At 55.4% G+C, this 112,818-nt stretch carries 124 protein-coding genes and 1 tRNA gene (1 of these 125 only partly in view); 40 read left to right on the top strand and 85 right to left on the bottom strand.

Annotation, left to right across the window (positions count from 1 at the left end; genetic code table 11):
* Positions 1 to 427 (top strand): hypothetical protein (locus tag JNK54_00710; GenBank protein ID MBL8022790.1); only part of this gene is annotated, 427 nt, incomplete at its 5' end.
* Here the strand turns inward: JNK54_00710 and JNK54_00715 are convergent.
* The 40 genes from JNK54_00715 to JNK54_00910 all read right to left on the bottom strand — a co-directional run bounded on the left by JNK54_00715 (position 397) and on the right by JNK54_00910 (position 32,115).
* The gene (locus JNK54_00715) at positions 397 to 747 is read right to left on the bottom strand and encodes a hypothetical protein (GenBank protein MBL8022791.1); all 351 of its coding nucleotides are present in this window, start codon (positions 745 to 747) and stop codon (positions 397 to 399) included. The two genes, JNK54_00710 and JNK54_00715, sit on opposite strands and share 31 nt — an antisense overlap.
* Positions 744 to 1,037 carry a hypothetical protein gene (locus JNK54_00720; GenBank protein MBL8022792.1) on the bottom strand — a complete coding sequence of 98 codons (294 nt, stop codon included), beginning with the start codon at positions 1,035 to 1,037 and terminating at the stop codon, positions 744 to 746. The genes JNK54_00715 and JNK54_00720 overlap by 4 nt, the downstream gene beginning before the upstream one ends.
* A 334-nt stretch (positions 1,038 to 1,371) precedes the next feature.
* Positions 1,372 to 2,907, bottom strand: coding sequence for an SDR family oxidoreductase (locus JNK54_00725; GenBank protein MBL8022793.1), 1,536 nt, complete (start codon positions 2,905 to 2,907; stop codon positions 1,372 to 1,374).
* 216 nt (positions 2,908 to 3,123) lie between these two features.
* A tRNA-His gene (locus JNK54_00730) sits at positions 3,124 to 3,199 on the bottom strand.
* 289 nt (positions 3,200 to 3,488) lie between these two features.
* A complete protein-coding gene (locus JNK54_00735; GenBank protein ID MBL8022794.1) occupies positions 3,489 to 4,607 on the bottom strand; it encodes an AI-2E family transporter in 1,119 nt (372 codons plus the stop codon).
* On the bottom strand, positions 4,604 to 5,209 hold the full coding sequence (locus JNK54_00740) for a cyclic nucleotide-binding domain-containing protein (protein MBL8022795.1): 606 nt from the start codon (positions 5,207 to 5,209) through the stop codon (positions 4,604 to 4,606). Before JNK54_00740 ends, JNK54_00735 begins: the two co-directional genes overlap by 4 nt.
* On the bottom strand, positions 5,196 to 5,528 hold the full coding sequence (locus JNK54_00745) for a hypothetical protein (protein ID MBL8022796.1): 333 nt from the start codon (positions 5,526 to 5,528) through the stop codon (positions 5,196 to 5,198). The genes JNK54_00740 and JNK54_00745 overlap by 14 nt, the downstream gene beginning before the upstream one ends.
* A 68-nt stretch (positions 5,529 to 5,596) precedes the next feature.
* Positions 5,597 to 6,511 carry a hypothetical protein gene (locus JNK54_00750; protein MBL8022797.1) on the bottom strand — a complete coding sequence of 305 codons (915 nt, stop codon included), beginning with the start codon at positions 6,509 to 6,511 and terminating at the stop codon, positions 5,597 to 5,599.
* Positions 6,508 to 7,797 carry an adenylosuccinate lyase gene (locus tag JNK54_00755; protein MBL8022798.1) on the bottom strand — a complete coding sequence of 430 codons (1,290 nt, stop codon included), beginning with the start codon at positions 7,795 to 7,797 and terminating at the stop codon, positions 6,508 to 6,510. The genes JNK54_00750 and JNK54_00755 overlap by 4 nt, the downstream gene beginning before the upstream one ends.
* The gene (locus JNK54_00760; protein ID MBL8022799.1) at positions 7,794 to 8,396 is read right to left on the bottom strand and encodes a phosphoribosylglycinamide formyltransferase; all 603 of its coding nucleotides are present in this window, start codon (positions 8,394 to 8,396) and stop codon (positions 7,794 to 7,796) included. Before JNK54_00760 ends, JNK54_00755 begins: the two co-directional genes overlap by 4 nt.
* 57 nt (positions 8,397 to 8,453) lie before the next feature.
* A complete protein-coding gene (locus tag JNK54_00765; protein ID MBL8022800.1) occupies positions 8,454 to 9,428 on the bottom strand; it encodes a phosphoribosylformylglycinamidine cyclo-ligase in 975 nt (324 codons plus the stop codon).
* Entirely contained in the window at positions 9,425 to 9,952 is a 528-nt protein-coding gene (gene pyrE, locus JNK54_00770) for an orotate phosphoribosyltransferase (protein ID MBL8022801.1), read from the bottom strand. Before pyrE ends, JNK54_00765 begins: the two co-directional genes overlap by 4 nt.
* A gap of 7 nt (positions 9,953 to 9,959) precedes the next feature.
* On the bottom strand, positions 9,960 to 10,646 hold the full coding sequence (pyrF, locus tag JNK54_00775) for an orotidine-5'-phosphate decarboxylase (protein ID MBL8022802.1): 687 nt from the start codon (positions 10,644 to 10,646) through the stop codon (positions 9,960 to 9,962).
* Positions 10,643 to 11,737, bottom strand: a complete 1,095-nt coding sequence (locus tag JNK54_00780) for a quinone-dependent dihydroorotate dehydrogenase (GenBank protein MBL8022803.1) — start codon at positions 11,735 to 11,737, stop codon at positions 10,643 to 10,645. Before JNK54_00780 ends, pyrF begins: the two co-directional genes overlap by 4 nt.
* Before the next feature lie 6 nt (positions 11,738 to 11,743).
* Entirely contained in the window at positions 11,744 to 13,063 is a 1,320-nt protein-coding gene (locus tag JNK54_00785) for a dihydroorotase (protein MBL8022804.1), read from the bottom strand.
* The gene (locus JNK54_00790) at positions 13,060 to 14,049 is read right to left on the bottom strand and encodes an aspartate carbamoyltransferase catalytic subunit (GenBank protein MBL8022805.1); all 990 of its coding nucleotides are present in this window, start codon (positions 14,047 to 14,049) and stop codon (positions 13,060 to 13,062) included. The genes JNK54_00785 and JNK54_00790 overlap by 4 nt, the downstream gene beginning before the upstream one ends.
* Positions 14,046 to 14,606, bottom strand: a complete 561-nt coding sequence (gene pyrR, locus JNK54_00795; protein MBL8022806.1) for a bifunctional pyr operon transcriptional regulator/uracil phosphoribosyltransferase PyrR — start codon at positions 14,604 to 14,606, stop codon at positions 14,046 to 14,048. The genes JNK54_00790 and pyrR overlap by 4 nt, the downstream gene beginning before the upstream one ends.
* An 84-nt stretch (positions 14,607 to 14,690) precedes the next feature.
* Positions 14,691 to 16,535 carry a cytochrome c biogenesis protein CcsA gene (gene ccsA, locus JNK54_00800; GenBank protein MBL8022807.1) on the bottom strand — a complete coding sequence of 615 codons (1,845 nt, stop codon included), beginning with the start codon at positions 16,533 to 16,535 and terminating at the stop codon, positions 14,691 to 14,693.
* The gene (locus JNK54_00805) at positions 16,532 to 17,629 is read right to left on the bottom strand and encodes a cytochrome c biogenesis protein ResB (protein MBL8022808.1); all 1,098 of its coding nucleotides are present in this window, start codon (positions 17,627 to 17,629) and stop codon (positions 16,532 to 16,534) included. The genes ccsA and JNK54_00805 overlap by 4 nt, the downstream gene beginning before the upstream one ends.
* Before the next feature lie 116 nt (positions 17,630 to 17,745).
* Positions 17,746 to 18,480, bottom strand: a complete 735-nt coding sequence (locus JNK54_00810; protein ID MBL8022809.1) for a hypothetical protein — start codon at positions 18,478 to 18,480, stop codon at positions 17,746 to 17,748.
* A gap of 46 nt (positions 18,481 to 18,526) precedes the next feature.
* Positions 18,527 to 18,898 (bottom strand): response regulator, encoded by a 372-nt coding sequence (locus JNK54_00815; GenBank protein ID MBL8022810.1) that lies wholly within the window; start codon positions 18,896 to 18,898, stop codon positions 18,527 to 18,529.
* 97 nt (positions 18,899 to 18,995) lie between these two features.
* Complete coding sequence (gene atpC / locus JNK54_00820) at positions 18,996 to 19,451, bottom strand: ATP synthase F1 subunit epsilon (protein MBL8022811.1); 456 nt, start codon at positions 19,449 to 19,451, stop codon at positions 18,996 to 18,998.
* 4 nt (positions 19,452 to 19,455) lie between these two features.
* On the bottom strand, positions 19,456 to 20,223 hold the full coding sequence (locus JNK54_00825; GenBank protein MBL8022812.1) for a hypothetical protein: 768 nt from the start codon (positions 20,221 to 20,223) through the stop codon (positions 19,456 to 19,458).
* An 11-nt stretch (positions 20,224 to 20,234) separates the two neighbouring features.
* Entirely contained in the window at positions 20,235 to 21,662 is a 1,428-nt protein-coding gene (atpD, locus tag JNK54_00830; GenBank protein MBL8022813.1) for a F0F1 ATP synthase subunit beta, read from the bottom strand.
* Between the two features lie 13 nt (positions 21,663 to 21,675).
* Positions 21,676 to 22,344, bottom strand: a complete 669-nt coding sequence (locus JNK54_00835; GenBank protein MBL8022814.1) for a hypothetical protein — start codon at positions 22,342 to 22,344, stop codon at positions 21,676 to 21,678.
* Between the two features lie 18 nt (positions 22,345 to 22,362).
* On the bottom strand, positions 22,363 to 22,746 hold the full coding sequence (locus tag JNK54_00840; GenBank protein ID MBL8022815.1) for a hypothetical protein: 384 nt from the start codon (positions 22,744 to 22,746) through the stop codon (positions 22,363 to 22,365).
* Positions 22,715 to 22,951, bottom strand: coding sequence for a hypothetical protein (locus JNK54_00845; protein ID MBL8022816.1), 237 nt, complete (start codon positions 22,949 to 22,951; stop codon positions 22,715 to 22,717). Before JNK54_00845 ends, JNK54_00840 begins: the two co-directional genes overlap by 32 nt.
* Positions 22,948 to 23,844, bottom strand: coding sequence for an ATP synthase F1 subunit gamma (atpG, locus tag JNK54_00850; protein MBL8022817.1), 897 nt, complete (start codon positions 23,842 to 23,844; stop codon positions 22,948 to 22,950). Before atpG ends, JNK54_00845 begins: the two co-directional genes overlap by 4 nt.
* Positions 23,845 to 23,850: 6 nt before the next feature.
* Positions 23,851 to 25,365, bottom strand: coding sequence for a F0F1 ATP synthase subunit alpha (locus JNK54_00855; GenBank protein MBL8022818.1), 1,515 nt, complete (start codon positions 25,363 to 25,365; stop codon positions 23,851 to 23,853).
* A gap of 53 nt (positions 25,366 to 25,418) precedes the next feature.
* Positions 25,419 to 25,973, bottom strand: a complete 555-nt coding sequence (gene atpH, locus JNK54_00860; GenBank protein MBL8022819.1) for an ATP synthase F1 subunit delta — start codon at positions 25,971 to 25,973, stop codon at positions 25,419 to 25,421.
* 19 nt (positions 25,974 to 25,992) lie between these two features.
* Positions 25,993 to 26,502, bottom strand: coding sequence for a F0F1 ATP synthase subunit B (gene atpF, locus JNK54_00865; protein ID MBL8022820.1), 510 nt, complete (start codon positions 26,500 to 26,502; stop codon positions 25,993 to 25,995).
* An 18-nt stretch (positions 26,503 to 26,520) separates the two neighbouring features.
* Entirely contained in the window at positions 26,521 to 26,793 is a 273-nt protein-coding gene (gene atpE, locus JNK54_00870) for an ATP synthase F0 subunit C (GenBank protein MBL8022821.1), read from the bottom strand.
* 84 nt (positions 26,794 to 26,877) lie between these two features.
* A complete protein-coding gene (atpB, locus tag JNK54_00875) occupies positions 26,878 to 27,555 on the bottom strand; it encodes a F0F1 ATP synthase subunit A (protein ID MBL8022822.1) in 678 nt (225 codons plus the stop codon).
* A gap of 68 nt (positions 27,556 to 27,623) precedes the next feature.
* Positions 27,624 to 28,001, bottom strand: coding sequence for a hypothetical protein (locus JNK54_00880; protein MBL8022823.1), 378 nt, complete (start codon positions 27,999 to 28,001; stop codon positions 27,624 to 27,626).
* 9 nt (positions 28,002 to 28,010) lie between these two features.
* Positions 28,011 to 28,208, bottom strand: a complete 198-nt coding sequence (locus JNK54_00885; GenBank protein MBL8022824.1) for an AtpZ/AtpI family protein — start codon at positions 28,206 to 28,208, stop codon at positions 28,011 to 28,013.
* A gap of 657 nt (positions 28,209 to 28,865) precedes the next feature.
* Positions 28,866 to 29,525 carry a hypothetical protein gene (locus JNK54_00890; protein MBL8022825.1) on the bottom strand — a complete coding sequence of 220 codons (660 nt, stop codon included), beginning with the start codon at positions 29,523 to 29,525 and terminating at the stop codon, positions 28,866 to 28,868.
* A gap of 85 nt (positions 29,526 to 29,610) precedes the next feature.
* A complete protein-coding gene (locus tag JNK54_00895) occupies positions 29,611 to 29,835 on the bottom strand; it encodes a cold-shock protein (protein ID MBL8022826.1) in 225 nt (74 codons plus the stop codon).
* Between the two features lie 29 nt (positions 29,836 to 29,864).
* Entirely contained in the window at positions 29,865 to 30,737 is an 873-nt protein-coding gene (locus JNK54_00900; protein MBL8022827.1) for a bifunctional 5,10-methylenetetrahydrofolate dehydrogenase/5,10-methenyltetrahydrofolate cyclohydrolase, read from the bottom strand.
* On the bottom strand, positions 30,728 to 31,246 hold the full coding sequence (locus JNK54_00905; GenBank protein MBL8022828.1) for a ribonuclease H-like domain-containing protein: 519 nt from the start codon (positions 31,244 to 31,246) through the stop codon (positions 30,728 to 30,730). Before JNK54_00905 ends, JNK54_00900 begins: the two co-directional genes overlap by 10 nt.
* A complete protein-coding gene (locus tag JNK54_00910) occupies positions 31,231 to 32,115 on the bottom strand; it encodes a hypothetical protein (protein MBL8022829.1) in 885 nt (294 codons plus the stop codon). The genes JNK54_00905 and JNK54_00910 overlap by 16 nt, the downstream gene beginning before the upstream one ends.
* A 152-nt stretch (positions 32,116 to 32,267) precedes the next feature.
* Here JNK54_00910 and typA point away from each other — a divergent pair, with 152 nt between their 5' ends.
* Together typA and JNK54_00920 are read left to right on the top strand one after the other, a co-directional pair.
* Positions 32,268 to 34,142, top strand: coding sequence for a translational GTPase TypA (gene typA, locus JNK54_00915; protein MBL8022830.1), 1,875 nt, complete (start codon positions 32,268 to 32,270; stop codon positions 34,140 to 34,142).
* A gap of 21 nt (positions 34,143 to 34,163) precedes the next feature.
* Positions 34,164 to 35,357 (top strand): trans-2-enoyl-CoA reductase family protein, encoded by a 1,194-nt coding sequence (locus JNK54_00920; GenBank protein ID MBL8022831.1) that lies wholly within the window; start codon positions 34,164 to 34,166, stop codon positions 35,355 to 35,357.
* 122 nt (positions 35,358 to 35,479) lie between these two features.
* Here the strand turns inward: JNK54_00920 and JNK54_00925 are convergent, their stop codons facing one another.
* The 19 genes from JNK54_00925 to JNK54_01015 form a co-directional block, all read right to left on the bottom strand.
* Entirely contained in the window at positions 35,480 to 37,624 is a 2,145-nt protein-coding gene (locus JNK54_00925; GenBank protein ID MBL8022832.1) for a hypothetical protein, read from the bottom strand.
* 134 nt (positions 37,625 to 37,758) lie between these two features.
* Positions 37,759 to 38,496: a 23S rRNA (guanosine(2251)-2'-O)-methyltransferase RlmB gene (rlmB, locus tag JNK54_00930; protein MBL8022833.1), complete on the bottom strand. Its 738-nt coding sequence runs from the start codon at positions 38,494 to 38,496 to the stop codon at positions 37,759 to 37,761.
* Positions 38,493 to 39,935: a cysteine--tRNA ligase gene (locus JNK54_00935; GenBank protein ID MBL8022834.1), complete on the bottom strand. Its 1,443-nt coding sequence runs from the start codon at positions 39,933 to 39,935 to the stop codon at positions 38,493 to 38,495. Before JNK54_00935 ends, rlmB begins: the two co-directional genes overlap by 4 nt.
* Positions 39,932 to 40,420 (bottom strand): 2-C-methyl-D-erythritol 2,4-cyclodiphosphate synthase, encoded by a 489-nt coding sequence (locus JNK54_00940; protein MBL8022835.1) that lies wholly within the window; start codon positions 40,418 to 40,420, stop codon positions 39,932 to 39,934. Before JNK54_00940 ends, JNK54_00935 begins: the two co-directional genes overlap by 4 nt.
* On the bottom strand, positions 40,417 to 41,163 hold the full coding sequence (gene ispD, locus JNK54_00945; protein MBL8022836.1) for a 2-C-methyl-D-erythritol 4-phosphate cytidylyltransferase: 747 nt from the start codon (positions 41,161 to 41,163) through the stop codon (positions 40,417 to 40,419). Before ispD ends, JNK54_00940 begins: the two co-directional genes overlap by 4 nt.
* A gap of 2 nt (positions 41,164 to 41,165) precedes the next feature.
* On the bottom strand, positions 41,166 to 42,206 hold the full coding sequence (locus JNK54_00950; GenBank protein ID MBL8022837.1) for a PIN domain nuclease: 1,041 nt from the start codon (positions 42,204 to 42,206) through the stop codon (positions 41,166 to 41,168).
* Positions 42,207 to 42,240: 34 nt separating this feature from the next.
* Positions 42,241 to 43,644 (bottom strand): DNA repair protein RadA, encoded by a 1,404-nt coding sequence (gene radA / locus JNK54_00955; GenBank protein ID MBL8022838.1) that lies wholly within the window; start codon positions 43,642 to 43,644, stop codon positions 42,241 to 42,243.
* Between the two features lie 52 nt (positions 43,645 to 43,696).
* The gene (locus JNK54_00960; GenBank protein MBL8022839.1) at positions 43,697 to 44,215 is read right to left on the bottom strand and encodes a bifunctional nuclease family protein; all 519 of its coding nucleotides are present in this window, start codon (positions 44,213 to 44,215) and stop codon (positions 43,697 to 43,699) included.
* Between the two features lie 11 nt (positions 44,216 to 44,226).
* A complete protein-coding gene (locus tag JNK54_00965; protein ID MBL8022840.1) occupies positions 44,227 to 45,591 on the bottom strand; it encodes an MCE family protein in 1,365 nt (454 codons plus the stop codon).
* Positions 45,591 to 46,355 (bottom strand): ATP-binding cassette domain-containing protein, encoded by a 765-nt coding sequence (locus JNK54_00970; GenBank protein MBL8022841.1) that lies wholly within the window; start codon positions 46,353 to 46,355, stop codon positions 45,591 to 45,593. Before JNK54_00970 ends, JNK54_00965 begins: the two co-directional genes overlap by 1 nt.
* A complete protein-coding gene (locus JNK54_00975) occupies positions 46,352 to 47,146 on the bottom strand; it encodes an ABC transporter permease (protein ID MBL8022842.1) in 795 nt (264 codons plus the stop codon). The genes JNK54_00970 and JNK54_00975 overlap by 4 nt, the downstream gene beginning before the upstream one ends.
* Before the next feature lies 1 nt (position 47,147).
* Positions 47,148 to 48,299: an alanine racemase gene (alr, locus tag JNK54_00980; protein ID MBL8022843.1), complete on the bottom strand. Its 1,152-nt coding sequence runs from the start codon at positions 48,297 to 48,299 to the stop codon at positions 47,148 to 47,150.
* Entirely contained in the window at positions 48,296 to 49,684 is a 1,389-nt protein-coding gene (gene dnaB / locus JNK54_00985) for a replicative DNA helicase (GenBank protein ID MBL8022844.1), read from the bottom strand. Before dnaB ends, alr begins: the two co-directional genes overlap by 4 nt.
* A 6-nt stretch (positions 49,685 to 49,690) precedes the next feature.
* Positions 49,691 to 50,143, bottom strand: a complete 453-nt coding sequence (locus JNK54_00990; GenBank protein MBL8022845.1) for a 50S ribosomal protein L9 — start codon at positions 50,141 to 50,143, stop codon at positions 49,691 to 49,693.
* 2 nt (positions 50,144 to 50,145) lie between these two features.
* On the bottom strand, positions 50,146 to 50,538 hold the full coding sequence (locus JNK54_00995) for a 30S ribosomal protein S18 (protein ID MBL8022846.1): 393 nt from the start codon (positions 50,536 to 50,538) through the stop codon (positions 50,146 to 50,148).
* A gap of 12 nt (positions 50,539 to 50,550) precedes the next feature.
* Positions 50,551 to 50,997, bottom strand: a complete 447-nt coding sequence (locus tag JNK54_01000) for a single-stranded DNA-binding protein (protein MBL8022847.1) — start codon at positions 50,995 to 50,997, stop codon at positions 50,551 to 50,553.
* Positions 50,966 to 51,421 (bottom strand): 30S ribosomal protein S6, encoded by a 456-nt coding sequence (rpsF, locus tag JNK54_01005; protein MBL8022848.1) that lies wholly within the window; start codon positions 51,419 to 51,421, stop codon positions 50,966 to 50,968. The genes JNK54_01000 and rpsF overlap by 32 nt, the downstream gene beginning before the upstream one ends.
* Positions 51,422 to 51,543: 122 nt before the next feature.
* Positions 51,544 to 52,056, bottom strand: coding sequence for a prepilin-type N-terminal cleavage/methylation domain-containing protein (locus tag JNK54_01010; protein MBL8022849.1), 513 nt, complete (start codon positions 52,054 to 52,056; stop codon positions 51,544 to 51,546).
* Positions 52,057 to 52,061: 5 nt separating this feature from the next.
* Positions 52,062 to 53,213, bottom strand: a complete 1,152-nt coding sequence (locus JNK54_01015; GenBank protein MBL8022850.1) for a hypothetical protein — start codon at positions 53,211 to 53,213, stop codon at positions 52,062 to 52,064.
* A gap of 151 nt (positions 53,214 to 53,364) precedes the next feature.
* Between JNK54_01015 and JNK54_01020 the strand changes: the two genes are divergently transcribed.
* Genes JNK54_01020 through JNK54_01030 form a run of 3 tightly spaced genes read left to right on the top strand, consistent with a single transcriptional unit; the run spans position 53,365 to position 55,496 of the window.
* Entirely contained in the window at positions 53,365 to 54,327 is a 963-nt protein-coding gene (locus JNK54_01020; protein MBL8022851.1) for a peptidoglycan DD-metalloendopeptidase family protein, read from the top strand.
* Between the two features lie 17 nt (positions 54,328 to 54,344).
* Entirely contained in the window at positions 54,345 to 54,731 is a 387-nt protein-coding gene (locus tag JNK54_01025) for a polymer-forming cytoskeletal protein (protein ID MBL8022852.1), read from the top strand.
* Positions 54,732 to 54,740: 9 nt separating this feature from the next.
* Positions 54,741 to 55,496 carry a SurA N-terminal domain-containing protein gene (locus tag JNK54_01030; protein ID MBL8022853.1) on the top strand — a complete coding sequence of 252 codons (756 nt, stop codon included), beginning with the start codon at positions 54,741 to 54,743 and terminating at the stop codon, positions 55,494 to 55,496.
* On the opposite strand, the gene maf is transcribed toward JNK54_01030, so the two are convergent.
* Genes maf through JNK54_01075 form a run of 9 tightly spaced genes read right to left on the bottom strand, consistent with a single transcriptional unit; the run spans position 55,434 to position 63,306 of the window.
* On the bottom strand, positions 55,434 to 56,162 hold the full coding sequence (gene maf, locus JNK54_01035) for a septum formation protein Maf (GenBank protein MBL8022854.1): 729 nt from the start codon (positions 56,160 to 56,162) through the stop codon (positions 55,434 to 55,436). The two genes, JNK54_01030 and maf, sit on opposite strands and share 63 nt — an antisense overlap.
* A complete protein-coding gene (locus tag JNK54_01040; GenBank protein ID MBL8022855.1) occupies positions 56,159 to 56,476 on the bottom strand; it encodes a divalent-cation tolerance protein CutA in 318 nt (105 codons plus the stop codon). Before JNK54_01040 ends, maf begins: the two co-directional genes overlap by 4 nt.
* Positions 56,473 to 58,350 (bottom strand): GAF domain-containing protein, encoded by a 1,878-nt coding sequence (locus JNK54_01045; GenBank protein MBL8022856.1) that lies wholly within the window; start codon positions 58,348 to 58,350, stop codon positions 56,473 to 56,475. Before JNK54_01045 ends, JNK54_01040 begins: the two co-directional genes overlap by 4 nt.
* Positions 58,351 to 59,145: an endonuclease III domain-containing protein gene (locus JNK54_01050; GenBank protein MBL8022857.1), complete on the bottom strand. Its 795-nt coding sequence runs from the start codon at positions 59,143 to 59,145 to the stop codon at positions 58,351 to 58,353. It lies immediately after the preceding gene.
* A complete protein-coding gene (locus JNK54_01055; GenBank protein ID MBL8022858.1) occupies positions 59,081 to 59,608 on the bottom strand; it encodes a gamma carbonic anhydrase family protein in 528 nt (175 codons plus the stop codon). Before JNK54_01055 ends, JNK54_01050 begins: the two co-directional genes overlap by 65 nt.
* The gene (argF, locus tag JNK54_01060; protein MBL8022859.1) at positions 59,602 to 60,549 is read right to left on the bottom strand and encodes an ornithine carbamoyltransferase; all 948 of its coding nucleotides are present in this window, start codon (positions 60,547 to 60,549) and stop codon (positions 59,602 to 59,604) included. Before argF ends, JNK54_01055 begins: the two co-directional genes overlap by 7 nt.
* Positions 60,550 to 60,563: 14 nt before the next feature.
* Positions 60,564 to 61,820 (bottom strand): PD40 domain-containing protein, encoded by a 1,257-nt coding sequence (locus JNK54_01065; protein MBL8022860.1) that lies wholly within the window; start codon positions 61,818 to 61,820, stop codon positions 60,564 to 60,566.
* A gap of 11 nt (positions 61,821 to 61,831) precedes the next feature.
* The gene (ybgF, locus tag JNK54_01070) at positions 61,832 to 62,680 is read right to left on the bottom strand and encodes a tol-pal system protein YbgF (GenBank protein ID MBL8022861.1); all 849 of its coding nucleotides are present in this window, start codon (positions 62,678 to 62,680) and stop codon (positions 61,832 to 61,834) included.
* A 56-nt stretch (positions 62,681 to 62,736) separates the two neighbouring features.
* Positions 62,737 to 63,306, bottom strand: a complete 570-nt coding sequence (locus tag JNK54_01075; protein MBL8022862.1) for an OmpA family protein — start codon at positions 63,304 to 63,306, stop codon at positions 62,737 to 62,739.
* A gap of 121 nt (positions 63,307 to 63,427) precedes the next feature.
* On the opposite strand from JNK54_01075, the gene JNK54_01080 reads away from it, so the two are divergent.
* From JNK54_01080 to JNK54_01135, 12 genes are all read left to right on the top strand, one after another.
* Complete coding sequence (locus tag JNK54_01080) at positions 63,428 to 64,147, top strand: YggS family pyridoxal phosphate-dependent enzyme (protein MBL8022863.1); 720 nt, start codon at positions 63,428 to 63,430, stop codon at positions 64,145 to 64,147.
* Between the two features lie 32 nt (positions 64,148 to 64,179).
* A complete protein-coding gene (locus JNK54_01085) occupies positions 64,180 to 64,953 on the top strand; it encodes a pyrroline-5-carboxylate reductase (protein MBL8022864.1) in 774 nt (257 codons plus the stop codon).
* Between the two features lie 89 nt (positions 64,954 to 65,042).
* Complete coding sequence (locus JNK54_01090) at positions 65,043 to 65,306, top strand: YggU family protein (GenBank protein ID MBL8022865.1); 264 nt, start codon at positions 65,043 to 65,045, stop codon at positions 65,304 to 65,306.
* Between the two features lie 35 nt (positions 65,307 to 65,341).
* Positions 65,342 to 66,418: an S-methyl-5-thioribose-1-phosphate isomerase gene (gene mtnA / locus JNK54_01095; GenBank protein ID MBL8022866.1), complete on the top strand. Its 1,077-nt coding sequence runs from the start codon at positions 65,342 to 65,344 to the stop codon at positions 66,416 to 66,418.
* 74 nt (positions 66,419 to 66,492) lie between these two features.
* Positions 66,493 to 69,294 carry an isoleucine--tRNA ligase gene (gene ileS / locus JNK54_01100; GenBank protein MBL8022867.1) on the top strand — a complete coding sequence of 934 codons (2,802 nt, stop codon included), beginning with the start codon at positions 66,493 to 66,495 and terminating at the stop codon, positions 69,292 to 69,294.
* Entirely contained in the window at positions 69,291 to 69,743 is a 453-nt protein-coding gene (gene lspA / locus JNK54_01105) for a signal peptidase II (protein MBL8022868.1), read from the top strand. The genes ileS and lspA overlap by 4 nt, the downstream gene beginning before the upstream one ends.
* A gap of 112 nt (positions 69,744 to 69,855) precedes the next feature.
* On the top strand, positions 69,856 to 70,623 hold the full coding sequence (lgt, locus tag JNK54_01110) for a prolipoprotein diacylglyceryl transferase (protein MBL8022869.1): 768 nt from the start codon (positions 69,856 to 69,858) through the stop codon (positions 70,621 to 70,623).
* The gene (locus JNK54_01115) at positions 70,620 to 71,531 is read left to right on the top strand and encodes an RluA family pseudouridine synthase (GenBank protein ID MBL8022870.1); all 912 of its coding nucleotides are present in this window, start codon (positions 70,620 to 70,622) and stop codon (positions 71,529 to 71,531) included. The genes lgt and JNK54_01115 overlap by 4 nt, the downstream gene beginning before the upstream one ends.
* 190 nt (positions 71,532 to 71,721) lie before the next feature.
* Positions 71,722 to 73,785, top strand: a complete 2,064-nt coding sequence (locus JNK54_01120) for a VCBS repeat-containing protein (protein MBL8022871.1) — start codon at positions 71,722 to 71,724, stop codon at positions 73,783 to 73,785.
* Positions 73,782 to 74,993 carry a prepilin-type N-terminal cleavage/methylation domain-containing protein gene (locus tag JNK54_01125; protein ID MBL8022872.1) on the top strand — a complete coding sequence of 404 codons (1,212 nt, stop codon included), beginning with the start codon at positions 73,782 to 73,784 and terminating at the stop codon, positions 74,991 to 74,993. Before JNK54_01120 ends, JNK54_01125 begins: the two co-directional genes overlap by 4 nt.
* A 4-nt stretch (positions 74,994 to 74,997) precedes the next feature.
* Complete coding sequence (locus tag JNK54_01130) at positions 74,998 to 75,492, top strand: prepilin-type N-terminal cleavage/methylation domain-containing protein (GenBank protein ID MBL8022873.1); 495 nt, start codon at positions 74,998 to 75,000, stop codon at positions 75,490 to 75,492.
* A complete protein-coding gene (locus JNK54_01135; GenBank protein ID MBL8022874.1) occupies positions 75,489 to 75,827 on the top strand; it encodes a hypothetical protein in 339 nt (112 codons plus the stop codon). Before JNK54_01130 ends, JNK54_01135 begins: the two co-directional genes overlap by 4 nt.
* Before the next feature lie 124 nt (positions 75,828 to 75,951).
* Here JNK54_01135 and JNK54_01140 read toward each other — a convergent pair whose 3' ends face one another.
* From JNK54_01140 to JNK54_01165, 6 genes are all read right to left on the bottom strand, one after another.
* Positions 75,952 to 77,025 carry a HAMP domain-containing protein gene (locus JNK54_01140; protein ID MBL8022875.1) on the bottom strand — a complete coding sequence of 358 codons (1,074 nt, stop codon included), beginning with the start codon at positions 77,023 to 77,025 and terminating at the stop codon, positions 75,952 to 75,954.
* Entirely contained in the window at positions 77,022 to 78,638 is a 1,617-nt protein-coding gene (locus JNK54_01145; protein ID MBL8022876.1) for a hypothetical protein, read from the bottom strand. The genes JNK54_01140 and JNK54_01145 overlap by 4 nt, the downstream gene beginning before the upstream one ends.
* Positions 78,635 to 79,003 carry a hypothetical protein gene (locus JNK54_01150; GenBank protein MBL8022877.1) on the bottom strand — a complete coding sequence of 123 codons (369 nt, stop codon included), beginning with the start codon at positions 79,001 to 79,003 and terminating at the stop codon, positions 78,635 to 78,637. Before JNK54_01150 ends, JNK54_01145 begins: the two co-directional genes overlap by 4 nt.
* Positions 79,004 to 79,037: 34 nt before the next feature.
* Complete coding sequence (locus JNK54_01155) at positions 79,038 to 80,648, bottom strand: hypothetical protein (protein MBL8022878.1); 1,611 nt, start codon at positions 80,646 to 80,648, stop codon at positions 79,038 to 79,040.
* A gap of 27 nt (positions 80,649 to 80,675) precedes the next feature.
* The gene (locus tag JNK54_01160; GenBank protein MBL8022879.1) at positions 80,676 to 81,587 is read right to left on the bottom strand and encodes a hypothetical protein; all 912 of its coding nucleotides are present in this window, start codon (positions 81,585 to 81,587) and stop codon (positions 80,676 to 80,678) included.
* Between the two features lie 148 nt (positions 81,588 to 81,735).
* Positions 81,736 to 82,275 (bottom strand): hypothetical protein, encoded by a 540-nt coding sequence (locus tag JNK54_01165; protein ID MBL8022880.1) that lies wholly within the window; start codon positions 82,273 to 82,275, stop codon positions 81,736 to 81,738.
* A gap of 212 nt (positions 82,276 to 82,487) precedes the next feature.
* Here JNK54_01165 and JNK54_01170 point away from each other — a divergent pair, with 212 nt between their 5' ends.
* A complete protein-coding gene (locus tag JNK54_01170; protein ID MBL8022881.1) occupies positions 82,488 to 83,837 on the top strand; it encodes a nodulation protein NfeD in 1,350 nt (449 codons plus the stop codon).
* Between the two features lie 2 nt (positions 83,838 to 83,839).
* Entirely contained in the window at positions 83,840 to 84,580 is a 741-nt protein-coding gene (locus JNK54_01175) for a slipin family protein (protein ID MBL8022882.1), read from the top strand.
* A gap of 83 nt (positions 84,581 to 84,663) precedes the next feature.
* On the opposite strand, the gene thiI is transcribed toward JNK54_01175, so the two are convergent.
* The 6 genes from thiI to JNK54_01205 all read right to left on the bottom strand — a co-directional run bounded on the left by thiI (position 84,664) and on the right by JNK54_01205 (position 91,788).
* On the bottom strand, positions 84,664 to 85,965 hold the full coding sequence (gene thiI / locus JNK54_01180) for a tRNA 4-thiouridine(8) synthase ThiI (GenBank protein ID MBL8022883.1): 1,302 nt from the start codon (positions 85,963 to 85,965) through the stop codon (positions 84,664 to 84,666).
* Between the two features lie 80 nt (positions 85,966 to 86,045).
* Positions 86,046 to 86,444, bottom strand: coding sequence for a flagellar export chaperone FliS (gene fliS, locus JNK54_01185; protein MBL8022884.1), 399 nt, complete (start codon positions 86,442 to 86,444; stop codon positions 86,046 to 86,048).
* A 14-nt stretch (positions 86,445 to 86,458) separates the two neighbouring features.
* Complete coding sequence (gene fliD, locus JNK54_01190) at positions 86,459 to 88,618, bottom strand: flagellar filament capping protein FliD (GenBank protein MBL8022885.1); 2,160 nt, start codon at positions 88,616 to 88,618, stop codon at positions 86,459 to 86,461.
* Between the two features lie 10 nt (positions 88,619 to 88,628).
* On the bottom strand, positions 88,629 to 88,928 hold the full coding sequence (locus JNK54_01195; protein ID MBL8022886.1) for a hypothetical protein: 300 nt from the start codon (positions 88,926 to 88,928) through the stop codon (positions 88,629 to 88,631).
* A gap of 73 nt (positions 88,929 to 89,001) precedes the next feature.
* Entirely contained in the window at positions 89,002 to 90,408 is a 1,407-nt protein-coding gene (locus JNK54_01200; protein MBL8022887.1) for a hypothetical protein, read from the bottom strand.
* A gap of 144 nt (positions 90,409 to 90,552) precedes the next feature.
* Positions 90,553 to 91,788, bottom strand: coding sequence for a response regulator (locus tag JNK54_01205; GenBank protein MBL8022888.1), 1,236 nt, complete (start codon positions 91,786 to 91,788; stop codon positions 90,553 to 90,555).
* Positions 91,789 to 92,029: 241 nt separating this feature from the next.
* On the opposite strand from JNK54_01205, the gene JNK54_01210 reads away from it, so the two are divergent.
* From JNK54_01210 to JNK54_01235, 6 genes are all read left to right on the top strand, one after another.
* On the top strand, positions 92,030 to 92,191 hold the full coding sequence (locus JNK54_01210) for a hypothetical protein (GenBank protein ID MBL8022889.1): 162 nt from the start codon (positions 92,030 to 92,032) through the stop codon (positions 92,189 to 92,191).
* Positions 92,188 to 92,562, top strand: a complete 375-nt coding sequence (locus JNK54_01215; GenBank protein ID MBL8022890.1) for a response regulator — start codon at positions 92,188 to 92,190, stop codon at positions 92,560 to 92,562. Before JNK54_01210 ends, JNK54_01215 begins: the two co-directional genes overlap by 4 nt.
* 14 nt (positions 92,563 to 92,576) lie before the next feature.
* Positions 92,577 to 93,410, top strand: coding sequence for a protein-glutamate O-methyltransferase CheR (locus JNK54_01220; protein ID MBL8022891.1), 834 nt, complete (start codon positions 92,577 to 92,579; stop codon positions 93,408 to 93,410).
* A 96-nt stretch (positions 93,411 to 93,506) separates the two neighbouring features.
* Positions 93,507 to 94,166: a hypothetical protein gene (locus tag JNK54_01225; GenBank protein MBL8022892.1), complete on the top strand. Its 660-nt coding sequence runs from the start codon at positions 93,507 to 93,509 to the stop codon at positions 94,164 to 94,166.
* Complete coding sequence (locus tag JNK54_01230) at positions 94,150 to 95,052, top strand: hypothetical protein (protein MBL8022893.1); 903 nt, start codon at positions 94,150 to 94,152, stop codon at positions 95,050 to 95,052. The genes JNK54_01225 and JNK54_01230 overlap by 17 nt, the downstream gene beginning before the upstream one ends.
* Before the next feature lie 29 nt (positions 95,053 to 95,081).
* On the top strand, positions 95,082 to 96,410 hold the full coding sequence (locus tag JNK54_01235; protein ID MBL8022894.1) for a hypothetical protein: 1,329 nt from the start codon (positions 95,082 to 95,084) through the stop codon (positions 96,408 to 96,410).
* 2 nt (positions 96,411 to 96,412) lie between these two features.
* Here the strand turns inward: JNK54_01235 and JNK54_01240 are convergent, their stop codons facing one another.
* Positions 96,413 to 96,838: a hypothetical protein gene (locus JNK54_01240; protein MBL8022895.1), complete on the bottom strand. Its 426-nt coding sequence runs from the start codon at positions 96,836 to 96,838 to the stop codon at positions 96,413 to 96,415.
* A gap of 100 nt (positions 96,839 to 96,938) precedes the next feature.
* Between JNK54_01240 and JNK54_01245 the strand changes: the two genes are divergently transcribed.
* The 14 genes from JNK54_01245 (at position 96,939) to JNK54_01310 (ending at position 107,222) form a co-directional block, all read left to right on the top strand.
* A complete protein-coding gene (locus JNK54_01245) occupies positions 96,939 to 97,643 on the top strand; it encodes a flagellar hook-basal body protein (protein MBL8022896.1) in 705 nt (234 codons plus the stop codon).
* A gap of 15 nt (positions 97,644 to 97,658) precedes the next feature.
* On the top strand, positions 97,659 to 98,435 hold the full coding sequence (flgG, locus tag JNK54_01250) for a flagellar basal-body rod protein FlgG (protein ID MBL8022897.1): 777 nt from the start codon (positions 97,659 to 97,661) through the stop codon (positions 98,433 to 98,435).
* On the top strand, positions 98,432 to 98,758 hold the full coding sequence (locus JNK54_01255) for a flagella basal body P-ring formation protein FlgA (GenBank protein MBL8022898.1): 327 nt from the start codon (positions 98,432 to 98,434) through the stop codon (positions 98,756 to 98,758). Before flgG ends, JNK54_01255 begins: the two co-directional genes overlap by 4 nt.
* Positions 98,755 to 99,339 carry a flagellar basal body L-ring protein FlgH gene (locus JNK54_01260; GenBank protein MBL8022899.1) on the top strand — a complete coding sequence of 195 codons (585 nt, stop codon included), beginning with the start codon at positions 98,755 to 98,757 and terminating at the stop codon, positions 99,337 to 99,339. Before JNK54_01255 ends, JNK54_01260 begins: the two co-directional genes overlap by 4 nt.
* Positions 99,336 to 100,367: a flagellar basal body P-ring protein FlgI gene (locus JNK54_01265; protein MBL8022900.1), complete on the top strand. Its 1,032-nt coding sequence runs from the start codon at positions 99,336 to 99,338 to the stop codon at positions 100,365 to 100,367. Before JNK54_01260 ends, JNK54_01265 begins: the two co-directional genes overlap by 4 nt.
* Positions 100,364 to 100,699, top strand: a complete 336-nt coding sequence (locus JNK54_01270) for a rod-binding protein (protein MBL8022901.1) — start codon at positions 100,364 to 100,366, stop codon at positions 100,697 to 100,699. Before JNK54_01265 ends, JNK54_01270 begins: the two co-directional genes overlap by 4 nt.
* Positions 100,696 to 101,019 (top strand): flagellar biosynthesis anti-sigma factor FlgM, encoded by a 324-nt coding sequence (gene flgM, locus JNK54_01275; GenBank protein MBL8022902.1) that lies wholly within the window; start codon positions 100,696 to 100,698, stop codon positions 101,017 to 101,019. The genes JNK54_01270 and flgM overlap by 4 nt, the downstream gene beginning before the upstream one ends.
* Positions 101,016 to 101,519 carry a flagellar protein FlgN gene (locus JNK54_01280; GenBank protein MBL8022903.1) on the top strand — a complete coding sequence of 168 codons (504 nt, stop codon included), beginning with the start codon at positions 101,016 to 101,018 and terminating at the stop codon, positions 101,517 to 101,519. Before flgM ends, JNK54_01280 begins: the two co-directional genes overlap by 4 nt.
* A 3-nt stretch (positions 101,520 to 101,522) precedes the next feature.
* Positions 101,523 to 103,151, top strand: a complete 1,629-nt coding sequence (flgK, locus tag JNK54_01285) for a flagellar hook-associated protein FlgK (GenBank protein ID MBL8022904.1) — start codon at positions 101,523 to 101,525, stop codon at positions 103,149 to 103,151.
* 18 nt (positions 103,152 to 103,169) lie between these two features.
* On the top strand, positions 103,170 to 104,045 hold the full coding sequence (gene flgL, locus JNK54_01290) for a flagellar hook-associated protein FlgL (protein ID MBL8022905.1): 876 nt from the start codon (positions 103,170 to 103,172) through the stop codon (positions 104,043 to 104,045).
* Entirely contained in the window at positions 104,042 to 104,497 is a 456-nt protein-coding gene (fliW, locus tag JNK54_01295) for a flagellar assembly protein FliW (GenBank protein ID MBL8022906.1), read from the top strand. Before flgL ends, fliW begins: the two co-directional genes overlap by 4 nt.
* 5 nt (positions 104,498 to 104,502) lie before the next feature.
* Entirely contained in the window at positions 104,503 to 104,748 is a 246-nt protein-coding gene (locus tag JNK54_01300; GenBank protein MBL8022907.1) for a carbon storage regulator, read from the top strand.
* Between the two features lie 105 nt (positions 104,749 to 104,853).
* Entirely contained in the window at positions 104,854 to 106,032 is a 1,179-nt protein-coding gene (locus JNK54_01305; protein ID MBL8022908.1) for a response regulator, read from the top strand.
* Positions 106,029 to 107,222, top strand: a complete 1,194-nt coding sequence (locus tag JNK54_01310; protein MBL8022909.1) for a hypothetical protein — start codon at positions 106,029 to 106,031, stop codon at positions 107,220 to 107,222. The genes JNK54_01305 and JNK54_01310 overlap by 4 nt, the downstream gene beginning before the upstream one ends.
* On the opposite strand, the gene JNK54_01315 is transcribed toward JNK54_01310, so the two are convergent.
* The 4 genes in view from JNK54_01315 to flhA are tightly spaced (at most 9 nt apart) and all read right to left on the bottom strand, a layout consistent with a single transcriptional unit that may run on beyond the window.
* Entirely contained in the window at positions 107,219 to 110,308 is a 3,090-nt protein-coding gene (locus JNK54_01315; GenBank protein ID MBL8022910.1) for a response regulator, read from the bottom strand. The genes JNK54_01310 and JNK54_01315 overlap by 4 nt on opposite strands.
* Before the next feature lie 9 nt (positions 110,309 to 110,317).
* Entirely contained in the window at positions 110,318 to 110,689 is a 372-nt protein-coding gene (locus tag JNK54_01320; protein ID MBL8022911.1) for a PilZ domain-containing protein, read from the bottom strand.
* Positions 110,690 to 110,695: 6 nt separating this feature from the next.
* Positions 110,696 to 111,574, bottom strand: a complete 879-nt coding sequence (locus JNK54_01325) for a FliA/WhiG family RNA polymerase sigma factor (protein ID MBL8022912.1) — start codon at positions 111,572 to 111,574, stop codon at positions 110,696 to 110,698.
* On the bottom strand, positions 111,571 to 112,818 hold the 3' portion of the coding sequence (flhA, locus tag JNK54_01330) for a flagellar biosynthesis protein FlhA (GenBank protein MBL8022913.1). Its footprint extends 858 nt past the window's final position; the window shows 1,248 of its 2,106 coding nt (coding positions 859-2,106); its start codon lies off the right edge, out of view; the stop codon is at positions 111,571 to 111,573. Before flhA ends, JNK54_01325 begins: the two co-directional genes overlap by 4 nt.

The raw sequence follows: 112,818 nt of genomic DNA on the forward strand, positions 1-112,818 counted from the left end.
CCAGGAAGAGTTTCGAAATAAGCTTCAGGCGGGATATGAAAAACCGACTTACGATGAAGCGAAGAAACGACTGCTGACGATCCGGGCAGAGCTGAAAATTGTCAATTTGTCAGCGGTAACGAGTTTGGACGAGGGGTTTGAAGAAACGTTGACGCTCCATCGGTTGGGGATGTTCGAGGAACTTGGAGTCAGTTTAAAAATCACGAATATCGTGGAGAATATTAACGGGCTTCTTGAGCGACGAACGGCACGGGTGACCCGGTGGAGAACGAGCAACCAGCGGCAGCGATGGGTGGCGACCGCTTTACTGGAAATCGAACCTCGCCTAAGGACCACCAGAGGCCATAGGCATTTACCCGCCATCAGGAGGGCAATGCGGATGGCTAGATTAAATATTCAGGATGCACGGGTAAAACAAGCAGCGTGAAAACCGTGGCCAATTTCAACTAAAAAAAAGATTGCGCCTCCCCCTGGGAGGGGTGTGGGTTCAATATCCACCCCGTGATGAACAACCCTGTAGATATGGGCTAATTTCGAATAGTCGCGTTTTTGATATTCACTGATGGCGGTGTAATAAACAGGGGGATGCCCCTGGCGAGGGTCTCGACTTTTCAAAACACAATCCAGTCCGCTGTTTTGGGCTTCGACGTGCAACGTCATAACGATGGGAAGGGGTGGATAAAACGTCCCGTCATAGACATGTTCCATCCATTCATGCATATGAACAATGTCCACATCTCCCTTCATGCAACGTTCCAGAGTTTTCCTGAGATGGTGGTCCTTCCGTCTGGCCCCCCCCGAATGTCCGCCTGGCAATAATCACCAAAACCCCGATCCACCGTTGTGTATTTTTCTCCAGTAACGTGCGAATCTGACGAACAAGCCACAATGGATCGGACCCCCCGCGAGACCAGTCCTTTATCGATGTTGTAGATAACCGTTTCAATGGGGGAATAGCCTTGATTGGTCCCAATAGGCTTATTCAATGTTCCCACATGCAATACGGTCAATTGATGACGCACTGCTTTTGTTTTCATCTTCATTTTGTCTGTTTCGGGGAACGCTTTTGAAAAAGCGCGAGGGCCCTATAAACTATTGCCTGAAAAGAAACTGGGAAATCACTTGGGTGAAGTTTTGAGGTAGATATACATGCACCCTACCATATGCAGGACCAAATAAATCAAGAAGATGTTTTTGAAAGGGGCCGCGCGCGGAATTTACGCTGTGGCCAGGGGTCGGCAACACCCTTCCCCTAGAACCTTTCTCCCTAAAGGAAAAAACGTATTCCAGGAACTCCTTTACCGGATTATTCTTGTCGGATCAGAACCGTGCCGCCAAACGGAATCGGTCTCCGGGGGGGGATACCCCCCGCTACCAGGTGACGGGAAAATAGTCTTTTAAGAATTGGCCGGAAAAATGGGTTCCGGTAAGGATGCCGTTAAAAAAGGGGTCACAGACGCGGGCCGCGCCATCAACAATGTCCAAGGGAGGCTGAAAGTCGTGGACCTCTTGCTTTCGGCTGGATAACGCGGCCGGGTCTTCATCGGTCACCCAGCCCGTATCAACAGAATTCATAAAAATGCCGCACTTGACCAAATCCTTGGCGGACGTATGCGTCAGCATGTTGAGGGCGGCTTTCGCCATGTTGGTGTGGGGGTGTCGATCTGTTTTCACGTAACGGTCGAATTTCCCTTCCATGGCCGAGACGTTCACGATGTGCTTTTGCCCAGTGTTGTCCCGTTTCATGAGGTGGGTCAGTTTGTTACAGAGGACAAAGGGTGCGATGGCGTTGACCAGTTGAATTTCGATGAGTTCCGCCGTCGGGATTTCCCCGAGTTTTTGGCGCCAGGTATTGGTTTTTCTCAAATCCACCTGCTGTAAATCCGAATCCAACTGCCCATCGGGAAATATTTCTTCCGGTTTAAGGGAAGCATCGTGGGTATAGGGAATTTGGGACAGTTGAGCGGAAGACGATAATCCCAGCCCATGGGCGGGCTGTTGCCAAGGGAGGGACCTGAGCGCCTTTTCCGTTTGAGAATGGAGGGGAAGTCCCAATCCCAATTTACATTCTTCAAAAGAAGAAAGAACCGATTGAAGGGCCGGGGACAATTCGTTGTGTCTGTAATTCTCCCGCGCGATGAGGTGCGCGTAATACCCGGGAGGACGACGGACGGTTTGGGCGGCGTTGTTGATCAGGATGTCCAAACGGCTAAACTGTTTCTCGATGTGAGTACAAAACAGTTCCACGCTGGGTGTATGGCGAAGGTCGAGCCCGTAAATATGGAGCCTATTTTTCCACTGTCCAAAATCAGCTTCCTGGGAAAACCGCAAGGCCGAATCCATGGGAAACCGGGTGGTGGCGATAACTTCGGCGCCGGAACGAAGGAGTTTCAATGTGGACTGGTAGCCAATTTTAACACGTGACCCGGTGATCAGGGCCGTCCGCCCTTTCAAAGAAGTGGTCTGAAACCTTTTTGAATAGTTCAGTTCGGCGCAGGAGGGACACAGGGAATCGTAGAAAAAATGGAGCCGTTTGAAATCGATTTTACAGACATAACAGGAGCGCCCATTGATAAGGTTGGTGTATTCCCCAGGGGACTGCCCCATCCGGGTCGGGATTTCCTGGGGCGCGGCAAATACTTTGTTCGTCCGTGCCGCGCGAATACCCGTGGCGGCCCGGGCCGCGCGCTCGTAAGTGTCGATGTTTTGCTTTTCAAGAACATGACGGAGATTTTTTCTCAAGCGATAAACGGTCTTATCCGGATGGGATAGCTTTCCAGTTACGGTAAGAAGAGCCTGCCGTTGCTCCTTAGGCACCTGAATAAATTCCTCATGGCTGGCCAGGAGTCCCTCAAGCAGGGCAATACATCCCTGGATTTCATCGTGGGTGTAGTGAGGCGCCGCTATTTTCTTCTGAGTCGTCAATTGAATACCATCCACCGAAAGAATGAACTGAGCAAACTCTGCTGGACCAAAAACTTTAGCCAAAATAACTGTGGGACAACATTTTTTACAGCGGACGATCCCCACACCCGAAGACAAGCCCTCCCTAAACGGTTAGAACCTCCCAAAGCCCCCAAGAATTAAGGGGAATGGGAGGTTCTATACGTGAAGAACTCAAATTGGGGTGAGTAACGGGATTTGAACCCGCGGCCTTCCGGGCCACAGCCGGACGCTCTAACCGCTGAGCTATACCCACCGTAAATTCGTTTCGTTTGTCGGGTCCACTCTTGTTCCTGCGGACGCTCCCTTCCGGCGCACTCAAATCAGACGATGCGCCTCCAGGCCGGGGCCCTCACCATCTCGGGCCCGTGGCCAAACTCGCCGAAGTTCGCAAATGGCCATTCAAGGCCATTTGACTTCGGCTGGCCACCCGCTGAGCTATACCCACCGTAAATTTATCTCGTTTGTCGGGTCCCCATTGCATGGGAAAAACCAGATCTTGATAGAAAGAGATTATACAACACCGTCGAGAAGAATGGGAGGGGTTAAACGATCCAGGGTTTGGCCGCGGCGAGGGCAAAATCTTTTGACGGAATAATCAAACCTCGCTCGGCCCGATACCACACATAAAAAACGGCCCCCGCCTCTTTAAGAAGCCCCGCCACGGGAACCGCGAACACCAACCCCCACACTCCGCCCAGTTGAGCACCACACATCAAGGCAAAAACAACGGTAACAGGGTTTAAATTGACCGCCCGTTTCATGATGAGAGGTTGAAGAACCCAACTATCAATGTAATGGATGAGCACGAATAACCCAACCACGCGTAGGGGTTCCCCGAAAGTTCCAAATTGGAAAATGGCGGCGAGGATCGCCACCGCCCCTCCCAATATCGGTCCAAAATACGGGATCATGTTGGCCGCACCCGTGGTAATCCCAATCAACGCGGCGTAATGGATTTCCATCATTTGAAGACCTAAAACGGTGAGTGCCCCAACAAGAAAGGCTTCCACGATCACGCCCCGCGCGTATCGACCAAATACCTCGCCAAATTTATTGATCAGGCTCAAAAACCGTTCCACCCAGGCCCCCGGACAGGCGTCCAACGCCATCTGGGCCCCCCGCGATCCTCCTCGGAGAAAAAAGAAAGCGATAAACGGGGCCAAAAGGAGATTGACCACTAATCCTAAAACAGACGTCACCACCGCTGATGAATGCCAGAAATTGGTTTGAACCCAGGACATCGCGTCCGTGATGGCCTGTTCAAGTATTTTTGTTTTTTGAAAATAGGGCCACTCGAATTCCAGAGAGGTTTGAACTTTTCGCATGGCTTGCTCTGCCTGATCCATATACTTGGGCCATTGGGCGTGCAAATCCGGCAAATCTTGCCAGAGAACCACAAGGCCCCAGTAGGTAAACACTGTGGTGGTTCCCAGAAGAGCAGCAAAAAGAACCACAACCGCTTTTTCCCGACGCACACCCCGGGTTTCAAGAAACGAGACCAGCGGGTTAAGAAGGTAGGCCAAAACCGCGGCCAAAACAAATGGAGTGATCACGGCTCGGACCGCATAAAAGAACCAGCACAGAGCCCCTAAGAGAAGCAACACAACAGTCCCCGATACGGGAAAAGAAGGTCTAGCCACCTTTGACGGAAACGGGGTCATTGGACCGGATGGTCCGGGGAGAGGGGCTGACGCGGCAACCGGCGTTCTCGCCGAAGTCGAGCGCTAAGGAGACGAGCGAGCGCGTGCAAAATCAATGCCGCCGCTCGAGGGGATTGAGCTCGCAGAATATCAAAGTGGTCTTTGTACATGACATGAAGGCGGGTCGTTTCGAGGGCCCGGCACGTGGCCGACCGGGGGAGTTCATCCAAAAGGACCATCTCACCAAAAAAATCGCCCGGCCCAAACTTGGCCACTGGCTCGGGAACCTCCGAGGTGGGATCGCGACGAAGAACTTCCACACTTCCCTCGGCCACGATAAAAAAGGCCCGGCCCAAATGCCCTTCCTGAAAAACCACATCCCCAGGCGCGTATGTTTTTTCCATCATCCGGTTGACCAGGCGCGCCAAATCCCACCGACCCAGATCTTTGAAAAGGATAATGTTGCGAAAAAAATGGATTTTTTGCCTGTGGACCGGATCTCCTAAAAATAACTCCACCGAAGCGCGAAGCCGGGCCCCCAGACGGCCCACCAATGTTCCGCGACGGGGGGCCGGAGAGACCCCGCGTCCCATCTCTGTTCGTTCAGCGTCAGTTCCCGTCATCCTTTTTATCCTCTTCTTCAAAAGAGGGGGAATCTTTTTTTCGGCGATGACGGAAGAATTGGAACAGGTTATACAAGAGGCCCGCGCCAACCACCGTTTTTTTGCCCATGGCGCCCGCGATTCCGAGCGCCACTTGCCCCAGGGATCCCGCCATTTCGCCCAGCTGGCCGATCTGGTCTCCGGTACGTTCCACCACACGTTCGACGGAACGAGCCGCTCGCTTTAATTGAAGAAGGACCACCACCAACGCCACCGTCCCCACCACAATGGAGAGAACGACCACGGTCAACAGGATTGCGATATAGAGTTCAAGAGACATGGGATCCTCGCTTTAGTATTGTTGAGATGCGATAAAATTTCAAGGAGAAGTCGAAAAGAACTCTTCTCTTATTTGTCGAAAGATCGGGTTCCCTTTACAGAAAACTGATCCGAGAGGTCGTCGTCTTGAATACGAACCCGGACTCGCGTTTCCCGGGGAGCTCTTCGGATGGTGGGGTCTTCATCCAGAGCGAACGCCTGGCGGTAAGCATGATTCAAGATGGGCCCCACCAACCCCGCCAGAGCGGCAATGACGATAGATTCTCCCACATGATGAAAAAGAGTGGAACCCTTGGACAGTTTACTGAAGAGGAGATAGCCCCCACAAACAATGAGGAAATTGAACCCATGCAAAAAAAAGAGACCAATCCGAATTTCTCGGGACAAATATTTACTACGTTCAAAAGGTTTAATAAACCCCTCCCCCTCATGAAGCGCCACAAAGGGCCCGAAGGAGTAAGGGATCGCTACCGCCGCCCCGCCGAGAGCCATCAGGGCCAAGAGGATCCAACCGGATGAAACAGAGAACGGCTCCGTCATTGTTTGGCTGAGCGGTTTCACCCCTTCCGGAAAAAAATGAACAAACCCCTCAACCAACAGATAAGCCCCACCCCACGAAATGGCCACGAGACTAATAATAGAAAACGTTACGGAAAAAAAATGACGAAGACTCAACAGATCGCCCAAGCTGGGTTTACCCCCATCTTGTGCTTGAGACGCCGCATGAGCCGAAACCACAAAGGGCCAAAGGAAGAGAAAAACCCCTTCCACCAAACGTTCCGAGAGGGTCGGTGAACCGTTTGGGGCCAGGAAACCCATCAGATAGTGGTGAACGACCCCCATCAATAATCCAATGGTTCCCCAAAGGAAATAATGGGAAAAAAAGGCACCGAACCCAAATCCCATGGCGTCCTGCATCGACAGCAGTCGAAAATGTGTCTTGTCTTTGGGTGGAATTCCTGGGGAGCCGGAAGAAACCGTCACGCCAGGGCCCGCCGAAGAACGGCAGGTGTGTTGCGGTGGAATGGCTCCAAATTAAAACAGTCGCCCAGTTCCCGGGAAGTTAACCGCTCTGAAACCCGCTCGTCGGCCTCCACAGCGGAACGAAACGGAGTTCCCTGGGTCCAGGCCCGTAACGCGTGGCCCTGCACAATTTCGTAGGCTTCTTGCTTAGGAAGTCCCTTCCGCGTGAGAGCAACCACCACCCGCTGGGAACACACGATTTCAGCGGTCTTGGACATGTTGGCTTTCATCCGATCCGGATAGACCTGTAACCCTTGAAGGACGCCCGTGAAACGATGAAGCATGTAATCCAATGTTACGGCCGCGTCCGGCAAAATGACACGTTCCACTGATGAATGGGAAATGTCCCGCTCATGCCAGAGCGCAATATTTTCAAGCGCGGGGGTAACATAGGAACGTAAAAGTCGGGCCAATCCGCACATGTTTTCAGAAGCCACCGGGTTCCGTTTGTGCGGCATTGCGCTCGAACCCTTTTGGCCTTTGGAGAATGGTTCTTCGACTTCCAACACCTCCGTCCGTTGGAGATGACGGATCTCTGTTGAGATTCGTTCCAGGGCCGATCCCACGAGCGCGATCGTTTGGATAAAAACAGCGTGGCGGTCCCGGGGAATCACTTGCGTGGAAGCGGGTTCTGGGGAAAGGCCCAAGCGGCGACACACCGTCGCCTCCACCGAAGGATTCAGATGCGCGAAATTTCCCATGGCCCCCGACAACTGGCCAAAGGCCACCTCCCCTCGGGCGGCGGACAAGCGACGAAGATTCCGTTTCAATTCCGTGTACCAACCGGCCACCTTAAAACCGAACGTGATCGGTTCCCCATGGACCCCATGGCTTCGTCCCATGAGCGGGGTGGTCGCGTGCGCGCGCGCCAACCGTTTCACCGGGACCATGAGCTTTCGCAGCCCTTCACTGAGGAGATCAATGGATTTCGTCATCTGGACAGCCAACGCGGTGTCCAACACATCCGATGACGTGAGACCGCGGTGCAGAACTTTGGCCGCCGGCCCTGCCCTTTCTTCAATTTGGGTGAGGAAAGCGATCACATCGTGCTTCGTGGTCGCCTCGATTTCAAGAATTCGTTGGACATCCACGCGAGCTTTTCGGCGCAAGATCCGAACCGCCCGCTTGTCTTCCGCCGTCTGACAATAGGCCTCCGCGGCCAACAGCTCAATTTCCAAAATGGCTTTCCACCGGTATTCGTCTGTCCAAAGTGCCGCCATTTCGGGTCGCGTGTAACGGGGAATCATGCGTTCTCCTTTTTCAAACCACGAATAAAATCTCGGACCGCTTCCGGATAAAGACGATGTTCCTCCACCAAGACCCGCGCGGCCAATGTGGCCGGCGTGTCCCCGGAAAGAACAGGCACCCGGGACTGTGCCAAGAGGGGGCCATGGTCAAATTCCTCGTCCACCAGGTGAACCGTGCATCCGGACTCTTCTTCCCGGGAAGACAAAACAGCCTCATGCACACGCGTTCCATACATCCCCTTGCCCCCAAATTTGGGTAAGAGCGAGGGATGAATGTTCAGGATTCGGCCAGGGAAATGATGAATAAAATTGGGCTCTACTTTCAGGAGAAATCCCGCCAAGCAGACCACGTCAACCCCACGTTTCTTCAACTCTTCCGCCAGCCGCTCAAAATACGTTGTTCTGTCGGAGAAATGTTTGGGTTCTAAAACGAATGATTCGATCCCCGCCCGCGCCGCCCGATCCAACGCACCCACCCCGGGTTTATTCGAAATTAAAAGATGAATTCGCGTGTCCGGAATATCGCCTTCGCCACACGCCCGCGCCAAAGCTTCGAAATTCGAACCACCACCTGAAACAAGAACCCCGAGACCCGTCACTTCATCTCCATCGCAATAGCATCGAGAATTTCGGACAACCGAATGATCCGCCTCTCTTCAACGTAATTGCACCACACGTTGCCCTTTCTCCACGCGCCCCACTTCATAGCACGGGGAAAGAAACTTTTTGACCGCGGCGGCTTTTTCTCGAGAAACGGCCAACACCAGACCGAGCCCCATATTGAAGGTGCGGTACATCTCCGCGTCTGCCACATCGCCCCGCCGACGAATTTCGTTAAACACAGGCAGCAGCGGCCAGGTGGCCAAATGGAGAACGGCGTTGCAGTTTCTGGGGAGGAACCTAGGAATATTTTCCACCAAGCCACCGCCCGTAATGTGGGCGATACCCTTGATCGCTCCGGGAAACTTCTTTAAGGCGGCCAGGGTCGGCTTGACATAAATTTTTGTGGGGGCCAGCAAAGCGGACTTCCATTTCTTCAAGTCGCCCCCACGAAAGAGAGCCCGCACCAACGAATACCCATTGGAGTGGACCCCCGAACTGGGAAGCCCAAGAAGAACGTCACCCGGTTTTATTTTATCGTTTCGGACGCGGTGAGCCCCATCAACAACCCCAACGGAAAAACCAGCCAAATCGTATTCACCCGGTTTATAAAACCCCGGCATTTCTGCCGTTTCCCCACCGATCAGGGAACAACCGGCTTGCTCGCACCCAACGATCATCCCTTGGATCACCCGTTCCGCCACGTTCACGTCCAAATGCCCTGTGGCAAAATAATCCAAAAAGAAGAGCGGCCGCGCCCCCGTGCAAATGAGGTCGTTCACGTTCATAGCGACCAGGTCAATCCCGATCGTGTCATGCCCCCCCAGTTCCTGGGCAATCTTAAGTTTCGTGCCCACCCCGTCCGTACAACCCACCAAGTAGGGTTTCTTCATCCCCGAAGGAAACGGAAAGAGGCCCGCGAAATCCCCAATGCCGGGCAACCGTTTCTTGATCCGGTCAACGAGGGCGTCCCCCGCTGAAATATCAACTCCTGCTTTTTTGTAGGTCCAACTTTTTTTCTTGGCCATCATTTGTCTCCTGCCCGCAGTTGAGTGGCTGTGAAAAGAGGTTTCAAGGTTAACCCGTCTTTGTTTAAATTTTCAGATCCCCCGGATTCCCGATCAATCACACAAAGCACCGTATGGATTCGGGCCCCTTGGTCGCGCAACGCCCGAACCCCATCCGTAACAGCGCCGCCGGATGTCACCACATCTTCAATCACGAGAACATTTCGCCCCTTAAAAGTTGGCCCTTCGGCCACTTTACACGTGCCATAGTCTTTGGCCTTCTTCCGAACAAAAATCACCGGCAAACCGGTTTCAAGGGAAAGGGCCGTGGCCACCGGGATGCCCCCCATTTCCAGCCCCGCAAGAATTTCTGTTCCCGTTGGGATGAGCGGCCGAAGCTCCCGCGCAATTTCTTTTAAGAGGTCCGGCCGAGACTCAAAAAGGTATTTATCAAAATATTCGGAAGACACCTTCCCGCTCCGGAGACGAAAAGTTCCTTTCAAATTGCACACAGAATAAACACGTGCCGCTAGGGCAGTCCGGTCCATGGTTTTCTCAGGAAGCATGACCCTTTCCCCTCCATTTTAGGATTTCCCGAGCCGTTCGGGCCGGATCGGATGCCTCCAAAATACTTCGCCCCACAACCAAATGGGTCGCCCCCGCCCCCCAAGCGTCCTGGGGTGTGGCCGTACGCTTTTGATCTCCCCCCACGTGACCCCCAAACTGAATTCCCGGCGTAATCAGAGGCAGCCGTATTCCCGCTCGCCGAAGAGTGGCCACCTCACGGGGAGAACACACCAACCCGTCCAAACCCACGGATTGGGCCAACCGGGCCAAACGAAGGACTTGAGCCAAGGGCGTCGCCCGAACACCCACCTCCCGCAAATCTTCTGCGCCCAAACTGGTTAACACCGTCACCCCCCAAACCAACGGTTTGGGGCGGGCGCGAACCGCCGCGATCATCACCGCACGCCCCGCCCCCGTATGGATCGTTACCGCCGTCACTCCCCGTCGACCAGCCGCTTCCACCGAGCGCTGAACCTGGGAGGGGATATCCAACCATTTGCAATCCAGAAAGATCTTCTTTTTTCGGGCCCGCAGCCAGGGGATTAAACCCGCATCTTCCAATGTGGCGGAAGGGGGCACCTTGTAGAAATCCACAACAGATCCCAGCTGGCGCACCAAAAGACGGGCCGCTTTCCCCGCCACATCCAACGCCACGATAAGCTCTTTCTTTTTCATAGGGCCTTTCCCACCGCTCCTTGTACCGATTCAAAACCACTCCGTGCCGTGAGGCGGGGGAGACGGCGCGCCACCTCTTTGGGGGCCACGGGCCCACCATAGACAAACCCCGTGTAAAGTTCCACTAACGACGCTCCCGCCAAGATTTTTTCTAAAGCATCTTCCGCCCGAAAAACCCCCCCCACCCCAATCAAAATGAGCCGGCCCCGGGACGCCTGGGCTATTTTCCGCAACACCTCCGTTGAGGAATTCCGCAGAGGCGCCCCGCTCAGCCCGCCCTCCTTGGGTGCCCCAGGAGGCAGACCCGTTCGATCCCGTGTGGTGTTTGTGGCCACCAATCCGTCAAAACCCGACGCCACAACGGTCTCCACGATGGCCGCGTAATCCGACTCGTCCGGGGAAACTTTGACAAAAAGGAGCGGTCGTTTCTTTTTTCTTACCCCACACAACCCGTCGGTCCGTTGCCGCAGTGATCGCAAGAGAGGTCCCAACACTTCCACCGATTGAAGAGAACGCAAGCCCGGCGTGTTGGGAGAACTCACGTTTACTATAAAAAAATCTCCGAAATCGAAAAGGCGATCCAAACAAAACTGGTAATCCTCGCTGGCTCGTTCCAACGGCGTGTCTTTGTTCTTTCCGATATTGATACCGAGGGGGATACTCCCCCTTGGAAAATGTTCCAAGCGACGGGCCATCGCCTCAACCCCCGCGTTGTTGAACCCCAATCGATTCACCAAGGCCCGCTGATGGGGAAACCGAAACAAACGGGGCCTGGGGTTTCCGGATTGAGGGCGCGGGGTCACGGTTCCCACCTCGATAAAACCGAACCCCAGAGCCACTAAGGACGGGAGAACCTCCGCGTCTTTATCGAAACCCGCGGCCAATCCCACGGGGTTTGAAAACCGAACCGCTTCCGCCCCCGTCCCAATCACCACCGCCCCACGGGGATCCGAAATTTTAAAGAAGGGTCCCCACCAGCGGGCCCAGGGGGCGGCCACTTTGAGCAAGGCCAAAACCAGCGAGTGGGCGATCTCCGGGGGAAATAGAAAAAAAAAGGGGCGAACGAACCCGCGGTAAAATAAAGCGATCAAGAACACTTAGGACGCGGTGGCGGCGCGAAGCGCTTCACGACGGAGGACCACACGGCCCTCCACCATCACCAAGTGAGGAAACCCGCGCAACGTCCATCCCAAAAAAGGCGAGTTTTGACTTCGCGAGCTGAACCCTGTGATCGTACGTTCTTCCATGGGGTTAATAATGACAATATCCGCCAGCGCCCCCTCCGCCAGGTCCCCCACCGGAAGGCTGAGGACTTTGGCTGGGTTCGTGGCCAACCGCCGAATGGCTTCCATCCAAGAGAGGTGTCCCGGTTCAATGAGCTGGGTCACGGTCAATGGAAGAAGTGTTTCCAGCCCAATGATACCGAACGGAGCGGCCGAAAATTCTTGTTCTTTTGAAGCCCGGGTGTGGGGCGCGTGATCCGAAGCGATGGCGTCAATGGTCCCATCAACCAATCCTTCAATCAAAGCGTGGCGGTCGTCCTCGGTGCGAAGAGGGGGGTTCATTTTCCCATGGGTGCCACAGCGGACGACCGCTTCTTCCGTCAACGTAAAGTGGTGCGGCGTGCAGTCAGCGGTGACGCGAAGTCCCTTTTTTTTCGCCTGACGAACGAGGCCCACCGTTTCGCGGGTGGAGATGTGCGTCAAATGAAGATGGGCCCCCGTGAGGCCCGCCAAAGCGATATTGCGCGCGGCGGCGATGGACTCCGACTGACGGGGAATTCCCCGATAGCCCAACCGCGTGGCGAGTGCGCCCTCGTTCATGACCCCATCGGCCATCAGTGATTTGTCTTCCGCGTGTTCGATCACGGTGATATCAAACATTCGGGCGTATTCGAGAGCCCGACGAAGGACCTGCGCGTCAGGGACAGAATTCCCATCATCGGTGACCGCCACCGCCCCGGCAGCCGCCATCCCCCCGATCTCCGCCAATTTTTCACCAGCCCGACCCAGCGTGATGGAACCCGACGGCCACACACGCACGTGTGCCGTTTCCGCGGCCCGTCGAAGCACAAAACGAATGCCCGTCCCGCTATCGATGGGGGGCTGGGTGTTGGGCATCGCCACGACACTGGTGACCCCTCCCGACGCCGCCGCCAGAGTTCCCGATTCAATGGTTTCGGCGCCTTCATTTCCTGGTTCACGCAAGTGGACATGAATATCCACCAAACCCGGGGCCACAATCATCCCTGCGGCGTCTAAAACCTGGGCACCAACGGGTGCTGAGAGCGATTTGTCGATCCGGGCCACTTTCCCGTTTTCCACCAGGAGGTCAAACACACCGTCCCGGTTGTGGGCCGGATCCACCACACGCCCTCCCTTGATGAGGAATGGAGCCGGAGAAGACGTTGGATTCATGAGAGCACCTTGAATGTGGTTTGCACGGATTTGGTTGTCTGTTTTTCCTCGGGAGGAACAGCCGGCAGTCCTTCTGGACCGGAAAAAAGGTGGAGGACCGCCATGCGGACCGCAATGCCGTTGGTCACCTGATCCAATATTTGAGACCGCGGCCCGTCCGCCACTTCGGATGAAATTTCAAGACCTCGGTTCATGGGGCCCGGATGCAAAACCAAACAGTCCGGTTTCGCTCCACGCAGACGTTCGTTCGTCAACCCAAAAAGTTCGGTGTATTCTCTGACTGTAGGGAAATAGTCTCCCTGTTGACGTTCCCGTTGCAGCCGGAGAACATTGATGACATCGGCCCCTTCGATCGCTTCAGCTAAATCAGTTGATACCGACACCCCAGAACCAAAGATCTCCGGAAGACCCGGAGGAATCAATGTCGCCGGTCCACAAACAGTCACGTGAGCCCCCAGTTTCGTTAACCCCCACAAATTGGACCGGGCCACCCGTGAATGAAGGATATCCCCAACGATGACGACTTTTAATCCCTGGATTTTTCTTTTCTTCTCGAGAACAGTAAAGATGTCCAAAAGCCCCTGAGTGGGATGTTCATGGGACCCATCTCCGGCGTTGATCACGTGGGCTTTCACCGCCTTCGCAATTAATTCCGGCGCGCCCGACGCCCCATGACGAACCACAATAAAATCCACTTTCATTGCCTCGAACGTTTTAGCCGTGTCCAAAAGAGACTCGCCTTTGGTCACCGAGCTGGTGGAGGTGGTGAAAGACAAGGTATCAGCGGAAAGTCGTTTTGCCGCCAATTCAAAGGAACTCCGGGTTCGGGTCGACGCTTCAAAAAACAAAAGCGCGACGGTTCGGCCGCGAAGAGCGGGAACTTTTTTAATCGACCGAGTGAATAAGCTTTTCATGGGCCGCGCCACATCCAAGATGTACCCAATTTGTTCAGCGGAAAGTTGCTCTAACCCTAGAAGATCTTTCATCGCTTTAGGCCTTTCCGCTCGCCCGGCGGAGACAACCAAATGGCGTCCTCTCCATCGATTTCGGTCAGGTGGACATCCACCCGCTCCTCCCGGTTTGTGGGAATCGTCTTCCCGACAAAATCGGCTTGAATCGGTAGCTCCCGATGACCGCGATCCGCAAGGACCACCAAATACACCCGCGCCGGTCGTCCGAAATCCATGAGCTCATCCAACGCGCACCGAATGGTGCGACCCGAAAAAAGAACGTCGTCCACCAGAAAAACGATTTTACCGGTAACATCAAAGGGCAGGTTGGTTTCTTGAACGACGGGATGCAGGGACGCTTCACCCGAATCGTCTCGATAAAAGGTGATGTCCAAACTTCCTACGGGAAGGGAAGGAACACCTTTTTGCTCTAATACCGCCGCGAGCCGATGAGCCAGAGGAACGCCACGACGTTGAATACCCACCACAACCCATTGGTTCTGCGGTGGGGGCACTTGGGACAAAAGGGACTGGGCGAGATGTTCCAGTGAATCCCGAACGTCCATTTCGTTATGGAGGCGTTTAGCGGTCATTGGCGTGCCTCCATTATCCAATTTTTTTCCGAAGGCCGATAGCGGAGGGTGTCCTGAGCGCGACCGCGCGAGGGGGGAGGGGGACTAAGAACGAGAAACGACGTTCGGAGAGGACCAAAACCGAACAGGGAGGGCACCCAACGCCATCAGGATAAATTGGGAAACAGAAAACACGACAATCCACGGAAAGGCTTTGTCCATGAACCCGTAGGAGTGGAGGCCGATCCCCAACATATTCACACCGAACCAGGAGAGGGCCGTAATCACATTACCGAAGATGGATAAGACCATCAAACCGCGTCGTCCCACGATTTTCCCCCACCACGCGTGAAGAATTAAGGCGTTCCACAAAACAATCATGAGGGCTCCGTTTTCTTTGGGGTCCCAACCCCAAAACCGGCCCCAGCTTTGGTCCGCCCAAATGCCCCCCAAGACGGTTCCAATGAAACTAAAGAATGTGCTGAAACAAACAATCCCGTAAACCATCCGGGTTATATTTTCGGCCGATTCTTCTGTAAAATGTTTGGTAAAAAGACCGCGGACAATGAACCCAATCGCCAACGCGCCCGAAAGAAAAGTGGAACTGTAACCGACCGTCACCGTCACCACATGGGTGGCCAGCCAAAAGTTGGAATCCAACACCGCGCGCATCATCTCCATGGTGTCCCCTTGCGCGGAGAGGTGAAGGGCAATGATCTGTGTCAAAAATCCAATCGCGGCGGCCCCCAGGGCCCCAATTCCATTTTTAAACATTCGTTCCAAAAGGATGCCAAGAAACACCGCTCCCCACCCAACGAAAATCGCGGAGGAGTAGAGGTTCGTCACGGGGGGTCGCCCTTGTAAAATCATTCGTGCCAAAAGACCCCCGGTGTGAAGGATGAACGCGAGAACAAGAATCCCCGACCCCGCCTGCCGGAACGCGGTGGGCCAACGAAGGAACGAACCGAAAACCAACAGGCAAACGACCACATACAGCACGAGGCTTTTGTAAAAGGGGTCATACTCGTTGAACATTCGTTCGCGATGGGCGTGGATCAAAGCGCGGGGAGCGGTCTTTTCCAACCAAGCTCGATATTCTAAAACGGTTGCGAGAAAAACCTCCGTGTCTTCCGCGCGATAGGCGTCTCCCAGACGGGACAACGCTTTGACCCCAGGGTGAAGAACAGGGCGATCGGTCCAATCCAACAACGCCTGACCATAACTCACCCAGGTGATCTCTGACTCCGGAGGGACGGGCAAGGGCATGAATTCGGCCCGTTCGGCAAGAGCGTGATAGCGTTCATGGAACGCCCGAATCACTTGGGTCGCTTCGGGTGCTTCTTTTAATTTTTTGGGATCGTCTCGATCGGCAAGAGCCGTTTCATAAGCGAGGACTTCTTGGGTTTGCTTGGAAACGCCGGGCAAGGCGGCGTCAGGATCGGCCAACTGAAGAGAGTTTTGCAGGCGCCAGTAAAGGATCACTTTCCCCCACAACCGGAGGACGGCCCCTTGATACCGGGACCGACGTTCCGGACGGACCTCTTCGGCCCGACCCGCCTGTTTTTGGAGTTCACCCAAGTGCGGTTGAAGGTCCAGGAAACTGTAGCGGCGTTGAGCGCTCTGCTGAATACCAAAGAGGCCGAGAACGTCGGGGTCGTCAATTTCAAAAACGGGGATGACGTCCGCCAAGGAGGGACGGAACACCATGTCCATAAGCCAACCTGTGGCCGTGATCCGTCGCTCATTCAGATGAACCGTTTGTTTTCCGGAAAGGACCAGCAACCCATTACGGGCAATGGAATCCAACGGTTTAACCCGACCTCCCGCCAATGCCGGAAGGTCTCCGAATAGCCGTTCCGAGGATCCCGAAGATCCACCGACCGCCACCAGCGCGTAGGCTAAAAAGACTCCCACCAAAGCCACGAAAAGGGAAACGAAACGAGTTTTCATGTTTTCTTCCTTCGAAATCGAAGGAGACCACCCAAAAATTGCCACCCCAATCCCAGAGAAACCAACACACACGCCACATAGGGTGTCAACCAGATGGGATTGTCAACGACTTGCAAGACCGAGAGTTGGTCTCCCTTCCCGAAACTGGCCTGATAAAAGGTAAGTCCTCTATAACGGAGGGGATGATTCATGTAGATGAGAACGTCCCGATCTTCTCCCCGTTCAACGTCTTTCAGATGAAGGAGGCTGGCAAAATTCTTCGGGATTTCCGTCCCCGGATAGCGGTCATGAGTGAAGTGCTTAAGATGCAACGTGAAGGGATAATAGGTGCGCTCCAAACGCATTTCCAACCGGTAGGTTTTTCCGTCAAACACAAAAGTTTGTGGCGCACCGATCCCCATGGAAACGAGCCAGACCCCCAAACTTTTCTCTCCCCCGTGGATCTCAACAAAAGCGGATACGTTGTCCATGAATTCGTCGGAGGTGACACGGGGGGCCTCCACCACGTTGATCCCCACCCCCACGCCCAGGGTGGCCAATGTTTTTCCCCCACGGCCCAAAACAGCGTTCGGGAAAAATTGTTTTACTTCAATGACGAAGGGGAGGTCTGGGTGTTGAATTCTCTTTTGGGATTTTAACAGGGCGGCGGGAATGGCGCGAACCACATCGCCGGTCGACGCGGACGTGTCGATCACCGCCAGTTCCGCGTCTCGGTAACTTTCGGAATAAGAGGCGGTTTGGCCCACCTCAATGGCCATCTGGCTTTCCCGCGCCATCATTTGGGTAAGCCCCTGCCCCAAAACCAAAACAAATAGACCCACGTGGGTCAACAACAACCCCACCCGTCGCCATTCCCAGAGAACCCGTGCCGTGTGGGAAGCAACCAAATTAAGAAGCCAGAGGAGCCCCAGGGTGTATCCCCCAGGAAAAACCGGGAGGAGCCCCCCTCCATTGAATTCATAAAAAATAAACCAACTGGAAAAATATTTCTTTTGAGCCAACCATGTGCCCAATTGCACTTGATGAATCGTGCCAAAAAAAATTAACACCATCATCAGACCTAAAATTGCTACCGTCAGCTCGATAGAACCCAACAGTCCCCATCCTTGACGAAACCAGAGTGAGAAGGGGGAAAAAGAGTTCGAGCGCGGAGCGGAGGGGCTTGGCACCTAATCCCTCCTAAAAGGAAAAATGGAAACAACCACCTGAGTCAAAAGCCTTTTACGCTTTGTAAAAAATTAAAGAAATCAACTTCGGCAGATTGAACAACAGTATCCTCTCCTGTTAATTTAAAGAACCAAGATTTTCCACGGGAAATCCTCACGGCCGTCAGCAAACGTTTCTTAAATTTTCCATCGATCAAAGGATCGTCGCTCACAAAATTAAACACGGAAAATGATGTTCCCACCAATTGATTTTTTTTTGAATGGGCGGCCATTTCACTCTCCGTCAAACCCGACAACCCAATCTGCCCTCGCCATCGGTTCACGTTAGAGAGAAGCCCTCCCGCGTCGCCTTCAAGAACCGTAACAGAAAGTTCCCCCATCAGACCCCCCGGCCCCGGAACAAAAAAGGTCGCGTATCGGAACCCGGAACCGGGTTTCTCGATCCACCCCGCCGGGACCACCCACGTCACCTCCCCGGTCGGAGCAGAAGGTGGGGTCAGACCCTGGGCGACCGCGTTTTCCATCGTCATCTCCCCAATAGCACCAAGGGGGGGATGTCCCGGAGGAAGGCCTCCTGAAAGAGGCGGATGCCCCTCAGGTAACGAATGGGAATCCAGCGGAGGAGGATTGTCCAGCAGAAGGGGAGCACCGGATCCAGACTCTCCTGACGAGCCAACCGCAACGTCCGCCTCTTTAGGAACAGAATAGGATTGCATCTCCTGCTGTCGGCAAGCCGTGATTAAAGACAGAAACATGACAAAACCAATCAACTTTCTCACAACCGAATTGTAGGAAATTTTGGGAGGTGCTGGGCGAGGAAAAATTTCAGGGGGTTGTAACCGGAGAAAAGCCCGGCGTTTTTTCAAGAAGTTCATCAAAACGAATGGACTTCTCCACCACAGTGCGGACCCCGAGACGAAGGGCTTCCGGGATGGCGGTTTTCTGTTTATTGGAAAACAGGACCACCGGGATTCGGCTGGTTTGGGGTCGTGATTGCAGTTGGAGAAGGACCTCCCTCCCCTCCATCTCAAGTCCATCCATATTGAGCGTGATCAAATCCGGTTTCCACTGACAGGCTTCAAATGCCGCTCGACTCAAATCAGTGGCCACACGCCCCTCATACCCGGCGACTTCCCAGAGCGCGTTCATCCTGCGAGCAGTCACCGTATCCTTTTCAATAACCAAAACTTTTTTCATGGCTTCCCCCTCTCCACTAGGAACACAGAACCCTGAGGAAAGTTTACATAGAGGAAGCGAAAGACTCCCTTAAGAAATTGTAAACATTTTGTAAATTTTATTTATTGTTCGGGTTGGAGGCGCTACTACGGGGAGGGCGACGTCGGGCCACCGCTTCGGCGGCGCGGAGTCGCGCGAGGGCTCTTTCCAAGGCCGCAATGGCCCCGGAATCCAGTTTTTCTTCATGACTGTGTTTCAAAACGGCTTTTGCTTTTTCCGCCGATTGGCGGGCGCGTTCCGCATCGATTTCCTCGGCCATTTCGGCTGTTTCAGCAAAAAGGGAAACCCCCGCCGCTGTCACTTCCACGAACCCTCCGGACACCGCCAGAAGGCGGGGCTCTTCGCCCTTTTGACGAATCACCACCGTTCCGGGGTGGAGCTGCGCCAATAAAGGAGCATGCCCGGGAAGAATCCCCAGCTGCCCCTCATGGGCGGGAACAACCAAGGCGTCCACGTCGCCCTCCCATGTGGGGCGTTCCGGGGTAACGATGGAAAGAGAAATTCGTTTACTCATAAGACTAGCGTTTTTGGGTTCCCTTTTTGAGGTCAGGAGCGGGAGGCTTTGATTCTCTCTTCATCCGCTCAAATTCCGCTTTTGCTCTATTTTGAAGTTCCTCAGGATTCATCATGGGACCCGTCGGAGGCGGCAGGGGCATTCCCGCTGGCCTTCCCATGGACGAAGGGGAACCGTTCTGGAGGGACGGCATCCGTCCCCGAACCGCTCCCACCACCCCGGCCACAATCAGCAGGAGCGTGAATACCAAGAAGAGCACACCCCAGACGGTCCACGCTTTGGTGGGCCGAATGGCGTGGATTTCGATGGACGCCGTGACCAGTAAGTAAACGTAGAACACCGTCACCACAAGGCCCAAATAGGGAACCTGCCGGAGAAGAACCCCCACAACAGAAAGAGGCGCCAAGAGAGCCCAAAACCGGAACGACGTCTGAAATCCATGGACGGACCCCATCAAGTGCCAAACAACAAAAATGACGGCCGCGAAGAGAAACCCCACCAAGATCAACAAGGGCGGCGTCAATAAAAAGGTTAGAACGTTTCCCATCACACCCCAAGGAGTCGGAAGAGGTCGAATGAATGTGATAAGAAGGGCCAACCCAGCGGCCACGTATTGCCAGAGAAGAGCGTAAACGATCGGTTTTCCGTACCCTCCCTCTTTCGTCATGGACCGAAGGAGTTCTTTAGGAGACCGAAAAAGGTCAACAGCGCCCTGCCAAAAACGCGCGGGGGTCAGCGAAAAAGAATCAAGTAACGGTTGTTCGTTATCCATGAAAATCTCCTTTATTGCAACGTTTTAGCTTTTTCAACAACTTCGTCGATGCCCCCCACCATGTAGAACGCCTGTTCAGGCAAATGATCCCATTGACCATCCACCATTTCACGGAAACTCCGGATGGTCTCTTTCAGCGTCACATACCGCCCGGGAATGCCTGTAAACTGTTCGGCCACGTGGAAGGGTTGGGAAAGAAACCGCTGAATTTTCCGCGCTCGCGCGACAAGAATCTTATCGTCTTCCGAGAGTTCGTCAATTCCCAAAATAGCAATGATGTCCTGAAGATCGCGGTAGCGTTGGAGAATCCGCTGAACCGCACGGGCGGTGGCGTAATGTTCTTCCCCAACAATTTTGGGATCTAAGATGCGGCTCGTGGAATCCAAAGGATCCACCGCGGGATAAATTCCCAGTTCCGAGATCTGCCGAGAAAGAACGGTGGTCGCGTCCAAATGGGCAAAAGCGTTGGCCGGGGCGGGATCGGTCAAGTCGTCGGCCGGGACATAGATCGCCTGCACGCTGGTGACCGACCCTTTCTTGGTGGACGTAATTCTTTCTTGAAGTTCACCCATTTCGGTTGACAACGTGGGCTGATACCCCACGGCCGATGGCATCCGGCCCAGAAGAGCAGAGACTTCAGACCCCGCCTGGGTAAACCGGAAAATGTTATCGATAAAAAGTAAAACATCTTGTCCTTCTCGATCACGAAAATATTCCGCCTGCGTGAGTGCCGTCAAGGCCACACGAAGACGGGACCCCGGGGGCTCGTTCATTTGGCCATAAACCAGGACGGTCTTGGAAAGGACTGTGTTTCCGTCGGAAAGTTTGGATTGTTGCATTTCCAACCACAAATCGTTTCCTTCTCGTGTTCGTTCCCCCACGCCTCCGAACACGGAAACGCCTCCGTGTTGCTTGGCCACGTTATTGATCAGTTCCATGATGACCACGGTTTTTCCCACACCCGCACCACCAAACAAACCAACTTTGCCCCCTTTCATGTAGGGTTCCAGAAGGTCAATCACCTTAATCCCCGTTTCGAAAATGTGCGGGGTGGTCTCTTGATCTGTGAACGCCGGAGTCGGGCGATGGATGGGAAAAGTTTCTTTCGCCGAGATCTCCCCTCGATAATCTTTCGGTTCACCCAACACGTTCATGAGACGCCCCAGACAAGCCTTACCCACCGGGACAGAGATCGGCGCCCCAGTGTCTTCCGCCACGGCACCCCGGCGTAACCCATCCGTAGGTCCCAACGTAATGAGTCGCACCGTGTTGTCACCCAAATGCAAAGCGACTTCCGCGGTCAGTTCTCGGGTTTCCCCTTTGGCTCCGTCGACTTCGACCTTAATTTTGACCGCGTTGTAGATCGCCGGCAGGCCCCCGGCCGGGAATTCAGCGTCCACCACGGGCCCAATGACTTGCACCACTTTTCCGACGTTCATCGCGCGCTCCTCTTCACTCAAAGTTGTAGCGGGCCGAAAGTCCCCACACCCGCTCGTTACCGAAATGATATTCCGTGGACACGTTCCAGGCGTCGTTTGGCGCCCATCCCGCCCCCACGAATCCTCCCACTTCTTTTGAAAGGGAATAATCTTTTTTGGTTCCATTCGTTTCACGGTTGACGTCTGCTTTCAACATGGAAACGCCTCCCGTTGCGTTGAAATCCAAGGGCAAAGCGTAGGTGGCCCCCGCCGCTAACCCCAGTTCCAACCAATTGAATTTATCTTGGTTTGACTTCCGGCCATCGTAATAATCCACCGTCGCCAGAAGACCCAAACGCACCGGGCCCAACGGTTCTAGGGGAGCCCAATGCAACCCGCCCCCCACACCCCAGACGTCGGGGTTTAAGGAAGAACCTGCAAAATTGATCCGTGACGTCATGGGGACCCCGCGCAACAGAAATTCAAACCCCTGGCCCAACCCGCGGGCGTATTGTGCGGTAAAACGATGAGCGCTCAACTTTTGTTCGCTGTTGACGTTGTCTTCTTTCAAATCGCGAGAACCCGTGTCGTAGATAAACTCCAACGCGTGCCCATCCCGCGGGGACGCTTTTCCCACCGCCCCATACCACACCGCGTGAGCGGGCACCACGGCCAAAAGAATGAGTAAACCTAAATATTTCATTGCACGCTCCTTGAAGTCTCAGTGAAAAGAAACTGTTTCTTTTCGATCGTCAAAACAGACACGAAATTTATCAAAGACACCCTTGCGGCCCAACAAGTTGAAGGCGCCGCCCAGGGCACCGCAAAACCCCACTTCCACCGTGACGACCCGCCGGCCCAACCGCATTTTCAGGTTCTTCACGTACACCGGGATCCGTCGATCCCCCGCCACCACAATGTAAAATTTTCGGCACCCCCGAAGACTAATCCCTAACCGTCGCGCTTCATACGAATGCAAAATACTGAGACTGGCCCCAGAATCCACGTATACCCACAAATTGTGCCAACGGTCCCGTCCCCGAAACTCCACCGGGATGACCGGGGCTTTGGTTTCACGAAAAACGGAATAGTCGAACCGGATCAAATTCCTGGCCGATTTTCGCCGCGTCGGGAATTCGCACAACCGCAACAGCTCCTTTTCGCTCCCAAGCGCGCGCTTGCCGTTCCACCACCTCCAGTCGCGTCCCCACCGCCACAACACGCTCACCAGAAACCGCCACGCACCGCCCCCCGTAGCGATCCACTAAATTCCCGAAATTTTTGGCGATCCACCGGTTGTTATCGGTCATTGCATCGCGGCTTCCGCGCCACCCACCAGCTCGGAGATTTCCTTCGTGATCGCGGCCTGACGAATCTTGTTGGCCGTTAAAGTCAGTCCAGCGATTAATTCCTGGGCGTTCTTGGACGCGTTTTCCATGGCGGTCATCCGGGCGCCCATTTCAGAAGAGTAAGATTCCAGGAGAGATCGAAACACCTGGGCTTTTAAGTAGCGAGGAAAAAGAGCCTCGAGGAGCTGGGCTCGCGCCGGTTCGTAAATAAACGGCGCGGTCCGCTGGGATTCCACCGGTCGGACCGGGGGCGTCAAGGGGAGGAGAGTGGTCGCCACGACGTTTTGTTGAATCGCCGACTTAAACTCTGTATACACCAAGGTCACGTCTTTCGCCCGTTCCTTAATAAAAAAATTCATGGCATCCTGACCGATCAATTCCGCTTGACTGTAGGTGAGCTGGTTAAAAATCCCCACGTATTCATGACGAATTTTTGCGCCCACCCGTCGAAAATAATCCCGGGCTTTCCGACCCACGGTCATCAACTCCACTGATTCTTCCTTATTTTCCCTCAAGAATTCCAGACTTTTCTTGATTAAGCTGGTGTTGAACCCTCCGCACAAACCACGGTCCGCCGTGATCAGGAGAAGGCCCCTCGGACCCTGGGGATTTCCGTAGAGCAACGGATGCTGCAATTCGTTAGCATTCAGGATCCCATCCCCATTGGAATCGGCCACTTGCCACAAAACGTCCGCCAATAAATCTGTCATTTTATTAGCAAAAGGCCGCGCTCCCAAGATGCGTCCTTGGGCCCGCCGAAGTCGGGCCGCCGCCACCATCTTCATGGCCTTGGTGATCTGTTGCGTCGACTTGACGCTTTTCACTTTACGACGGAGTTCGCGCAGAGAGGGCACAGTCGACTAAACGCGGAAACGCCCTTTGAATTCGGTGACCGCCTGCATCAGTTCGGATTTCAGGACGTCATCTAACACTTTTTTCTCTTGGAGGCTCTTCAGCACAGCGGCACGCTCTTTATCTAAAAACTGAAAAAGTTCTGCCTCGAACTTTCGGAGGACCTCTAAAGGAAGGTCATCCAAAAACCCATTGGTGGCGGCGAAGATCAGAGCCACTTGCCGATCCACAGAAAGGGGCTCGTACTGCCCTTGTTTAAGGATCTCCACCAATCGCTGGCCTCGGGCCAATTGGGCCTGGGACGCCTTATCCAAGTCCGAACCGAATTGAGCAAAAGCCGCTAATTCATTGTACTGAGCCAAATCCAAGCGGAGCTTTCCAGCCACCTGTTTCATGGCCTTGACTTGGGCGCTCCCTCCCACGCGGCTCACGGAGAGCCCCACGTTAACAGCCGGGCGTACCCCCGAATAGAACAAGTTCGCCTCTAAATAAATCTGGCCGTCCGTAATAGAAATCACGTTGGTGGGGATATAAGCCGAAACGTCCCCCGCCTGGGTTTCAATCACCGGAAGCGCCGTGATGGACCCTCCCCCGTTTTTGTCGGATAACTTACACGCCCGCTCCAACAGGCGGGAATGAAGATAGAACACGTCGCCTGGAAAAGCTTCACGGCCCGGAGGTCGGCGGAGGAGAAGAGACAATTGCCGATAAGCGGCCGCGTGTTTGGAAAGATCGTCGTACACCAACAGGACAGGCCTGCCAGCCCACATGAATTCTTCTCCCATCGCACACCCCGAATAGGGGGCCACATACTGAAGGGGAGCGGGTTCCGAGGCGGTGGCGGCCACCACAACGGTATACTCCATGGCCCCGTGATCGGTCAGTTTTTGCACCACTTGTGCCACGGTGGATTGCTTTTGCCCGATGGCCACGTAAATGCAAATGGGCCGATGAGGATCGTTTTTCTGGTTAATGATGGCGTCAATGGCAATGGCTGTTTTTCCGGTCTGCCGGTCTCCAATGATGAGTTCCCGTTGACCTCGCCCGATGGGAATCATGGCGTCAATGGCTTTGATCCCTGTCTGCAGGGGTTCGCGCACCGGTTGGCGTTCCACAACGCCAGGGGCCACCACCTCGATGGGACGGGCCTTGGCGGACGGGATGGGGCCCTTCCCATCAATAGGATGACCGAGGGCGTTCACAACGCGCCCGATCAGTCCGTCTCCCACGGGCACTTCCATGATACGACCCGTCCGACGAACTTCGTCCCCTTCCTTAATCAGGGTGGACTCCCCCAAAAGGACCACCCCGACGCTTTCCCGTTCCAAATTCAAAACAATTCCCACCACCCCGTGGGGAAAAGCCAACATTTCGCCCGCCACCGCATTCCCCAACCCGTGAACACGGGCAATCCCATCGCCCACTTGCAGGACAGACCCCACTTCCTTCGTCTCCGTCGAAAGGGAAACCCCTTCCAGCCGTTCTTTTAAAATACGTGTGATTTCTTCCGGTTGAATCGACATAGGGTGACGTTCCTTTTTTGGTTCGTTACGCGGGCCCGACAGCCCCGCGGTTGCTAGTGCGTCGTCCCGGCGAGCCACACCTCGCGCAGGTGTTCCATCTGTTCTTTTAAACTGTTGTCCCAGACCCGGTCCCCCACCTGAAGAACCATCCCCCCGAGTAAGCTCTCACTGACTCGGGATTGAAGGGAGACCGGTCCACCCCAACTTTTTTCCAGCGACCGTTGGACTTGGGCGGTTTCTTCTTTCGTCAGACCCGTTGCGGTGGTCACCTGGACCGCCAGGATGCCCCCCTCTTCGTTCGCCAGGCGTTCGTAAACGGGAAGAATCTCCCGCCAAGCGTCCCAGCGTTTTTTTTCCAGGAGGATCCCGATAAACCGCTCAAGGACAGGAGAAAAGCGCCCAAAAACACTTTGGATCACACTTCGCTTGGCTTCCGGCGAAACACGGGGATCCCGGAGCGCGACGTTCAGCATCGGGGAAGAGACCAAGACCTCATCCAACCGCGCGAGATCCCCGCGCACGGGTTCCACAAGGCCCTGGACTTTGGCCACGGCGAAAAGAGCCCGCGCGTAACGCGCGGCCACGGGCCGATCCTGAAGTTTTAACATGGCCGAAGCGGCAACGGAATCATTTTTTTTCGGCGGTCCATTTTTCGAAGTCGCCCAGAGCCTCTTGCACCAGCCGGTCCTGGAACGGCTTATCCAACCCACGCCGGAGCATTTTTTCCGTCGCACGAAGGGAAAGATGGGCCATCTCCGCCCGAAGGTCACGCGCCAGGCGACGTTCATCGTCCGCCAGTTTTTTTCGGGTCTCTTCCAGCAGCTTTTCACTCTCCTGGTGAGCCGTGCGCACCAGATCGTCCTTGAGGCTTCGGGCCTGGGCTTCCGCTTGGCTCATCAGCTCCCGGGCCTTCGCTTCCACCCCCGCCAATCGAGACTCATACTCCTGACGAAGCTCCTCCGCCGCTTTTTTAGAGGTCTCCGCGGATTGAATGTTTTGCCGGATACTGTCCTCCCGGTTGTCCAAGGCGGCCAAGATGGGCTTCCAGGCAAACCGCGCCAGGACGTACGCCAGGGCCGCGAAGGTGATCACGGTCCAAATCATCAGACCGATTTCAGGATGAAGAAGCTTATCCACGTGAATTTCCTCTAAACGCTAGTGACCCACGGGGACTTTGAGCGCAAGGAGCAAACACACCACCAGGGCAAAAAACGCGAGCCCTTCGATGAGAGCGGCCGGAATGATCATCGAGGTCCGCAATGTTCCAGCGGCTTCCGGTTGACGGGCGGTTCCTTCCAAAGCCGCGCTGGCCAACCGCGCGATACCCGAAGCCGCCGCAAACAAACACAGTCCCGCGCCAAACCCCGCCCCAATGTATCCCAGCCCTAAAAAGAGCTGACTGCTTTGTACCAACTGTTGAGCTTCCATGATGTGTTTCCTCCTTCCGAGTTTCGCGCCGCGCCCTTCGGTCAACAACCCTTCACTTGAACCACCTCGAAGGACAACGACGCGTTAGTGAGAATGAACAGCTGAACCAACAAAAATCGCGGACAACAACGTAAAAATATAGGCCTGCAGAAACGCCACGAAAATTTCCAAGAGGTTGATCCCCAACGCCGCAGAAACGGACATGGGCGCTACCCAAAGTTTTCCGAAAAGGAAAATGAGCGCCAAAAAGGCCAGGATGACGATGTGCCCCGCGATCATGTTCGCAAACAACCGAATACAGAGCGCAAAACTTTTCGTTAAGAGTCCGAGCAATTCAATGGGATACATGAGCGGCAAAAGCCAAACCGGCATTCCATGGGGGACCAAGCTCTTCACGTACCCCACCACCCCGTGTGCCCGCATTCCCGCCACATTGATCATAAAAAGAGTGCAAAGCGCCAGAGAAGCCGTCACAGCGATGTTCCCCGTGGGAGTCGCGCTCCCCGGAACCATTCCCAAAAGGTTCATAAACAGGACAAAAAAGAAAACCGATAAAAAATAAGGGAGATACTGTCGACCTTCTTCCCCTATATTGGGAAGAACAATGTCATCGCGCACAAAAACCGTCATGCTTTCGACAAAATACACAAACCGATTTCGCATCCCCCGCCGCGCCATCTGCCCCGCGGAGACAAGGACGAGCACGGCTAATCCGGCGGAAATCCACATCAGGAGAAGGTGTTTGGTTAAGAGAAAAGACAAGGTCTCTCCCGCCGAAACGCGGAGGAGGACATGATCCAGTAGATGGTGTTCGAGCGTGTGAACGAAGTTCAAATCGTCAACCTGTTTTGTCTCCCAATGAAAAACAATTCAATAAACGACAACCCCACCATCCCGATCACCGCGGCCAGAAGAAAGGGCACCACCAGTGAGGGCTCATGCCACCAAACAACGGCCCCTCCCACCCCGAGGCCCGCCATCCGACCCAACAGACCCCCCACGAACGCCCCAAAAAACTTGGGGTTGGAAAGCCGGAGCGTGAGCGATAATGACCAGTAACTGGGAACCACCAAGAGAACCGCCACACCGACCCCCCAGACCATCGGTCGGCCCAAAGGGAAAAGGGCCACGATCCCTCCACCGACCAACGCCACCGCGATCAAGGTCCCCGTGGCCCACCACCGGAGAGCCTGCAGAGTGGTTGCCATGGTCCCCCTCTAACGGTTATTGAAAAAAGGTGCAAGAAAGCTGAACAGCCCACCCGCCAATCCCAAAGCCCCCCCAGCCAACAGCAACCAAGGCCCCGTCTCCCAGCGCGCGTCCATTCGATACCCCACGTAAAGCCCCAACAACACCGACACAGCCAACTGGGTGCCCCCGAAAGCGGTCTTTAAATTTTTGGAGCGAATCTTCAACGCGCCTCCCGAAATTCTAACCCACCACGATCCGGTGAGATCTCCACCAGGGGTCCAAAGTCTGAAGTCTACCAAAGACATACAAGAAGTGTCAAAATAAATCAAGGGGTTGCTCTAGCCCGAAATCTTCAGGTGGATCGCGGGATCCGACGAAAAATCCGGACCTTTTTCCTTCACAAAAAAGTTTGTCCGTAGTCCCCGCGACCGCGCTAGCGGAAGTGCCGCGTGGGAGCGGCCTACGACCTGCACTTTTTTGTTCGTAAAAAAGCCCGTCTTTTCCGTCTCGCATCAGCGGCTCTGCCGCCTCAGGTGCCAGGCTCTCTGAGCCTGGCCGGTCCTCGCGCCCAACTGAAGATTCCGGGCTAGCGGCACGCCGTTTGTTTTGATACATAAGAGGGCGAAACGCCATGACCAGAAAAAAGAAACCCACGGACAAACGACTCGGAGAGCGCCGGAACACAGAACGGCGACTGCGCCGGCGTCGTTTAAAAAAAGACCCCCCCCAAAAAAACCGGCGTCAGCCAAACACGCGACGGGCGACGGATCGACGGGGCAGTTTGCGCCGGGACGAAGACACGTATTTGTCAAAAATTCAAACGTTTAAAACCGACAAAAAGACACCACAACCCTTGCCCCCACTGGAAGAGGAAATCGCTGTCAGTTTCGAAACCGTCGACGGTTTCGAAACGTCTCCCACCGAAGACGCACCTGATCCCACAAATCCGGACCCAGAATCAGAAAATAATTAACCAAGCCCGCGAGGATTGTGAGACGGACCAACCCACTTCCCAACAAAAACCCCAGCCCGAGCATCGCCCAAGTAAAATAGCCCAGCCACTTGACTTTAACGGGAACGATAAAAAAGAGGAGAACTTCCACGTGAGGAAACAATGTCGCGAACGCCAAGAAAAAACTGGCTTGCAGGTATCCGTTCGTTAAAGGTCCCGCCAAAGGCAGAAGCCCTACTAACGCGGTGGCCACCACACCCACCAGGAAATAAACCGTGAACCGTCCTGATCCCCACGCGTGCTCCAAGGCGGTCACCATGGTGTGAAGAAACAAAAACCAGACAAACATCAAAACGACACTCATCACGGTGGGAGATCCCAAGGAAGAGGCAGAGGTAAACGGAGGGACAAAAACAAAGGTGACCAGACGCCACCATTGTCCCTCCCACAGAGCATCGTGAGAAAGATTGAGGAGACCGATCAGCCCCGGGTGAAGAAGGTTGAACAAAAAGACGAGAACGTTTGAAAAAACAATAATGAGGGGCAACCCTTCGATGCCACCGAAGGCGCCCCATCGAATACGGCTCATGAAAATCTGAATCCTTTTGGAAACGACAAGCCCTCCCCACCGCCCAAAACCGAGGGCAACGGGGGGACCGCGTCGCTCATAAAGTTTAGGCGGAGGGGGCGGGTTTCGCCTCAGGCTTTACGTTTGCGGCGGCGGGTCCCTTCGGCCCTTGAGCCACTTCGAACTCCACACCCTGCCCATCCACAAGTACCTTATCTTTCCCTTTCGCCTCAACGGCGGAATGGTGGACAAACACTTCAGGGCTTCCATCTTCCGGTACCAAGAACCCATAGCCCTTCACCCGGTTGTACCATTTCACTTTGCCTTTCATACACACCTCCCGTTGATCAAGAGTCACGCCTATGATAACTGATTTTCAGCCGCTTGAACCGTATTTGAAAGAAGAAAAGCCACCGTCAGGGGGCCCACCCCCCCCGGGACGGGGGTCAGCGCCCCAGCCACTTCCCGAACCCCCGCAAAGTCCACGTCGCCAAACAAACCGTCCGCTGTTCGGTTCATTCCGACATCCACAACAACAGCCCCGGGTTTGATCCACTCTTTTTTCACAAACTTCGGGGACCCGATGGCCGCCACAAGGATATCCGCCTGACGACAAACCTCCTCCAACTTGTCGGTGCGGGAATGGGCGAGGGTCACCGTGGCGTCCGCGGCCAAGAGCATCATGGCCAGGGGTTTCCCCACCAAACTGGAACGCCCCACCACCACGGCCCGCCGCCAAGCGATGGGGACATCGTTTTGGCGCAACAATTCCATCACCCCCGCCGGAGTACACGGCAAGGGAACCCCCGAAGCTAAAACGTCTTTCCAGGATTTGAGTTGCATCCATCGCCCCTGGTTGGCGGGGTGAAGACCGTCCGCGTCTTTGGCGGGATCCAATGCCAAAAGGACAGCTTCCGGATTCAAACCTTTCGGGAGAGGAAGCTGAACGATGATCCCATGGACCCGGGGGTCCCGATTCAACCGATGGATTTCGTTCAGCAGTCCCTGCTGCGAAATCGTGGCGGGCAACGGAACGTGAATGGAAACCATTCCCGCCGCTTCGCACTTTTTAATCTTCTGTCCAACGTAAACCTGTGACGCGGGGTCTTCCCCGACCAACACCGTGGCCAACCCCGGGGTCAGCCCTCGTCCCACCAAAACCTTCACACGCTCCCCAACCCCCGCCAACACCTGGGCCGCAGCCGCTTTTCCATCCAACAGTTTCATGGACATTGTTTTCCTCCTGAAAGAACCGCAACGTCCGCCATGACCACACCCAATTTCAAGGCCAACGCTTCCAGATTTTCAACGTCTTCCCGATTGTAGCGGAGCAGTGTTTCCAAAGCGTCAGGTTCCCCTCGGCGTGAGGCGTGCCAGAGCCGGATGGCCGCTAACCCATCGATTCCTTCACTGTCCCGATGAATGCCCAGCTGCCTCTCCACTTTTTTCAATCCGCCCTTGAGATCGTGGGCCCAACAATCCAACATCAGGTCACGGTGGGAAAACATGGAGTCCAAGTCCACACGAAGCTGATCCTTAAGAACCGGCAAATCGAAGCGAGCCCCATTGTAACTCATCAAACACTCCACCCCACTGAGAAAATTTAATAATTCCATTCGAGAAAAGTTCGGCCTCACCCACTGACGACATCCACGGTCCGGACGAAAGACACCCACCACGGTCAAGCGCCGCCCCTCATCGGTTTCAATATCAATGTAAGCCCGAATCAATGGGTCACCCACAGTTTGACTTTTTCGGGAAGAACGGAAAATTCCATTTCGCGGGCCGACGCCGTCGAGGGGGGCTCACCGTCCACCTGGGGCCAGACCGGCACGTCGGTGATGAATCTCAAGCGATCCGTTGTGATCTTCGTTATTTTACTGTCAAAGAGGGACCGGCCCCACCGTCCCCGAAGAAGCCGCAACGCCAATCGCGCTTTGTTGCGAGCCGGCACCAAGTAGAACCGGAGCTTTCCGTCTTCGGGAGACACCCCCGACTCAAAATAGAGACCCCCCGAAAAATAGGGGCCTGACGCCGCCAAGGAAAAATAATAGCGTCCTTCCAAGCGGCCAGCGGTCCATTGGGCGGTAACCCCGATCGGGCCCATGGCAAGCAAAACCCGCCACGGAGGATCCTTTTTCTCATACGACGATCGCGGACGGCCAAACCCGGCGTTGTTGATGAATACATCCTCCCCATCGAAGGTCGGAGAACCGGGGACTGATTTCCAGGCGACACGGGCCAAGGTGAGTGAAGCGAGGCGGCCCTGGGGTGAGGGCGCTTCCCATCGGCCCCAACTTTCTTTGGACAAACCGTAATAGCGCGCTAAATCGTTGCAGGTTCCCGCTGGAACTAACGCCAATTCCATTTGATCCAACGCGCCCCGCCGCCAGAGCCCTTGAACGACCCGGTGAAGCGTTCCGTCCCCTCCCCAAACCACCAAGCGAGTGATCTTGACTTTCAAAGCCCAATCCAGAAGGGTTTCCGTGTGGTGGGGATGTTGACGGGAAATCAAGGCCCACTGAGCCAGGTCCCGGCCAAAGGTCGTCAAAGCGGTCACCCAGGGCGCTTGGCGGAACGATGGGTTCATCAAATGAAATACGTTTGGCATTGAACCTCTATTTAAGCATGTTCGGAAACGATTTGTGGTATAATGTTCCCGTTTACTCGACCTCCCCTCCTCTCTATTTCACGATTGCCGAGAAAATCGATCGGGCCGATGAGTGGCTCGGGACGGGAAATTTACTTGCTGTTAAGGATCCCATGGACCTCTCCACCCCATCACCACTCAAGAACACGTCGCTTCGACGTCGGAACGATGTTCGTAATATCGCCATTATCGCTCACGTTGACCACGGGAAGACGACCTTGGTTGACGCCATGTTTCGCCAAACCGGGGAATTCAAGGTCAAAGCAGACCAGGCCCAGGAATGTTTGATGGACTCCAACCCCCAGGAACGGGAACGGGGCATCACCATTTTAGCGAAATGCACTTCGGTCCAAGTGGGGGAGACGCGCATCAACATTGTAGACACCCCGGGCCACGCGGATTTCGGCAGCGAAGTGGAACGCATCTTGACCATGGTGGACGGTGTTATCCTTTTAATCGACGCGCTCGATGGTCCCATGCCCCAAACCCGTTTCGTGCTCAGAAAATCGCTCGAACTGGGACTGAAACCCATTGTGGTCATCAACAAAGTGGACAGACCCTTCGCGGATCCCCCGAAAGCCCTCAACAACACTTTCGACCTCTTTGTGGATTTGGAAGCCTCCGATGAACAACTGGATTTTCCCATCCTCTACGCCTCCGGAAAAGACGGCTGGGCCAGCGATGACTTACATACGCCCTCCAAAGACCTTCAGCCTCTTTTCGCCGCGATCGTCCGCCATGTTCCCGGCCCCGCGGCCGATCCGGACAGCCCCCTCCAAATGCTCACCACGATGGTGGATTACAACAGCTATGTGGGGCGAATCGCCATCGGCATGATCCACGCGGGCCGGATTGAAAAGAACCAAGCCGTAACGCTCATGAAACAGGACGGTCGCACCCTTTCGGCCCGTGTCATGAAACTCTATGGTTTCTTCGGACTGGAACGACGGGAAATCTTTTCCGCCCAAGCGGGAGACATCGTGGCGGTCGCCGGAATGGAGGAGGCCCGCGTGGGAGACACAGTGGCCGCGGCCGAGAACCCCCAAGCCTTGCCACCGCTTGAAATTGATGAGCCCACCCTTTCCATCGAATTCATGGTCAACGACAGCCCTTTTTCCGGTCGCGAGGGAAAGTTCATGACATCGCGTCATCTGCGCGAACGGTTGGAACAGGAGCTTAAAACCAACGTGGGGCTGAACGTAGAAGAAATGGCTCTCAATACCTTCAAGGTTTCGGGCCGAGGAGAGTTGCATTTATCGGTTTTGATCGAAACCATGAGACGGGAAGGTTTTGAACTCGCCGTTTCTCGTCCCCAGGTGATTTTAAAAACAGAGAATGGAAAGGTTCTCGAACCGGCCGAGTATTTGTTGGTGGATGTGGAACAAACGTACCAGGGCGTGGTGATCGAAAACCTCGGGAAACGGGGTCTGGCCATGAAAAACATGCACGTGGATGGCCATCACCGCGTTCGCTTGGAAGGGGTGATCACGGCCAGAGCGTTGATCGGGTTTAAGGCAGAGCTTCTGGCGCAAACAAAGGGAACCGGACTTATGCACCACAGTTTCCACGGTTATGTTCCCCGTTCCAGTGGCGCGACGCGCCGGGCGGCGGGAGTGCTTGTCGCCAAAGAATCGGGTCTGGCCACGTCCTATGCCCTGCAAAGTCTCCAGGAACGCTCCGTTCTTTTCGTTGCCCCCCAAATGGACATCTACGCCGGGATGATCGTCGGTCAAAATTCGCGTGAAAACGATATGGTGGTCAACCCCTGCAAAAAGAAAGCGCTCACCAACATGCGTGCCGCCGGCTCCGATGATATTGTTCAACTCACACCCCCCCGGATCTTTACTTTGGAACAGGCCATCGCTTACATTGAAGATGATGAGTTGGCTGAAATTACCCCCAAACTTATTCGGCTTCGCAAAAAAGAGTTGGACCACAGCCTGCGCCGAAAATTCGAGAAACGAGAAGAAGATTTATCGGATGAATAAATCTCGCTGGAGGATGTAGCCATGATCATTCGACCCCAATCCAAAGGATTTATTTGCCTGACCGCCCATCCGGACGGTTGTGCTAAAAACGTGGCGGACCAAATCGCCCTCGCTCGATCGACCGGAAAAAAGCAAGGGCCCCGGAACGTCCTTATTATTGGAGCGTCGGCAGGTTACGGACTTTCCAGCCGCGTGATGGCGGCCTTTGGTTACGGAGCTAAAACATTGGGCGTTTTTTATGAAAAACCCGCCGATGAAAAACGAACCGCTTCCCCCGGATGGTACCACACGGCAGCGTTCGAACGGGAAGCCCACGCGGCCGGATTGCAAGCGGCCAGCGTGAACGGAGACGCCTTTTCCAACGACATTAAAAAGAAGACCCTCTCCCTTCTGAAACAATCGTTCGGGCCCGTGGACCTGGTGGTGTATAGCCTGGCGTCCCCCCGACGTGTTCATCCCGAGACCGGGGAAATCTTCTCGTCTGTCCTTAAACCTATTCTTAGACCCTATTCTTCAAAAACAATCCATTTCCAAACGGGGGTAATTTCAGACGTGGCGATCGCCCCCGCCACCCAAGCGGAAATCAGTCAAACGGTTGCTGTTATGGGTGGAGAAGACTGGAACCTATGGATGGAAGCGTTGGAGGGAGAAGGATTGCTGGCCCCGAACGCGACCACGGTGGCCTATTCCTACGCGGGCCCGGAACTCACCGAACCTATTTATCGACGCGGGACCATTGGCCGTGCGAAAGATCACCTTGAAACCATGGCCCTTCATTTAAATCAACGTCTGGGCCGAACCGGAGGACGCGCGGTCGTTTCCGTTAACAAAGCGTTGGTGACCCAAGCCAGCTCGGCGATCCCGGTGATGCCTCTCTATATTTCGATCCTTTATAAAACGATGAAATCCCGGGGCCTACACGAAGGTTGCATGGAGCAAATGGCCCGTCTTTTTAACGATCACTTGTATGCCGACACCCCCCCCCCTCGGGACGAAGCCAACCGGATTCGAATCGACGATTGGGAAATGCGGGCCGACGTTCAAAATTCAGTGGCCCGCGCCTGGGATCTGGTCAACGCCCGAAACGTGGAACGCTGGACGGATCTGGCGGGGTACAAAGAGGATTTCTTTAAACTTTTTGGCTTTGGAAGGGAGGGAATCGATGAGTTGATTGACGTAAATCCTATTGTTCCCATTCCTTCCTTAGAACCTTAGAAAAGGATTTGCCCACTAAAACGCGCTCATCCCCTCTTTGAAGCGCCAACGGCCGTGCGCGGAACGTGCCCCGAAACAATGGGAAGTGCCCCCAGGGCCGGCCTCACCTTCTCCTTCGGGCGTCACTCCCACCAGGCTTTTTTTGACGAGGAGGACGACGTCTTCCCTCTGGGCTGTTTCGGTTCTGTGGGAGGAAAATTCTTTAACGATTCGCCGGACCGAACCTTCGTTTCTTGAGACGATTTTCGCGGTTTCGTTCGCGACGAAGTTTTTTGTGTTACTTTAGAGGAAGTCCCCCTCCGAATTTGAATGCGAGACGTGGGATTGCTTTTTTTGGGGACCGTATTTTCCTTCTCCGTAAAATCCTCCTGGAGGGCTTCGTCCGCTCGAGTCACATCCACCCCCATCAGGCTATAGCGGTTGCGAAGTTTCGTGAGTTGGTATTTCTTTTTAACCCCCGATCCTCCCGTCAAAAGAATCGCTTTCACTTTTTCATTAAACTCCGCTTGCTGGGCGACCAACCGCGCCTGAAGGGCGCGCTGAAGGGCCAACGCCTCTTGGAGAGGGTTGAGATCCACCCGCGTGCCTTTGTATGTGTCGTTAAGATTTTGAAGAAAAACAAGATCAGGTTCAAAAAAGACTTCTGGATATCCGTAAGGAAAGTGTGTGTTTAATTCCTGATCCAGAACCGCTTGGTCCGCGGCCCGAACAGAGCGCCACCGGGTGGACCACTGCCCCGCAGCGGTACTCAAGAGAAAGACCCCCGCACATCCCAGAGCCAGGACGGTCCCTCGAGAAAAATAGTTCCGGGTCCTGACAAGGATCGCCGCCAAAACACCGGCTCCAAGGAAACCCAGGGTAAGTTGTAAACCACAAGCCCACAAAAAGGGGCCCGTCTTATGCAACCCTTTCTCAATTTGCCAAAACCATAGGGCTTGAACCACGGTGGCGATCAACGCTCCCGATCCCCCAGCCAGGACGACGTCTTGAATCACTTTTCCATTCCAAGCCCGAAAAATGTCGCGTGCCACGGCGTGATCAGGGCTATAGGAAAGCGCTTCTCGGGCCTGGGAAAGTGCTTTTTTCCAGTCGCCCTGTGCCCGGGCTTCTTCCGCTAAAGTCGCCGCTGAAACACCAAACGACGTCAGTGGGTCCTTTTCAGCAATGAGTTGGGTGGTCCCCGGTAACATCCAATAGGCAAACTCCTGCCCAGAACAGTAGCCACTGATTCGAACCACGGAACCTTCAACCATTTCCAATCGGCGTTTGACCACCCGCGTGTTCGGGGAAAGGTAAGACTTCTCCCTCTCCACCAACTCGTTGAGTGCGTTTCGGAGAGGCGTGGGGACATCCGCTTCTTTCACTTGTTTCTCTAAACTCTCTTTCATATCAAGAGATAACGACCCCACATCCACCGCCTTTTGGAGCGCCAGGTCCAACACGTCCCGAGGCCCCCTTTCCACCAAGGAGGCGCTTCGCGCCTGCACCGGCTTAAACGCGGACTGAAACGCTTGACCGGAAATTACTTTTTTTTGCCCACCGCATGAGGCGCAAACCGTTTTGCCTTGTCCCAAACATTTGACGCAGGGCTTTTTTCCCCCTCCCCCACACGCAGGACACGTTAATTTCCCTCCCGAGCAATGGGTACAGGGAAACTTCCCTTTTCCCGCGCAAGCGTCACACCCCGCGGAACGTCCCCCGACTTCACCGGAAGAGAGACGTCCTTCCCCGGCACACCGAAGACAAGGAACCTTTTCGGATCCTTTGCAATAGACGCACGGTTGTCGACCCACCCCCATACAGGTCGGACAGGACTCAACCCCCTTCCCCAGACAGGGCTTACAGCCGGTTTCTCCCTGTTGAAAACAATCCCGGCAATCCTCCACAGACAAGGTCCCAGGAAGAAAATATGAATCCGCGTGAAGAGTAAAATCCATCCGCTCTTCGGAAGGAAACGACCAAAGGTCCGGAAGGCCCACTCCGGGGCCCGCTGGAGACCCGCTGGCGGGAGGAATACGACGCGCCTCTTCCTCGTTAAACGGTTTCACAAAGGGACGAGGAACCGCCTCACGCGTTTCCAGAAGAAGTTGAAGCGTAAAAGCATAGGCAGGAACCCGTTCCCCTCGGGTCACATGAAAATTCTTTTCAACCTGATCGCGCGTCGCTGTGTTTTGGGAGCGAAGATGCGCCAGAAGGGCGTCTTTAAGAGGATCAAGCTCCTCGGGTGTCAGTTCCTGGACCTTGAGAATCGGAATCAATAACGGCAAAGAGAGACCTCGATTGAGAACGGATTGATTTTTAAACCGCCCATTAGTTTAAGGTCAATTTCGTTCTTGGTCAAGGGGCAGAAGAATCCCCCTTCGCTTCGAGGTTTGCCGCCCCATTTGGAAAAGAGGGGTGATCAAGGGCGCGACCGGACCCCCCGATCCCTTCGAAAAAGTTCATAGAGGAGTGCCGCCGTCGCACAGGACGCGTTAAGGGAAGGAGCGCGTCCTGCCCCGGGAACAGCGATGAGGTGATCACAGCGTTCTCGCACCAAACGATGGAGTCCCTCGCCTTCAGCTCCGATGACGAGCGCCACCGGAAGCGTCAGATCGCCACGATCACAAGGTTCCCCTTCGGAGTCCGCTCCGTAAACCCAATACCCTTTTTCTTTGAGCTCAATCAAGGTTTGGGCCGTGTTCGCCACTTGAACCACTGGAACCATTCCTAAGGTTCCCGCCGCGGCCTTGGCCACCACACCGGTGATCCCCGCCGCGCGCCAGCGAGGAAGGATCACGCCCCCTGTTCCAAAAAAAGCCGCGTTGCGCAAAATTGCTCCTAAATTGTGGGGATCGGTAATTCCGTCCAAAACCAACAAGGGGGACGGTTGACCGAGGGCCCAAAGATCGTCCAGGGTTTGGTACGCGTGCGCGGTCACTCGGGCGACAGCTCCCTGATGAACCACCCCAGGAGCGATCCCCGCTATCCGTTGACGGTCCACCCATTGAAAAACAACGCGTTGTTCCTTCGCCAATTGAACCAACTCATTGACCGCGTCCCCTCCCGGCCCCCGCAAAAGCCAAAGTTTGTTCACACGCCCTTCCCGCAGAGCCGCGGTCACAGGATGCTTTCCATAAACCAAGTCTTCTTCAATCATGATTTTCTCCACCAGCGGGGCCCCTGAGGCGTGTCTTCAACAATAACCCCGCGCGCGGCAAGAGCCTCCCGCAACCGGTCAGACTCCGGCCAATTTTTCGCCTGCCGAGCCTGTTGTCGTTGCTCAACCAAAAACACAATATCGTCTTCGTTCTCTGGGGAAAGAACGGGAGGTTGAGAATCAACCGGTTCCAAAATACCCAGAACCTCGCGGAGTGTTTTCCGCGCCAAATTCACGCCACGGACCAGACCGTCCCCCCAGACCGGTTTCCCTCGAGCGACACGCACCTTCAACTCTCCCAAAAGGTCAAAGATCAGCGCCACCACTCGTGGAGAATTGAAGTTTTGAGCCAACGCCTTGTCGACTTCCGCATCAAATCCATCCAAAAGAACGCGCAAGGCCTTTTCCTCTTTCGAGCGAACGGCCAGGGGGTTCTTAAGGACAGCGTCCATCCGTTGAAGACCTTCTTCTATTTCATTTAATTGCGTTTGGGCCTGGGCCAGCTGATCATCAGTAAATTCCAGGGGCCCTTTGTAATGATGACTTAAGAGAAGGAAACGCACGGTGCGGGGATCGTGGGCTTTAAAGATATCCCCTAACGTAAAAAAGTTTCCCAGGGATTTAGACATTTTCTCTTGGTGAACTGTTACGAATCCGTTGTGGATCCAATACCGTGCAAAGGGTTTCCCCGTGGCTCCCTCCGACTGGGCAATCTCATTTTCGTGGTGTGGGAAAACGAGGTCTTGCCCCCCCCCGTGAAGATCAAAGGTGTCTCCCCCAAGCCCCGCCAAACTCATGACGGAACATTCGATGTGCCACCCCGGACGCCCCGGTCCCCAGGGAGACGGCCAGGACGGTTCCCCGGGTTTCGCCGCTTTCCAAAGGGCGAAATCAAGAGGGTCCTGTTTGCGCCCGTCCACCTCAACCCGGGCCCCCACCCGAAGATCATCGGGATCCCGTTTGGAAAGTTTTCCGTAGTTAGGAAATTTCCGAACAGAATAAAACACGTCTCCCCCCACGGCATACGCCAACGCTTTGCTCATCAACCGCTCAATAAAAGCAATAACCTCGGGGATATGCTCTGTTACTTTGGGATAAGCATCCGCACGAAGGACATTTAATCGGTCCATTTTGTCGAAATAGTCGGCGATGTAACGCTCGGCCAAAACCGAAGGCGCCTCCCCTTTCTCCAGAGCGCGCCGGATGATCTTGTCATCGATGTCGGTGAAATTTTGCACGCACGTGACCGAGTATCCCAACCGTTTAAGGGCTCGACGGATAAAATCAAAAGTTACGTAGCATCGGGCGTGACCCAAATGGCATTCGTCGTAAGGGGTCACACCGCAAACATACATTTTCACCCGTTCGGGTTCGAGGGGGACAAAGAGGTCCTCTTTCCCCGTGAGCGTGTTGTGAAAATGAATTTCCTGGGCGGTCATTTTTTTTGTTTTGATTTGGGAAGAAGGCCGCACACCGCGAGAGCCGCCAATCCTTCCCGTCGGCCCACAAACCCCATACCTTCGTTTGTTTTGGCTTTGACATTCACACAGTCAACAGAAATCCGAAGCGTACGGGCCATTTTTGCGCGCATTCTGTTTTTGTAAGGACCGATCCGTGGGGCTTCGGCCAAAAGAGTGACATCCACGTTGGAAACAGAAAATCGGCGGCGGAGTCGTCGGTGGACATCTTCCAGGAGTCTTAAACTGTCTGCGCCCTTCCACCGCGCGTCGGAATCGGGATAAAAAGTCCCAATGTCTCCCATCCCAGCGGCCCCCAGCAAAGCGTCAATCACCGCGTGCAACACCACGTCAGCATCGGAATGGCCGGCCAGCCCTTTTTCAAAGGGGACCCGGACGCCTCCCAACACCAGCGGGCGTCCTTTGACGAAACGGTGACTGTCGTAACCCAGACCAAGGGTTGTCATATCGCTTTCTTCTCCAAGGGGACAGTGGAACGCTTTCCACCGTCACGACGAATCTTTTTCTTTTGCGCAAAAAACGAACGACAGAGCTCAAAATCTTCGGGGACTGTGACTTTGAAATTGCGGGCGGCGCCAAAAACGATTTCAACGGGAAGACCCAATCGTTCGACCGCTTGAACATCGTCCGTTAAGGAGGAAGAGAGCCGCGGGGCAATACGCCGAGCGAGGTCCGCCCGAAACCCCTGGGGGGTCTGGGCCAACCAGAGACCCGTCCGGGGCAAAGTCCGGGCCACATGGACCCGGCTTTGTTTCACCACACCCACTTTCACGGTATCGGTCACAGGACGGGCCGCCAATGCCGCTCCCGATCGACGAACCGCCGCGGCCACCCGGTCAATGATGTCCCGAGAAACCAAGGCCCGTGCCGCGTCGTGAACCAAAACGACATCAACCAACGGAGAAACACCGGCCAATCCCGCGCGAACAGAATCAGCCCGTTCACGTCCTCCGGGAACGACGGCCCGGACTTTTTTGAACCGTCCTCGATGCACGAACCGCCGCGCCCAGGCCAACCGATCTTTCGCCACCACCAAAATCACTTCCGTCACTTCAGGTGTATTATCAAAAACCAGCAACGGCCAATGAATGAGCGGCCGTCCCCCAAGCGGGAGGAATTGCTTCTCCCGTCCATAACGCCGCCCAGCCCCCGCGGCGACCAAAATGACAGCCGACGACCCCGCTTTCAAACTTACAGGTCCGGATGAGCCGCCTGTTCCGCGGGACCTGAGGAGGGAGAGACCTCCATGGGCCCCTTTTGAAGTTTCGCAAAGATCAGCCGACCGGCGGATGTCTGCAGAATAGAAGCCACCGTCACTTTGACTTTTTGACCGATGGCCCGCCGCCCGTCTTCAACGACCACCATGGTCCCGTCGTCCAGATAGGCCACGCCTTGTTCTCGCTCTTTGCCTTCTTTAAGAACAAAAAGAGTCATGGGTTCCCCCGGCAACACGACGGGCCTGAGGGCATTGGCCAGGTCATTCACATTAAGGACCGTGATGCCCTGAAGGGCCGCGACTTTGTTCAAGTTGAAGTCGGTCGTTAACACACGGGCCCCCAAATCTTTACCCAAGGCGACCAACTTAGAGTCCACCTCTTTGATCTCGGGAAAGTCTTTGTCAAACAACCGGACCGGAATGTCCGGATTTTCCTGAAGCCGCGCTAAGATGTCCAAACCCCGTCGACCCCGAGCCCGTTTAGCACCGTCCCCGGAGTCCGCCACCGCTTGAAGTTCTCGCAGGATAAAGCGGGGGACCACTAAGGTGCCCGCAATAAATTTCGTGTCGCAAATATCCGCGATGCGTCCGTCAATCAGGACCGAAGTGTCCACAAGATACGTGGTGAGCGATTTCTTTTTCCCGCCTTTAACGATAAGGTCCCGGTCCAGGAGTTCCAGTTCGGATCGTTTCTGAATGGCGATCATCACCCCCAACGCGGCCAAAAAGAAATGGGTGACGAGGGAGTATTTTTGGGCGATGGCGTAGAGCGGTTCGTTGTCCAAAAGAAAAATAGCCCAATTACTTAAACGAGCGGCCACCAAACCGATCACCGCCCCAATCACCGCCGAGATAATCGCGTCCAGCGGAATCCGTTCCACCAACAGTTCCACGCCAATGATGAAACCGGACGCCAAGAGTCCCATCAAGATACCCTGCGCGTCCCGCGAGATTTGCGTGTAACCAATCAACGGCCCAGCCAACCCCACCAGTATTCTCATGATATGAATGATCACGTCTTCCCTCCGAATGAATGTGATGTATAAAAAATCAGGCGCCGGGGGGCGCCAAACCACCGGCCCGCAGCGCTTCGCTCAAACTTGACACCTCCCGAACGTCCATGCCCATGGGGGCGGAACGACCGCGCAAGGCGTTCGTGGGAACAATGGCTTTCGTGAACCCCAACTTCGCGGCCTCTGACAATCGTTCGGCCACCTGGGATACCGATCGCAACTCACCCCCCAATCCCACTTCTCCCAACCAAATCGTTTTTCCTGGAAGGGACTGATCCAAAACCGCGCTCGCCACCGCCGCGCAAACCGCCAAATCAGACGCGGGCTCCCGAACATCCATCCCCCCCGTTGATTTCACATAGACATCCTGGGAATCGAGGTGAAACCCACACCGACGGTCCAACACCGCGATCAGGAGTGAAGCCCGGTTGTAATCCACCCCCGACACCTGCCGACGGGGCATGCCAAACAATGTCCGAACCACCAACGCCTGAATTTCCACCATCAGCGGACGCGTCCCCTCCAGAGCCGCGAGGACAGCCGTCCCTGGAGGTGCTAAACCTTCTCTCTCCCCTAAAAAAAGAGCGGAAGGGTTCGTAACCTCCATTAATCCGCGAGCGGTCATTTCAAATACACCGATTTCGTTTGTGGGTCCAAAACGGTTCTTAATGGCCCGTAAAATCCGGTGAACGTCGGCCCGCTCTGTTTCAAAATAGAGAACAGAGTCTACCATGTGTTCTAAGACCCGTGGCCCCGCTAAATCGCCATCTTTCGTCACGTGCCCCAAAAGGAAGACCCCTAACCCCTCTCCTTTGGCCAAATGCAACAATTCCGCGGCGCATTCTCGGATCTGAGCCACCGACCCCGGAGCGCCACCCAAATCCGACTTATGAACCGTTTGGACTGAATCCACAACAAGGGCTCGTGGTTTCGTTTCCCGCACCGCCTCCAGAATTTTCCCTAAATCGGTCTCCGAAGCAAACAGGAGGGACGGGTTTTCCACCCCGATCCGAACCGAGCGCCCACGCACTTGCTCCGGGGATTCTTCCCCTGACACATAGAGGACGGGGAACTGGGGTCCCGCCAACCGGTCCGCCACTTGGAGCATCAAAGTCGATTTCCCAATGCCGGGGGGCCCCCCCAACAAAATCAGGGATCCCGGAACGAGCCCGCCACCTAAAATTCGGTCAAATTCCCCCAAGCCTGTCGGACGACGTGGAACGTCGGCGGCCCGGAGGGACGTTAAGGGCGTCACCCCCGAAGAAAAATCAGTTAACCGGCGCGGCTCCCGGGCCTCCCGACCCCGTAAGGAAGAACGGGATGCGTCTTTTTTTTCAACTAAGGTGTTCCACTGAGAACAGGAGGGGCATTGGCCGGCCCATTTAGGTGTATCGGCCCCACACTCCTTGCAAACAAATAAAGAATGGCCCCGCGCTTTCACGCAATGTCCCGATGAAGACTCAGCCCCATAAATTTCATAGCGAAACGACTCGTTATTTCTCCGTTCCTGGCGCGCCCTCGCCACCTTCTTTTTTCTTTAAATCACGAAAAAAATCTTCCGGGGTCATGGTTTCCAACTTCTTTTTAAAATCTTCGACCTCGCCCCCCGTGATCGGCTTCAGCAGTTCAGGGCAGGCGGCAAAAACGGTCTCGTCAACGAAAATGGGCGCGTTTTCTCGCACCGCCAACGCGATGGAATCCGAAGGGCGAGCGTCGAGCACTATTTCTTGGGCGTCCCGCTTCACGTAGACATCGGCATAGAAGGTACTGTCCTTCAACCCCGTGATGACGATCTTCTCCAATTTAGCTCCCAACCGTTTTATCGACTCCAACATTAAATCGTGAGTCAGCGGCCGTGGGAATTTTTGACCGGCCAGGGCCATCCCGATCGAACCGCCCTCATACAAACCGATCCACACAGGCAATAAACGGGGCCCGTTGACTTCTTCCAAAACCAAGACCGCCTGACCACCCACATTGGCTAAAGAATAGATTCGGGCTTCCTGAATCATATCATTCCCTCCTACCGCGCCAAGCCCACAAGACCCAAGAGGAACGCCAAATCCTCATCGCGGAACATAATATTTGCGTTTACATTAAAATTCTTGCGTTCCGACACATCTTCGATTTGCGCCCCCACCCAGAGCCAGGGTTCGATCGCCTTCACACGGGCCCCCACGTTATACACGGGTTTATCAAAATGGTGCCCCTGAATCATTTCATCGCGACCGAAATTATAAGCTTCTGCTTCCCCTTCCACCCGACGATTCCACGCGTGGGTTTTGGGGAACGGTCGAACCCTCACCCCCGCACCTCCCGCGGAACGAATCGCCCCACCGTAAAGCGTCACGGGACCAAAGTCATGGCCCATCACAGCGGTAATGGTATTCTTTTTTTCCAGATCGGTTCCCAGGACAGAGCGATCTTCCCGGGCACCCAAATTATTTCCGGCCAAGTAATAGTATTTCCCAGGCCGGGGGACCATCGTGATCCCCAAATCCGGCCTCCATTTCTGGTCTTCCATGTCATACCGTTGACGGTAATCCCAGTAAATCTTGATGGCTGAGATTCGGCCCGTGAACCCTTTCAGATCGTGAGTGGCTTTGTTGACATTGGCCATGGTTTGATCCAAATTCTTTCCGAGTTCGGGATCGTTCACCAGTCGACCCAGGAGCCCATCACCCTTCTGGACACGTTCCGTGATTTGGTCCAGCCGCTCCGAAATGGACCGAAACTTTTCGAGCGCGATCTTGATGTCTTCTTTTCGTTCTCCGGTGATTTCGCGAAGATCGCTTGCCACGTGTTTCGCGTGGGCCGAGGCGTCACGAATGTTTCGGATGATCTCGGTCAGTTCAGCCCGTTGGGTGCCGAGGGAATCGGCCAACGCCTGAGACACGCGCCGAAAATTGGCCACCGTCACTCGTAAATTGTCCGTGACGGCGCCTTGGTCAGGATCTTCTTTAAGAAACGCGCCCAATTTCGACATCACGTCATCGAACGTGAACGTCGGCGTCCCTTCAAAGGAATCGCCGGGCGAAAGCACGGGGGCGGCGGGATCCCCCAACGTCATCTCCAAATATTTCGAACCGATAAACCCCGTGGACGCCACTTGGGCTTTGGTTCCCTGATGAACCTCGATGCCCTTTCGCACCTGGACTTTCACCCGAGCCCGCTGGCGATCGAGATCAATTCGTTCGACTTGCCCCACCTCCACCCCAGCCACTTTGACCGGCCCTTTTTCGGGCAAACCCAAGGCATTGTCAAAATAGACGTAAAGAGGGTATGTCCCATGAAACTGGAAATCGCCCAAAACAATGACCCCCAGGGCAAAAACGAAAAGGCCACTTAAGGAGAACAACCCCACCTTGGTTTCTGTGGACAGAGACATTACGTGTAAGACCTCACAGGCATTTGGATGGGCCCCTGGGCGGAACCCGAAATAAACTGTTGAACCACCGGATCCTCCGAACACTGAATTTCTGACGGTGTGCCAACAGCCGCCAGGCGACCCTCATAAATCATGGCAATGCGGTTTGAAATCTTGTAGGCGGACTTCATGTCATGGGTAACCGCAATCGATGTAATTTTCATCTTTTCCCGAATTCCCACGATCAATTCGTTGATCACGTCCGACATGATGGGGTCCAACCCCGTTGTTGGTTCATCGTACAATATGTAGTCTGGTTCGTGGGCAATCGCCCGGGCCAAACCCACGCGTTTTTTCATCCCCCCGGAAAGTTCCGCGGGTTTCAACCCCGCCACTTCCGATTTTAAACCCACCAACCCCAAGCATCGAGAAACGATTTCATCCCCCCGGGATAGTTCTTCAGGTTTCAGGTGCCGAATCCCAAATAAAACGTTTTCGGCCACGGTCAGGGAATCAAATAACGCGGCCCCCTGAAACAAAAAACCAAACTTACGTTGGACTTGGGCCAACGCGTCTTCGTCCATTCCTGTGATTTCTTTATTGTCCACAAAAACGCGTCCGCGATCCGGCTTCAATAAACCCACCATAATTTTCAGCGTCACGCTCTTGCCCGTCCCAGAGCCCCCGATAATGGTAAGAGTTTCTCCCTCGCGAACCTCCAAGCTCAACCCTCGGAGAACGCGGTTTGGGCCAAAAGAACGATGAACATCCTCCAGGCGGATCATCCAATCCCCAGGGAAACCAAGATGGCGGACAAGAAATAATCACTCACCAAAATACTGACCATGCTAATCACCACGGCGCTCGTGGTGGCCCGCCCCACGCCCTCCGCCCCCCCCCCTGTTCGGAGCCCTTTAAAACAGGCGGTCACAACGATAATCAGAGCATACGCCACGGATTTGATCAACCCGTGAAAAGCGTCCTCCAATTGAATCGCCTTTATTTCATCCCAATAAATGGTCGAGGGGATGTGGAGACGGAAATGGGCCACGAGATACCCCCCCACGATGCCGATCACGTCAGCGTAAATGGTCAAGAGCGGGACCATGACGAGACACGCCAAGAACCGGGGAACAACCAAGTAGCGAACAGGATTGGTTCCCAGAGTGTAAAGAGCATCCACTTGTTCGGTGACGTTCATGGTCCCGATTTCCGCCGCGATGGACGCCCCCACCCGACCGGCCACCACCACCCCCGTCAACACGGGCCCCAACTCTTTTAAAAGGGACAACCCCACCACACTGCCGACATACAACGGCTCGTTAAAAACACGTTGAAAAGAAAACCCAGTCTGAAGAGCCAACACCATTCCCGTAAAGAGAGCCGTGAGGCTGGTGACCGGGAACGATTGAACCCCCACTTCATACATCTGGCCGAATACGTTTCGAGCATCCAGTCGTGCCTTAAAAATCCAGTAAAAAGTCTTCCGCAGCAAAACCGCCACGCTTCCGACCGATTCCGCCAGGTCCAGAACCCGGTGCGTAAAAATGTGAAAAAGAACTCGCAGGGGTCTCACATTATCTCCCCTGAACCAACCGCGGAACACGTTTTGAAATACCGCATAAAATTTCGTAGGGAATCGTATCGGATCGATCGGCCATCTCTTCCACGGTGACCCGTTCACGCCCTTGTGGCCCAATCAAGACGACCTCTTCCCCCACATCCACTCCAGGCCGACCTGTCACATCCACCAAAATTTGATCCATGGTCACCCGGCCCAGAACGGGACAGCGGCGGCCTCTCACCAACACTTCCCCCCGGTTGGATAACGCCCGCCGGTAACCGTCCGCGTATCCCACAGGAAGGGTCGCCACGCGGCTTCGGCGCCGGGCCCGCCAGGTCCACCCGTAACTGAGCGGCGTCCCTCGAGCCACCGTCTTCATGAAAACCATACGGGTTTTCCACGCAAGAACAGGGCGCAAATCAACAACTCGTTTTAAGGCCGGCCAGGGAGGGATCCCGTAAAGAACCAACCCTGGTCGCACCAGATCGTAATGGGAACCGGGACGCGCCAACAGCCCCGCCGAATTTGCCGCATGGAGTAAACATTCTCTCCCTCTCTTCAAACCCGAAATTGTTTGGTCGAACAACTTGAGTTGATGGGTGGTGGCAGATGCCGAATCGGCACAGGCCAAATGGCTGTAAATCCCTTCCACACGAAGCGCTGGATTTTTTAGGAAAGGACCCAGAGCGTCCCGTGCCGTGGCGGGGGACATTCCAATCCGTCCCATCCCGGTGTCGATCTTGATATGACAGCGGGCCGGACGCCCCCGTTGAACGGCCCGGCTCGCGAGGGCCAGAGCAGACGCTCGACTGGCCACTGTCGGGATCAAATCATTTTTTAATACAACGTCGAAACTCTCGAAAGGATAAAGACTGCCTAAAATCAAAATGTTTTCCTTACATCCTCCGTCCCGGAGAGCCAAGCCTTCCTCCACACTGGAGACCCCGAAACCCCACAACCGAGTTCCGAGAACCCTCGCGGCCTGCGCCAAAGGGGTGGCCCCATGCCCATACCCATCGGCCTTAAGGACCGCCATCATTTTGACCCGGCGAGGAAGGAGATCGGCCACAGCCAAAAGATTATGTCGAAACGCGTCCAGATCTATTTCCACCCAAGTGGGTCGGATAGGGAAGGGAGGACCGCCGGGAAGAACCGTCGTGCTCAGAAGTTTTCGCCTTCGGGAGCGGGATCGACAAACTTGGTAAATTCCGAGATAAAATTCAAATCGATGTCACCGATCGGTCCGTTCCGCTGTTTCAGAACAAACAATTTGGCTTTCCCTTTCACATCCGGATCATCCCGCTTGTACACTTCCTCTCGGAAGATCGCGGCCACCACGTCGGCGTCTTGCTCCAGAGCGCCCGATTCACGAAGGTCCGACAGTTGAGGACGGCCTTCCCGGCCTTTGTCTTCCGGTCGACGATTGAGCTGAGACAGAGCGATGACCGGAACTTGCAGTTCCCGCGCCAATCCCTTAATCGACCGCGAAATTTCAGAGATTTCTTGCTGACGGCTTTCCATCCGACCGCCCCCCTGAAGAAGTTGAAGGTAATCGATAATGATCAAGGACAAGGGCGTGCCTTTCTGTTTTAATTCGTGGGCCCAACGGCGGGCCGATCCTCGAATATCAAGGATGGACGGTGACGTTGAAAAATCAAAGAAGAGCGGGGCGGAAGCGATCTGGCTGGCCACGTTGGTAATCGTGGGCCAACTCTTGCGTGAGAGAAACCCGTCCCGAACACTCCGCACATTGATCCGGGCCTGACTGCAAAGGAGACGAAGACCGATTTCCTGCTCGCTCATTTCAAGGGAGAAGAAAACCACAGGTTTTTTTTCCTTAATGGCGACGTGTTCGGCAATATTCAGAACAAAAGCCGTTTTCCCCATGGAGGGCCGTCCCGCAATGATAATCAAGTTGGAGGGTTGAAGTCCCGACGTCATTTTGTCCCACGCGGAAAACCCCGTCGAAACACCGGTCACGTATTTGCTCGATTCCGCCAGCTTCTCCAGCGTGGTGATGGCGCTTTGCATCAACACACTGGCCGAGACCATCCCCCTCGAGGCCCGGTCCTGGGCCAAAACGAAAAAACGTTGCTGGGCGCTGTCCAACAACGCTTGAGCTTCCTCCGTGGGAGACATGGATTCGTCGGCCACCGTTCGGGCGATGGCGATCATTTGACGGAAGAGGGATTTTTCACGAACGATCCGGGCGTAGTGTTCCACATGGAGAGCGGAAGGAACGAGGTTGGTCAGGTCAAAAAGCGCCGCCCGCCCCCCCAGCCCCGCCAAACGACCGCCTTTCTCCAACTCGTCGCCTACCGTGATCACATCGGCGGTCACGTTCCGATCATGGAGCGCGCGGATTGCGGAAAAAATACGTCGGTGGTTTTCCTCGTAGAAATCCTCTTCCCGAAGAACATCCAACGCTTTAAGGAGTGACTCCTTCTCCACCAACATACTTCCCAAAACAGCCACTTCAGCCTCCCGACTTTGAGGCGGAAGACCTTCGACGTTCGAGGAACGTGCCGAAAGGGGGAGGGAAGATCCCACGGGGGATTACCCCGCGGGCTGGACCTGAATTTTAAAGGCCGCGCGGACCTGAGGGTGAAGCCGGACCGCTCCGGTAAAATCACCTGTGGTTCGAATAGGGTCCCGCAATTCCACCCAACGACGGTCAATGGAAATTCCCTTGCCTAAAAGTGCCTTGGCCACCTCGGCCGTTGTCACCGAACCGTAAAGTTTTCCATCTTGACCGGCGCGAGCGCTGATCGTGATGACCACCTCTTCCAACTGACGACCCCGTTCCTGGGCCGCTTGAAGTTTCGTTTTCCGCTCCTCATCCAGTTGTTTTTTTCGAGAGTCCCACACCGCACGGGAGCGGGGGCTCGAAGGGACCGCCAACTTACGAGGAAGCAGATAGTTGCGCGCGTAACCGGGCGCCACGTCTTTCACGTCACCCGCCACCCCAAGATTCGGAATATCTTCCTGCAAGATAATTTTCGTTTTCATGGTTATTCTCCCGTGTAAGGCAGGAGGGCCAACATACGGGACCGCTTGATGCCCTGGGTCAATTGACGTTGATGACGAGCGCAGTTTCCTGTCGTTCGCCCCCCCAACATTTTACCTCGCGCTGTCAAAAACCCCCGGAGGATGGGAATGGCCTTGTAATCCACCTCTTCAATTTTTTCCGCGCAAAATCGGCACACTTTACGCCGCATCATGGGACGACCACCGCGACGCCCTCCACCGGCACCCGCTGGAGGACGGGCACCCGTCCGGGGACCTGATCCAAATCCCGGCCGTCCGCCCGGACGTGGCCCGCTGGGGGGCCGCGAGGCTCCCATCGGTGAAGAAGCGCTCACTGGCGCTTTCGGTGTTTCAGAAGTTGGGTTGGTTTCATTCATGGAATTCTCCTCTTAAAATGGAACATCTTCAGTGGTGGGGGCTGAACCGCTCACATCGGATTCCGCGGAGGGAGCCTCCTCATCAGTCGCGGGGGACCCCACGCCTGCATCGGCTTTTTCCAGAAACTGAACGCGCGAAGCGTCGACTTCATGCCCAGACCGTTTCTGTCCGTCTTTGGTTTCCCAATTGCGGCTTTTCAACCGCCCTTCCACGTAGACGGGGCTTCCCTTTTTCAATTTTTCTCCGCAACGCTGCCCCGCTTCACGCCAAACGACAACAGGAATAAACGAGGTGTCGTCTTTCCACTCCCCTGCCTTGTCCTTATAGCGACGGTTGACCGCGAGATCAAACCGGCAAACAGGAGCTCCTGAGGTGGTAAACCGAAGTTCCGGATCACGGGTCAGACGACCCACGAGCTGAACGTTATTAAGCTGGACGAGGCGCAGGAGCGTCGACATGGGGAACCTCGGGAACAACCGGGAGAGGAGCGGTGGCCGGCGCAACGGCGGCAACGGAACCACTCACCGGGGGACGATGTCCGTGGGATTCATGGGGAGCTGGCGGCGGCAGAACCATCAAAGGGGACGCCGGCTTGCCCTTGAGGGCTTTGCAAATCAGGTGACGAATAATATCTTCCGAGACCCGAAAAAACTGATTAAACTCCGCCACAAAAGAAGGGTCCGCGTTAAATTGGAGGAACGTATAGTATCCCTCCCGCTGACGGCCAATGGGATAAGCCAACCGACGACGGCCCCACTTCTCCGTGAGAGTGACTTCGCCACCTTTTTGAACGATGAGGGATTTTGTTTTTTCGACGAAATCGTCAACCTTTTGGGGCTGAGTGTCGCCGGGCAATACAAAGACTGTTTCGTAATGGACCAAGGGATGCGCCTCCTTCAAGGACGTCCGACCCAGCCATGCCGGGTCGGGGTGGGTTCTGCTCAAAAGGCCAGAACCAAAGTGGTCTTATGCTAACAAATAACACCCATCCCGCGCAAGAAGAATCACCACGTGCTCCAAACTTGCCCCTTAGCGTCGGGGTGCGTACAGTTGATCGTGATCTCCCCTGAAGAAGCGAAATACATCCAATCCCCCAAATCGGTATACGATCCAGCGTAATCCGTCACATCAGTAGTTGAAGAATGAGAACCTGGGGGAGGGACATGACACTGGGGCATCTTTTTTAAATAGCGTCCACCGGTTGTAAGGGAACTGGTTAAATTCCCGGCCAAAGGAAAGAGTCCTAAGTTGTCCGCGTAATAGATGTGCAATGACGCGCGGAGGGCCCCTAAATTTCCCCGGCTTGAAGATTCTTGTGCCTTAAGTAACAAGTTGCTGAATTTGGGAATCGCAATGGAAGCAACAATACTGAGGACCGCCACCACCATCATGAGCTCAACCAACGTAAAGCCCAAAACAGGCCTCCCCCCGTTCGCTCCGCGCCGCTCCAGGGCGACCATCCCCGCCAGCCCCCCCCCTGATTCGTCGCTTCTGTTTGGTGGATAAACGTTTTTCATTTTCTTCAGACCCCGCCCGCCGAACCTGCGGGTTCCGAATCATCAGAGGAAGAGGGAAATCCCATCGAATGACGATAACTGTTGACTGTCCTTCTCGGAATGGGATACCCCACCCGATCCCGAAGAAGACGTTGCAAATACAGATCGGACCTCTTCCCAAAATCCACATCTTCTCCTTGGATCGTCTCCAAAACATCAATGCAGAGATTTTTGCGGGAACAAAACAAATCTTCCAACAGAACCTCTTCTCCCCAGGGAAGGACGAGGCTTCGTCCCTGGATCGCACGGTTCACCGTAGAGGGAGCGACCGCCAAGCGCTTGGCCAATTGCCGCTGTGTGATTGGAATTTTCTTGAGCGTGTCTCGAGACGCTAAGAAAAAACGTTGGGCGTTACAAATAAAATCCAAAAGTCGGTAGAGCGTGTTGTGTCGCCAATTGATGAGTTCCAAGCGACGCACAAACGCTTTCAGGTGCCGGCGTTCTTGGGGAGGAAGGTTCCCCTCTCGAAGCAAACCTTGCAATCGGTCATACTGGATATCGTACCGCCCCCGGGCCAACAAGGGGGACCCAAACTCAAAAACAGGTTCCCCCTGATCATCGAGGCTCAGTCGTGCCAGTCGGACGACATGTTTCCCCGGAACCCCAGAAGCTTTGATGGAGGGATCGAAAAACTCTGATTGAATGGAGTAAGTTAGCAAGAAATCCCGAACCCTTTGAACCTGAGCTTCCGTGAGACCCAAAAACTTCGATAGGTCCGCGCGATCCATTTCCCGATCCACACGAAGGAAGTAGGATTCGAAGGTTTCCTGCCCCATTTTTTGAATAAGGGCAAGGGCTTCCTTATTTTCCCCGATCACACGCGCCGCCTCCGGGCGCCCCCCTTGCACCAGGGTGACTTCGTTCATTTCATAAAAAGAAGGGGACAATTTCGTTCGAGGATTGGGTTGAAATCGAACGATCTTCCAGCGAGCGTCCTGCGGATAAATCAACTTCTCAAAAACCGGGTCGGTCTCGGCCTCACGAATGAGCTCAGCAATTTGCCGTTCCGACATTTGAAGGAGTTGCACGGTTTGAAGCCGAGCCAAGAGAGTGGCTCTTGTCCCCGTTTCAGCACGGGATCGAATACTGAGATGGGGGCGGCGTGACTTCGGGTCCATGGTCGTTCAACAAGTCTAAATGGTGAACAGGAACTTATCAAGGCTTTTTCTATCCCTTGTCCAACAAAAACCCCAAAGTCCTTGACAGAAAATGCGTTTTCTGTTAAAAAGTAACATGAATAGACAGACACCCCCCCTTTGGAGGTTTTTCATGGCGCGTGTGTGGCGCCGTTGGCAAAAAGAAGCGAACAGACGTCTGACCATCATGGTGATCCCCCACGGGGTCGCGCGTCCGCGCCAGATTTCTCTCCCCATCCCTTTCCTGGCCGTTTTGTTTGTGTCCTGGACAGTGTTGACCGGGTGGGCCGGTTTTGCCGCGTCCGAACGGTTCGATTATTGGCGCGCGCGGGTGAACAGCCACTTCCTCAAGATGAAGCTGACTTATCTCAATAACCAGGTCAGTCAATCCCGAGCCATGATGGACGAAGTTAAGACGTTGGAAGCCGAATTGCGAACCCTCATTGGATTAGGGAGCCGGGAAGCCATTATTCAGACCGACCCCCCCTCCAACCTATCGGGGCCCCCGACTTCATTAGGGGGACCTTCTTTGGAAGATGCCAACGCTTTGGAACGATCCCTCCAATCGGGCATTCCCGAAATACGTTTCGAGGAGATGGCTCGATCCATCCGCGCTCTACGTTCGGAAGCGGAGGAACGACTGGCGGGGGTTCGTGCGCTCAACCATGAGATTGATTCAAAACGAAAAATTTATCGGGCGACACCCAACCTCTGGCCCGTTTCAGGGTATCTCACCTCCCATTTTGGGTCTCGACTCTCCCCCATCGATGGGTTCCGAGAATCTCACCAAGGCATGGACATTGCAGGCCCGGAGGGATCCCCGATAAGGGTCACTGCGGACGGTGTGGTCAAACTGGCGGGATGGGCTGGCGGGTATGGGAACGTGGTCGTGGTGGATCACGGCCTCGGCTACTCCACCCGCTATGGCCACAACCGCCAGGTCGTTGTCAAAACCGGTGACCGGGTAAAAAGAGGTCAGGTGATTGCCCTCATGGGCCAAACCGGAAAAGCCACTGGCCCCCATTGTCATTACGAAGTATGGTATAATGGTCACGCTGTGAATCCATCCAAATTCCTCATCAAGCACACCTCCTAATGTTCGGTAAAAAGGACATGGAAACGACCCATATGGAGACGATCATCGGGCCCGGTTCCCGGTTTCAGGGAACAATTCGATCCAAGGGATTTGTTCGCATTGACGGGATTGTGGAAGGGGGAATCTCCGCGGAAGGCGTTATCGTGGGTGAAAAAGCCCATATCACGGGGGACATCCTTGCCAAAATGGTTTTTGTTGCGGGGAAAGTAACGGGAAACGTCACGGCGGCCCAGGCCCTTGAACTTCAACCCAAAGGCCAAATCCGAGGGGACGTGCGGGCGGTCCAGCTGTCCATTGCGGACGGGGCTCTCTTTGAGGGGAATTGTCTCATGACAGTTGAAAAAATAGGCGCCGTGGACCTGTCCGAGGTCCGTTCCACCTCACCCGCCGTGTCTCCTTCCTAACCTTTCCCGATGAAATGGTTTCGCGATCACCGAAAAAAAATCATCCTGAGCGTTGTCGCCATCTTTGTCGTGGGGACATTCGCAAGCTTCGGAAGCTATTTTTTTGACCAATCCCCTTTTGATGCCGCGATCCTCGTTAACAATCGAAAAATTCCCTATAAACGGTTCGAGACACTTTACGGACAAGTCTTGGAAGACCAAAGGCAACGCTCGCCATCCCCATTGACAAACCCCCAGCGGGAGTATCTCAAACGACAAGTGGTTCAGAGTCTTGTTCAGGAAGAAGTTTTTGTCAACCAAGCGGAAAATCTCGGCATAAAAGTAACCGACACCGAACTGGCCCAAGTCCTCCAAACGGTTCCCGCGTTTCAACGGGAAGGCCGGTTCGACCCCCAACTCTACCGTGAAGCATTGGGAAGGATTCGTCTACGGGTGGAGGATTTTGAATCGGAACAACGACGACAACTGATGGCACAAAAAACTCAGTTTATTATGGCGTCAGGAGTCAAAATTTCCTCCCTGGAATTCCCCGCCAAAGTAAAAACCGCCTTGGCTCAGGGCACGGAGGAAGTTAAAAAAAAGATCCTGGAAAATCCCAATGAATTCAGAGACGAAGTTCGCCGTAACGAAATGCAGGCGTGTTTGCAGGAATGGTATTCAGACGTGAGTACTCGGCTTAAAGTGAAAGTCCAATTAGCAAAATTAGAAACACCCACCGTTGAACCGCCTCCCAACCCCGAACCCGCCCCGCCCTCCACTCCCTAAAAATAACCTCTGATCCGAAGCAACGCACCCAGCCTTTAGCGCTTTTCCAAGCAACTCCCAAACACCTCGAAGGGGGAGGCCCACGATGGTATCAAAATCCCCTTCGAAAGAATAAATATAGGGGTTGCCCCGGGCCTGAGCGGCGTAAGCCCCAGCTTTATCGTGATTTAATTTGGAAAAATGGCGAAGTTCCTGTGGACTAAATTTTCGCATTTGAACACGGGAGCGGAACACACAGGTCCAGACCCGCCTGCCGGGGCAAAGAGCCAGGGCCAAACCCGTGTAAACGTCATGCCATTTCCCACTTAATTCAGAGAGTATCCGAAAGGCATCTGACTGGTCCACAGGCTTTCCGTACACCCTCCCTCTGCGGGCAACCACGGTATCCGCGCCAAGAGAGAGTCCACGTGTAAATCGCCGCGCCACGGCCACCGCTTTTTGGCGCGCTAATTTCTTAACGTAACGGGAAACCCTCTCCCCCGGTTGATGAGGGAACTCCACCACCCCACTGGGGACAACGCGGAAACCCGGGACAATTCGTCGTAACAGGACCCGCCTCCGGGGCGAAAGAGAGGCCAGGAAGAAGTCCGGTTTTTCGAAAATTTTTCTGCGCTGTTTTTTCTGCTCTTTCCCCATCTTTTTGGCCACAAGAATACGCGAACTCAAGAAACGGAAGAAACCACCCACGACAGATAGGCCGACGAACCACTTTGGATGGGAATGGAAACGATTTCAGGGACAGCGGAGGGATGGAGGGACTTGACCCGTCGCTTAAGGGCGAGAAATCGGGCGGCGGTTGTTTTCGCCAAAAGGAGGTGTTCCAAAGCCTGTTCAACTTTTCCATTCCAACGGTAAATAGATGTGACGTTTCCGACAATGTTGACACAAGCCGCCAACCGTTCTTTCACAAGAGTTCTGGCTATGCGTCGCGAGACCCGAACGTTCGGCGTCGTTATGAAAACGACCACCGTGCGGTTCACGCCAGGGACAGGGGCAATTCTCCGGCGCGAACAAGACGCTGAAGGAGCGTCACGAGCGCCGGATCAAACTGTTTTCCAGAACAGCTTTCGACCTCTTTAAGAGCGACGTCCAGAGGGAGAGGTTTTCGGCCCTGGAACCCAGCGGTTAAACCGTCAAAAGACTCCACCAGCGCGATCACCCGGGAAGCCATAGGGATTTCCTCACCTGTAAGACGGTCTGGTGTCCCCTCCCCGTCCCATCGCTCGTTGACGTGGCGGATGAGGATCGCGGCTTCAGAAAGTAACGGGTCGGAAGCCAATCCTTCAGAGCTGATGCGAGGAACACTCAAGAGAAGTTCCCGATCCTTGGGTAAAAGATCTCCCGTCTTAGAGAGGATTTCGGGTGGGATCCCCACCTTGCCCCTATTAAATAAAAGAGATGCCCACTCCGCCTCCCGAAGGGCCTGAGGCGACCAGTGGAGAGATTTCCCCAGGAGCACGACCATTCGCCGAAGTCGGTCCGCTCGCCCCGCCCCCCCTCCGGGGGAATCCAGGAGATCGGCGTTGCAAGCCAAAATAGAAAAAGCGGTATCCCTTAACATTTGATGTTCGAAGGCTTTGTCCAGCGCCACCGCGCCCAACAACGCCAACCCCGACAAACTCTCACCATCTTCGGTTGAAAAAGGAAGGCCGTCCTTCCGGTTGATGGCCTCGACCACCCCAACCAAACGCCCCTCCACCAGTAACGGCCCCGCCAAAACGGAGCGCGTCATGATCCCAGGAACTTCATCGATGGATTTAGAAAAATGGTCTTCCCGCGTCACGTCCTCTACTTGAACCAGGCCCATCCGGTCCGCGGCGCACCCCGCTAGTCCTTCTCCTTTTTTAAACGAAGGGGGATTCCCAATATTTGGAGCCATTCCAGCGGTGGAAAAACCAAGAGAAAACCGTTCGTTTTTCGGCGCCCAAACAAAAAGCTGAAGGGCTTGAGCGTTCACGAGCCGAGCCGCCAATTCCCCGAAATTTCTCATCACCGTTTGGGGGTCTAAGGAAAAAGCAAGTGGTTCGATGGAACGAAGGAGCCGCACCCTTTGTTCAGCCGGGGTGGCCGCATCCGTTAATGCTTTGGCTTTCTCCAACTCTTCCGTAAGAACCTGAACTTGGCGGGCGTTAACATCCCGTGACTGAAGGGCAATTTCAAGAAGGGCATGGGTTTCTTTTAATTGGGATTGGGCGTCCCGAGCCATCCGACGGGCCTCTAGGAATTCATCGGAGGAGGGGCCTGAGCCAGGAGGAGGAACCACCGGGGAGGGATTCGAAGACCCGTTCCCACGCAAGCGGGTGACCTCCAGAACGAGCGCGATCTGTTGGGCCAGTGAAACCGCCAATTCCATATCGCTGGCCGAAAAGGTTCCCTTCGGTGTCTTATTGAACAATTCCAATACACCCACACGTTTTCCCTCCAACTGGAGGGGAACAGAAAGAAGATTAAGAACCTGGTAATTGACAGCGTCGGCCATGTCCTTACGAAAAGCTTGATTTTTGGACACGTCCGGAAGAATAACGGGCTCGCCACTTTGATACACTTGACCCACGATTCCTTCCGTTAAACGAACCCGGAACAACCGGAGCGCTTTCTCCTTGGCAGCGGCCTGTAAAACGGGGAGGTGAGCCCACCGTAGGGCCGCCAACTCAAATACGCCAGCGCCTTCCTCCGCTAACGCAATGGCCCCCGCTTCGGCTCCCACCCATTCCAACACTTTCCCCAAGAGATCATTAAGAACATGTTCCTTGGGAGCCGTGGACGTGGCAAATTGGGACACCATATGAAGACCGGCGGTTTGCCGCTCCAGTGCCTTCACTGAATCGAAGAGTATGTCCCGGGCGCCCGCCACTTAGTTCTCCACGCGCGACACGCAGCGGAGCGCCAACGGACAGCCCCCACACAACGGGCGGGCTCGGCAATGGGCTTTCGCGTGAGCGACAACGAGAGCATGAAACTCTTTTCGCGTGGGGGCAGAAGGCTCCACGCGCTGGTGAAAGAAGGACTGGATCATGGCGTAGTCATTGTAGCGAAAAAATGAAAGGCGGTGGGCAAGCCTTTTGGTGTAAGTGTCCACAACGAAGACCGGATGACCTCCCGCGTACAACAAAATTGAGTCAGCGGTTTCGGGCCCCACCCCGGACAGGCGCAATAATTCCGCTCGCGCTACCGACACATCCTGATGAAGGAGGGCAGACAGAGATCCGTTCCACCGGGTCAAGAGATACCGCGCAAGCGATTGAAGTCGGGCGGCTTTTTGATGGAAAAATCCTGAGGGGCGGATGAGTTGGGCCAGTCGATCCACCGGACACCTCCCAATACATTGGGGGGAGGACGTCTTTGAGCGACGCAAATGGGAGAAGGCTTTCTCCACGTTCAACCAGGAGGTGTTCTGTGTGAGGATCGCCCCCACCGCCACCTCCCATTGCTGGGCAGGGTTGAGGGCACCGATCGTCCAACGGGAATCATAAACCGCGGGTCGTCCCGGAACAGGCGCCACAGGCCACCACCCTTGGGGACCATAATATCGAAGAAGGGAACGATAAACCCACCGGACGGTGGGGCACGAAGGGGACAAACCCTTACCCCATCGTTTCTTCAAGGGACGCTCGGTGGCGTTGAGCGTAGCCCCGATACCGGCGCGCATTTTCCCGTAAACCTTTTTGTTCGCGGGCGGTTAAGGGCCGAACCGTTCGGGCCGGCCGGCCGAGGGACAGATGCCCGGCAGGAACCCGCGTCCCCGGAGACACCAACGTTCCGGCACCAATCAGAGCCCCTTTCCCGATGACGGCTCCCCCCAACACTATGGACCCCATTCCGATGAGGGCCCCGTCCTCCACATGACACGAATGCAAAATAGTTCCGTGGCCCACGGTAACGTTTTTTCCCACCACCATCGGAACGCCATGATCCGTGTGGAGAACAGCGTTATCTTGAATATTGGATCCGGCTCCAACGGCAATCGATTCAATGTCTCCCCGGAGAACAGCTCCCGGCCAAACGGACACCCCCGCTCCTAAACGAACGTTCCCAATCACCTCAGCAGAAGGATGAACAAAAGCCGTTCGAGATACAACAGGTTTCTCCCGCCCAAACACGCGGATCACGATTTCTTTTTCCGTCCTCCCAGGAATTTTTGGAGCACCGCCTTCTGCACATGAAGCCGGTTTTCGGCTTGCTGAAAAACCACCGCTCTGGGACTTTCCAAAACAGCGGCCGTAATTTCTTCCTCCCGATGGGCGGGCAAACAGTGAAGAACCACCGCCTGTGGATTCGCCCCCGCCAAGAGAGCCTCGTTCACCTGGTAGGGCCGGAAAATCTTTCGTCGCTTCTTCACCTCAGCTTCCTGCCCCATCGACGTCCAAACATCGGTGTACACCACGTGCGCTCCGAGAACCGCCTGACGAGGATCCCGCAAGACCTCCACCCGCGCCCCCGTTTTTTGAGAGAGAGCCGCGGCCCGGAGTTGGAACCCCTTCTCGGGCGCATACCCCGATGGACAGGCGGCCGTAAACCGAAGGCCCAAAAGCCCCGCCGCCAACATCCACGAGTGTGCCATGTTGTTTCCATCGCCCACATACGCGATGTGAAGTTTCCGGAGACCCGCCACGGTCTTGAGCCGAAAGGATTCCATCACGGTCAACAAATCCGCCAACACCTGACAGGGGTGTTCCTTATCGGTCAGCCCATTAATCACGGGGACATCAGCGGAACGGGCTAACGTTTCCATATCGTCATGACGGTGCGCCCGAATCATGATCCCCGAGAGGTAGCGGGAGAGAGTTCGCGCGGTGTCGGCAAGGGTTTCACCCCGTTTCAATTGAAGTTGTTGTTCGCTCAGAGTGAGGGCCAGGCCCCCCATTTCATACATGGCCACCGCAAAAGAGACCGCGGTTCGCGTCGATGGCTTTTGAAAAATCATACCCAACGACTTTCCGGCCAAGGATCTCCGAGGGACGCGATGGCTCTTTAATCGAACCGCTGTGAGAAGAATGTCCTCGATATCGGGGGCGGACAAATCCGCCATGGATAGAAAATCTTTTGAATTCATAAAAGGTCCTTTCGTCATTGTCCCCAATGGGGAGTGAAACTTCGTCCGGGGATGGGGCCCAGAGGTCGGGGACTCGAGCCATCGGCTCCCATCACCCACAGTTCCGGTCGGCCCCGACGGGTACTGCTGAAAACGACATGCCGGCCGTCCGGAGACCAGGAAGCGTTTTCGTTATCTCCTTCGCCATAAGTCAGACGGGAGAGTTTCCCTGTGGCCACTTCCAAGGTCCAAAGGTCAAAATATTTCTTTTCCAATTGAGTGAACACCAACAGGTGGCCCAGCGGCGACCAATGGGGGGAATCGGCCTGGGGCCCGCTGGTCCCGCGACGAATGTTGGCGCCGCTGGCGTCCATGAAATAAATCTGGGGAGACCCCGGTCGGTCCGATGTAAACGCCACGCGCAACCCATCCGGAGAAACGGTGGGGGCCGTGTCCACAGCGGAGGAATTTGTTAAAACCTGGATCACCCGACCGTCCAGATCCACCTGGGATAGATTGGGGGACCGCCCATCCGAAAGGGTCGCCACAATGGATTTCCCATCCGGCATCCACGCCGCGGCGGAATTGAGCCCATCGTAGCGACACAGGGCCGTTTTGTCCCGGCCGTCCGACCGCATCTTGTAAATGGCTGGCCGTCCCTCACGAAAAGAGGTAAAAATAATCCATTCCCCGTCAGGTGAAAGTTTTGGGAAAAGAGAGATGACCCGATCGTTGGTCAATCGCTGGAAATTGGCCCCATCCGCGTCCACGATACACACCTCTTTCGACCCGGTCGTATCGTTGACAAAAACCACCCGACTGGAAGCGATCCCGGATTGTCCGGTAAAATAGAGAACGATCTCGTCGGCCCATCGGTGCGCGGCCCGCCGCGCCCCCTCATCTAAAAGAAACTTCTTCGCCAGAACCGTCCGGCCGGTGTTGGCGTCCCGTAATTCCACCGCAAACTGACGTCGTCCCAACAGAGCCTTCTCCACCGACCCCACGCTCACCACATCGGCCCCCAACCGGGACCATCCTTCCGTCAACTTAGGGGCCCCCGAGGATGGGCCTCCCTCCATAAGTCGAAAGAGACCAGTGAACCCGAGATCGTTTTTGACCACTCGAAAAATTTCAGCCGCCTGATCCGGCGAATCCAGTAGAGAGCGATCCGTTTTGATCGAGGCCAATCCCAGATCGATTTTATCTCCTGTTGCCGAAAGTTCCAGATAGAGAGAATCCGCCATCAATGGAACCGCGAGGAACAACATCGGGATGTGAAGGAGAAATTTCATACCACTCCAGCCTACGGCGCCGAGCTTTTTTGGGGGGGGGCTGGGGGAGGACTCGCCTTGGGTTTCACCGCAGGCTTTGGTTTAGGTTTCGGCGCCAGCTCGTCTGTGTCTCCGCGAAGGACTTTGAGCCGTCCGTGAGCGGTTTGGGCTTCTTTGCGATGGGGGTAACTCCGCCTCAACCCATCAAAAATTTTGATGGCCTCGGGTGTTTTCCCCATCTGCTCCAGCGTCAACCCTTTCTGCAACAACGCCGTGGGAACCTGCCTGGATTTCGGGTACGCGGTGAGAACCGCGTTAAACGCTTCGAGAGCCTCTTCCCAATTCTTCTGCGCGAAATGACTTTCGCCTATAAAATATTGGGCTTGAGGAGCTCGTTCGGTATCGGGGTATTGATCCAGATAGGTCTGAAAAATTTCAATCGCTTGACCGTAGCGACGTTTGGCGAATTCGTTTGCCCCCGCTTGGTAGAACCGGGAAGGGGAAGGAGCCGGTATGGATTTTACCCCTTGCACAGTTTTTACCACAGCGTCCAGACGGTTGGAGGTGTTTTTATCCAAATCGTCAATACGAGTGGCCAACCCCATCATATTGTTGTCGGTTTCCACCAACTGAGACGACAGGGATTCCAGTTTTCCTGTGAGCTCTTCCATCTTGGCCGAGAGATCGGCTTGATTGCCCTGGAGAGATTCCTGATTATCCCGGAGAGCGTCCTGGAATTTTCCTTGAACTTTTTGTTGGGCCGACAATGAGGATTGAAGTCGGACGATGTCCCCTCGAAGATCAGTGATCTCCTGGCTGGTGGCCAAGCAACCGGAGAACACCAGAGCAGAACCAAGGAAAAAGAGAGGAATTTTTGTCATAAAAAGAACCCGCCGCCTTCCCACCCCAAGGGCAGAAAGGCGGCGGTGTTTTGAATTTATTTCGGAAGCGGAACGCTGACAGGAGCGGCCGCTTTGAGCGTGGTCTCGCCACGCCGGTTCTGAGCCCAGCAATAATCGGAGGACTCGGTGCAGAGGGGTCGTTCTTCGCCAAAGGAAACCGTTTCCAGAGCGGCTTTGGATACACCCAACGTGACGTAGTAGTCCCGTACCGATTTGGCGCGTCGCTGACCCAACGCCATATTGTATTCCAAGGTCCCGCGATCATCGCAATGGCCTTCCACACGGATCATCACCCCAGGAGCCGTTTTGCGAATCGCCTTCAAAACCGCCGCGTTCTTTTTCAGGCTGGCTCGCGCTTCAGCCGTCAAGTCGGATTTCATGTAGTCAAAACGGATCGCGTCAATGAAGCCCGGGGCGGTGGCCCACGTGTTCCCCACATTCACAGTGGGAACCACGGGAACAATTTCTTCCACAGGAACGGGAGCGACAATCTCCACAGGCTCAGCTTCCACCATCGGGCCCTTGGCTTTAGGACAGCCGGTCAGAGCCAAACCGAAGGCCACCAGAGTGAAACCAGATAAAACGATTTTATAGGTTGAATTCATGGGTATCTCCTTAATAAGTGTAAACAATGATTCCGGATGAGAGAGAGTTAACCATATTCCCCCCCTTTTAAGCAAGCGTTGCAAAAAAAGCTGTTTTTTTGTATCATTCTGTTTCACTATCATGGCGAATTCTGCGGCTCCTATCCCTTTTGCCCGCGCGTTGGACAATGTCAAGAACCGCCTAGCGGCCGCGGCAAAACGCGCCCGACGCCCCCCCGACCCGGTGGAGATCATGGCCGTTACAAAAAGGATTTCCACCGAGAGAATGGAAGAAGCCCTGTCCCTTGGCCTTCGTCAGTTTGGCGAAAGCCGCGTGCAGGAAGCGTTCAAAAAGCGGGAAACTTTTCTGGACCGGTTTCCACCGGAACAAGCCCCCCGCTGGCATCTGATCGGGCATCTGCAGACCAATAAACTGAGACGGGCGGTGGAACTCTTTGATTGTATCCAATCCGTGGACAGTTTGAAACTGGCTGAACTTTTGGACAAAGAGGGCGAACGGCGAGCCCAACCGGTCAGTTGTCTGGTGGAAGTTAAAATCTCGAAAGAACCTAATAAACAAGGGCTTCCCCCCGACCATCTGACCGCGTTTCTGGATTTGGCATCACGTCTTTCGTTCTTAAGAATTGAAGGACTCATGGGCGTTGCTCCTCTCTTCAAAGACAGTGAGAAAACCAGGCCCTATTTCGCCTCATTGAGGTCCCTCTTTGAACGAAACAAGGGAGCGTTCATGGTTCCCCGCCCTGTACTGTCTATGGGGATGTCCCAAGACTTTGAAGTGGCCGTCGAGGAAGGGAGCACCATGGTCCGCATCGGGTCCGCCCTTTTTGGTGATCGGGAGTGACCCTTCGATTGGCGGTTTTGGGAGCGGGGAACATGGGGGGAGCTCTGGTCGCGGGACTCCTCTCCGCCAAACGAGTTCAGCCCGGACAGGTCACGGTCGCGGACGTTGATGGGAAAAAACGTGCCGCGTTAAAGAATAAGTGGCGTGTGCGCACCGAAAAGGACAATCGGATCGCGATCCGAGGAGCGAATGTCGTTCTCCTCTGTGTTAAACCGCAGCAGGTTTCAGGCGTTTTGCGGGAAATCGCCGGAGAGGTGAGTGAACAAACCCTCGTGGTCTCTGTGGCGGCGGGTGTCCGAACGAGACAGATCGAGAATTTGCTGGGAAAGGTTCCCGTCATTCGGGCCATGCCGAACACCCCCGCTCTTCTTCGGGCCGGGGCCATGGTTTTTGCCTTGGGCCGTTACGCGGGCCGGAATCACGCAGGGATCGCCCAAACAATTTTATCGTCCCTGGGGCTGGTGTGGAAAGTTCCCGAGACACAAATGGACGCTGTCACAGCCCTTTCTGGATCGGGGCCGGCCTACGTTTTTTATCTGGCGGAATGTTTAGCCGCCGCTGGCGTCTCCATGGGATTACCGAAAGGTCTTGCGGATGGGCTTGCGCACCAGACCGTTTATGGTGCGGGTCGCATGCTGGCAGAAACATCGGTTCCAGCGGAAGAACTCCGGCGGCGGGTCACAAGCCCGGGGGGAACCACTGAAGCGGCCCTAGCCGTGTTGGCCAAAGACGATATGGCGGGTCTTTTTAAAAAAGCGGTGACCGCAGCGCTCCGTCGGTCCCAAGAATTATCGGCGGGAGATTAAATTAAAATTATTGGTTTGATTGAACCTGTCGTCCGAAAATTTTCGGGGAGATCACCCCCCTGCGTGAGAAATGCAAAGGAGACGCACCCATGATCATCCGTGTCCGAGTGATACCAAACGCCGTCCGGAGCGAAGTGGTGGGCCGTATTGGCTCCACTGTGCGCGTGAAGGTGGCCGCCCCGGCTATTGACGGGAAAGCCAACGCGGAACTGACCAACTTCTTGGCGGAGTTCTTCGAAGTGAAAAACCGAAGCGTCAAGATTGTTCGCGGCCAAAAAGGGAAAGAGAAAACCGTGGAAATTTCAGGTCGCACTGAAGAAGAGCTTGAAGACGTTATGGAAACGATCCCCTGAGAACGCGCCCGGCCCTTAGGGCCGGGCGTTTTTCCATGTCCCCCGTCGCTCCGAATCAACGATCTCTAAATAACCAACCGGAGCGGGAGCCTGTCCAGGCTTACCGTTGGAAGCACACGCGACTTGATGTTTTGGAACAACGGGACCTGCCCCGCCGTATTCGATGGGTCCCCTGTCGAACCCACGAGGCGGTGGCTCGGGCGATCCGGGACATGTCCATCCGCGGGGCGCCCGCCATTGGGTGTGCCGCCGCCTTTGGTCTCGCGCTCGCCGCACGGGAACGGGCCTTTCGCCGTCCGAGCGACCTCATCTCCCACCTCAACAAGGCCAGAACCGTCTTGGCCGCCACGCGGCCCACCGCCGTGAATCTGTTTTGGGCTTTGAACCGAATGGCCCGGCTGTGGGAAACCCCTCCCCTTCAAATCCACAATCTCCCCCAAACTCTTGAACGGGAAGCGCTGGCTATTCATCACGACGATATCGCCTCCTGCCGAGCCATCGGGGACGCCGGGGCAAAGCTTCTGCCCCAACACGCCGTGGTCTTAACCCATTGCAACGCGGGCGCCCTGGCCACCGCTGGATACGGGACGGCTTTAGGCGTGATTCGTTCCGCCCACGCGCAGGGGAAAATCAAGCGGGTGTATGCGGACGAAACCCGTCCATACCTCCAAGGCGTCCGACTGACCGCCTGGGAATTGGACCGGGAAGGGATCCCCTACACGGTTCTGACCGATAATATGGCCGGCCACATTTTTAAATCTGAAAAAATTTCCGCTGTGATTGTGGGGGCCGACCGAGTCGCCGCCAATGGCGACACCGCCAACAAGATTGGGACTTACGGTTTGGCCATTCTGGCCCAATACCATGGAGTTCCGTTTTACGTGGCCGCCCCCTTCTCGACCATGGACCGCTCGACCCGTACCGGAGCCGGAATTCCCATTGAAGAACGTTCGCCTCAAGAGGTTTTAACCTTGGGCGGAATCGCCCTCGCCCCGAAAAAAGCCCAGGCCCGTCACCCCGCTTTTGACGTCACGCCCGCCAAACTGATCACCGCCATCATTACCGAACGCGGGGTTTTCACCCCGTCCCAATTGGCGAAATTTAACCCCTAACGTCCGCCACGCGATTTACGAAATGGCGCCGTCCCCCACACGAACGGGTCCAGATTCGCTAGAATGATCTCCCTATGAAACCCAAATTTAACGTTCAACTCCCCAGAACGAACTTCCCCATGAAAGCGGATCTCCCGATTCGGGAACCCGAACTCTTGTCCCAATGGGAGAAACAACAGCTCTATAAATTAATCCAAAAAAAGAACGCCGATGGCCCCGCCTTTGTTCTCCACGATGGTCCCCCTTACGCCAATGGGGCGATTCATATGGGACACGCTCTCAACAAAGTTTTGAAAGACATTATCGTGAAGTACAAATCTCTCCAAGGGTTTCGGTCCCCCTACATTCCCGGCTGGGATTGCCACGGGCTCCCCATCGAACATCAACTGATGAAAGAAAAGGGTTGGGACAAACGCAAGGTCGGCCGGCTGCCTTTCCGGCAAGAAGCGGCCCGCTATGCGGACAACTGGATCGACGTTCAACGTCGAGAATTCAAACGGCTGGGCATTCAGGCCGACTGGGACCATCCCTACAAGACCCTCACCCCAGAATATGAGGCGGGTATCGCCAAAACGTTTTACGACCTCCTGGCCAAGGGCCATGTGGTTCAAGACCGCAAACCCGTTTATTGGTGCCCCCAGTGTGAAACGGCACTGGCCGAAGCCGAAGTGGAATACGCAGAAAAAACGTCCACATCCCTTTTCGTCAAATTCCCCATCGTTGAATGGCCCTCCAATGAAGACGCCCAAAAGTTAGCCCGCAGCCACGGGAAAAAAGTCCATGTCCTGATTTGGACCACGACCCCCTGGACTCTCCCCGCGAACGTGGCGTTGGCCTTTCACCCCGAAGGGCGCTACCGCATTTGGGAGTCGCCCAAAACCCATGATCGTTTCCTGGTGGGCGATCCGGGGTGGGCGGTGTTGGAAGAAATGTTTGGTGGTGGAAAATCCGACGCCCCCTCGGTGGATGGGCTGGCCCTGGAAGGCCTGGTTGCCAAAAATCCTGTGAACAACAATGACTCCCAAGGACTGCTCGCTGATTTCGTTTCCTCGTCGGAAGGCACCGGGGTTGTCCACATCGCCCCCGGCCATGGGGAAGACGACTATGTGGCGGGAAAATCCTACGGCCTCCCCGTGTTGTCTCCCGTGGATGACCGGGGTCGATTTTCTGACGACGTCCTGCCTAACGACTTGGCGGGGAAATCCGTGTGGGACGCCAACCCCTTGATTCTTGAACGATTGGCCAAAAACCAACTTTTGTTAAAAGAGACGAAGGTCACCCACAGCTACCCCCATTGCTGGCGATGCAAAAACCCCATTCTGTTCCGGGCGGCTAAACAGTGGTTTTTGAAAGTAACCGATTCGTTTCGCGCGGCCCTCATCAAGAGCACGGACCATGTGGAGTGGATCCCCGATTACGGCCAGGAACGCATCCTGGGTATGTTAAAAACCCGGCCCGATTGGTGCTTGTCCCGTCAACGGTTTTGGGGTACCCCGATCCCCATGTTCCTCTGCGACGCCTGCGGCGAACCCCTGAAAGACCCCGCCGTCTTTGCCCAGGTGGTCGAGGCGTTTCGTGCCCACGGGAGCGACATCTGGTATGAGAAAGATCCGGCTTTTTTTGGGGTGAAAGCCCCTTGCACCAAATGCGGGAAGAGCAAATTTAAAAAAGACGAAGACATTTTGGACGTTTGGTTTGATTCCGGTGTGTCCTGGGTTTCTGTCCTCGGTCAACGGGCCGAGACGAAAAACGTGGGCCGGGAAGACATCATGTATTTGGAAGGGTCCGATCAGCATCGAGGCTGGTTTCAAACGTCACTCCTCCCCGCGGTGGCACTGACCGGTGCGCCCCCTTACGGACGGGTGCTCACCCACGGCTTTGTTTTGGACGGGCAGGGTCGGGCCATGTCCAAGTCCATGGGAAATGTCATTGCGCCCCAAGAACTCATCCAAAAATACGGGGCCGACATCGTTCGCCTTTGGGTGTCCGTAACGGATTACCGGGAAGACGTTCGCCTCTCCCAAGATATCTTAAACCGGGTCATCGACACCTACCGAAAAATTCGAAACACCCTGCGCTTCCTCTTGGGAAATCTGGGGGATTTCGTCCCCGCCCAACACGCCGTTCCGTTCGACCAGATGGATGTTTTGGACCTGGCGGCCCTCTCGGCGTTGAACAAGTTGGTGGACCAAATCACTCGCCATTTTGATGAACAGGAATTTCACCAAGTCACCGCGGCCTTGGCGGACCACTTTTGCATCAACACCCTTTCAGAGTTCTATCTGGATGTCCGAAAAGATGTCCTCTATTGCGACGCGCCCGACGCCCCTCGCCGACGAAGTACTCAGACGGCCCTGTGGCATATGGGCCGAACCCTGGCCCGGGCCCTGGCGCCTTTACTCTCTTTTACTGCCGAGGAAACCTGGCAAACTTTGGGCGAACAAAATCTTCTCGCGGAGGGGGACAATCCCGAAAGCGTCTTCCTGAATCCGTTCCCAAAAGAGATTCCCCTCCCCGCTGGTAAAAATTTCGTCATGGGCGATTTTTTACGGGCCAAACGGGCGGTCAACGAATCTGTGGAAAAAGCGCGCCAGGCCGGCACCGTTAAATCGTCGAACGATTCCGCGATTCATCTCCGGATTCACGAAGGGAACGCCCCGTTGAGCGCGCTTTCTCCTGAAGAGCTCGCGTCCCTCATGGGCGTGGCCCAGGTCACCTTGGAACTCACCTCCACTGGGGAACCCATCGACGTCTTAAGCGTTAAGGCCGCCTCTGGAGAAAAATGTCCCCGGTGCTGGATTTGGCGGGACCTGACAGAGGGGCTCTGTGGTCGTTGTGGGGAAGCAGAAAAAATTCGGGGCCCTTCCCTGACGTGAAACGCTTTATAAGCATCGTCCTGCTTCTCGTTCTCCTTGATCAGGCTTCAAAAATCCTTGTGGAAAGAATCATCCCCCTGGGACACTCTGTTTCTGTCCTTCCCTTTTTCGCCCTGACCCACGTGCAAAACACAGGGGCCGCCTTTGGAATGATGGCCCAGTCCAACCGTTTGTTTGTGGGTCTCACCATCGTGATCCTCGCCCTCTTGGTTAAAATGCACAAAGATCTGACAACCCAGGGTCGGTGGGCCTCCGTGGGAGTTGCCCTGGTGTGGGGCGGTGCGTTGGGGAACCTTGCGGACCGTTTACGACGGGGCGGTGTGACCGATTTTTTAGATGTCCACTGGCACGCCTGGCACTGGCCCGCCTTTAACGTGGCGGATTCGGCTATATCGGTCGGCGTCACTTTCCTTCTGCTACAGAATTTATTGACAGCGAAACCAAAATGACCCCCCCTTCAAAACAAATGCTCTCCACACCCCCCCTCTCCCGTCCCTCCGGGCCACCCTCTCCCGCTTGCGGGAGAGGGAAGGGGAGAGGGGGGGGGCGATCCTTCTAACCATGTACCCCGTTCTTTTTCACTGGGGTCCGTTTTCTCTCCACACCTACGGTTTGTTTGCGGCGTTTGGCTTTTTGGCCGGGTACGGAATTGCTTCCGCCATGGCAAGACGCCGGGAGATTTCCCCTGCCGTTGTTGGGGACGCTCTGTTTCCTCTTCTTCTGGGCGGGCTTCTGGGCGCTCGACTCTTCTATGTTCTTTTCCATGGGGCCGAGTTTTCCGGCCAATGGCTGGACACCCTTAAAATTTGGCAGGGGGGACTGATGTGGCAGGGGGGCTTTCTCGGCGCCCTCGTGGCTTTTGCTCTCTTTCTTCGCCGTCGCCGTTTACCCTTTTTACCGATGACCGATATTTTCGCCCCCGCCGTGGCTGTCGGTCAAGCCCTGGGCCGAATAGGATGCCTCTTCGCCGGCTGTTGTTTCGGCCGGACCTGCGACCTCCCCTGGGCCATCACTTTTCACCACGCCGAAAGCTTGGCTCCTACAGGTCAACCCCTGCACCCCACTCAGCTTTATGACGCGGGACTCAATCTTCTCCTTGCCGCTTTCTTGTTGATCCTGTCCAAATCCCCCTGGTCCAGCCGCGCCGGACGATTAACGGGGGTCTATCTTTTATTGGCTGGCGCGGCACGGCTCGGGGTGGAATACTTCAGGGCGGACGCCCGAGGGACGGGCCTTGGGATTTTTTCGGCCACAGGTCTCGTGGCGATCGGACTTACCATTGCTGGGTCCCTGCTCCTGATCTCCCTCCGAACCCGACAAAAGTCGTGAGCGAAGAAAAATATTTCGTTTTTTCCGGGGAACCGGAACGGCTGGATCGGTTTCTCACGCGGTCCCTGGCCCCCCTCTCCCGGACACGGGTTCAACATTTGATTGATGAGAAAGCCGTAACGGTGAACGGCCAAACAGCCCCCTCCCGTCGGATTCTTGAGAAGGGGGAACAGGTTCAGGTTCGTCTCCCCACCTTTACCGCGCTCCCTCCCGCCGAAACCGAAAGCGTGCCCATTTTGTACGAAGACGCGGACATTATCGTGGTGGACAAACCGGCAGGCCTGGTGGTTCATCCCGCGGGCCCCCACCGGACCGACACGGTCATCCAGCGCCTGTGGCCCAAACTCTCCGCCGGATGGGCCGACGGGGGGCAACGGCCCGCCACGGATCGACCCGGTGTGGTGCATCGCCTGGACCGGGGGACCTCCGGTGTCATGGTGATCGCCAAAACCCCAGCCGCCGCTGAAAACCTTTCCCGCCAATTCGCTGAACGAACCGTCAAGAAAACCTATTTTGCCGTGGTCATGGGAACCGTAAAATCAGCGGGCCGTATCCAGTCCATGGTGGGCCGGTCCCGCAACACACCCCAACGCATGTCCACCGACACGGGCCGTTGGTCTGAAACAGAATACAGCGTCTTGAAATCGTTTCCCCACCATCGCCCCCACCCCGTCACGCTCCTGGAAGTCCACCCCCGCACCGGCCGCACCCACCAAATCCGTGTCCAACTATCGGCCCTGGGCCACCCCCTTCTGGGAGACAAACTCTACGGAGGCCCCCCCGGCCCCCGACCGTTTCTCCATGCTTTTAAAATTGAATTCCGTCACCCAGAAAACTCAAAAACCATGATAATGAAATCGAATCCACCAAAAGATTTTTTGAGGTTTCTTAATTCCCAAGAAATTTAACGGAATCCGGGGTTAAATACCCATTGGGCAAGAAATCAGTGCTTGGGTCGGGGACAGGAACACCTTGACAATACTTGGATTGAGCGCAATCATTAAGAGGAGTGTGATCCTAAAAGGATATTTATCGGTGAGAAAGGGGGGGGCCATGGGCTTCTTTAGTATTTCATATCGTATAGGTCTGCTTGGAAGGGTGGCGGCCCTCACTGCCTTTTTTATTGGTCTACCTTATTTTAGTTTGTCCGTTCCACCCCTTCCCGCTCCCGTTCCTTCAGATTTCGCTGATCCCTTCAACGCGTATGATTTGGGCGTCGGTGGCGATCAACATTACCCCGCGAATGCCCGGCGTTTTTTTACCAATATAGTCGCCACCGCGGTGGGGGACTTAGACGGGGACGGAAACCTGGACATCGTCGCTTTGGCAAACGCGATCCCCCATAACGGAGATTACACCACCGCTGCAACCGCTTTTCCACAATTTAATTTTCGAAACAATAATTTCAGCATCACAACCCCCTTCCTCACTCGAGGAGATGCCCTTTGGGGCGCACAGACTAACGCCACTTATAACCTGCCCACAGAACCAAACATTTGGGTTAATCCTCCGTACCCTAACTTTCAATTCGGGCATTTTGCCCCTCCTTCCCCTAACGTCGCGGCAGGACAATTGCTCTTTCCCCCTTACGTTGGAAGTGATCTGGCTTGGTTCAGGGGCGATGGACGCGGCCACTTCACCATGTATTTTATCACCCCCGGAGGCGCCCCTGTCCGCCTTCGCATGGGACAGGGCATCCGACTGGCAAGACTAAGGGATCCTGCCCAAACGGGGTTGGACATTGTGTTGACCTCACCGTGCGATGGAAGTATCAGCAACGCCGAATACCACACCACAACGACCCTTCGCCCCTTTTCTGGGGCAGGACGGGTGATGTGGTTGCAAAACAATGGGTGGGTTGGCGGAAGACTGGATTTCACCGATCGTCCCATTTCTGAATACAATTACGATCGCGTGCCCATGATATTTTACACTGGATCAACCTTTGGCTGGGAAGGCCCCGCCGCCAGCATGAACCCCCTCCTCATCGACGTTTTCCCAATCGACAATGACAACAATGACGACATCCTCATCTACAACATGTATAATTTAAACCTGCGAAACACAAACCCCGCCTTTACTTACAGTGATTTTCCGACACACGATGATCTGAGAGCTCGTTTTCCTCAACCGAATCCACTCCCCCTTCCACAAATCGGGGATCGATGGTTCGAACCCAATTCAGGCTTTAGGCTATCGTATCCCCTCTTTTGGTACCGTAACACCCCCGGGGCTGACGATTCTCGGTTTTCCACATCGACCTATCGAGCCGTTCTTCAGGACGGAATTGACAACCTTCACAATGCAGGGTTGAATTGCACGCAATTTGTCCGGTTGAGAATTGGCGGTAATAACGAGGCCTACGTCTGCACCAATTCCGGAGTTCTTTTTGGAAACCGAAACGGCGTTCCGAGCACAACCTTTTTTCGACGAATCGCCCCCGCAACAGAATTGAACCTCCATCGAACCAGCAATCAGATCCAAGGGGGGTTTCATCATATCCAGGCCGTTGACATCATTGACAACCGCAATGATGAACTCGTTTCCTTGGACGATGATGGTATACGCATTTATCGAATTCAACCTCGGGGAAACGACAACGTTACTATCCGTTTGGAACAGGAGTTACCTTGCGGCGACACCGCGAACCTAAACACCAGGAGGTTTCCAACGTTTTTCCAGGTTGTGGATTTAAACGGTGATGACCTGCAAGATATTATCGTGGTCAACAACCTCCCCGAATCAACAAATTTCGCCAACACAGATCCCGCGACCATTTTTATCCAAACAAGGCCAGGCCGCTTCACAAAACTCAGGCAAATTAAACCCCCGTTTCGAACCGCGGAGGAAAGAACAAATCCTTTTTCTTTTATCGGGGACAGGGGCTTGAATCCCTGGGCCAACATCTCCACGGGCGATTTCAATCGGGATGGTTTAACCGATTTCGTTCGAACAGGCCCGAAGTTACCCATGACAATATTTATCAACAATATGGCGGGACTGCAACGGGCACGGATTTCCGCCACGGTTCAACATCCCACGGGGACCGAAAAAACATTGACCATTATGTTAGGGACGGACAATGCCGGGGGCATCATAACGATTTCCACCGCGCCCATGGCCATCGGCGGAATCGGGGTTCATTCTGTTCCTTTCGAATGAATTCTAGACGAGGGGTGACATTGATAGAATTGATGGTGTCCGTCACGGTGTTGGCCATTTTTATGGGCATGATGGCTTGGTTTGGAAAAGGGATGACCGATCACCGTATTTCCTCTGAAAGAAGGCTAAAACGTCTCACAGATCTGCAGCGGGTCATGTTTATCATTGAGAACGATTTAATGTCGGCCCGGCGCCATACGCTGGGGAACGTCCTTTGCAATAACGTGGTCTTCTCCTGGGGCGGTTCAAATTTCCGTACGTCTTCCGATCCGGGATTTGATCTGGATTATCCCAACTTAACGACGGACTCGACGAACAGAAACGCTTGGTTTTTTCCCTTTATGCCCGTTATCCCCATGGGCATTCCCGGATTGGGCACAGGGTATGCGGTGGCCCAAGTGACACGATTGCCAAGCGAAAGGCTTCACGGGATGGGAAGTTTGGCGGTGACATCGTCCGTTACGGGAACACCGTTTAACGTCCGGAGCCCGGACTTTAATTCGTTGCGCGACAGACAGGGGTATGTGTTGTCGGGATTCGCACGGGGAGACAATGACGGGGGGGGAACCAGCGCCATCGCGACGATCCTTCTTCAAGATATCAATGGTTTGGAGATTGCTTCCGTCAGTAACCCCACAGCGAATTGGGTTAATTTAAGAGTTGCGATTCCGGCCGCCCGATTAAACCCCAACACGACCTATAACGTTGTCCTCCGAACAACGAACACAGGCGCTCCCACCCGCCCTCTCACCAGTTTCTTTGACGATATTGCGCTGTCCCCTGACACCACGATCGCGGATATACAATTTGCTTCAGCCCTCTCGTTTAACCCCGGCGACCCCAATGTCAATCTGAATCATCGAAACGATATCGGGATGGTTTTTTACAAGAGCGACCTTCGAACGGGAGATTTGCAGGCAATGCTCTATGTTTTTTCCGATCGGGATTTCCAGCGGTTCCCAGCAACACAACCCACCTTACTCCGATTTACGACCCCGATCCCCTTTTTGGACCCGAGCGGAAACATCTGGCCCGGGGTCACCCCGGGCCGCACATTACCGAATATCGACCGGCTCCTTGTAACGTGGGTGGGGGACGCTTTATTGGGGACCAACCGACCGATCCAACTGACGGTCACTGTTCGGGATCCGACGGACCCCAGCCAAACACTCTCGCTCGCGCGAAGACTTTTTCCCCCAACGGACTAGCCCCGTGAGACGAAACAACACAGGATTCTCCTTGATTGAAGTGATGCTGGCGGTCTTTGTCATTTCCATTTGTTTGTTGGGCGTTTTGAAACTCATGTCCACTTCCCAACGATCTCTTACGGACAGTCTGGGGTCATTGCAAGCACAGGCCTCTGGCGAGGAACTGCTTCAACAAATTCGATTGATGCGATGGGACCAAGGATCCGTGCCGGGGGTTCAGATGTCCTTGACCGGCGTCCCCCTTCCACAAGTCACATCGGCCTTCCCTCCAACCCCACGGGTAGCCCTGGAACATTGGAGCGGGTACACGGATGTGGACAACTCTCGTCTTCCTTTTGGGCCGTTCACTCGTTCCGTCCAGGTCCGTTTTGTTCGTTTGAATCCGAGAAATAATTTGGTCGTTAACCATAACCCGCAGCACCGCAAACGAGTGACGGTTCAAGTCACGAGTCGGCACAGCACCGCAACAGTGACTTCAGTCTTCTACAATCTCCCATGAATACCACCAACGGCCACTTCACGCTTCACCAACCCCGGTCCCAGCGCCATAGGAAAGAGGGCGGGATGGCATCGCTCGTCCTTGTTTCCCTCTTGATGATATCCATTGTGATGGGAGTCGCTTTGGCCAACTGGATCGGGGTTCAACGACGTGGCGATCTCCAAATGCGCGTGGCGATTAATGATGCCCTTCTGGCTCAAAGCGCCATCCAAGAAACCCGTTTCCGAATGATCAGCACTCCGGGTTTAAGAAACTGCTCCTCCGGGAATTCCTTCCTTTATTTCATCGATCGGTCCACGGTCACCGTCAGCATCGACTGCGTCCCCTTCCCCTGAAACGAAAGAAACGGACACCCAGAAAGCTCCCCCCATCCATCCCCCCCCACCTGATGATCCTTACTGAGGAGAGAAACCGTTTGCACACTGTGGACAGGCTCCCGTCAAAACCGGGGCCTCAGGCTTATCCTTGGCGGTGTGATTTTGGATCTACTTTTCCGGCCAATTGGGTTAGGATTTCCCTGAACTCGTTTACGGATTCTTCAAAATCGTCGAGGGGTTTGGGGGGAGGAGCGGAAGGGGCGGTGGGTGGGATGGAATCCATCGGAACCCCCACTGGGGGAGCGGTGGGGACCGGGAAAAAACTCTCAAGAGACGGGCCCGGTGGGGGTGTGGGGATGGGGACACCCAGAGGGGGAGGCTCCATGGGGAGCGGCTTCTCAGGGGAAGGCCCCATGGGAATCTTCGGGTCGATGCTGGGAGGAGGAGAGGCCTTGGGGCGAGTCAGTTGGATGGCCATTTCGCCGATGCTTTGGGCCAGGTCCGTTAACTCGTTTTTCCCCGCGAAGGCCGCCATGGCGTGGCCTTTTTCTCCCCGGGCCACCCGGTCCGCCCATTGGCGCATTTTTTGGATCGGACGAATCACCGACCGGTAAAGAGCCAACAGGAAACCCAGCCCAAAAAGGGCCACAAGGGCCAGTCCGCCCATCAACCCCAAATGGTTTCGCCGCAACTCATCCAAAACCCGCAACTCAGACTCGGCCTTTGCCGACTCCACGCGACTCTTCACTTCATTAAATAATTTGAGCGCCTGTTCACTGGCGGGCGTAAATTCTTTTTCCACCAGAGCCATGGCTTGAGTCCGTTTAGCTTTAGCAATGAGTCCCCGAATTCGGTTGGACGGAACCCGAATGGATTCTTGAATCGATTGGACGACGGACAATTCCTCCCCATGGGCTCTACCTTCTTGGGCCGCCTGTTCCCATTCCGCTAACCGTTGCTGCATTTGACTATCGGCTTGAACCAATTGAAGTCGTTCCGATTCGTCTCCCAGGAGAACATAATTTTCAAGCAATCGAACCTGGCGCACCAGGAAATAGTCAATATCCGTTACCGCCGCCAAGGTTTTCATGGCCCTCCGGCCATTAAGGAACGCCGCTTCTTCCCGGCGAATATTCAGGTAACACCATTCCATCACCCCCCCCGAGGCCACCGCAAAAAATAACGCATAGAGAATGACTTTCGACCGGATCTTCATGGTTTCATTCCACCGGACGGTCGTTTAAGTTTTTCGGTTTCCCGATGCACCTCCGTAAGATCAATTCCCGATTGGGCATATTTTTTTATGATGCGTTCCAAAAGGGATAGGCGTTCAACGGTCGAGGCCCCTCGCGCCGCGGTTTTCTTATAGAAATCCATGGTGATGCGGTAATCGGTATACACCTGCGCCAATTCCGATTGAACACGTTCCAATTCCCGTTCGGCGTGGGAGAGGTTCACCCCTTTGTTTTTGTACTTCTCGAGCGTCACTTTAAGAAGATCCGCCCGTTCCTCCAATCCCGCCCCGCGAGAAACGCGAGTGGCGTAGGCCCTCATGGCCGCGTCGTACGCGGTGCCGTAGGATTGCCGGGCCCGATCCCGAGCCATGCGCTCCCGTTCGGCGGGGGTCAAGGGATGCTCCGGCACAGCGAGGCTCGGACGGAGCGTCTGACTTTTTACCTCTTCCAATTGCGATTTAAGGCGTTCAACTTCTGTCCCATATTCAGTCAACAATTTATTCCGTTCTTTCTTGATGAAAGAGGCCTCCGCTTCCGCCGCCATCAACGCTTCCTGCGCACGGAGGACAGCGGCCCTCTCGCGCACAAGCTCATCTTCCAAATCATCTTCCGAATAGGACCGACCAAACTTGAACGACAAAGACACGTTGTGTAAATTACCTGTTCCATCGGAGGCGCCCAAGGGCATGGAATACACGTAATCCATCACAAGCCCACTCACCTCATAGCCTCCCCCTAAGCTGACCTGACGGTAGTCCCGCCCGCCGACCCCAACGCCCCCTCGGAGAGAGAGCAGCCCATACTGACGGAAGCCCCATTGGCGTTCTCCCCCCAAGTGGAGGCGGGTGTCCGTTTGACTCGTTAAATATTTCCGTTGACTCACGCCCGCGCTTAACTTGACATACGTTTTATCGTACACGGCACCAAGCCGGGTAACCAGGGGAATCCGATTATCTTGGGTGAGTCCCAGATCGGGTCGATTGACGTTCCCGACGGACAACCCCACCCTGAACCGTGGAAGAACCGCGTAGAGGGCCCCGAGGTCCATCCCTAGAGCGCTTTTGCTGTGCCCGTTTTGGAAGACCGGATCCTCCGCGTTCGTTCGACCTCCTGGATTTAATCCTGAAAAAGCGTCCTGTGTATCCGTTGTCTCTCCAAAAGATCGGTTCAGTTCTTTCAATCCCACCCCGAGAGCCAGCCGGTTGGCCAAGAACGACCGTCCATAGGCCATCGTCACCGTTCGCTCTTTAAAGAGACTGTCCACTCGGAATTCCTGGTAACCAACGCCAAGCCCACCCCATCGCCCATCGGAGGGAATCGGGAGGACTCCGCCCACGAACGTCTGGGCGGATCGACTTTGGTCGGACAGGCTGGGGAAGAGACGGGCGTAATATGCGGTCACTTCGGGACGATACAAACTGGCGAGCCCCGCAGGATTATAATAGAGGCTGTGCGCGTCATCCGCCACCGCGGTGAAGGCTTCTCCCATGGCGGCAGGTCGAGCGCCAACCGGGAATTCGTCAAAGGCCCAGGAGGAAACGGAGAAAAGGGTGAAGAGAAAAACCGCCATCTCCCTTCGTTGAGGGGCGTTCATCGGGCCACCACCACGACACCGGTAAGAGGAGAACCGTCCCCCTCGATGCGATAGATGTAAGGACCAGGGGGAACGAATGACCCGTTTTCGTCTCGACCACTCCACACAAGACTGTCCGCGGGAATGGTCCCGCTCGGAGCGAGCGCTAAAGTGGCCACCTGAGCCCCCGACATGTCCAGAACCACACCGGAAAGGGGGGTTTGTTGCGGGTTATTGACTCTAAAAAAAACGACATCATTGATTCCGTCGTTATTAGGGGAAAAAATGCGGGGGACCACATCGGTGGCCGGGTCGAGCGAGAGAGCGGAAACGGCCCCTGGCGAAACCAGAAGCGTCGCTCCTATGAAAATTAATAATCGAAACATGAAGTCCATCATCGGCGACCTTTTGAAACCAACGTTAGAGAGCCACAACCATCGTGCCCGTAATGGTTTTCCCCTCCCCTTTGATCTGATATATGTATACCCCCGGGGGGACGATCTGTCCAGAGGAATCACGTCCGTCCCACATTAAAGTGTCAGAGGTGGGTGCCCCGGCTCCCGCGGGACGAAGAACACCCACTTCCGCCCCGCCCATGTCAATGATGCGTCCGGTCACTTCCGAAAGGCGCGGGTTCTGAATGACAAAATAGATGAGGTCATTGATCCCGTCCCCGTTCGGGGAAAAGATTTGTGGGAAAACCGATGCTTTATCCAGGGTCAACTCCGTGGCAATATCGTATTGGCGAATTTGATAGACCCCTTGAACGGCGGTATTAAATGAAACCGTCAAGTCCCCGGCGCCCAACCCACTTTCTTCCACGTTGGCCTGACCCACTTTAAGCCAGGTGGTTCCGTTCCACCACAGCACACCCATTTTCGATTTGTCCAAAGCGCCGTTGGCCCCCTGGTAGTTGAGCACCACGGTCATTTCCGGGCGAGAGAGGGACAATCCCGCGGGAGCGGCGGATCCGCTGGGTTCCCGCAAACAGATCGTGTAGGTGGCTCGCGTTCGGCTTCCCCCCGCGTTGGCCAGTTCGCTGGTGTGGGGTTCCACAGAGAGGAGATAGTCCTTATCGGATGTTTTAAGTTCCGGGATCAACCCTTCCGGGACAAAAGCCCGACTGTAGGTTCCATCCGAAGCCGTCCCCGTTTGCCCCAGGAACCGTTGGGGTGTCACGTGTAAATAATTCGAACGTGCCACCGATGACGTTCGACCGGAGGTGTCCACAGCGACAAACAGATAATAGGTGTCCGCCCCCGGAGTGGCGATATCCAGGGTGAGCGGCTGGCCCTGAGGAATGGTCGTCACGGTCACGCTGGAGGCCCCGAAATCAAAAAGACTGGGGGAACGGAAGACCCGGTAGGAAGCCAGATCCTCGATGGCGCTCCCATCCTCGTTTTGTGTTACGGGAGACCAGGTCACCGTGTAGCCTGAATCTGTTCGTGTAACTTCAAACCCCGCCAGGGGCGCGGGGGATTTGGTATCGATCGCTTCCGTGGTGATGACCGTGGCTTGAAGGGTGAGAGAATCGGCGTTGGTGTCGATAGGGGAAAGGTTTCCCGCCAGGTCCAAACTCCGAAGGGCAAACCAATAGGCTGTCCCCGGTGAAAGGTCGATCACCATGGGCGATTCCGGTGTGTTCGGTGCGGAAGGGATACTCGGTGGGAAAGGAGCGGTGGACGCCTTGGTCCACCAGGTGGTGGTACTTCCCCCCACTCCGATTTCATCCACCACAGAGAAGGTGGCGTATTTCATCACGTAAGAACCAACCGGGGCGGAACTAACGAAAAGCCACCCGTTGTCTTCCGGAGCGGTCCACGTTAAAACCACTTGGCCAGGCGTGATCGTGGCCAGGGCGGCTAAGTCGGGAACCGCGTTAGGGGCATAGGTGTCGACGATATTGACCGTAAGATTGAGGTCCTCCGTGGATGCGGCCCTCCCAGGGACCGCCCCAAAGGACAAAAGTCCACCCAGGGTCGCCCAAAGCGCCCGACGTAGGACTTCGATTAAAACCTCATTTCGTCTCACGGCAACGACACCCCTTTTCCTATCGTTTTATTCCGTCGTCACGAACACCCTTGAATAAACATCCAAGGGGAAATCCATCCCAGCCATTTCCGCTTGAATAAGGAACAAAAACTTCTTTCCCCTATTCTCAGGGATGTCCGGTAGGGTGATTGTGACGTCAGTCGCCTTCACCTGATCGGGCTTGATCTTCATGACCGAGGGTTTGAATTTGAGCCAGGACGGATCGGGGGTGTCCCACCCCGCTTCCCTCTGATTGTTTTCCAGTTTGACGCTTTTGAGTTTCAGCTTGACCTGTTCGTTGCCCCGATTGGTCAGTTTGAGCTGAACACCTTTCAGGTCTTTCAGCGCGATGGTTTTCCCGAGCGGCACCTGATCCAACCGGATCACGGGCGGTGTGATGTCCAGATCCAACGCGCCCAACACAACCCGTTTTTTTTCTTTCTTCGCGGACTGGGGCCCGAGACCGCCCACCGTGAACCGGATGTAATTGTTCACCGCAGGGGAAAACATCCCTTGACCGTCGGCGCTCGCGTGAATGTTCACCTGGAAATGACGACCCACCAATCCCGGGTCGTTGGGAACAGCCAAGATGACTTCCGCGCTGCCCAGGTCCCCCGGACCCAATTTGAATCGGTTCGGAACAACCCGAAGCCAATCCGGATTGGGAATCGGTTCGTAATCCTTTTTCGCCTCTGCGGGACCGGGGACGGGGATTTCGGTCAACACTTGAACATCCACCGTATGGTCGGACCCATTGATAACGACGTAAGGGACCCCTCGAACCTGCCTCAGGTTTATCACGGAACCCGGCTTGACGTTCTCCATTTCGATTTCCGGAAACCGCACCGCCAGGCCAATTTTCTCCCAGGCGGTGAGTCCGAAAAGTAGGATCACCCCAAGAACCCAGTGGAACGGATTCCGTCTTTTTCGATGAATCATTTCGATTACCTCCTTCATCATGTTGAATGATTTCCTTTGCGTGGGAACGCCTGAAGATCTGAGAGAGACCCGCCGGGGAGGACGCTTTCGCGCCCTCCCCGCAACGGATGACTTAACTCACAAGACCGGAGGCGTTCGCGTTTTCGCCTTAGTTGGCGGAAACTTCAACCACAAAAGATCGCTGTGTGACAACCGTGGTTGTCGTCGGCATATCGAGCTTGAACCAGAGACCTCGAGTCGCGGCGGCGTTCACCACCGAGGCATCCTGGTTGCCGGAATAAACGGCTCCGACCCCCGTCGCCACCACCGGACTCCCTTGCGTCACCACGTCATCGTTCGCCAGGAAATCTCCGGCGATCGGTGCCGCGGAATTGAACAGGGCCCGAAGGTTGTAGACGTTCGCTGCCGCAGCCGAACCCGAAGACCAGGTGGCGTCCGCCGTCTTGATCCGAAGCCCAAAGGCCTCTGGAACGTTTCCGTCGTTGGTCACCGTGATGGACGAAGAGATGTTATTCACCGACGCAACGTTTAAGGTTCCCAAGTTCAACGTCGCCGCGGAAAGACTCACGCTCTTCGTTCCGTTCGGTGTGACGGTGATGGTTAAGTCGGCCGTTGGTGCCGCTCGGACGTTACCCACAAACACCGCAAGGCTCCCCAGAAAGAGAGCAACCGCTATTAACTTTTTCATTGTGTTGCCTCCTGTTTTTGGTCTTGCGTTTAAATACAGGACCGACCGGTTTAATAGGGCACGGTCCACTTGACATATAACCCTTGAAATCATCATTTTCAAGGGTTATTTAGCCCTTTTCTGAAATCAAAACGAACCTAAAAATCATTACAAATAGAACTGTTTGGAAACCCGGTAACTTCTTAAATTCCAAATGTGTTAAAATTTTGTCAATGAGAATTTCTCGATGGTTGGCTTTGGGGGGGACATTTCTCCTTCTAGGCACAGGCTTTCGAAGCGCCCCGACGGAGGGACACGGATCGTCCGGCCCCCTGTTCCGGATGGAACTCACGGGAACGGTTGACCCCGTGACGAAGGATTATCTTCTGGACGGACTCCGGCGCGCTCGCGAAGCCGGGGCCTCCGCGGTTCTTATTCGCATGGACACTCCGGGCGGATTGTTGGACGCCACGCGAGACATTGTCGCGGGGATTTTGAATTCCCCTGTTCCCATTATTGTCTATGTGGGGCCCCAAGGGGCCCGGGCGGCTTCCGCCGGCGTTTTCATCACGCTGGCCGCCGACGTGGCCGCCATGGCCCCTCAAACCCATTTGGGGGCTGCCCATCCTGTATCAGTGGGAGGCGGATTACCGTTCATGCCGGGTGGAAAAAAGGACAAAGAGACAGGAGAGGAAAATAAAAACAATACGTCGGTGATGGAAGAAAAAGCGGTGTCGGACACCTCCGCCTACGCCCGAACCCTGGCCACAACAAAGGGGCGGAACGCGGAGTGGGCCGAGCAAGCGGTCCGGAAAAGCGTTTCCCTCACCTCGGATGAAGCACTGAAGAGCAACGTCATCGACCTCGTGGCGAAAGACGAGGACGACTTGATTCGGAAACTTTCGGGACGCGTCATCAAAAAAGGGGGCGTCACGTTGACGCTCCAGCTCGAACAGGCGGCCCGGGTGGATTATCTCATGAGCCCCCTCCGGCAATGGCTTCACCTGATTGCCAATCCCAATGTGGCCTACCTCCTCCTGGTGTTGGGGTTTTACGCTCTGGTCTACGAATTTTCCGCTCCCGGTATTGGGTTGGGTGCGATCACAGGGATTATCTGTCTCGTCTTGGCCTTCTTTTCCCTTCAAGTTCTTCCGCTCAATTTCGCGGGATTGGCCCTCCTGGTAGCCGGGTTGATCATGATGGGCCTGGATATCGTCGTGGGATCCCACGGACTCCTCATTTTCGGCGGATTGGTTTCCTTCGCTCTGGGATCCTTCTTTCTCTTTGACGCCAACCAGGCCGTCTTCCGGGTTTCGATGCTGCTCATTTTGGCCATCCTCGCCACCTCGGGCGGGTTCTTCGGTTTAGTGGTTCGAAAGATATGGATCGCTCGACGCAAAAAACCCGTCACCGGGATCGATGGCTTAATGGGCCAAACGGCGGAGGTTCGGGACGGGGGAATGGTTTTCGTGGAGGGAGCGTTGTGGACCGTGGAATCCGGTGCCGAAGGGCTTCCCCCAGGCACACGGGTACGTGTGGAAAAAGTTTTAGGGAATCGTTTGATCGTTCGTAAGGAGGCGTAAAAATGTTATTTCCAATCGTTGTGGTGGGGTTGGTTTTGTGGTTGCTGGTGACAGCGATCCGCGTTGCCAACGAGTATGAAAGGGGTGTGATTCTTCGGTTGGGCCGGTTCCATTCCGTCAAAGGGCCGGGTCTTTTCTTAGCCATTCCCTTTAACGTGGACAAGGTGTATAAAGTCGATCTTCGCACCGTCACGTGGGATGTCCCTGTCCAAGAAGTCATCACCAAAGACAACGTCCCCTGCAAAGTCAACGCGGTTTGCTACTTCAACGTGATCGACCCGGAACGCGCGGTTCTGAAAGTTCAAGATTACCGCATGGCCACATCCCAAATTGCCCAGACCACCCTGCGAAGCGTTTTGGGTCAGGTGGATTTTGACGAACTTTTGAGCCAACGCGAGAAGATCAACACCAAACTTCAGCAGATCATCGATCAACAGACAGATCCCTGGGGCATCAAGGTTTTAATCGTTGAAGTTAAAGATGTCCAAGTGCCGGAATCCATGCAACGGGCCATGGCGCACCAGGCCGAAGCCGAACGGGACCGACGAGCCAAGATCATCACGGCGGAAGGCGAATTTCAGGCGGCCCAAAAATTAGCGGACGCGGCCCGCATTATCGGGGGGGAACCCGCGGCGATGCAACTCCGTTTCCTTCAAGCCGCCAAAGACATTAGCGGCGACAAAGGCTCGACCTTTATCCTGCCGATTCCGATTGAACTCCTAAAGTTCTTAGGTAAAAATTAAAGCGTCAAACACACTCTCTCCCTACCCGCTCCCGTAAACGGGAGAGGGAGAAAAATCTAAAAAACACGGGCGGGAAGTCGAAGTTAAGGTAAAGTTCCCTCGCTCGCTGGCGGGAGAGGGTGGGCCGAAGGCCCGGGAGAGGGTGGGGGTGGAAGCACGGGGGAAGGAACAGATCGGAGCATCCCCTTCCTGATTTTCCCAGGGACCGCACGAAGTGTTTTCCCATCCCACAAGGACGCCAGGGCCAAAGACTCCTCGATCATTTTGCCCATATCGAGTTCCATTTCCAAACGGCGAATGATCGATACCGCCACGTTGGTTTTGGGTTTCTTGGCCATGAGAGAACAACAGTCTTTATAGGGTTGAATGGCCAAGTCAAAAACATTGATTTTCCTAGCCAGATCGATGATGGAATTTTTGTCGTAGGCAATAACCGGCTGAAATACAGAGAGCGATAAATCCGTTTGCACCGCCAATAAATTTTCGATGGTTTGACTGGCCACCTGGCCAAGACTGTCCCCCGTGATGAGCGCCTGGTATTCCAACCGCCGCCCCATCACTTCCGCCGCTCGAAACATGAACCGGCGAAAGAAGACGGTCTCGAAGGAAGTCGGAACACTCAAAGACGCCGACACTTGATATCGATCGTGGGGGACAAGAAACAGGCGCAGGTCCGGGTTCCATATTTTGAGTGCCTCAAACAAACCGATGATTTTTGTCCCGAGGACTTCCTCGGAAGACCGGTAGGGATGGAAATGCAGAAGGTCCACCCGCGCCCCACGCCGCATCATGAGCCACGCCGCCACGGGCGAATCGATCCCCCCTGAAAAGAGACACAACATTCGCCCCGATGAGGAGTGCGGCATCCCCCGCACCCCGTTCACGCGGCCAGAAACAACAGCGATTTCACGTTCGAGTACTTCGACTTGAATAACCAAATCCGGTTGGTGAAGATCAACGGTTAAACCTGAGCCCGTCATCACGGCCCCCCCCAATCGAACACAAATATCTTGAGAGGAGAAGGGGTAGGTTTTGATCGAACGCCGTGCGTTCATCCGAAAGGATTTTAGATGGGGGTCACGGCGGGCCTCACCCAACGCGGCCGCCTCTATTTTTTCATAACCGGGGTCTTCGGGAGACCAGGGGAACAGTGTTCCAAAAGCATACCACGCCACACCGAAAACCTGTTCCAGGGCCCGTTCAATATTTTCTCGAAAACAGGGAGAGGGCAGTTCCGCGATCACCCGCGCGCTTTCCAACCGGACTTTAAGGGCGTTCGGGCCCAACCGACGGCGGATGTCTTCAGCGAACTTGCGTTCAAAAACCCGGCGGTTTCCGCCTTTGGTCCCCAACTCCGAATAATGAATCACGACGACGTTTTTCATCAAGCGTCGATGGTAGCACATTGAACAGGAAATGAATCAGCGTGAAGGAAACACCGAATCAAAAAAAATTGCGGGCAGGCTTAGGCGGCTTCCACTGAGACGGGGGGAGGTTTCCCTTGAACGACCCCGTCGTCCCAGGCGTCTCGGATCGTGATCAAGATTTCTTTGATCTTTTGAAGGGGTTCCGAATCTTTATTGAGGTTGGCACGGACAAGGGCGTCGTAAATGAAATCATAAAGAAGATAGAGACTTTGGGCGATGGATCCCCCGGCCTCCATGTTCAACCCGTTGGCCAGCGAAAGAACAATGTCTTGGGCTTTGATCAGCTGGTGGTGCGCTTCGGGCACACGCTTGGCGGCGATTTCCACTTCCGCTTTTCCGATCGCGGACAAAACGCCGTCATACAACATCAAAACCAATTTTGCGGGAGAGGCCGATTCCACTTCACGGGCTAAGTAGTTTTTCTGGATGGCGTTCATGGTCGGTCTCTCTCCTATCGTGAAGATGATTGAACCACTCCGTTATTTAAAAAATTCGATAAGGCCTGACTGTTGGTTTGGTTCCGGGACATGGCCTGTTCCATCTGAATGAATTGTTTTTCCAACCGAGCCATTTCCCGGTCCACCCGTTCATTGGTGGCTGAAATTTGGGTTTCCAGACGATTGCGCTCCTCCGTCACTTCTTTTCGAGCTGAAGAAAAGATTCCATCCACGTTGTCCGCTATGCGAGAGATAAACGCGCTGGTCCGGCGGCTTGTTCCCGTCGCCTCAAACGCTTCGAATTCCACAATCCGGGAGAGCCCATCCGCGGCGTGAACATCCAATACCTTGACCCGAAGTTGTTCCGTAAAATAATTGATCACCTGGGAGTTGACCCCGCGGGTGTTCCCCCGCACCGACGCCAAAGAAGTCCAGTGGGATTCTTCCGCGGGATTTCCCCCGATCCGGAGCGCCTGAAGGTCATAATCTTTGAGACCCCAGGAGGCCACGGGGTTCGCGTCCGTGTCCAGCGTGTGGACAACCGCTCGGGTCACCGTGCGAGGAGAAGAAAATTGCAGCGTCACATAGTCTGGGAAAGTAGAGGCGGTGTCGTCCATCCACCCATCGCTCGGGTCCGGGCCAAAACGAACAGGATCAATGACCCCATTGGATACCCGATTGACGTCATACCCTGACGCGGTGCTGGAAGCCGTGCGCGTGGCCGCCAGTGCACCGTTCAACGTACTCGTGAACAGAGCCTGAACGTCAGTGAAATTGTTTTTGGTCCAATCCGAGAGGATGGCCTCATCGATTTCCAAGAGTCCCCCCTGGCCCGCCTTTACCCCAATCTGGAAAAGGGAGGACACTTGGGTACTTAACCCATTAACGGGCGAAATGATGGAATCCGTAATTCCAGCGACAGCGGTGGAAAGCAACGGGTTATTGAACAGTGGCCCACCTTTGGATTTCGTTTCCGCGTTGTAGGAGTTTTCTTTGGCCAACGCCGAGACAATGGCGTTATAGGATTCAATAAATGTTTTAACGGTGGACACCGCATCCTGCACATTGGATTCCACTTTGATGTCAACGGTCTTATTGACGTCGGCCGCGGCCAAAGTAAAAGAAACTCCTTGGATCGCCGAAGCAAACACATTGGTCCGGCTTTTGAAGAGTTGAGGTGCCGTCGTTCCGATCTCCACCTGGGCGTCTTGAGCCGTTTGGGTTTCAATAAACGTGAGACCGGGATCGGAGGACGTCAAGGCGATTTGAGCCGATTCACCGGAATAACGGCTCACGATGGACAGGCGGTATGGTTGGGTGGCATCCCCATCGTTCACAATGGCCGCCGAGAACGGTCCACCGAAAGCGTTAATGGCGTCACGGATTCCTGCCAGCGTATTGTTGGAAGAATCCACAGTGATTTGATAAAGGGGGGCAAGGTCTCCCCCCTCCAAAATCCCCGTGGTGGATGTCCCCAATAGGTTAAGAGAGGCAGCGGTGCTCCCCCCCTCTTCTTCCACGGTCAACGCTCCCGTGGTGAGCCCTGTATCGTCCTGGAGAAGAATCCCGGTCCCGTTGCTGTTCAGTTTCGCGGTGACGTTCACACCGGCCAATCCCGAAATATCATCCAAGACATCTTGAACGGTTGTGTGTCCAGTCAGATCGACCACGGCGGAAGCACCGCTTCGATCGGTGATCCGGATCGACCCTAAGGTCACGCCCGCGCCGTTGTTTAACATGGAAAGAGACATCGTGGAGGTCAGGTCACGGTCAAGGGTCCCGTCACCCACGCCCAACGTAATCGTGCCCGACGCCATGACCTCACTGTCGATGGCCGCGAACCGGTTGGAAAGGCTTTCCTCCCCCCGCGCCATCTGGAGAACCCGAACCACGCGGACCCCCTCCTGGGCAGTCCCTGTCACCTGAGCCTCGAGAAGTGTGGCGTCACTGGAACTGGCTTTGGTTGGTTTCGTCGCAAACTTGTTGGTCACCGCTGTGGCGGAAACACGCAACGCGTTAAATTTCGCGGACATGCTGTCCCAGGCCGCTGTTTTTAAATCCAATTGCGTCTGCCGCGCTTGGAGCGCAACGATGGGTCGTTGGGCAATGGATTTTAACTGTTCCAAAATCCCCGACGTATCCAACCCTGAGACAATTCCACCAATTTTAGGCATTCGGAACTCCTTAAGCGAAACCCTCATCGGCAACAGGAGGAGGAGAGGCCGGTGGGGGTGTTCGAAGACTGGCGGTCAATTGCCGCATCATTTCTAGAGCCTCTGTTTTAGAAACCACCCGAACCGGTTTGTTTGTTTCGGGATTAACTTCGGTCACTTTCGGCCCTTCTTTCGTCATCGTAAAATGGAGAACCACTTCGCGCATTGATTTTTCCTCATGTCTTAGGTACGCCCCACCACCCAACTTGTGCTTTCCCATCACCGCTGGCGGAAGCGCGCCCATGGCGCCAACACCCGGTAGAATTTCCATAACTCCCCCTCTTCCCGGACCCAGCCTGCCCCGCGGCTTACGCCGCGGGGCCAGACCGGTCCACGGAAACGTCTTAACGACCCAACAGGGACAGGATGGACGTGGGCGATTGATTTGCCTGCGCCAACATCGCGGTCGCGGATTGGATCAACACCTGATACTTTGTGAAGCTCGCCATTTCGCTGGCCATGTCAACGTCTCGAACGCGGGACTCAGACGCCGTCACGTTTTCCAGGGCCACGTTGAGCGAGTTGATTTTCGTTTCCAACGTGTATTTCTGGATGGCGCCGAGTTGGGCGCGCGCGGTGGAGAGGTCACTGATGGCTTCATCAATGATCGCGAGGGCGGTGGTCGGATCCGTGGTCAGGTTGGAGCTGGCACCCGTAAGGATGGCGTTCAACCCGGAGGAACCTCCCGCGGTCGTTCCGAGAGCCGCGGCACGAACGTCCTGAATGGTCGCGCTCACGGTATCGCCCGCGGTCGAACCCACCTGGAATGTTAATGATCCCTGGCTAACCGAGACGGCGTTGGTGAAGGTCGCTGCCGTCACCCCTCCCTTGAAGGTGAGGGCCATCCCTGCATAGGAGGTCCCCGTGTTCGCGGTCAAGGTCAACCCGGAGCCTGTCGCGGCTTCCCCATTGATCGTTCCAGCAGAGTTGAGGCCCGTAGCGGCGTTAAACCCCGCGGCGCGAAGAAGGCCACTGGCGTCGTTTACGCTGACGGAATATGAAGCCCCATACTGGTTGTGGCGGATGTCGATATTGTTCCCGTTCGCCACAGCCGTCAGGTCCAGGCCATTGGCTGTGAAACCAGCTTGCAACTCCGCGATGGTGGCAGCCTGGGTGGCCGTGTCTGTGAGGGAGATGGTGTAGCCATTCACAATCACGTTCCCTGCCCCAGCTGTTCCGCTCGAAACGTCCACCGATCCTGCGCTGGTCGCTCGAGTGGCCGCGGTCGAGAGAATGGTCGTCACCAGGTTCGTCCCTGCAGGAGCGGTGGTTCCCGCTGTGGCAGCGGAGAGGGCCGTGGAGTTGACCACTGTCGCGGTGTTGCCCAACGATCCGTTCAAGAGATTTTTTCCGCCAAAGTATGTGTTGTTGGCGATCTTGTTCAGAGCGCTGACGGCTTCATCCACTTGGTTCTGGTCAGCCGCGATGGAGACAGAATCGTTCACACCGGTGTTTTTGGCGTGCAGGACCAAGGCGCGGATTTGGTTAAGAACGGAATGCATTTCTTGCATGTTTCCTTCCGCGGTCTGGATCATGGATGCGGCGTCCTGGGTGTTCGCCACGGCTTGTTTCAAACCCGTGATCTGCGCCCGGAACTGTTCAGACAGCACCAATCCGGCGGGATCGTCACCGGCTTTGTTGATCCGGTAACCGCTGGAAAGTTTTTCTAAGCTGGAACTGAACATGGATTCGTTTTTGGTAAGTTGCCGCCACGAGTTGAGGGCGGCGATGTTGTTCGCTATTCGTGCCATGGTGTTTCCTCCTTGAGTTCGAAACCCAGGACTCCTTTCCTGAGTTGGGGCGGATCGCATTTTCTGTCCGTCCCCGCGGGGGCCCGAAGACCCTCCGAGTCCATTATCGGCGGGAGGAAAAAGAACTTAAGCAGAGGGGAGGACCTACAACAGTTTTGGGAAGGAGGGACGTTTCTCTTGGGGGGAAGACGATGGAAAAAACAAGGCGACAAAACGATCTGAACCTTGTTTATTGGGGAGAATTCGAACCGGAATCATTCCCACCGCTTCGGGCCGGGATAAACCCGGCAGGGTTTCCCCCCGAACACATTGGGCCAGGGCCAGGTAAACTTCCTCAATCGGTGGCAACACAAGCCCGCGACCCTCTAAACACGCCCAAAGGGCTTTATCCAAGCGGGGGAGAGACTTCCCCACCCAGGCCTCCAGGGAGGGACTGGCGTAAACCACTTCCCAGGACGACCCTAAAAGCATCCAGGGCCAAGGAAGACGGGCAGAAACAGACTCCAGCGATTCGAGGAAGTGAGGGTCCCCACCCCGCATATCCACAACGAGTTCACCTTGATCCCCCACACCCACACGGGCCGAACCGGCGTTTAAACGTTCCCTTTTGAACAGGGCATTCCGGCGAACGAGGAGACGATGGAACGCCCGTTGGAACGAAGCGGCCACCAACGCGTCATCCAGGGGGGCGCTCAAACATTCGGTGGGAGCCGATTGGAGTATTTCCCGAGCCACGGTCTCGGCCGGACCGGATTCCGTCATTAACAAGATCACCTCAAACCCCGCCCGCAGGGGTCTCGTTTCCATCACGTGTCGAAGGGATTCCCGATCATGGGCATGGACCTCCCACACCAAGAGATCCAAGTCCCCCCGTTCGAGGGAAACCCGCCATTCCTCGGTGGTCTCGGGAGCCTGGGTATCACAACCGTTGGCGTGCAACGCACGTTCCAGCACATGGCGGCTGGCGGGCGAATCCACCTTTAAGAGGGCCCGGGGGCGAACGTCGTTACTCAACCCACGACGTTTTTCTTGAATTTGGGTAATCACCTGCACCACTTGTTGGAGATTCAACGGTTTCTTCAGACAGGCAAAAGCTCCCAAACGTAAGAGATCCTGCTCCGCCGCTTCGGTCGAGAAACCTGTCAAAACGACCACGGCCGTTTGGGGAGATTTTTCTTTGATGGCTAATAAAACCCCTGTCCCATCCACCTGGGGCATTTGGAGGTCGGTAATAACAATCCCTGGGCGTTCCCGAGCAAAAATGTCCAAGCCTTCCCGCCCATCGGAAGCCGACAGAGACTGAAACCCAAGTCGTTCCACCACACGACACGCGGTACTCCGAAACGGTTCGAAATCGTCAATGATGAGAATCTTTTCCATGGACCCCTCCTCTTCCCTTATTGGCGATTCTATCCGCCCCTAAAATGAAATCATCCTCTTTCACGATCAACTTTACACGTTTTTTTCAAAAGGACACAATGACCTCCTGGATTGGGAATTGCCAACGCAAGAGAGCTCGCCTGGTCCACCCTCACAGTCGTCGATAGAAACAAGTCCACCCGCTTTCAGTTTTGGATTAATGATTCTGATAAAACGGTCGATAAAGGATTAGGACTAACTTATGCCACCAGAGCCCCTGAAACCCGCAACTTCCCCCCTAGGAGACACCGCCACCGGGGTGACCCTTATGGAATTGGACGATTTCCCGGGTTGGAGAGAGGTCCGTTCCTACATGGAACAACCGCTCGAACAAAACACGGATGGGACTGAAAAGGGAAAATGACCATGCGGGCCTTGGTGGTTGATGACGAAGAAGATGTGCGGCGGTTACTGGGGTTAATGCTGAGTCGGCTGGGATGTGAAATTCGTGAGGCGGCTGACGGCCAGGAAGCCTTGGCTATTCTTCACGAACCGTGTCCCATGGACGTCATCCTCTTGGACTGGCGCATGCCGGTTCTGGACGGACCGGGGTTTCTAAAAACAGTCCAAAAAGAGTCGTCCTTGAAATCCATCCCCGTCATGATGTTGACAGGGCTGAACGAAATGAAAGACGTGGCCAATGCGCTTCAGTTGGGGGCCAAAGAATATTTAATGAAACCCATCACCCAAAGGACCCTCCGTGAAAAATTAGAGGTTTTGGGGTTTGATTTTTAAGGAGTCAGGACACCATGCCATCCGCCGTTCAGGAAACGAACTCGGAACAAGTCACCTATCTCGCCAACATGGCTCGTCGTCTGGCGGGGTTTGAACTGGAAAAAGAACGAAGCCTCATTTCCGACCCCCGTGTCTTGGACCTGCTCGTTCGAGAAAAAGCCGGGAGCGTGGAGGAGTTGGTGGCCCGCCTAATGCGTTTGCCGGAAGGGCCGCTCCACCACGCCGTGGTGGAATCCCTTGCGGTTTCCGACACCTCTTTTTTTCGGGACACCCCCGTCTTCGAATTTATTGAAAAAATCATTCTCCCGGACCTCATAAAAAACCGATCCCACACCCATCAACTTACCTTATGGAGCGCCGGTTGTTCAACGGGCCAGGAAAGCTACAGCCTCGCCATGTCCACCACGGAGGCCCTGGAGTCCTCCCAGGAATGGACCTGGCAAGTTCTCGGGACCGATCTTTCAACCCGAAACATCCGAGTGGCCGAATCCGGATCCTATTCCCAATTCGACATCAATTGCGGCCTTCCGGCACGCCGGTTGGTCACCTATTTTGAAAAACGTGAAAATCATTGGTGTGTTCAGGATAAAATAAAGAATCGGATTCAATTCAAAAAAATGAACTTGGTCACATCGGAAAACGAATTCCCCCAGGTGGACTTGATTCTGTTCCGAAACGTTTTGCGGTATTTTGATTCTTCCCACCAAACCACCGTTCTAAAAAGATTACACGCCGCCCTTCGACCCGACGGCTATCTGGTCATGGGTCAGGATGAAACCGCCAGCAAGGAATCCGGTTTCGAACCCATCCATTCCGGAAAATTCACCGTTTTCCGCCCCCTCCAATAAAATCAGTTTCTTCTCTCCAATAGTCCTTGTCCATTAATGACTTTAAACGCACACCAACCACCTGGCATGCAAATTGCTAATCGAATATGAGAAACCATGATCTCTCGACACGTTGTCATCGTTCTGCTGGTTCTTGCGGGCCCTCTGCTTCTCTTTGAGGCCTATGGAATCCATCGACTTCAACAACCCGCCCCTCCCTCCCCCGACAAAGCCTTGGACATGGTATGTGAGCAACTTCTTCAATCGGCTCAGGCCAAGGGGCTCCACAGGTCCGCCCGGGAAATTGAAACCGTGAGCGGCCCGGAAAAAGATTTATATTTTGAATCCCTTCCCCCTTTCTTAAACGCGCGCCTCGTGAACGGTTTCAAACAATTCCTCTTTTCGGATGAAATGCAAAAAGGGACGGTCCAGGAGATCAGTCGGCTCATGAAACGGCGGGAATGGACTGGGGACGCCCAGTCGATGAATCCGACAGTCCCCGATGTTGTGTTGTTCGCGGAATGGGGTTATTTTTCCTCAGAAGAAGTGAGGTTGACCCTCCGGGCCGTTCGATTGGCCCTCAGCGGAGAGGGTGTTCAAGCCTCCGTTCGTTTCGTACACCCCCGTGTGATCCAGCGCCAGAACGAACAGAAGGACCATCTCCGCCTCGCGCTCTACGGATCAGCCGCTTTTCAGGTCGCCGTCATCCTGATCTCCGTTCTGTATTTATCAAAAACACAGCCCGCTGGAGGTTCTCGCCATGGCACCCCACTCTGAACGAAAATCAGCCTCCCCAACCCTCCGGCCACGGGCCGAAAAGCGTGGAACCACCCATGCCCCCCGCAACTTGAAATCTGAATTCGCAGGGGAAGGCCCCTCCCTCGGGTCTCCTGAGTTGGGACATGTTTTCCCTCTGGAAGACCCCACACGCAATTTGGAAGACGTGGGTCGAGGCGTGGCCCATAAATTAAGAAGTGGGTTGTGTGCTTTGAAAGGGGGGCTCCAAATGAGCCTTCAACAAATGGGTCCTGGCCCCACTCGGGAAATGCTGACCTTGGCCGAACGCGGGGCACGACATATTACAGAGATCGTTTCGGATTTGGTCTTGTTAACCCAACGGCCCGCTTTCCATCCGCGACCTGTGGATCTGAACCTTCTTCTCAGTCAATTTCTGAATGGGCTTCGTCTTCATCCCGAATGGGACGGGGTTACCGTGATGAGACGTTTAGACGGTGCCCTTCCACTCATCTGGGCAGATCCCGATCTATTGGACAAAGTTTTCGACGCTATCGCCAAAAATGCGGCCGAAGCTATGGTTCCCCGTGAGTCCGCCTTGTCAGACGAATCCATTCCGCCCTCTCAGGATCAAACCCACCGCCCACGACACCTCAAAGTTGAAACCTCCAGAGAATCCTCGAACGTGGTGGTTCGGATCATCGACACCGGGATAGGCCTCGCCGCCGACATGGTGCCCTTGGCCTTCCAACCCTATTTCACAACAAAAAGTGGGCGCCGGGGGATGGGCCTTCCCCTGGCCCGTTGGTTGGTCCACGCCCATGGAGGTTCTCTGTCCCTCCAAAGCCGGCCGGAAACCGGGACCACCGTGACCTTTCGGTTTCCCGATACTCCTCCTTTCGACCAGGAACGATTTTCGTCCCTTTAACCCGCTCAACTGAGGATTCCAGGTCAACCATGCGCTCTATCGGCCACCAGGTTTTGGTCGTTGGTCTCCTTCTCCTTGTCCCCCATTTTTTGGCGGGGGGAGGGAAAAAACCTTTTCAGGAAAACCCCCGCGAATTTTACTTGGGAGAAGGTTGGGCGGAACTGGAGCCCGACGCGGGCACGGCTCGGGAACAGGCCAAAACCCGGGCCTTGGGAGATCTGGCACGAAACGTTCGGGTCGCCGTCAGGAGCACGATCCTGGATGTCTTGGGCCAAAACGCAGGCCGTCCCCAGGAATCGCTTGAATCGCGCATTGACACCTACGCCAACATCCCTCCCACCCAACTGGATCGAGAAGAGTTTCAGCTCCACCATCCACGGAGAGGGCAAGTCCGTTGCCGAGTGGCGGTCCGACGCGCACGCTACGATGGGGACGTGCACCGGGATTTGATGGCGAAGAAAAACAGAGCCCTGGCCGAGGCCCAGCGGGCCCATTCTGCCCTGGAAGAAGGCCGATTGGCTGAAGCCCTACACGCGTTCGCCCTTCTTCAATCGCGCGCCGAAACCGATTTCCCGGGACTCCCTCTGGAAGGAGTCGTTGATCAAAATGGAAAAATTGTTGATGTGCTGGCCTGGGCCCGAGACCATCGAGACAAGATCCTGGGATCCCTCCGGTTAGAATGTTCATCCGACCCTTTTATTTATGACCGAAACGGGCGGTATGCCGGCCCCGTCACCGCCCAATTGATCTGGACCGGAACCGGTCCCGTCCATTTGGAGGGGATTCCTCTTCGCTCCCGCTGGAAGCATCGCCCTCAACAGGCACTCCTAGCGGTGGAATCGGATGAAAACGGGGTTGGTCGCTTTCACCCAGTCGTTGATTTATTTGTGGCCCACTCCACCTTGGAAATTGAGGTTGAAGGCCATGACGGCCCCCCTTCCCCTGCCTGTCAAAGTCTTTTCCATCAGCGGCGGGAAGTCATCTTGAACGTCCAATCCAATCGAAACGAAGTCCAAAGCGCCTTCACCGATTTCGTGGAAGACCAGCTCAGGCGGTTGCCCTGGGACGTTCGGACGGAATCCAGCGGAGGTTCCCCTCCCCCGGGAGAGGAATCGTTGATCGCGATCGAAATCCAGACCACCCTTACCCGTCACCCCGACGGTGAAATCCACCGGTCTGTTTTAAACAGTCGTGTTCAAATTTTTTCGGGACCGAAAGGAAAATGGGTTTTTCGTGGAGAGGGGCCTTCCGCTGAAGGGTATGGGGCAACCCCCACGGACGCTGTCAAGAAAGCGTTGCATGCCCTTATGGGCAATTGGTCGGACTGGATGGACAACCAGGTCAAAGGACTCCCTTGACCTTAATACCGCATGGCCCCCACTTGAAGATCCCCGCGGAGGGCGAAAGCGTGCTCTTCCGCGGGGATGATGGAAACCCGCCTCACCGGGGGAGTGTGACCCCCGGTGAGCATAGTTAGATGCCCCTCGTTAAGTTGGGCCAGTTGTGCCGAAAGGGAGGCGACCCGTTGCCTCAATTCTTTACAATGGAGCGCGCGCATCCGTTCCCGGGAACAGGAAGGGCCCCGCAACCACGCCCTGGCAGCACTTTCCTCCGCAGCTCGGCGGGCCGAATCCAGCGCCGCCAGGGGTCGGGCCAAATCCACCGAACGAAACCCACCGCTTGTCCCCCGCTCCACCGCTTCCTCGGCCGCTCGGGCCACGGCGCGCTTCAAAAATTTTATCTCATTGACCAAACACTGTTCCAACGCGGCAAATGGCTCGATCATCTTATCCCCCTTCCTGCTCAATCTCATTATCGGCATCCCGTGAATTCCCTTAACCCGCATCTTGGCACAGAGATTGCATTGAAGTAAGGTGGAGGATCCCATGCTAAGAGGAATTTACGCCAACGCCCAAGCAATGTCCGCCCTGATGGCCAAACAGGACGTTCAATCCAACAATTTGGCGAATGTCAATTCCACCGGGTTTAAGAAAGACCGGGTGAATTTCGAAGAATTTCAAGAGGTTTTGCGGGGCCAACAGGTGTCTTCACCCATTGCACGGACATCGTATGACCCCGGACCCGGAACCCTGATTCGCACCGACAACGCGCTTGACTTCGCGCTTCAGGGGGACGGATTTTTCTCCATGGAGACCACGGACGGGGTCCGTTACAGCCGTAACGGGTCTTTCCAATGGGACCAAAAGGGTCGTCTCACGGACAGCACCGGCCGAGTGGTTTTGGGCACGGGCGGACCTATTCAAAAAAGGGCCGAGGGTGGGGCCCTGACTGTTGACATAAGCGGAAAGATGACCATGGGCGGGGAACCCATCGGCCAACTCCGTGTGGCGACCTTTTCAAAAGAATCGGTACTGCGAAAAACGGGTGGAGGTCTCATGGAACTCACCCGGGGCGAGGCGAAGGCCGGAGACGGCCGCGTTTCCCAAGGATTTTTGGAAGCGTCATCGGTCAACTCGGTTCAGGAAATGGCTGAGATGATTAACACCCTCCGGCTTTTCGAGGCGAACCAGCGGTCCCTTCGTGCCCAAGACGAAGCCCTGGGACGTGCCATCCAAGAGCTGGGACGGTAATCGGGAGGAACACCCATGATACGAGCCCTCTGGACCGCCGCGTCAGGAATGTCGGCCCAACAATTGAACGTGGACACGATTTCCAACAACCTGGCGAACGTCAACACCACCGGTTTTAAACGTCAACGAGTGGACTACCAGGACCTTTTTTATCAAACCCTGCGGGAACCCGGAACCGAAGAGGGATCACCCAACGGATTGGAGGTGGGAACGGGAACCTACCCCGTTTCCACTCAAAAAATATTTACCGGCGGGGCCCTCCAGGTCACGGAAACCCCCCTGGATATGGCGATTGAAGGGGACGGGTTTTTCCAAGTGGCCTTGACGGACGGGAGCATCGGGTATACTCGGTCCGGCACCTTTCGACTGGACAGTGACGGACGAATTGTCACCGCGGACGGGTATGCCCTGCAACCGGAGATAACGGTCCCTTCAGGCACCCAAGAAATCGTTGTCAATCCCTCCGGGACAGTGTCGGTTCGAGGATCAGGCGGCGGAGCCCCCACCGAAATTGGCACCATTGAGCTGGCCTCCTTTTCCAACCCCGCCGGGTTACGAAGCCTGGGCCACAGTCTTTACGCGGAGAGTCCCGCCGCGGGATCTCCGGTCACGGGTCAAGGGGGTCTCGATGGAATGGGTCAAGTTCGACAGGGCATGCTGGAACAATCCAACGTCAGCGTAGTGGACGAAATGGTTGGCATGATCACCGCCCAACGAGCCTACGAACTGAGCGCCAAAGCCATCCAAACGGCGGATGATATGATTCGGATTTCCAACAACCTCCGCGGATGAAACGATCTTTCTGGAACGCGTTGATCGTCCCCTGTGGGTTTCTGGCGGCCTTCCCGTTGAACGCCTGGGAAACCACCGCTTACTCGAAAAAAGATGTTCCCGCCTCTCACGATCAAGAAGACCTGGCTGTCCGGAGAGGGCAACAGATCTTGCTCGTGGCCCTCGCCGATGGGATCCGGCTTTCCGCCCCGGGGCGCGCCCTAAAAAACGGTCAAACCGGAGACATCATCCCGGTCCTCAACACCGCCACGCGAAAACCGTTGAAAGGAATTGTCCGGGACGGGTGGGTGGAAATTCAAGCTTTTGGGGAATCGAATCCATGAGATTTTTTTGGGGGGGTGTCCTCTTGCTCAGCACCATGGCGTGCACAAAAACGGTCGTTGTTCAGGCCCCCCCCCCGGCGGAACCGCCCCTCATGATGCTCTTTTCCGACCCCCGCGCATCCCGCGTGGGGGACCTCGTAACGGTACAAATTGTGGAGAATTCGAAAGGGTCGCGGCGTGTGAGTTCCATGGCCGAAAAAGAAACTGATCTTTCGGCCGATGTCAAAACATCCAACACCGGGCGGGCGTCCAAAAATAGTTTAGGATTGAAGGTGACCAACGACACGAAAGCGGAAACCGGTTTAGAGCGCCGGGGAAGTTTGGTGGCCGCGGTCACGGCGCGGGTAACGGAAGTCATGCCGGACGGAAATTTACGCATCGAAGCGGAACAGGAAATCCTCCTGGAAGGGGGGCTGCAAACCATCCGATTGAAAGGGATTTTACGCCCGGCGGACATTGGGCCTGGGAACACGGTCCTTTCCACCCGGTTGGCGTCCGCCCGAATTGAATACAAGTCCAGGAAAGAACCGGGCCTTCATCGGCAAGGTCTTCTCTCCTGGATTTTTGGATGGGTGTTTTGAACCGCCTCTCAGAGAAAACACGTCGGTGGGGAACCCTCGCCGTTTTTCTGTTGCATTCCGTGAGCGGAGTGGGAACCGCCTGGGCCGATATGAGGGTCAAGGATTTGGCTCGGGTGGGGGGCTGGCGGGAAATGGAGTTGGTGGGCTACGGTCTGGTGACCGGCCTTCGCGGATCCGGTGACAAAGCGGGGTCGAATCCCTCCGCCCAATCCATGGCCAATTTATTAAACCGCTTGGGTTTATCCCTTTCCCCCCAGGAAATTGCCTCAAACAACGTGGCGGCGGTCATCGTCACCGCCCGAGCTTCCGCTTTTTCTCGACCTGGATCCAGTTTAGACGCCCGGGTTTCTTCCGTTGGAAACGCCACCAGCCTGGAGAATGGGACCCTCCTTCTGACCCCCCTCCGAGGAGCCAACGGCGAAATCTACGCCACCGCGCAGGGAGCCCTGGCCTCCGATCCTGAATCGGGGGGAAGGAAAGGGAAATCCAACGCCGTCCAAAACACCACCGTGGTGGTCCCCGGAGGTGTCCTAATGGAAAAAGTATTGCCTGTCCCCAACGGAATGAACGAAGGAAAATTGAGCGTGGCACTGCACACCCCCGATTATGTCACCGCCGAACGAACCGCCCAAGCCCTTCGGGAAGCCTTTAAAATCTCCTGCCGGGCCCTGGACGCCGCGCTGATCGAGATTGACATTCCCCCTGATTTCAAAAACGACCCTGTGGGGTTTGCCGCCCGAGCCGAAATGGTTCGCGTGGGGGCCGACGAACGGCCCCGGGTGGTGGTGAACGAACAGACCGGGACCGTGGTGTCCGGTCGGGAAGTGAAACTTTCCGCCGTCACCATCTCCCACGCTGGTTTGAAAATCGAGGTGGGCCGTGCTTCCTCCGCGGGAGGAACAGAAGGGGACGTGCCCACCCTGGTGGGGCTCTTGAACCGCGTGGGGGCTCGACCCAAAGACATTGTCACTATTTTCAAAATGATCAAACGGCTCGGCGCCCTGAAAGCCGATTTGGTGCTCATGTGAACACGTCCATTCTCTCGACTTTTCAGAATTCCCCCCCTCCTGGGGCGGGGGTTAAAAAAGACTCCCTCCGGGATGCCTGCCGGGATTTCGAGGCCCTTTTTTTGCATACTCTTCTCCGGGAAGGACGCGGGAACTCCTCCGTTGCCATCTCGGGTGACAAAAGTCACGCGTTGGCCATGGTCCAAGACTTCCAGGACGAGGCCATCGGTCGTGAAATGTCCCGGGCTGGAGGCGTAGGATTGGGCCAAATGCTTTACCGGGAACTGGCCAAAACCGCTCAAGATTCCTCCCCAAGTGCCGATAACTTAAGCGAGAGGAGGGTCTCCCCATGATAAATCCCATAGGAATCAATGGGTCGAATGAACCTGTTCGACCTGGAGGGCCAGAGGAATCATCGGCGGCCAAAAAAACGGCCCCCGTGGAAGGAATCCAGAAAATCAAGGAAGTGGAACCCAATAAAGGGGACAAGGTCGAGATTTCCGCCTTAGCTCGGGACGTCCAAAACATCCGGGCGAACTTAGGCGCCAAGGAAGCCGACCGCGTCGCCCACGTGGAAGCCCTGCGCAGCAAGATCGCGGAAGGGACCTACGCGGTGGACACCACGTCATTGGCTCAGAAAATGTTCTTCAACGGGTTCAAGGGGAAGGGATGACGCCAAGCGCTTCCCCTGTTTCTTTGCCTCGGTTGGTGGCCTCCCTGGACACGATCGTCACTCTGTGTGACGATCTTTGTTCCGTTTTGGAACGAGAGCGGGAGGCCCTCACCGAAGGCAAAGACGACGCGCTGGCGCTGGCCCTCGGTGAAAAGCGAGATCGCCTGCGCCGAATCGCAACAGCGGAATCGGAACATCGAAAAGTTTCTGCGGAAATCTCCAACGAACTGGGGTTGGGTCGGGTGGATTCTTCGCTCGCGGACCTGGCCTGTCGAATGGAGGGCACAGCCCGGGACCAATTGGTTCAAGCGAAAGACAACCTTTTTAAAGTCATGAAGGAAATTGGGGCTCTCAATCAGGGCAACGCGCGCCTCATTCGGCGGGCCCAGCATTACAACCGACACCTCTTTGGAATTTTAACCGGGCCCGGAGCGGACACCTACGGTCCGGATGGGGCCCGACGAACAGGCGCCCCACCCGTCATTCAAAAAAGGGCGTGAACTGTGTCTCTCCTCGCTAGTTTTGACCTCAGCACACGGGCCCTCCGGGCTTTTCAAGTCGCGATTCAAACCATTTCTCACAACATTTCCAACGTGAACACCCCCGGCTATTCCCGCCAACGGGTGATCTATTCCACGGAAATTTCAGATTTTGACGGACGATTTTATACCGGGCGAGGGGTTCAGGTTGAAAATGTGGAACGACTGCGGAGTGAATTTTTGGAGGGACAATTTCGTCGGGAATTTGGGGGAAAGGGAGAAGCCGATGCCCTGGTGGAATCCTATCAGTTAGCCGAAGATCTCCTTTCCGAACCCGGGGACAGGGGCCTGTATTCCAAGATGACGCGCTTTCGTGACGCCTGGGCCAGCCTGGCGAACAATCCCGGAGACCCAGGTCTCCGAGCAGTCCTACGGGTGGAAGGCCAGACCCTCATGGAATCCTTTAACAGCACCCGCCAAGGCTTCAACAATCTCCGCATCCAAACGGACGGGGAAATTCGGAGTCTGGTGCCCAAAATCAACATGGCCGCTGAGGAACTTTTTGCGCTCAACACCAAGATCGAAACCGCCACCCTTTTGGGCCAAAGACCCAACGACGCCCTCGACCGACGGGACAAATTGCTCACGGATCTCTCCGAATTGGTCCCGCTTCAAATTATTCACCGCAACAATGGATCCGTCTCGGTTTACCTGGGGGGAGCCCCTCTGGTGGAGGCCACCGGCCCCGGTTCGCTGACCGTGGTTCAGAAACCCGGGGACCTCCTGGGTTTGGGGGAAATTCGGTGGGCGACTTTTGACGAACCCCTCGTGGTGGGCAACGGGCGACTGAAAGGTCTTCTGGAGGCGCGCGATTCGATTTACCCCAGAATGATGAACGAGTTGGACTCATTGGCTACCGCTTTGGTCACCCAGGTGAACGCCATCCACCGGACAGGGGTGGGTTTAGACGGGTCGGTTGCCATCCAGGGGTCCACCCGATTCAATGGAACACTGACCTCCAACGCCACGGTCTCCCTGAATGGAGTAGACGTTACCTTTACCGCTGGGGACGACATCGCCACCGTGGCGGGAAAATTCAATCTTTCGGAAGGGGCGACCGGGGTCCGGGCCACGGTTGTGGGGCAACGGTTAACCCTGTCCCCCGCCGCCCTCAACCCCCAAACGGTCCAGGTAACGGGAGATCCCAACGGCCTGTTAAAAACGCTGGGAATCGTAAACGATTTTTTTAAAGGAAACCCCGGCGCGTGGGCCCTCTCCGACGCTGTGGCTGAAAGCACCGACGCCATCGCCACGTCCGTTTCCGGCGCTCCGGGGGACAACACGATCGCTCGGTCCTTGGCGGACTTATGGAATCAACGTTTGATGGGAGGGGGGACGCGCTCCTTTGAAGAGTTCCACCAAGGGTTTCTGGCCGATGTCGGAAGTCAATCCGAAGCCGCCAGCCGTACCAGCGAAAGCCAAGGCTTTATCCTCCAACAGGTGGAGAACCTCCGGGACTCGACATCCGGCGTTTCCACGGAAGAAGAACTCGCCAATTTGATTCGTTTTCAACGATCCTATGAAATGGCAGCACGGGCGGTTCGTACCGCGGACGAAATGTTCCTGACTCTCATCAATATGATTCAGCGGTAACAGCGAAGGAGGAACCCCATGCGAATCACCGATAAAATCATCCAGCGCGGCATGGTTGACGACATCCATCGGCAATTGGACAGCATGAATCGTCTGCAACGACAGATTTCATCAGGCCAAAAAGTCCACAACCTATCCGACGATCCCGCTCGGGCCGCGCGTTCCGTAGGGCTGAACGCCGCGCACACCGCTCTTGTTCAACACCGAAAAACCGCGGAAGATGGGGTGACCTGGATGAGCGCGACACTCGGGTCCTTGGCCACCGCCCGCGAATCCATACAAACGGCACGAGTGATGGCAATTCAGGGAGCCAATGACACGTTGTCCTTGGAATCTCGGCAGGTGCTGGCGTTGAGTGTGCAAGGGATTGCCTCTCAGCTGTTGGAAACGGCCAACACCAAATGGAACGGAGCGTCCCTCTTCGCTGGCAACAAGACCACGACGCCGGCGTTCACGAGCGCCGCGGTCTACCAGGGCGACACGGGGACAATGGTTCGGGACATTTCCCCGGGGGAAACTTCGGTGGTGAACCTCACCGGAAAACAGGTTTTTGTGGATGGCGAAAACGCCTTCCAGGTTCTGACCGACCTCCAAACCGCCCTCACGAACAATGACTCGAACGCCATCAACGCTTTGCTCCCTCGGTTGGACAACGCCCTAAATCAAATGCTTAAACTGGAAGCCACGTTGGGCGCGGAAGTCCAACGTGTGGAAACAACGACCCGACGACTGGACGACCTAGAGGTCAATCTTATGAAACGTATTTCCAACAACGACGACACCGATATGCCGCAGGCCCTGGTGGATCTCCAAAACGCCAACACCCTTTATGAGGCGGCGCTGAAAGCCTCGGCGTCTCTTTTCAAATCAAGTCTTTTGGATTACCTCCGATGACACCCTCTCCCCATACGCCAACCGCGACGGAGAGAACGGTTCAGACCACCCGGTTCGGAACGCTCACGATCGATGAAGAACTTGCGCTTTCTTTCCCAGAGGGTTTGGTGGGGTTTCCCGGACCTCATTTGTTCGCGCTGGTACCCCACAGCAAAGAAAGTCCCTTTCTCTGGCTGCAAGACCTTGAGGACGGGTCCTTGGCCTTTCCCGTAACGGCGTTGGATTTACCCGACACCGCCGCCCCCACACTTCTCACAACAGAGGAACGCACCCAACTCGGATTGGAACCAGGGGAAAACCCTCGCCTCTTGGGCGTGGTCTCCGTTTCCAAAGGGGAAATCCATTTGAACCGTCTCGGTCCGATCGCGGTCAACATCCAGAAACGGATCGGGCGGCAACTGGTCTTGGACCTTCCCCTCCCGCCCTCCGAATTCCTCTCCCCGGGTGGCTGATCCCCATGCTTTTACTCACGCGACGATTGGAGGAAAGTGTCCTTATTGGCGGCACCATAGTCGTCAAAGTTCTTTCCATCGCACGCGGCCAGGTGACCTTGGGGATATCCGCCCCCACCACCGTGCCTGTGCATCGGCAGGAAGTTCACGACGCGATTAAAGCCCTCAACCGTCATGCCGCCAACGCGTTCCCTTCCGATTTGGATAAAGCGACTCACGCGATTCCCACCACCGTTCCCCCCAAAAAATAGGGATCCCTTTCTTAGACACATTGCGACCAACCCCCTAAAATGGTTTATTCTCAACGGGGAGGAACACGATGGATGGGATTCCCATGAACCTTCTCCCCACAACCCATGACTGATTCGAAGACCAACGGTTTGTCCCCTGATCCTTTTAAATCCGACCTTCCCCTCCGGTCGTTGACCGCCGACGTGGCCCATGAAATTTCGAACCAGTTGGGGTGTCTCGTTCTGCTCCCCGACCTTATCCTAGGCCATCTCCCTCCCGAGAGTCCCCTCGCCAACGATCTCCGGCAGATTCGCCGAGCCGCTCACCGCATTGACGAGCTATCGACCCATTTGTCCCTCCTTTCCTTGGACCGGGACGAACGGGCCACTCTTAATTTGAATTTACCGGTTCACCAAGCCACCGAAACCGAGGGATGGACCGCTCTTCTGAGGGATCACCCGGAGACAACGGTTCAGACAACTTTGGAGGAAATTCTTCCTCCCATTTCGGGGTCAGCGGATTGGATACTCGTCATTGCGGGAAACCTTCTCCGAAACGCTCTTGATGCCCACCCGCAAGGGGCCATCGCCGTTAGCACGTTCCCCAAAACGTTGAATGAAGATTTCGATGGCTGGGAACGTATCCCCCTGGGTTCCTACGCCGTTCTCTCGGTCACCGACCGGGGTCCCGTTTTGACTCCCGTTCACCGATTAAAGCTTTTTGAACCCTATTACGCCTCCAACACCCTGGGACGCCGGTCAATGTCCGGGTTGGGGATGGCCGTCGTCCGTCAACTGGCCCGACGGCAAGGGGCCTATCTGGATGTTCGTTCAGAAGGACAGGGGACCACCATCGACCTCTACTTCCCGGCCAGCGTCATGGCCGGAAAACCGCAATCCACCCCTCCCTTGCGAGACAAAGTCCTTGTGGTGGATGACCGGGAAGAACAACGCAACGTGATCTCACGCATTTTAAAGGGGCAGGGATACGCTGTCGCTTCCTTGGCTGGAGGAACCGAGGCGATAACCCATCTGGAAGAACACGGCGGGGACCTGATCATTCTCGACATCTCCTTGCGTCGGGACCGGGAAGGGTTGGATCTCCACGCCCAGATCCGGTCCCGATGGCCCGCCAAAAAGATTCTTCTGATCAGCGGTCACCCGCGCGAAGCGTATGCGGATGTTTTGGGGCGCGTCGGGGATTGTCCTTTCTTAAAGAAACCTTTCCGAGCGGAAGAACTGTTGGTTGCGGCAGGCAATCTTCTCCCACCCCCCAACCCCGTTCGGATTTCCCTCCCCACATGACCGACGGACCCAATGCAACCCCTCGCGGCCGGGTTGAACCCCGACCCGGATTGCGCGCCCTTCAACAACTTGTTCCCCGGCTGAAAATCGCGCGAGTCCTCTCGATGCCGGAAGACAGTTTTGGTCAATTGGTTCTTTCGGTGGAGAGGGATCCTCTTTTTCGTAAATTTTTTCACACCGACAATCCCCAACACAAACTCTTTTCCTACCAACGCTACCCACGGAGTGGTCTCACGTCGGGTTTCCTCGAACTTCGCGATGAGGTCTCGCCGTCTTCAGGAGAAGCGGATATTGAATCCTTGCTGGAAGAGAAGCGGGATCTCATCGATCTTTGCCACCGGATTGGACGTTCCAATTTCGAGACCTATTTCCTTTACGCGGACCGAACCGGGTCCCCTGAAACCATCGCCCGCGCCTGTGGACTGACCCCGGAGGAGTCCAGACGCCTGTTGGACCTCACCACCCAAATTGGAATTCGTGCTGAATTTTACACCGCCCCGTCCTCCACCCCCGAGAATTTCAACACGTTCTCTCGCATCGCCCACATCGACCGAGACGGAGAAGGTTTTTCCATTCGCTACACGTCTCTTCGGTACGGACGAGGGCGGTATGCGATTCAATACGAAAAGTTGGAATCCCTCAAAAAAGATCCTTCCCTTACCCCGGCAGAAAAACGCGCCCTAAGGAAACTCATTCAATCCATGGAACTGGTGAACGCCCGCCGCTCCACCATGAACCAAATTTTAGAAGCCGTGATGGACCATCAGCGGTCTTTTTTAGTGTCGGGAAAGGAAGAAGACTTAAAGGATTTTACCCAAGACCGCCTGGCGGCAAAACTGGGGGTTCACCCCAGCACCGTCTGCCGGGCCGTGGCGTCTAAAGCGGTCCTGGCTCCCTGGAACCAGGAACTCCCGCTTCGGGATTTTCTGGGACGCGGGTCATTGCATGGAACACTGGCGGAACTTGTTCGACTCATTGAGCGGGAGGAGGCTCTTTTCCGCTCGGGGGAGATCCCACTTCCCTTTCGGGACTCGGAATTGGCCGGCCAACTGAAATCAGGGAGAAAAGTTTCGATCGCTGTTCGTACGGTCTCCAAATACCGCTCACTGGCCGGCATCCCGAACGTTTACACGCGCGCTCAAAATTACCGACAACCTCCGCCAACCCCTCAGGCGGTTTCAAACCACTAAAGAGATCCCATTGGTTGGGGTGGGGTTATTTTGGAAAGGAGCGTGACGAGGGTGGCTTTGCGGACAGGTTTCGTGAGGTGCCCATCGCAACCCGCCTCCAAACTACGGGCCTCGTCCTCCTTTAAAGCATTGGCACTCAGAGCGTAGATGGGGGTACGGGAAATCCCTTTTTCTTTTTCCCAGGCACGGATGGCCCGGGTGGCGGCGTAACCATCCCACACGGGCATTTGCACATCCATCAAAACAATATCAAAAGGTCCCGTCCCCGGTTCGGTTCTGGACGTCCCCGACGCTTCTTTGAAAGATTCGAAGGCTTCTTTGCCATTTTCCGCCGACTTCCATTTGTGGGGAAAATCGCGAAAGAGCGCCAAAATAAGAAATCGGTTGTCCTCGGAATCATCCACCAGCAAAACCCGTAAAGGAGTCGCCACCGTTAGATTTTTTTTATCGGTCGCCACCACTGCAGTCGGGCGGGGGCCGGCTCCAACCAATTCATGGACCACTTCCAAAATTTCGTGGCGTTTTAGGGGTTTGTTAATGCTCCGCGTGACACCCAACTCCCGTGCCCGCGCGGCATCCCCTTCTCGGGGATCAGAGGTGAGGATGGAGAGGGGGATGGTTTTTCCCTTGGGGTTCTGACGAATGACTTCCGCAACGTCGAGTCCCCCTTTCGGCGGCATCCGGCCATCCAGGAGAACCACATCAAAGGTTTCGCCCCGGGCCCAGGCGGATTCCAGAATCGAAAGAGCCTGGTCTCCATCCGACGCTTCCGCTAAGAGAGCTCCGGTGGGGGCCAGATAGTCCCTCAAAATCAAGCGGTTCGCGGGATTGTCGTCCGCCAAAAGTAGCCGGCGACCCGCAAACGAGGGGACGTCCGATTCCCGTCGGGTCGCCAGGAGCGGTTCGGGCGTCCCCATGGGCAGGCGCACGCGGAACGAAAAAGTACTCCCTTTTCCCGAAGCGCTTTCCACCTGTACTTTTCCCCCCATCATTTCCACCAATCTCTTTGAGATCGCCAATCCCAATCCCGTCCCCCCGTATTTACGCGTTGTGGAAGAGTCCACCTGGGTAAACGTTCCAAACAGAGTCACCAGTTTTTCTTTCGGAATTCCAATCCCAGAATCACGCACCGTAAACAAAATAGATTCCCCATCCGCGGCGGACGGGTCAGCCCCTACAGTGACAACCACCTCGCCCTTCTCTGTAAATTTAACCGCGTTCCCCACCAGGTTTACGAGAACCTGCCGCAGTCGGGTGGGATCCCCCTTTCGGAGGGTGGGGAGGTCCCCCGCCACATGACACGCAAGTTCGAGCCCTTTTCCAAAGGCACGGAGCGCCATCATTTCCCCAACCCGGTCCACCATTTCACGCACGTCGAAATCGATGGTTTCCAAGTCCAATCGCCCAGCTTCCACTTTAGACAGATCCAGGATATCATTGATCAGATCCAATAAATTTTCGCCCGCGCGGGTCAAAATTTTTACGTATTTGCGCTGTTCGGGATCTAACGTGGTTTCACCCAAGAGTTCCGACATCCCGATAATGGAATTCATGGGCGTTCGGATTTCGTGACTCATGGTGGCGAGAAAGGTGCTTTTCGCTAAATTGGCCGCGTCCGCCTGTTCCTTGGCGCGGGAAAGTTCATCCGCTTGAGATTTGAGCCGAGCGGTTTGTTCATGCACCTGACCCCGAGATGCCTCCAATTCGTGCACATACCGTGTGAGCGAATCCTCAGCCTCTTTATGGCTGGTGATGTCCGCGATCACCCCCACCAACCGGACCGGGGCGCCTGCTGAAGTCGGTGGCGCCATTCCAGTGAGTCGAAACCATCGGTAGGAACCGTCCCGGGCCTGGAACCGACATTCCATTCGGAGCGGCCAGCCGGAGTCCACATGTTTTTTGATGGCTTTCTCGCCCTCTTCTCGATCCAACGGATGGAACCGTGTCATAAACTCACCGTAGGGTTCTTGCCCTTCCTTCGCGGGATACCCCAAGAGTTCCCGAAACCGGGCCGAGGTGGTGACAACGCCACTGGGAATATCCCAATCCCACAACCCGTCGTTGGAACCCGCCATGGCCAATCGAAGTTTTTGTTGAACGGCGTTCAAGCGCGCGGCAATCCGACGCGCCAGAGCCATCACGCGCGCGCGCCCCGATGTCGCAAACCGAACCACGAAAAACAAAAAGAGACTGAACGCCGTTCCTCCCAGCAAAAGCCAAAGCGGGGACCGCAGCGCTCCCTTGGAGATGAGGTTCCATCCCGTGGATACGTCAAGGACCCAGATCCGTCCCCCCATATGAACCATACGTTCCGCGGTTCCAAAAGAAGCCCAGGATCCCTGGGAAGAAAAGTTCTCGGATTGGAAAATCGGATGGTATTCCCCCGCCTCCCCGATTTCACGGAACCGCGCTCGCGCCTCATCTTTCGAAAGAAGGCTTTTCCTCGCCATGGATTGGACATCCAAAAGCGTGAACACGTATCGTCGGGTCCGGGCCGACCCCGGGAATTCCGCTACCAAAAGAGCTCGAGGCGAAGAAGCGAGGGATGGAGGGAGGACGGGGCTAAGAACAGAATGTTTTCCCGCCGTCGTGCGTTCGATCGTTGTCTTAAAACTCCGTGCTTCAAACCAACGGGTTGGAACTTTCTCGCCCTCCTGGGACCAAAGAACGTCCAGGCGCGGTTTCCCACCATTGGTCGACAAGGAAAGGATCCCCGTGGCCACCCAACCGGCTCCTTTATTTAATCCCAACGCTTCCACAAATCCTTTCAGTTGTTTCTCCTCGCGAATAGGGCCTTGCTGCACAAACACACGTAACGCTTCCACCCCCTGTGCTTGAAGGGCCAAGGCCGCTTGAAGGGCGCTTTCGGCGCTCTGAGCCGTCCGTTCACAACGGGCGCGCTCTTGGGATTGACTTTCCCAAAGGGTCACCCCGGACACCCAAAGCGTAATTCCAAAACTCACCGCAAAGATCCCCCCGGCCAGGGGCCAGCGGCGGACTAAGGATGTGGGGTCAAAGATCGCGCCCCACCAATACCGTGTTAGGGGATTTTTTTTAGGTCGAAAAGATGGAATTCCCTGTGGCATGCGTCCTCCCTAGTCTAGGGGTGAAGGGGGACGGGTCGCCCGAATTAGGCGTCGTTCCTCCCGTCGAATCCGTTCAAGTGAGAATCCTTCCCGCAATTGAAACACCGCTTCGCGCTCGTTCCCGCGGAGCACGGTTCCTTCCACCGTTTCAGGGGAATCCTCAAAGTAAACGACGGCCCGTACCCACGTCCCTCGAACAAACGGAGTGTGCCCTTCCACACTCAAACGCATCCCCCGTTCACTGATATCCAACACCTCAAAACGAACACCAGACCACTCACACAGGGGGCGCCCACGGAAGGGAAATTCCACGCGAAAAAGTGCCCGATCGGCCCGAGAAGCGGACCCATCAGACGAAGGGGGATTGGAAGAGGAAGACATTTCTGTTTAAACCCCTTTCTCGTGACCCGGGACGGCAGGGACCGTCCCTTTCGCCATAGACGGGACGCCCGCCGCGGGAGGGGGTACCCCCAAACTTTTCTTGACCGCCGCTACCGCCGCCGTGTGAATTTGACACGCCCGGGATTCCGTCACTTTCAACGCCATTCCGATTTCCCGGAAGGTCAGTTCTTCTTGGTAATAGAGCGCGAGCACCAATCGCTCTTTTTCGGGCAAGGCGTCTAAAACCGCTTTAATCTGTTGAAGCACTTCCTGTCGTTCCATCGTATCCAAAGCCAAAGGCCCGCCATCGTTCATGGACGACGCCAAAGCCAGATCCTGGGGCGTGTCGTTGGACATGTCCACCGCGTCCAAAGAAACGGAGGAGGCATGGGACACTTCCCAACACAGATCTCGCATGGATTCGGGAGACAGGTTCAACACCTGGCGAATTTCTTCTTGCGAGGGTTCGCGCCCCAGTTCTTCACGCAAAACGGTTTGAACACGCCGATAATTTTCAACCCGCCGCCGTGCGCCACGACCCAACGGGTCAAGACCCCGCAAATGATCGAGGACACTTCCTTGAATCCAGCGATAGGCAAAAGTGTCAAATTTAACGTTCCGGGCCGGGTCGAATCGATCAAAAGCGCGGATCAACCCGACCGCACCCGCGCTTTCCAAATCGTCCCGATCGGCCTGGGGAACCAGGATGGCTTTCATTCGACCCACAATGTGGCGAACCAAAGGCGCGTGCATCGCTAAAATCTCTTCCCGGGCCCCGGGATCGTTATTTTGGAAATAGCGATCCCAAAGGACCTGGGGGTCCGGTGGGGTCGACGTTGGAGGGCCCAGGGGAAGGGGGCCCGATGGCTTTTTCAAGGGAATCATGTGGCGGCCGCCGTGCGGGACGGGACATCCACCACGCCCAAAGATTTTACTCGGGTATCGGCCGTAATCTCATTGGGGGAGAGAACCACCAAGCGGGGAAGGAACCGTTCGAAATGCCTTTTGACGAAGGGCCGAAGGCCCGCCGCGCATAAAAGGATAGACCGTTCCGTTCCCCCCGTAGGCGCCGCCAGCCGCAGAGAGAGAGCACGGACGAGATCGTCTGAAAACGCGGGATCTATCATCAAACGGGAGGACCGTTCCCCCCGCGTTATGGCTTCTTGGAGGCGCCTCTCAACAACAGGGGAAAGAGTGGCACACCACAAATTCCCCTCCGGATCTCGATATTGGAGGGAGATTTGCCGGGAGAGAGCCGCTCGGGCGTATTCGGTCAACAGGTCCGGATCTTTGCTCATCGTCGCCGCCTCCGCCAACGCTTCCAAAATGACGGTCAGGTTCCGAATGGAGACCCGTTCCCCCAAAAGGTTTTGAAGGACACGATGAACGGTTCCCAGGGGCAAGAGCGCCGGGATCAAATCGTCCACCGTCACCGTTTGGCCCCGGGCCTTGAGATCGTTAAGAAGTGTTTGCAGATCCTGGCGACTCAAGATTTCGTGGGCATGGTCCAGGAGGAGTTCGGTCAGATGGGTGGCCAAAACAGCGCCGTTATCCACCACGGTGATGCCTTCCATGGAGGCTTTGCGTTTTTCACTTTCCGGCACCCACAGGGCCGGCAATCCAAACGCCGGTTCCCGCGCGGGGATACCGCGAAGAGTGGCGGAGAGGTCTTTGCCTTCTTGAGCATCGGAGAGGGCCAAAGCGTGTCCCGGCATCAATTCGCCCCGAGCCACTTCCAAACCTCGGATTTTCAGCGCGTAGCTGTTCGGCGGGAGTAGACTGGAATCTCGAATACGGACCGGGGGAACCACAATCCCCAACTCCCGAGCCAAGCGACGCCGAATATGACCCACCCGCTCCAACAGGTCCCCGTCCGTTCCCTCCACTAGAAATATGAGCCCAAACCCCAGTTCCAGTTCCAGGGGTTCCACCGCCAACAACGAGGCCATATCTTCAGGTCCCGTTTTGGGCGTTTCCGCGGCACGGGGTTTCGTCACGGTCACAGGAGCGGTCGAGGCCTTTTTCGCCCCGAAAGAAAAGGCAGCCAAAATTCCTCCCACAGCGATGAACGGGATGACCGGCAACCCCGTCATCAGCCCCGTGATCCCCAATATCCCCATGGTGCCCGC

Source organism: Elusimicrobiota bacterium, from assembly GCA_016788905.1.
GTDB lineage: Bacteria > Elusimicrobiota > Elusimicrobia > FEN-1173 > FEN-1173 > JADKHR01.

What these genes read in the sequence shown, in the direction of transcription:
- JNK54_01205 (MBL8022888.1), bottom strand. Translation starts at nt 91,788, where the DNA reads ATGGAAAAGATTCTCATCATTGACGATTTCGAACCGTTTCGGAGTACC.
- JNK54_01235 (MBL8022894.1), top strand. Translation starts at nt 95,082, where the DNA reads ATGCGCTCTATCGGCCACCAGGTTTTGGTCGTTGGTCTCCTTCTCCTT.
- atpH (MBL8022819.1), bottom strand. Translation starts at nt 25,973, where the DNA reads ATGTTAAAACTTCAGGATCGGCCCGTGGCCGCGCGTTACGCGCGGGCT.
- JNK54_01215 (MBL8022890.1), top strand. Translation starts at nt 92,188, where the DNA reads ATGACCATGCGGGCCTTGGTGGTTGATGACGAAGAAGATGTGCGGCGG.
- JNK54_00910 (MBL8022829.1), bottom strand. Translation starts at nt 32,115, where the DNA reads ATGCCAAACGTATTTCATTTGATGAACCCATCGTTCCGCCAAGCGCCC.
- mtnA (MBL8022866.1), top strand. Translation starts at nt 65,342, where the DNA reads ATGTCCCCCGTCGCTCCGAATCAACGATCTCTAAATAACCAACCGGAG.
- JNK54_01225 (MBL8022892.1), top strand. Translation starts at nt 93,507, where the DNA reads ATGATCTCTCGACACGTTGTCATCGTTCTGCTGGTTCTTGCGGGCCCT.
- JNK54_01030 (MBL8022853.1), top strand. Translation starts at nt 54,741, where the DNA reads ATGAAATGGTTTCGCGATCACCGAAAAAAAATCATCCTGAGCGTTGTC.
- JNK54_01085 (MBL8022864.1), top strand. Translation starts at nt 64,180, where the DNA reads ATGGGGGGAGCTCTGGTCGCGGGACTCCTCTCCGCCAAACGAGTTCAG.
- JNK54_01010 (MBL8022849.1), bottom strand. Translation starts at nt 52,056, where the DNA reads ATGAAAAACGTTTATCCACCAAACAGAAGCGACGAATCAGGGGGGGGG.
- JNK54_01165 (MBL8022880.1), bottom strand. Translation starts at nt 82,275, where the DNA reads ATGAAAAAGTTAATAGCGGTTGCTCTCTTTCTGGGGAGCCTTGCGGTG.
- JNK54_01200 (MBL8022887.1), bottom strand. Translation starts at nt 90,408, where the DNA reads ATGGCACGAATAGCGAACAACATCGCCGCCCTCAACTCGTGGCGGCAA.
- pyrF (MBL8022802.1), bottom strand. Translation starts at nt 10,646, where the DNA reads ATGAAAAAGAAAGAGCTTATCGTGGCGTTGGATGTGGCGGGGAAAGCG.
- lgt (MBL8022869.1), top strand. Translation starts at nt 69,856, where the DNA reads ATGTACCCCGTTCTTTTTCACTGGGGTCCGTTTTCTCTCCACACCTAC.
- JNK54_00995 (MBL8022846.1), bottom strand. Translation starts at nt 50,538, where the DNA reads ATGAATGAAACCAACCCAACTTCTGAAACACCGAAAGCGCCAGTGAGC.
- JNK54_00855 (MBL8022818.1), bottom strand. Translation starts at nt 25,365, where the DNA reads ATGTCGATTCAACCGGAAGAAATCACACGTATTTTAAAAGAACGGCTG.
- flgG (MBL8022897.1), top strand. Translation starts at nt 97,659, where the DNA reads ATGATACGAGCCCTCTGGACCGCCGCGTCAGGAATGTCGGCCCAACAA.
- JNK54_01170 (MBL8022881.1), top strand. Translation starts at nt 82,488, where the DNA reads ATGAGAATTTCTCGATGGTTGGCTTTGGGGGGGACATTTCTCCTTCTA.
- fliD (MBL8022885.1), bottom strand. Translation starts at nt 88,618, where the DNA reads ATGCCTAAAATTGGTGGAATTGTCTCAGGGTTGGATACGTCGGGGATT.
- JNK54_01090 (MBL8022865.1), top strand. Translation starts at nt 65,043, where the DNA reads ATGATCATCCGTGTCCGAGTGATACCAAACGCCGTCCGGAGCGAAGTG.
- JNK54_00965 (MBL8022840.1), bottom strand. Translation starts at nt 45,591, where the DNA reads ATGTCTCTGTCCACAGAAACCAAGGTGGGGTTGTTCTCCTTAAGTGGC.
- atpE (MBL8022821.1), bottom strand. Translation starts at nt 26,793, where the DNA reads ATGGAAGCTCAACAGTTGGTACAAAGCAGTCAGCTCTTTTTAGGGCTG.
- JNK54_00970 (MBL8022841.1), bottom strand. Translation starts at nt 46,355, where the DNA reads ATGATCCGCCTGGAGGATGTTCATCGTTCTTTTGGCCCAAACCGCGTT.
- JNK54_01015 (MBL8022850.1), bottom strand. Translation starts at nt 53,213, where the DNA reads ATGGACCCGAAGTCACGCCGCCCCCATCTCAGTATTCGATCCCGTGCT.
- JNK54_00755 (MBL8022798.1), bottom strand. Translation starts at nt 7,797, where the DNA reads ATGATTCCCCGTTACACGCGACCCGAAATGGCGGCACTTTGGACAGAC.
- JNK54_01065 (MBL8022860.1), bottom strand. Translation starts at nt 61,820, where the DNA reads ATGAAATTTCTCCTTCACATCCCGATGTTGTTCCTCGCGGTTCCATTG.
- JNK54_01050 (MBL8022857.1), bottom strand. Translation starts at nt 59,145, where the DNA reads ATGCGCGCCGGTATCGGGGCTACGCTCAACGCCACCGAGCGTCCCTTG.
- JNK54_01150 (MBL8022877.1), bottom strand. Translation starts at nt 79,003, where the DNA reads ATGTTTCGATTATTAATTTTCATAGGAGCGACGCTTCTGGTTTCGCCA.
- JNK54_00835 (MBL8022814.1), bottom strand. Translation starts at nt 22,344, where the DNA reads ATGAAATATTTAGGTTTACTCATTCTTTTGGCCGTGGTGCCCGCTCAC.
- JNK54_01310 (MBL8022909.1), top strand. Translation starts at nt 106,029, where the DNA reads ATGACCGACGGACCCAATGCAACCCCTCGCGGCCGGGTTGAACCCCGA.
- ybgF (MBL8022861.1), bottom strand. Translation starts at nt 62,680, where the DNA reads ATGACAAAAATTCCTCTCTTTTTCCTTGGTTCTGCTCTGGTGTTCTCC.
- JNK54_01000 (MBL8022847.1), bottom strand. Translation starts at nt 50,997, where the DNA reads ATGTCGACGCTCCTGCGCCTCGTCCAGCTTAATAACGTTCAGCTCGTG.
- JNK54_01245 (MBL8022896.1), top strand. Translation starts at nt 96,939, where the DNA reads ATGCTAAGAGGAATTTACGCCAACGCCCAAGCAATGTCCGCCCTGATG.
- JNK54_01075 (MBL8022862.1), bottom strand. Translation starts at nt 63,306, where the DNA reads ATGAATTCAACCTATAAAATCGTTTTATCTGGTTTCACTCTGGTGGCC.
- ccsA (MBL8022807.1), bottom strand. Translation starts at nt 16,535, where the DNA reads ATGAAAACTCGTTTCGTTTCCCTTTTCGTGGCTTTGGTGGGAGTCTTT.
- fliS (MBL8022884.1), bottom strand. Translation starts at nt 86,444, where the DNA reads ATGAACGCCATCCAGAAAAACTACTTAGCCCGTGAAGTGGAATCGGCC.
- JNK54_01260 (MBL8022899.1), top strand. Translation starts at nt 98,755, where the DNA reads ATGAGATTTTTTTGGGGGGGTGTCCTCTTGCTCAGCACCATGGCGTGC.
- flgM (MBL8022902.1), top strand. Translation starts at nt 100,696, where the DNA reads ATGATAAATCCCATAGGAATCAATGGGTCGAATGAACCTGTTCGACCT.
- JNK54_00920 (MBL8022831.1), top strand. Translation starts at nt 34,164, where the DNA reads ATGATCATTCGACCCCAATCCAAAGGATTTATTTGCCTGACCGCCCAT.
- JNK54_00900 (MBL8022827.1), bottom strand. Translation starts at nt 30,737, where the DNA reads ATGTCCATGAAACTGTTGGATGGAAAAGCGGCTGCGGCCCAGGTGTTG.
- JNK54_01080 (MBL8022863.1), top strand. Translation starts at nt 63,428, where the DNA reads ATGGCGAATTCTGCGGCTCCTATCCCTTTTGCCCGCGCGTTGGACAAT.
- atpD (MBL8022813.1), bottom strand. Translation starts at nt 21,662, where the DNA reads ATGAACGTCGGAAAAGTGGTGCAAGTCATTGGGCCCGTGGTGGACGCT.
- JNK54_00845 (MBL8022816.1), bottom strand. Translation starts at nt 22,951, where the DNA reads ATGACCGATAACAACCGGTGGATCGCCAAAAATTTCGGGAATTTAGTG.
- JNK54_00990 (MBL8022845.1), bottom strand. Translation starts at nt 50,143, where the DNA reads ATGAAAACGAAAATTATCTTGCAGGAAGATATTCCGAATCTTGGGGTG.
- atpC (MBL8022811.1), bottom strand. Translation starts at nt 19,451, where the DNA reads ATGAGTAAACGAATTTCTCTTTCCATCGTTACCCCGGAACGCCCCACA.
- JNK54_01175 (MBL8022882.1), top strand. Translation starts at nt 83,840, where the DNA reads ATGTTATTTCCAATCGTTGTGGTGGGGTTGGTTTTGTGGTTGCTGGTG.
- JNK54_00745 (MBL8022796.1), bottom strand. Translation starts at nt 5,528, where the DNA reads ATGTCTCTTGAACTCTATATCGCAATCCTGTTGACCGTGGTCGTTCTC.
- JNK54_01315 (MBL8022910.1), bottom strand. Translation starts at nt 110,308, where the DNA reads ATGCCACAGGGAATTCCATCTTTTCGACCTAAAAAAAATCCCCTAACA.
- JNK54_00785 (MBL8022804.1), bottom strand. Translation starts at nt 13,063, where the DNA reads ATGAATCCAACGTCTTCTCCGGCTCCATTCCTCATCAAGGGAGGGCGT.
- JNK54_00935 (MBL8022834.1), bottom strand. Translation starts at nt 39,935, where the DNA reads ATGACCGCCCAGGAAATTCATTTTCACAACACGCTCACGGGGAAAGAG.
- JNK54_00765 (MBL8022800.1), bottom strand. Translation starts at nt 9,428, where the DNA reads ATGATGGCCAAGAAAAAAAGTTGGACCTACAAAAAAGCAGGAGTTGAT.
- thiI (MBL8022883.1), bottom strand. Translation starts at nt 85,965, where the DNA reads ATGAAAAACGTCGTCGTGATTCATTATTCGGAGTTGGGGACCAAAGGC.
- pyrR (MBL8022806.1), bottom strand. Translation starts at nt 14,606, where the DNA reads ATGACCGCTAAACGCCTCCATAACGAAATGGACGTTCGGGATTCACTG.
- JNK54_01125 (MBL8022872.1), top strand. Translation starts at nt 73,782, where the DNA reads ATGAATTCTAGACGAGGGGTGACATTGATAGAATTGATGGTGTCCGTC.
- JNK54_01145 (MBL8022876.1), bottom strand. Translation starts at nt 78,638, where the DNA reads ATGAACGCCCCTCAACGAAGGGAGATGGCGGTTTTTCTCTTCACCCTT.
- JNK54_00735 (MBL8022794.1), bottom strand. Translation starts at nt 4,607, where the DNA reads ATGACCCCGTTTCCGTCAAAGGTGGCTAGACCTTCTTTTCCCGTATCG.
- JNK54_01160 (MBL8022879.1), bottom strand. Translation starts at nt 81,587, where the DNA reads ATGATTCATCGAAAAAGACGGAATCCGTTCCACTGGGTTCTTGGGGTG.
- argF (MBL8022859.1), bottom strand. Translation starts at nt 60,549, where the DNA reads ATGAATTCAAAAGATTTTCTATCCATGGCGGATTTGTCCGCCCCCGAT.
- JNK54_00895 (MBL8022826.1), bottom strand. Translation starts at nt 29,835, where the DNA reads ATGAAAGGCAAAGTGAAATGGTACAACCGGGTGAAGGGCTATGGGTTC.
- JNK54_00815 (MBL8022810.1), bottom strand. Translation starts at nt 18,898, where the DNA reads ATGAAAAAAGTTTTGGTTATTGAAAAGGATACGGTGACTGCTCGCAGG.
- JNK54_01210 (MBL8022889.1), top strand. Translation starts at nt 92,030, where the DNA reads ATGCCACCAGAGCCCCTGAAACCCGCAACTTCCCCCCTAGGAGACACC.
- ileS (MBL8022867.1), top strand. Translation starts at nt 66,493, where the DNA reads ATGAAACCCAAATTTAACGTTCAACTCCCCAGAACGAACTTCCCCATG.
- JNK54_00720 (MBL8022792.1), bottom strand. Translation starts at nt 1,037, where the DNA reads ATGAAAACAAAAGCAGTGCGTCATCAATTGACCGTATTGCATGTGGGA.
- fliW (MBL8022906.1), top strand. Translation starts at nt 104,042, where the DNA reads ATGACACCCTCTCCCCATACGCCAACCGCGACGGAGAGAACGGTTCAG.
- JNK54_01195 (MBL8022886.1), bottom strand. Translation starts at nt 88,928, where the DNA reads ATGGAAATTCTACCGGGTGTTGGCGCCATGGGCGCGCTTCCGCCAGCG.
- typA (MBL8022830.1), top strand. Translation starts at nt 32,268, where the DNA reads ATGGACCTCTCCACCCCATCACCACTCAAGAACACGTCGCTTCGACGT.
- JNK54_01135 (MBL8022874.1), top strand. Translation starts at nt 75,489, where the DNA reads ATGAATACCACCAACGGCCACTTCACGCTTCACCAACCCCGGTCCCAG.
- JNK54_00890 (MBL8022825.1), bottom strand. Translation starts at nt 29,525, where the DNA reads ATGAGCCGTATTCGATGGGGCGCCTTCGGTGGCATCGAAGGGTTGCCC.
- JNK54_01280 (MBL8022903.1), top strand. Translation starts at nt 101,016, where the DNA reads ATGACGCCAAGCGCTTCCCCTGTTTCTTTGCCTCGGTTGGTGGCCTCC.
- JNK54_00825 (MBL8022812.1), bottom strand. Translation starts at nt 20,223, where the DNA reads ATGGATAACGAACAACCGTTACTTGATTCTTTTTCGCTGACCCCCGCG.
- JNK54_01325 (MBL8022912.1), bottom strand. Translation starts at nt 111,574, where the DNA reads ATGATTCCCTTGAAAAAGCCATCGGGCCCCCTTCCCCTGGGCCCTCCA.
- JNK54_01255 (MBL8022898.1), top strand. Translation starts at nt 98,432, where the DNA reads ATGAAACGATCTTTCTGGAACGCGTTGATCGTCCCCTGTGGGTTTCTG.
- JNK54_01305 (MBL8022908.1), top strand. Translation starts at nt 104,854, where the DNA reads ATGACTGATTCGAAGACCAACGGTTTGTCCCCTGATCCTTTTAAATCC.
- JNK54_01025 (MBL8022852.1), top strand. Translation starts at nt 54,345, where the DNA reads ATGGAAACGACCCATATGGAGACGATCATCGGGCCCGGTTCCCGGTTT.
- JNK54_01230 (MBL8022893.1), top strand. Translation starts at nt 94,150, where the DNA reads ATGGCACCCCACTCTGAACGAAAATCAGCCTCCCCAACCCTCCGGCCA.
- JNK54_01300 (MBL8022907.1), top strand. Translation starts at nt 104,503, where the DNA reads ATGCTTTTACTCACGCGACGATTGGAGGAAAGTGTCCTTATTGGCGGC.
- JNK54_01020 (MBL8022851.1), top strand. Translation starts at nt 53,365, where the DNA reads ATGGCGCGTGTGTGGCGCCGTTGGCAAAAAGAAGCGAACAGACGTCTG.
- JNK54_00715 (MBL8022791.1), bottom strand. Translation starts at nt 747, where the DNA reads ATGAAGGGAGATGTGGACATTGTTCATATGCATGAATGGATGGAACAT.
- JNK54_00960 (MBL8022839.1), bottom strand. Translation starts at nt 44,215, where the DNA reads ATGATTCAGGAAGCCCGAATCTATTCTTTAGCCAATGTGGGTGGTCAG.
- flgL (MBL8022905.1), top strand. Translation starts at nt 103,170, where the DNA reads ATGCGAATCACCGATAAAATCATCCAGCGCGGCATGGTTGACGACATC.
- JNK54_01220 (MBL8022891.1), top strand. Translation starts at nt 92,577, where the DNA reads ATGCCATCCGCCGTTCAGGAAACGAACTCGGAACAAGTCACCTATCTC.
- JNK54_00790 (MBL8022805.1), bottom strand. Translation starts at nt 14,049, where the DNA reads ATGAAAGATCTTCTAGGGTTAGAGCAACTTTCCGCTGAACAAATTGGG.
- JNK54_00740 (MBL8022795.1), bottom strand. Translation starts at nt 5,209, where the DNA reads ATGACGGGAACTGACGCTGAACGAACAGAGATGGGACGCGGGGTCTCT.
- JNK54_00940 (MBL8022835.1), bottom strand. Translation starts at nt 40,420, where the DNA reads ATGACAACCCTTGGTCTGGGTTACGACAGTCACCGTTTCGTCAAAGGA.
- pyrE (MBL8022801.1), bottom strand. Translation starts at nt 9,952, where the DNA reads ATGGACCGGACTGCCCTAGCGGCACGTGTTTATTCTGTGTGCAATTTG.
- JNK54_01320 (MBL8022911.1), bottom strand. Translation starts at nt 110,689, where the DNA reads ATGTCTTCCTCTTCCAATCCCCCTTCGTCTGATGGGTCCGCTTCTCGG.
- rlmB (MBL8022833.1), bottom strand. Translation starts at nt 38,496, where the DNA reads ATGATTGAAGAAGACTTGGTTTATGGAAAGCATCCTGTGACCGCGGCT.
- JNK54_00880 (MBL8022823.1), bottom strand. Translation starts at nt 28,001, where the DNA reads ATGGCAACCACTCTGCAGGCTCTCCGGTGGTGGGCCACGGGGACCTTG.
- JNK54_01140 (MBL8022875.1), bottom strand. Translation starts at nt 77,025, where the DNA reads ATGAAGATCCGGTCGAAAGTCATTCTCTATGCGTTATTTTTTGCGGTG.
- JNK54_01240 (MBL8022895.1), bottom strand. Translation starts at nt 96,838, where the DNA reads ATGATCGAGCCATTTGCCGCGTTGGAACAGTGTTTGGTCAATGAGATA.